The sequence below is a fragment of the Sphingobacterium sp. UBA865 genome (genome assembly GCF_002295765.1).
In the GTDB taxonomy this organism is placed as follows: Bacteria; Bacteroidota; Bacteroidia; order Sphingobacteriales; family Sphingobacteriaceae; genus Sphingobacterium; species Sphingobacterium multivorum.
Map to the genome: position 1 here is coordinate 57672 of NZ_DBGB01000023.1, position 115343 is coordinate 173014.

Consider the following 115343-nt stretch of genomic DNA (forward strand, 5'->3'; position numbering starts at 1 on the left):
ACACCTGCAAAGACAGTACAACAAATAAATCAATAACTAAATCAAAAAATCAATAACAAAACAAAATGTCAATTAACATGAATCTAATCCCCCATCACCGACTGACTAACCTGTTCATGCTGGGTTGCAGTGCTTTCGCGCTTAGTCTCTACTCCTGTAACAAAAGTGGAGAAAACACCGCATTGACAGGAGAAACTGTCGTTAAAGTCAATCTTTCGGGTGTAGAAGCTTACACTGAAACGGACAACAATGCTGTTCAAAAGCAAGCATCTGCAAAAGCTTCACGCACATCAATCGATGCACCTGATGTACAGGAAATGACAGTATCGCTTGAAAACGGTGGTTCTGTCGACGTGGTCCTAACAAACAATTCAGCGATCACAAAAAGCCTCGTCGCTTCGTCCACCCCCAAACTAGCGGCTGTCCAGATACAAGAGAAGCCATTGGACAAAAACGTTAAATATAAAGTTGTTGTCTATGACAACCAAGGCGCTTACGTAACGGAAAAGATTTATAGCTATGGTGAGGAAGCTACTGCTGCAGGTATCGTTCTTGACGCTGGAAAATCTTACACGTTCATTGCCTATTCGATCAATAGTACCACAGCATTACCGGGTATCAACAATCAAAATACACTGTCCACTGCCAGCTTAGACAATATAAGTGATGATTTGATGTATTACACGGGCACATTAACGTTAAAAAGTGGTGTAAATAACTTAAATGTTGTATTAAAACACCGGTTTAGCCAAATTACCACAACATTGACCATGGATCCAAGTATGACCGGAGCTATTACTCAAATCGGGACTGCCGTATTAAAACCTAGTCATGGTAGTGCAAATTTGAAATTCTCAGACCAAACACTAACCTACAATGCCTTGAACAACGCAGGCGTGACCACGCAATTCCCGGCTTTAGGAAATGGCCTGCATACCGTGATCAGTAACCCCTCTTTATTGATCCACCCGGCAACCAGCAATGGAACACTGATGCTCGGTAGTCTAACACTGGATGATGAGACTAAAACAAACATCACCATTCCAAATGTTAAGATCAATCCCGGACAGAAATACGATCTGAAACTCAATTTCAGAACCTGCACAAAAAATGTAACCAGCAATGGCCTGGACTGGAGCTATCCGGCAACTACATCGGGAGGTAAAACGGGGATTATGAAAGATGGAAAATTCTATGCCAATGGAACGACAATCGATAGAAATTTCACTGCCCCAGCGGCAGACTATGGTTTTGTTTTCGACATTACCGAACTGGACAATGCATTTAACATGGAAGTAAATGGTGTCAAATTGGCGAAACAAGAAATTCAATTTGAAGTGGGTGCCTCTTCTGCTCAAAACATCCAGTTTGTTGATGGAAGCAAATACGCAGGCAACAATATTGAAACTGGTAAAAGAATTGATCAGGTCTACAACATGAAAGGTACAAGTGCAGCCCCATTGATCAAGCTTGTCATCAGCAGAACTGGCCAGGTTACCATGTTTGGTAGCAAAACATCCGGCGGTCCTTTATATGAACTTAAACTCGTTAATGGCAACAGCTTCAACACATTCCCTTGGAGTGCAACACAAAGCAACACCGTAAAAGTGACCCAACTTGTTGATGGACGTACAATTATCAAAGGTGTAGGTGCTGGAAAGAAGAAAATCCCTTGTCAGTAGTCACCATTAGTCAATAAATAGATCAATAATCTTAAAAATTAAATACACGCTGAGCATAACAATAGAAATTCAGCAAGGATAAAAAAGGTATTATGGAAAAGAAATTAGCATACATCGCCCCTCGAATAAACATGACGACGATCGAACTTGAACAAGGTATCGCCGCCGGTTCGGCATACGCCAGACCAGAAGACGCCAACAGCGGTAAAGTGAGCGAACAATGGGAAGTAGGTTCAACAGACAATAGAAATATCGACTGGTAAACTATTTCCAATATGGATAAAAGGAAGGGGCTAGCCGAATGTGGATAGCCCTTTTTTATGCTATATTATATTACACGATCGTGTCAGCACTATGTATACTCAAATCGTTATTGGACCCAAGTGCAGACTGTCTGTATTACCTCCACCGTAACTCTCGATAAAAAAGATATACACCTGATAGGTCACTTCCTTTCTATGTTTTGGCATTTCAGTATGTTGTTTGCCAGATAGTAAGCTACCTTTGAAGTCGTTCATGACAAGTGAATATCCGTTCCCGTTATCCGCTACATTATACAGGACCAAGAAGGAATCGTAAGTTCTGGTATTGAACTTTTCCTCCAGATAGGCGTCATATTCCCAGGTAACCTGAAGTACTTGGTTTTCTTTGTCAAAATTCATTGTGTAGGAAGTGATGGGATTGGGGCTTCCTTTGGCAATCATAAATTTCTGCCAGTCAATCAAAAAACCATTTTCTTCCTGGATAAGCGCTTCTTTCAAATTATAAGACATCGCGACATCGTATGCCCGTTTAGGATAGCTGTACGCTTTATACCCCATATTGATGATCGGTTTTAACTGGCTAATATGTGACCTCACCATTTTGAAGCGTTTTCTACTGAGCAGTTGCTCAGGACTGGGCTCCCGTTTTTTAACACGAGGGAGAGATCGTACATAATTTCCTGTTTTAGTCGACACAAATACAACAGAACCTGCTTTCCCGGAAACAGTTCCATTAACACCATTTTTAACGATTGCCATAATTGCTTGATAATGTTATAGATATTAAAGATAAAAATTATCAAGGAAACATACTCATACCAAATTAGGTGAAAAAACAATTTTTATTCAATATTTGGACAGTAATTAGTCATTGTTTATTCAGTCTCCACTGAGCAAGCACTGAACAAGCACTGAACGAGCACTGAACAAGCACTGTTAAAATCGCGAATTTGGCCTCCGATTGATCTCCGTTTGCTATATCGAAAACTTAATCATATTACATCAAAGCCAACTAGCTTTTATGTCAAACTATAAAACAAAAAATGTCTCCTACATTTGCTTCATACAAACATAAGAGACATTCTCTTCTTTCTATGGTAGGCCTGATTCCCACCTCAACGCTGGATCGAAAACTCGACCTGCTACAACGGTTACAGGACAGCCTGTAGACGTTGCGGCAAATCTTCAATCTTTGAAAGACTCAATTGCTTCATAACCTGATACAAATGTGTCTTGAACATATTGATTGTATGTTCCCCACCTTCATTGCCCAATGCGCCAACGCCATACATAAATGGTCTTCCCATAAAATTGAAATCCGATCCAACCGCATGGGCGCGGGCTAGGTCAACTCCCGATCGAATACCACCATCTAACATGATTTTTATCTTATTTTTATATTCTGGGTTGCTCGCCAAATGGATCAATGAATTGATCGAAGATTCACTTGCGTCGAGCTGTCGTCCACCATGATTTGAGACAATGACTCCATCCACGCCCAATGCGATAGAAGCCTGCATATCTTCGTCGGTGGCAATCCCTTTAAGCACCAATGGCCCTTTCCAAAGATCGCGAATAGCTTTAATTTTCTCAACATCTACCTTACCGGTAAATGTTCTATTCATAAACTGTCCCAGCTGCGCTAAATCAAGACCTTTTTCCATATAAGGCTTCAATGTTGCAAAAGAAGGAATTCCATGTCTTAATGTTTCTATCCCCCAAGTTGGGCAGGCAAAAGTTTGCAAGATATTGGCGATACTCATTTTAGGCGGCATAGACAATCCGCTTTTTATTTCACGATAACGAAGTCCAAAAGCAGGAACATCGACCAAAACTACCAATACGGGACATTCAACAGCCTGTAGACGTTGAATAATATCATCGCGCAATCTGTTTTCTGTCGGATGATAGAGCTGGAACCACGCTTTCCCATCAGATACCTCGGCAATACGTTCAATACTACTTGTTGATACAGTACTCAAAATATAAGGAACATCATTTTTTGCAGCCGCTTTCGCAAGAATCTCTGGCGCATTCGGCCACATCAATCCCTGAAGTCCAATAGGTGAAACCCCAAAAGGCGCACTATAACGGCGACCGAATAGTTCGACCGAAAGGTCTATTTCTTCACTCGCAAGCAGATATTGAGGCGTCAACAGAATATTATCAAAATCGTTTTCATTTCTGGCAAGGTTCAATTCTTCATTGGCTCCTCCGGTCAAATAATCAAATGCAAATTTGGGAATCCTTTTCTTCGCTTTAATCTTTAGATCTTCAACAGAAGGATAACGGGTATTATATATAAATTTCTGGCTCATGATTGATGTATTATTTATAAGCAGTCTACAACTGCGCGCCAAACTTAGATAAATTGCTTTTCAAATGCAAGCTAATTATAGTTAATATAAAAAAATCTGTCACACATTTCTGCGGTAGCCCAACTCGGCACCTCCACTTACAGGTAGATTTACCCCTGTAATAAAGCGCGCTTGGTTTGACAGCAGAAACACACAGGCATCAGCAATGACATCACCGTCAGGACAGTATCCAAGCAAATGAATATCCTTCAAAAAATCAAAAACCTGTTTCGGCTGTGGTTGCTCCAGTGTCCATTTGTTGAGCATGGGTGTCATAACAGCTGCAGGCATAACCGAATTTACACGTATGCCGACAGACGCATAGTCTATGGCCATCGATTTTGTCAACGCATTGATAGCCCCTTTTGTGGCAGCATATGCCGCATGGTTCCCCTGGCCTATTTCCCCTACTAAGCTACTCGTATTTAGAATACAACCGGCAGATTCCTTTAAATGGGGGTAGCCATACCGTGTAGTCAAAAGAACACTTTTCATGTTGGTATCCAGTAACCTTATCCATTCATCGTCCGTCGTTTCATGCAAAGGTTTTGATGGACTTGCCAAGCCAGCATTGTTATGGATTGCATCAAGCCGCCCAAAAACAGCAACGGTCTTTTGGATAGCTGATTCAACTTCCCTGGCCTGCGTGACATCCGCACAGATGCCCATATGTGGTGCCCCGATCAGTTCAGCTGTTTCATCCACAGATGCTTGATCGAGACCAACAAAGGCAACCTTTGCCCCCGCTTTGACATAGGCTTTTACACATTCCAAACCGATACCAGCACTTCCTCCGGTAACCAATATGATTTTATCTTCTAAGATTTTCACGTTCTATTATTCTTGTATTTAGCATCAAGTTCCAAAGCATTGGAACAAATTAAAAAATCAGTTGAAAATTACATATAAAATCACGACAATAGCGAGTAGCAATGTCGACAAAATGCGGTAACTCCCGATACCCGACCAGGCTTTACCCCGAAGTGGGTCCATGGGATTCTTCCAGTACAAATCCCGACTTTGCGCAGTGTGCTGTACGGGATACTTATAAGATAATAATACCTGAAGTACCATACAGATCAAAAACAGATAAAAAGCCATCATCATAAATGGAGTCTGGCCTATCCACGAGTCAGGCAGCAGCTTGTTCAGTAAAAATACGGCAACCCCCAAAACAGAACCTATCCACAAGGTAAGTTTTGCAGCTATTGCCGATGCCCCTTTCCAAAACACACCTAAAAGAAATACGCAGGTTATTGGTGGCGCAATGTGTGCTATCACATCATTTATGCCGTAGAAAATACTCTCATAGCGATCCAATAGTGGTAAAAGAGCCAAGGAAAATCCCATGGCAATAACTGCAGCAATTTTCCCAATACGAATCAACTGACCATCGGAAGCGGCAGGTTTCCGATGTCTAAAGATATCGTAACTCACCATGGTCGATATCGAATTTAGCGCACCCGATATCTGGCTCATTAAACCCGACAGCAGCGCTGCGACCAAAACACCGATCAATCCGGAAGGCAAAAGTTGAGTAATCATAAGTGTATAGATACCTTTTGAATTGACCTGCCCTTGATGGTCCACGCCGAGACTGCTTAAATCCAATTGACCTGTTCTAAACAAGGTATACGCAAATAGGCCTGGAAGCACAAAAATAAAAACAGGCAAGATTTTTAGAAAACCACAGAAAAGAGCACCCACACGTCCATGGTTTTCATCTTTCGCCCCTAAAACACGCTGAACAATGGTCTGATCGGCACACCAGTACCAAATACCCAAAATCGGATAGCCAAACAAAACGGCATACCAAGGCATTCCACTTCCATCGTTACTCCCACGAAGCATGGAAAGGCGATCAAGGGCATTGTCCTGTTCCAGTACAGCTTTCATTGGCGTCCAACCGCCCATCTTGTCAAAAGCCGCAAAACTGATAATGAAAGCCCCCGCAAGCAACACAATTGTCTGGATAGATTCCGTCACCACAACAGCACGCAATCCGCCCAAAATCGTATATATTCCAGTTATCACACAGATTACTGTAATACTTAAATACATATTAAATCCAAAAAGTGTGCGCAGCACAATCCCTCCGGCCAACATCGAAAAAGCGATATGAATAACAATTGCCGATAGTATAGAGATAAACGTAAGCCAATCTCTGCTGGCACGATCATAGCGCCGTTCCAGAAAGTCGGGCAAGGTGGCAACACCCGACTTGAGGTAAAATGGCACAAAAAAAAGCGCCAGTAAGATTAAAGTAAAGGCCGCCATCCATTCAAAGTTACCATTAAGCAACCCGGTATCGAATCCGCTCTGTGCCAAACTGACCAGATGGATTGTTGAAATATTGGTTGCAAAAAGCGCTAGTCCAATGGCTGGCCAACGAAGTGTCTTTCCAGCCAAAAAATACCCCTCTGCACTTGTTTCCTTGACTTTCTTAAATCGCACCGATCCTGCCAATACGCCGACAACTAAAATCAACAGTATATAAAAGATGGCGATACCTAAATCTAAATTTCCTAACATAATGTCAACTTATAACAAATCACAACTGCTTCCCACATCCATTGGGGTACGATAAACGCCATTCTCTATAGCCACTGGATGTACAAAATGAGACTTTAGATGCGGAATATGCTCCAAAAACAAAGCCTCATGCCCCAAGCTTATGTGGTTAAATAAAACCAGGTGCTGATGGAGCTGCCCCATATCCCCAACATGTGGTACAACAGGGATATTATATTTTCGACAAAGTAGACTCACGGATATAAACTCGCTTACGCCGCCAACGCGAACAGCATCGACCTGTACAAATCCCGTCGCACCCATTTGAAGATAATTTTTAAACAAAATGCGGTTCGGCACATGCTCACCCATGGCAACTTTTATCGGCGCAATGTGTTCGGCCAAGCGTTTATGACCAACAATGTCGTCCGGGTGTGTCGGCTCCTCTACCCAAAACGGGTTCATCTCTTTAAGCTCTTGACAGATGGATAGCGCCTGCGGCAGCGTCCATTGCTGATTCGCGTCGAGCATTACTTTAGCTTCATCACCAGCAACCTCACGCACGATATGCGCACGACGAATATCCCGCAAGGGATCTTCACTGCCCACTTTGAGTTTCATTGCGGAGAAGCCGTTTTCTAAAGCACGCTTACAATTCTCCCGTACCTTTTCATCAGAATAGTTAAACCAGCCTACTGACGTATCATAGCCCACATAGCCCTTTTCAATAATCCCCATTCTTTTATGACCTGTAGCCATATTTGACTCCAGTAAGCTGATGGCCTCCGCCTTTGTCAACTCATCTTCCAAATAGGAAAGATCCAGCGTATTGACAATCTCTTCGGCGCTGAGCTCGGTTAACAATTTCCAAAGTGGAACTCCTCTCGTTTTAGCCCAAAGATCAAAACAGGCATTTGTTACCGAAGCTAAGGCCAAATGAACAACCCCTTTATGTGGACCCAACCAACGATACTGCTGTTCATTGCTCAACCTATTAAACAATTGACCAAAATCTGCCATAAGATCCTCAATTGGAATCCCTTTCAGTCGTTCGGCATAAAAAGCTGCGGCACGACAGACCAGCTCGTTCCCTGCACCCAGTGTAAAAGCCAGACCTGTCCCAACGCGCCCCTTATCATCGGCCAATCGGGTCACTGCATAAGAATAGATCGGATCTTTGTGTATAGCATCACTGCCTGCACCTGTAGCCAAAGGAAATCTTCGATCCTGAATATCAAACGTCTTTATCATAAAATCTTAACGTGCTTATTTTTAGTATTTAGGTTAATCTATTTTGAATTATAACTTTAATTTCTCTTTTAATTTGCGTAAAATGTCAACATCCGAATCCTTTATGCGTCCCATTCGATTGGGACCAACGTTTAAGATCAGGATATTGTCTTGCGCAGTTGCCGTCCGATAAATCCCCGCAAGCTCTTCCAAAGACTTATACTTCTTGTCTGTGGTATTATAGAACCAGCGTTCTCCAAGTACCACTGTTGTCTCAAAAGGCATATAGTAAGTGTGCCCCTGTGCCATAAAAAGCTTAGGGTCAGGATCGACCGGAAGATAAGGGTCGCCTAGCCTAAAGTCACTTGGAAAATAACGTATTGGGTAATAATTCTGCTGGTCTTTCGGCAAAACAATGTGTTTGTCCGTATTCTCAGGCGATCCGATGCTTCAGTTTATACCAATTTGACATCCAGGAACCTTTTTCTTGATTAAATTATAGATCTCCTGCGTGGGCCATCGATAATTCTCTTTTTCCCAGCCTCCATCCAGCCAAAGCTCAACGATATCCGTATACTTTTTGGTCATATCCACCAGCTCATTGAGCTGGTTCAACATATATTGATTATAGGCTGCATCTGCAGACCTGTCTTTAATATTGGGGTTCTGCTTTCGGTCCCATAAAGAATAATACAAGCCGAGTCGCATTCCCTGTTTGGTGCATTCTTTAGCCAGCTCCAGTACAACATTTGTTGCGTTCGAAGAGTTCGCTACATCATAATCCGTATACTTGCTATCCCATAAACAAAAACCCTCGTGGTGTTTCGTTACCAAAATCATGTACTTCATCCCCGCTTCCTTTGCTGTCGAAACCCATTGTTTAACCTCAATTGCTGATGGAGCATATGTGCTGGCGGGTTTAGATCCGTCTGTCCACTCCTGATCATGAAATGTATTCATGCCAAAATGAACGAACATGCCATATTTTCGGTCAATCTGCGCCCGCTGATATGCATTGGGCCGTACCGATGGAACAGGTACAATAGCCTTTGTTTGAGCACCGACATGTATACCTAAAACAGCGAGTGCCAAACTAAATAATATTTTTTTTCTCATGGTTACATTCTATTGGTTATTACAGCGTTTATTAATTTTATTTCTTTAGTCCGTATGGAATACCTCCGTCCTACCAGACCAAATCTCCCCTTTCTCCTGTGCGTCGGCCAAGGGTTGCTGACAAGGATCCGTTTCCTTCCACCAGCGCTGTGTCTCAGGATCGGAAGCCATTTTTTGCATATCAAGCTTGAAATTTTGTCCTGCATATTCAAAATAGCTGAAAAGAAAAAATTGACCATCTATCTCCTTCAAAAAAATAGAATAATTGCGGATATGACATGCCTTGATCTTTCGAAGTACTGTGGGCCAAACTTTGGCATGAAGCTTTTTATAATACGCTACTTTCTCGGCTTTCAATCCTGTTATGGATGCATAGCGAGTCACGGAGCGACTGCTCTCTGTAGACCGGAAGGCTGTTGTACAGAGTACGACCAAGACGATCACAAGGATGTAAGGATACAATTTAGGATACATAAGTTCTGCGTTATTGTATAATTATACGTAGTTGTATAGTACTACTAAATTACGCGCTTAGCAGGACGGAGAATACTGCTAGATTGCTCATTTCTCCCACTATATTAACAATTTTACACATGTTTACTTATTTTTAAGGCAAAATAGGCTATATTGCCTGTTCTTAATTTAAAAATAACCAAACACATGAAACCTGTTTTCGCCAAAATTTTGGAAGGTGCAGCTATCACCACTTTTGCGACCAAAGATGTGCAACGCCCATTCTTCTCAACCGAATTTCATTTTCATAGCGCCTGCCAGATGACCTATATTGTGGAAAGTGAGGGAAAGCGGATTATTGGCGACAATGTGAGTAACTTTGTTTCCGATGAACTTACTTTTGTAGGACCTGATCTGCCACATGTGTGGCACAATAACACTATAAATTGCGCAGGCTCTACCATTGCGGAGACAAAAACTTCCCGTTCTTTAGCCTTGTATATAGAACCTAAATTAATGATTAAACTTTTAGGGCATTTCTTTCAAACACACAAAGTCGAAACCTTCTTTTCAGTCTCCAAACGCGGTCTCCTATTCCGTGGCGCAACAAAGGAACAATTGAAGGTAAAGCTAAAAAAGATCGTACAGCTGGATTATGGCTTTGACAAAACTATTTTGTTACTAGAGATTATCGAATTGATGTTATCGACAGATGAATTTGATTACATTTCCAGCGCTGGATACACCCACAACTATAGCCCTATTGACAATAGCAAAATTGACAGCATCTTTAAATTCGTATTTAACAACTATACCGGAGAAATTCAATTGGATCAAGTTGCGCAGCTCGCTAATATGTCAAAACACTCCTTTTGCCGTTATTTCAAATCCCGTACGCAGAAAACCTTCGTCCAATTTGTCAATGAGGTTCGCATCAGTGAATCCTGTAGATTGATTGTCGAAAACAAGCATCAAATCACACACATTGCTTATGCCTGTGGCTTCAACAGCCTTTCAAACTTCAATAAAATTTTCAAATCAATTAAAGGGATCACGCCAAGCCAATATAAGTCCCAGATATGTTAGAAAAGCGTCAAAACAAAGTTGCACTAATCAAAATTGACACGACCAAGATCTACACTAGCAGGACCATTCAAAAGCTTTCCATTCATTCCGAACCGTGAACCATGACAAGGACAGTCCCAGGACATTTCGGATGGGTTCCAGCTTACTGTACACCCCATATGCGGACAGACTGAGTTTACAGCATGCAACTCCCCTTCCATATCCCGACAAATAGCCAGTTTTCTCTCCCTATAGTGAACAATTTTACCTTCCGCTGGCTGTAAGCTTTCGACCTCCTTCAGCGATTCAGCCGAAAATTTGTCCATGATAAAATGTTTTGCAGCATTGACACCTTCCGATAATACCTGCTGTGCGCTCGCAACAGGTTTGATGCGGCTTGGTGACAGCAGTTCAGCCAGCGGATTCTCCTTTCCTTCCAATAAGTCAGGGATCACAAGTGACGCCATTGATCCAAATGTCATTCCATTACCGCCATAACCGGTGGCTATATACACATTATTTTCATTTGGCATACTGCCGATAAAGGGTAAGCCATCGGCTGAATCATAATATTGCGACGACCAACTTGCAGTAAGTTCATCATAGTCGAAATGCTGATCAACCCAAAGTTTTAGGTCGGCAAAATGTTGCTCTGTTTGTTGGTCGTCGCCAGTTTTATGATCAAAACCACCCACGATAAGGTAATGTTCTTTATCAGATCGATGATACCTAAAATAGTGGTAGGGATCATACAGATCCGCAGCTTGTCCCAATGCTTCAGGTTCCCCATGAAGCTTTAACGTCAGGACGTAACTTCGATAAGGTGCCAGTAAAAAATTGAATCTGTTTTTGCCTGGTGGCACATGGGTAGCCCAAATGATATTCTTTGCCGTATAAACCTCTTTTCCACTCAGCTTCAATTTGACCCTTCCATCTTCATTGCTATAGGTTTCAATTCCTCGACCCGTCAGTATTTCGCCGCCCTCACGACGATAGGCTTCGATCATGCCCGCAATATATCTCATGGGATGAAATTGTGCTTGTCCCTCAATGCATATTGCTTTTTCGAAAGGTATATCAAAAGGTATGGTTTCGACATAATGGGTAGGCAATCCCAATTGCTGATGGGCCGCGTAAATTTGCTCAAGCTGCTCGTTCTGTCCAGATTCTGCGCTAAAGAGAAAAAAGTCACATGTCGAATACGCACACTGTATGGAATATTTGGAAATGTTATCTTTTATATAATCTAAGACCTCAAGCGTCGCATTCAGAAGCAGTTGAGCGGGATCCTTTCCAAAATTTTCAATAATCTCATTGTAAGAAGCGTCATAAAAGTTATTGATATGGGCGGTGGTTCCTCCGGTTGTGCCAAACCCTGGATTCTCCTTGTCCAACAGTAGGCATTTTATGCCTCTATTCTGAAGTTCCTTGGCCAATGTTACACCAGTTATACCCGCCCCCACAACAATGGTATGGAAATCTAAAATGGCAGGGTCAGTCGAAAAATTTTCAATGTCAACATCCTGCCAAAAGCTCTTGTTCGTTCCGTCACGCTTCATAGTCATTATATTAAATTCAAAGAATCAGTCTTTGCTTTATTGCAAATACAACACGTCCAAGATAAGAACCATGCTATTCCACTTTCGTTTTAGCGGTTAAATACGTAAAAAAAAGAAGAAGTACGTCTTCCTTTGCGCCCCCAAACCAATGTATAAAATAGGCTGTTCCTTCATGAAATAACGAAGTGCTTCATTGCACCTTTAACACGATATACATTATGAAAATAAATGCGAAGGATTACGTCAACTCCATTTTACCGAGTTGGGTAAAAAATAAGAAAATAATTATTACTGGCGGCACCACCGGGATTGGCCGGGCGACCGCCCTACTTTTAGCCGCGATGGGTAACGATATTTTAATTTGCGGCCATCATCAAAACCAGTTGGACGATACGCTCCGTGATTTTAATCAATTGGAATGCACAGGTAAGATGGAAGGGATTGTAGTAGATCTGGCGACCGAAGAAGGCATACACATGCTCTTCAGGACATTTGACGAACAATATGATCGTTTGGATATTCTCATCAATAATGCGGCTATAGCCTTTCAGTCGGTTAAGGACGGAAGTTATTCGGATCAGGCCTACCTCCTTCGCACGAATGTGCTGGCCTATTTGGCTTGTACCCAAGCCGCGTTGTTACGGATGGAACCCCGCGGAACAGGACATATCCTCAATGTCGGATCAATGAGTGCAGATGTACGCGAAGCGCAGAGTTCTGTCTATGTCTGCTCGAAAGGAGGTATTCAAGCATTTACAGAATCGTTACGGAAGGAAGCCAATCCCAAGGGTATCCAGGTGTCGCTTGTTGAACCTGGATAAGTTGGAACAGATATGCAACCTTTTTCACCGGAGGAGCAGCAGGAAAAAATTGATCATTTAGAAATGCTCTATGCCGAAGATATCGCGCGTACCATAGCTTATATCCTATCTCAACCACTACGCACTTCCATCGTGCATACACAGGTTAAACCTTTGAGACAAATCATATAAGTCATCTGCGATTTTATCAACAAGAAAACAAATCCACTTAGTTGAACGTCCTTAAAAAAATTTGTGTCATGAGAAAAAAGAAAAACTTGTTTGAACGATTCTCAAACTGGGCAACGCATGCCACCGGTAGTTCAGCCGCATTTATTATCGCAACTTCGACGGTGATCATCTGGGCCGTGAGCGGCCCCATATTCAATTATTCTGAAACCTGGCAACTGGTCATCAATACAGGTACGACCATTGTTACTTTTCTAATGGTATTTCTCATTCAAAAATCCCAAAACAAGGATTCCAAAGCAATCCACCTGAAACTCAATGAACTGATAGCGTCCCATGAAGGCACCAGCAACCGAATGGTCAATCTGGAAGACTTAAGTGAAGAGGAATTGGATCAGCTCGCTAAGTTTTATGCGCACGTGGCGAAGCTCGCTCTGGAAGAAAGGGATCTCACCTGCACACACTCTATAGATGCCGCAAAGGAAAACCATGATTATAAAGTAAAGGTTCAAAAAGAAAAACACAACCGCTCAGCAGACAAAAATCCGAACACGAGGGACTAGTATTCAGCTTATTGATGACAAAAAAAATCCCCTTCAAGGGGATTTTTTTTGTCATGCTGTAATCGCTAATTTTTAGGGCTGTCCACCGCCGCCCGCGGCCCCATAAATTTGTCCGTTCGCATAACTTGCGTCTGCCGCAGCCAATTGCACATAGATTGAAGCAAGTTCGGCGGGTTGCCCCGGACGTCCCATGGGGGTATCACCTCCGAAATTCACCAGCTTTTCCTGCGTAGCACCACCACTCACCTGTAGTGCAGTCCAAATTGGACCGGGAGCCACGCCATTGACCCGTATGCCTTTTGGACCAAGCTGCTTGGCCAATGACCGAATATAGTTGGTGGTCGCAGCTTTTGTCTGTGCGTAGTCATACAAATCTTCCGAGGGGTCTGCGGCCTGTACCGATGTTGTACCGATAATTACAGCTCCAGGTTTAAGATGAGGCAAGGCTGCCTTAATAAGCCAGAAAGGTGCATAAATATTGGTTTTCATCGTGGCATCAAATTCCGCAGTGGTGATATCCAATATCGATGGTTTTGTCTGCTGCCGCGCCGCGTTGCTGACCAAAATATCCAGACCGCCGAGTTGAAGTACGGCGTCCTCAATCAGCCGAATACAAAACTCTTCTTTACGGAGATCTCCCGGAATAGCGACTGCCTTTCGGCCCGCCGCTTTTATCAAAGCGATGACTTCCTTCGCATCTTTCTCTTCCTCGGGCAAATAGTTGATGGCAACGTCGGCCCCTTCTCGTGCGTAAGCGATAGCTGCTGCACGTCCCATTCCCGAATCGCCCCCGGTGATCAATGCTTTGCGCCCTTGGAGCCTTCCTGATCCTTTATAACTATCCTCGCCATGATCCGGCCGGGGCTCCATTTCACTGCAGAGTCCAGGCCAGGGTTGAGACTGGCTCTTGAACGGCGGTTTTGGGTATTCTTTAACCGGATTGACCGGTCTGTCTTGGGTTTGGCCCGTTGAGCGATCGGGACTTCCAATGATACTCAATGCCAAGATTCCAGAACCTATTTTACCGATAGCAGCTCTTCTTCCCATATTATCTGAATACTTCATAGCTTTTTTCGTTTTTGGAAAAGGCCCAATGAAATTGAGCCTCTTATATTTATTCTACAGATGTGTTTTTACAAAAAATGCACGTTAATCATGTCCTTCAGTTTTCACAATCTTGTTATAGATGCCCAATAGAAGGAACGGTGCAGCCCATTGGCCTACAAATAGGGCGTTTTTATCGTTCGACATGCATTTTAATGCGGCAGATACACCCATCGCCAGCAATGCTGCGCCTAAAAATACGGTGGATGGTAGTTTAGAAGTTTGATCTTCTATCTTTTTGGTGATTTCACCTTCGTTTCCTGTATTTAATGCCATAACTTAAATTTTTGATTTTTTAATAGTGTTCACGCTAGGTCTATTGTACACTTATTCAGCTTTTGAATTGAGATTTGTATCGGCCAGCGCGCTAAGATCTTCATCACATTTCTTTTCTTCACCCAGTGTTTCAAGTAGTAATTTTAAGGCATCCTTATGTGTTAACACTTTCGCAAAAGCCGCCAATGTGCCATACGTGGCAATTTCGTAATGCTCCACCTTTTGGGCGGCAGCAATAATTGCTGCATCGCGGACAGATCCAGCTTCTGTTTCTTTCATAAGGCTTTCCGCCTCTTCAAGTAGCCCCGCCATAGCTTCGCATTTTTCGGCTTTTGCTTTCACTCCGATAAGCTCAAAACATTGCTCTAGGCGATCCACATGTGTTTCCGTTTCTGCCAGATGTTTAGAAATAGCAGATTTTAATTGTTCTGAACTTGCATTTTTCTCCATCTTAGGAAGTGCTTTCGTCAGCGCTTTTTCTGCCCAATAAATATCCTTTAATCCATCCTCAAATAATTCGGCTAGATCCTTCGCTGCCCCCGCTTCGGCAGGTACTTTTTTTCCTTCTGAATTAGCGTTTGAAGTTGCTGTGTTACCTGATTTTGTGTTTGTTTTACTTTTTTCTGCTGTTGCTGTTGTTGTTGCCATAATACTAAGTTTTTATGCTCAAACGAGCGGTTCGTCAAATAAACAGCTCTCAAACTCTTTTCGTTCGCCAGAACTGTGTAAATCCTGCAAATCACGCATATACCACATTTTATAAGTAAAAACACGTTTTTCAAAAATTTAAATGATAGCGAACAACAACGCTATAATTAACGTACAAATCATATGACAATGCGTACTAACACAGTTAACGATCTGGCAACAACAGTGGTTCATCAACAAACGATTATAAATTAAACGCAGTATGAATAAAAAATGTACAGTTCAGGATGTCCGTCCAGGTATGGCCATCCTCGCTTTAGCGATTGTAGCGCAATCAGGCCCCCAAAATCTACCGAACGATATTCCGGAAGAGCATGAAGAAGAACTACCGGAAAATACACCGGATCAGGAACCCGAAATTGATCAGGAAGATTTGGAAACGGATGAAGAATTAGACTTCGCAGTTGATGCAGAAGAACCTGAAATACCCCGACAGGATGATTTCGGTTTCGATGAGGAAATTGGTTCAGCAGGTGAAGATGAATTTCCAGAAGAAGATGAAAGAGATGAAAACGAGGGTGCTAATGATGCGGAAGGGCTGCCTACGCAACCGGTGACAACACCTTCTGATTTAGATGCAACACCCCTATAACGTGGACAAAAAAACAGAAGAACCCCGCCCTTTTTCCAGTGTCGGGGTTCATTGCACCCTATCCTATCTCAATAACTTTTTCTGAAAACCAAAACGGACAAGTCCCGCCGTATTCTTCGAACCGGTTTTTTCAATTAATTGCTGCCGATGGCCCTCCACGGTCCTTTTGCTCAAAAAAATTTGATCAGCTATTTCCGCATTTGTATGTCCTTCCGCAATCAATTCCAATACAGACAGTTCGCGTTCAGAGATGTCGTATCGTGCCATTATTGCTGTACGATCAATATCCAACTGTGCATACTTTGATAAGTTTCGGATCAAATCAATACTTAATGCTGCACTGATATATTGTTGCCCACGTTTTACCTGCTGAATTCCGAATAAAATCTCTTCTACATTGGAATCTTTCGATAAATAGCCATCAGCGCCAAGATTTAAAACCTCCTGAACAATCTGGATATTGTCTTCCATAGATAAAACAATGATTTTTATGGCTGGATAATGTTTTTTTACTTCTTGTATAAACTGAATGCCATCCATTACCTCCATATGGATATCAGTCAGGATGATGTCCGGTTTGGCTCCCTTGAGAAATTCCAGGGCTTTTTGACCATTCTCCATCCCCGCAATTACAGTTATATCTTCTTGCGCCTCTAATATTAATTGGAAACCGGATCGTACTAACGTATGGTCATCTACCAAAAGCAACTGTGTCATAGCTATCTGTTTTCTTTCTTTCGTTTAGTGATTGATTTTTGAACGAAACAGCTTTCAAGCCAAAAATGTTTTAAAAAAATAGCTCTTGGCAAATGCATACATAACATCAACGGAAAGATTTTGACCGCCGCCGCATTCTTTTTTCTGGAAAGGCGTGAGAGATGTCTCTGCTAGAGCATATAAATAATTGAAGTCGCGCTATTCCTCCACGAGGGAATTAGTACGATATGTTTGCGTAAGCACCACAATTTTTGCTTTAAATACGCAAAATAGGCTCTTTTCAAACGCTACCTTCCTCGCCGCTGTTCACTTGAAAACACAACGAAAGAAGAACATATGTTTACATCCATCATTATTGGCATCGTCTTTATTTTCTTAGCATCCTATATCGTCATCAATTATAGAAGAAAGGGAAATAATACGCGAAACAGAAAAAATCGTTAACATTTAAATAATAGTATCATGAAAATCATTTTAAAAACCCTGGGAATATTACTAGCCACCCTCGCCTGTATAGTTGTCGTTCAGGCGCAAGACAGTAATCCCGCTCAGCCACAGTCTGGAGATCTGGACTTTGCCAGCAAAGCCACGGCCAGCAACAATTTCGAACTGCAGGCGGCAAGCATTGCTCTTGCTAAATCGCAAAACCCAACGATCAAACAATATGCACAGATGATCACTGATGACCATACCGCTGCAGGAAATGAACTATCGACCATTGTAAAAAATAAAAATTGGCAGCTGCGTACGAGTGACGATCAAAATTATAAAGCCATGATCGACCAACTCAATAAGGCCGACACAGCCAATTTTGACCGCGTTTACACTGATCTGATGTTTAAGAGCCATCGAGATGCAATTTCACTTTTCAAAGATGCAAGCGCAGGCACAGCAATTACAGATGCTGACCTGAAGAAATTTGCCACCGATAAAATTCCGGCGTTCGAAAAGCACCTTGATCAGCTTAAAAATTGGCAACCTTCAGATCCTTCGATAAGTGACATGCCCATTACACCAAATGCGCCATCCCCAGCAATCAAGAATAAGGTACCAAAACCGACATTAAAATAACAACATATTTTTTCCAATCATTCACTCCGGAGGACAAAGCCATTACGGCTCTGTCCTTCGCTATTTCTTACATCACATGGAACAGACATTCGACTACATACACGAACTCCTTAATAGACAAATGGCGCTACGTGCCAAAATTGAAGAAAGCCCTATTGCAGGCGAAATAAAAATGAGCTATGGACGGGATTTTTATCAGGAAGAAGTGCGCTCCACGGGGCTAGCGATGATTCGCGACGGCTGGGATATGGAGGGCGAACAACTGATCCTCGATTTTGTGCATGAACACTATCCAATGCGGGTTAAAGATGAACTTACCTGGATTAATAAAATGATGCATTACCTAGCGGCTGTTACCGACACCTTTATCGATAATCTACATGCCGAGGGCTACCGTTTTTTACAGGGAAATGTAGACATGCCCAATGAACACGCGATATTCTACCCAGTCCATGAACTAGATGCATTCGGAAAATTATCCCAAGAACTCGGAATGAATACCATCGTAGATCTGAAAATATCAAATCAATTAGAACAGTTGCAAGGTTGGATCTATTATCGTTCGGGAAGTAACTAATTTTGTTTAAGCCGAGGTAACTTTTGAATCATGAAATACGGCTTCGGCTTTAACTTGCTCAAGAAACTTACTCCTAAACCATTCAATCTGTTGCACGTTCTGTAAACCTACCTGAATTGATACAACATAGGCATCCGCCGTAATATCCTTTGTTAAAATTTTCATGGGCAGGCTTCTGTCGATCTCCTTAAAGCTAGTAATGGTATCTTCCAACCACTTTTTCCACTCTTCGATGCTGCGTGCCGTAACGATGGTCAACTGAAGATTCAGACGGATATCCGATTCTTCAAACGTCCAGTTGACCAGGCGACCGGAAAGGAGATCTCCATTTGGTATAATAACTTGGGCCCCTTGGTCTGTTAATAAGGTGCTCGATCGGATACCCACCTGCATGACCTGCCCTTTTTTATCAGCAAGTTCCACATAATCCCCCACTTTAAACGGACGTTCAAATACCAAAATCACACCTGAAACAAAATTGTTGATAATATTCTGCAGGCCTAAACCTATCCCCACACTTAATGCACCGACAATGACGGTCAGCTTGTCAACTCCCAACCCCAGAATACGTATTCCTATGAGGAAGCCAACAATAAAAATGACAACACGTACGAGTGGTAATAAGGCTGTTCGGCGCTGATTTTTTTTCGCGTCGGGCTGATCAAGAAGGTCTTTTAAATTTTTTTGTATCCAATTTGCTGTCCATATGACTGCAAATGCTAAAAGCACATCGCCATACGTATAATTAACACCACCAATGGTGTGGGTATTATTTAACAAGCGATCCCCAAGTCGACGAATTTCACTTGTGATATGCAAGGTGTTGGCCCAGATAATAATGACCAATATACCCGCAAATAGGCCAATAATACGACGGAGTGCGGCAAGTATCTTCTGCTTATCAAAGCGATTTATAAAACGGTCTTCTTTCGAATTTTCATAAGAGTTGAGTAAATCATGAGACAGCATGTCGCGGAATGCATGCAGGGAGAATGCTTGCAATAGCCCTACAGCTCCAGCGATACTGCATGTACGGGCCAGATTTAGAAAACCAAACAGATTAAATATAATGGCGGCCATACTGATAATTAGCAGTAACCATCGTGAAAAGGGGCGCAGATAATCAAAAGGTATTTTTCCGTCGACCTTCCGCCCGAGGTGCCAAAGCAGGCAAATACCCGATAAATTGATCAACATGACAATAATTCGCGACATCCAACCTGTATCCAGCACTAGATTGCTGGCAAGTACCAATAGATAATAAAAAAATACATACTGCATCATCTTCAGATGCTGATTGGATAACTCCGAGCGAATCAAAAGATATAGAAAGCCGAAAATAAGCAGATAGCTCAATTCGAGCACGATCACGGGGATTCTAAGGGAAGTCAGTGGCAGGAGAATAAGGAAAAAGACCGCAAACTTGAGGACAGGAATCCACCACGGTTGATTGCGATGTAAGGGCAATGTCTCTTCGGCCCCTATGGCACGTCTGCGCATCTGATAAAGCCAATAAAAATAAATAAAGCTCAGTAGGATAAGGAGGAAACGACCATCCCAGGCACTATCGTAGTAACGCTGCGATAGTCCATCCTGCTCCAGGTTCTTTTGTATTATACTTTTCCAGTGATACCAAAAGGTTCCTTCTTGCGCTGCCTGAGTCACATTCTGCTGCTGCTCGGCCTTGTCGCCAAGGTCTTGCATGTCCAACAGGAGCGATTCAATATCACGTTCTAGTGTTGCGGCACTATCTTGCACCGCCCGCCATGAGTTGGCCGTGGAGTCCTGGGGCACCGTTTGCTTGCGCAACACCGTAACTTTTCCCTGTAGATCATGCACAGCGGGTTTAACCAGGCTGATATACTGCTGTACTTGACTGGGCACGAGCCGACCATCATCCGGCCGCTGCCAGGCGACTCCTCGCTTTACACTGTCCAATCCAGTATAATAACGATCAACCTGCTCACGCCATTGTTCCAAAAAGTTTCTAGCCGAGGCCAGTGGATTACTCGGCAACGAATCAAGAATACTGACCGAATCCTTCGATCGCTCAACGGAATCGGCCTTTTGTGCGTGCACCGTATAAAAAAATAGGCTAAGCTGGATGACCAAGCTTAGCCTTAGCATGGCGCAAATTATTGGGCCCATAATCTTTTACGTTTTAAATTTGTCTTTATGTTTAATCGGGTTTAGCCGGAGAAGGCTGCCGCTGCAAAGAATCGGTGCTGTCCCGGCCAAGCGAGTCATTTATACCAACACCAACCTGCCCATCATCGGGTGTATTGGAGGAATCATAGCTACCGTTTGCCTGATTGCCTTTATTGCTGCTATTGCCGCATCCCCATAGTCCAAGGATTGCCAATATCAATAAACTAATTTTTTTCATATGTTTTGAGTTTAAGTATGAAATTATTCGAAAAGTGAACAGTGCAAAAAAAACAATGGTTCTCTTTAGTTCGCATTTAAGTAAAAATATCTCCCTATCGTAGAAGTACGCAACAGGTCAAACGTCGACAAACGCGTGTTCATGTTACTCAATGCTGCCTGTTCAATCCTCAGTTTTAGTTCGATCCAAATTGTCCAATGGTACAGCTTCCTGTGCGGTCCCAGCCTTATTTTTAGTCGTATCTTTTCCACGGCTACGGTGAATATTGTCTAATGGTAGACCATTCTGGTTGACTGTTGTATCTACTTTCTGTTCCTTTTCGCTACTTTTGGTTCTATTATCGCAAGATGTTGCTGCCACAGCTGCGAATGCGATGGCCAAATACAAATATTTAATCATAGTTTTTAACTTTTATTATTATTCGTTACCCCTTCCCCGTTTCGCTATGTGGAGCATCAACGGGCTTTGATTCAGGTGATCCTTTTTGACGTAGGAAAATGGTGAATACAACAATGGCCAAAACAGACAAAAATTCACTTTGCCAGTTCTGGAAAGTTTCAAACCAAAATTGAGGCATAATGAGGTACGTCCATGCGTCATCTACCGGTAAACCTTCAAGCCGCTGTTCGGTGTTGTGCTGTCTCCAGCTTCCATAAAAGTGCATAACCCAACTCCCCAAAAAAAGTAGCGCAAAGCAAATGAATAGCGATGAACTATATAATTTCAACAGCCAGCCACCTTTTCTAACAGGATAAGGGGTATTCGGGCCGGGCTGCGGTTCACGGTCTACCTCTACTTTTTCCCCTATTTTTTTTGATTCAGCAGAGCCCCATTGGCGTAATCCCACCGTCAGAATCACATACATCGCCATCTGCAGAAATTCACTCTCAAAATTTTCAAAAGTTGCGGATGTAAAATGTCCTGTGCCCAAATAATTAACGATATCCAGCGGTGCCTGATTGGCCTCCAGCAACTCTTCATTATGTACTTTCCAACCCGTAAAACATTGCATGCCTAGGGAAAAGACAAAAAGCGCTGCAAACACCAGGCTTAGGCCATTACGATAAAAAAAAGAATAATTTTTCTTGTTTTCCATAGCAAGATTTATTTTATTATTAAGTACATATAACTTCAATAAAAACTTAACTATTAAGTATTCATGCCTTTTCCTTGAGTATAAAACTTATTCGCCCATTCGGCTCCATCAAAGCCATATCCACTTCATCGAGGTGCTTACTATTTGTCTCTAACCGCAAGCTCGTCAGTAGATCAGTACGGCTTACCCCCAACCGGTCCATTTGATCCCATTGGATTTTACCGTTCTTGTATAAAACAGCGGGCTTACCTTTTACCATATTACCCAAATAGGGAAGCCTGGCCGATACCTGGGCTAGGATTTTATTGACAATAATCATCACGAAGCCGGCAAACACGGTTGACAGGAATGGCGAAGCGCCAACTATTCCCCGCGCTAATACCGCACCTAGCATAATAATGATGACGAAATCTACTCCAGACTTTCGGCCGAGAATTCGAATTCCGCCCAATCGAACCAAAAAAAGTGCGATGATAAACATCATAAACGCACGCGCCCCCATTTGTATCATCGTCAGGTCTTCACCAGAGCCAAAAAAACTGTCCATATTTTTATACCGTTTAGATCGTTGTTATACGCCCATCTTCATCATGAAGCAATGTGCTCTTTATTTATTTCAAAATAGCCTACTTTATCTCAGAACATCGGTAGGAGCCTTCCCTGTTCCCTCATTTTTCAAATTGAGTACTTTTACCTATTCAACAGGCGGATAATACGTTTTCATCGACAGTCAACAAACTACTGCATTTAATTGACTGTCTTTAAGAAAAGCAAACGATATGATTCATTTAGATAATCCACCTGAAGATTGTCTCGCCTTCTTTCAGGATACATTGCGGCTGCTCCAGGATAGCGGAGCTCAATTTATGGTGGGCGGTGGTTTAGCCATGTTTCACTACACGGGGATCATACGGCCTATTAAGGATATGGATATCTTTTGCAAAAGCAGCGAATACCCAAAAATTCTTAAACATCTTGCCGCTAATGGTTATGAGACCGAATTGACAGATGTGCGATGGCTCGCCAAGATTTACAAAGACCCCTATTTCATTGATATTATTTTCGATAGTGTTAATCACAATTGCACTGTTGAGCAGGATTGGTTTGACAGAGCACCTGAAGGTACTCTTTTTGATGCTGATGTACGTTATGTACCAGCAGAAGAGCTAGTATGGTGTAAGCTATATGTACAAAACAGAGAGCGGCATGACAGCGCTGATATTAACCATATTTGGCTAAAATATGGAAAAAGTTTGGACTGGAACCATTTACTAATGCGAATGGATCAACATTGGCACCTCTTGTTGGCTCAAATGCTCATCTTTCAGTTTACTTATCCGCATGACTATCGCGATATTCTCCCAAAAGACTTATTTGATGAGCTCATTAAACGCGCAGCGGATCAATATGAATTGCCTCCTTGTTTGGAGAAAGTTTGTCTGGGACCCTTGATAGATCAAACGCAATATGAAATTGATATTAAAGAATGGGATTATAAGTCATACACAATAAAAACTGTTTAATATGAACAAGAAGACAACCATAGCCGCATTGGGCGATATACATATGAATGCAAACCAGCACGGAAAATGGAAAACCAAATTTGAGGAGATTTCGGAAAAGGCTAAAGTCCTTTTACTTTGCGGTGATCTAACGGATACGGGGGATGAAGAAGAAGCAGAATTACTTGTTGCTGAACTCCAATCCATTAAGGTTCCAGTCATCGCCGTACTGGGAAATCACGACTATGAGAAAGGACGACAAAAGCAGATCCGCCAAATTTTGACAGACAGTAAAATTACGGTCTTGGATGGTGAAGCTATCGTGATCGAAAATATTGGTTTTGCTGGCGTAAAGGGCTTTGGCGGTGGTTTTGACCGTTATATGTTATCCATGTTTGGTGAAGATGCCATGAAAAGTTTTGTGCAGGAAGCTGTAAACGAATCGTTGCTTTTAGATCGAGCTTTGGCGCGCCTCGAACAAGAACATGCAGACATAAAAAAAGTTGCCTTAATGCATTACGCGCCCATTGCTGAAACCGTTTTAGGTGAGCCCGAGCAAATTTATCCTTTTTTAGGGTCAACGCATTTAATGGAACCTTTGCAACGGCGTAAAGTAAGTGCTGCCTTCCACGGGCATGCGCATGCCGGAAAATTCAAGGCCCTGTCCCCTTCTGGAATACCGATTTACAATGTGGCAGTGCCCGTTTTAATGGCCCAGCATGGAAGTGAAGCCGGCTTTGCATTCATTGATATTTAGCATTATTTTTTACTCGTCCGAAATTGCGTTATCTGATGCATTGGTTTTTCGTTTAACAATCTGCTTGAGTTGGGTATGAAGCGTGATAATATTCCCCACAAGTAGGCTTTCTTTCAATCCGGCACGAAAACGTTTTTTCATAATACGTTTGACAAGCTGTGGACTTACTTCGCCATTTTCCTGTACCTTTCCAAGCCAACGAAGCGATATAAATGCCAGAAGTGCGGCAATAAGGAATAGAAAATTCCATTCATGCAGATAGATCAGTTTGGCGATAGTCTGGAGGTTGGGACTTTTCCAGGAGATGCTAATCTGAAGCTCGCGAGTTGCAAAATAATCAACTAACAATCCTCCTAAAATAGGTCCCAAGGCTGTAAAAAACGAAGCGACCATATTTTTTACAGTGATATAGACAATTGCATCTGTCTTGGGAGCGAGTTTCAGGCCAATGTTTGTGAGGGCGAGATTAATGCCTCCAGTGGAGATTCCCGTCATGATATGCAGAAATAGGAGTAAAAGTAAATTGGGCAATGCACGCGAATAGATTCCGACAAATATCCATAATAAAATGCAACAAATGTAAATGGGTGCTGTAAGGTAGATAATACTTTTGTTACTATAACGATCCGAAAGGTTTCCCCATAAGCGTAGGCCCAGGACACTAGCTATCTGACTGAAAACAGTAAGCAGGATGACTATTTTCATCGAAAGCCCCAATGTTTTTAACATAAAGACCGTAAAAAAGGGTATCGCTAAATTAATCGCCAACAACCAAGCCGCATTGAAGATCAATAAATTTTTAAAATTTTTATTTTTAAGCGGCTGTAGCAACAAACTTCCCAAATGTCCCCCAGACATCTGTTGTTTGGGCTCTTTGGCCTGTACCAAAAAAAAGGCACCAACTGCTCCTATAGCCCCTGCGATTAAAAAGTATATGCCGTAGAGCTTTGGTAGTTGCATAACGGCATGATTGGTATAATAGTCAACTAACGCTGCGACAATGATGCTAACTGTAATATTCGTCAATTGCATGATGCCCGTGCGCTTGGAAAAATAAGTACCCAAACGTTCCTCAGGAACGAGGTCTTTAATCCAGGAATTCCAGCCTGCGCCACCTATCGCGCTGAGAAGGTAATGGATGAACATAAAACTGAGCAAGGTCGTAAAAGAGAAATCGACTTCCCGCCACATTAAAAGCCCAACCAGGACCAAAGGCATTTTTGCAAGAAATACAGCGAATACGGTTATTACTTTCCGATTCGGGTAAATCTGCATGACGAGAATGGTCAACAGCTGGGCAAGATTACATAAGGTTGGAAAGGCCGCCAACAGTCCCAGCTGAAAGTTACTTGCTCCCATCAACAAACCTGCTCCGACCAAAATAACACCGCTGCTCAAACAGACAACAACCTCTGAACATACACCGTCTATGATGACCATTCGGAGGCTTTTGTCAATATCTTGTGTTTCGAGATGATGTACCGGTCTGAGATCCATAGCCTTTTCTCATGTAACAGCTGCTCCAGGATGTTAGTTCCCTTAAAATGAATTAATGAGCTTAATACGTTCGGCGAAGTACTTCCAACATACAATTGGGTATTAGTCCATCCAACCAAGTCGTTACCACAGCCGTTCATTAAGCAAAGGTTAAAAGCGCGTTTCCTTCTGCGAAATTGAATCGCTAAAAACGGCGTTTTTCCATTGTTGAAATTAAAAATTGTTTATGACACACAAACCACGCGTATTAACATGGCATATCCATGGATCGTACTTGTATTATTTATCCCAAGGTGACTATATCTTATATATTCCATATACGCCCGAAAGAGGACCTCGCTATGGCGGACGGGGAACAACCTTCCCTTTTGGCGACAATGTGATTGAAGTTCCTGCCGGCGAAGTGCGTAATCTCGACCTAGATCTTATCCTTTTTCAATGCGATGAAAATTACTTGGAAGATCAATATCTGATCCTGTCTGAAGTGCAGCAACAGTTACCTCGTATCTATATTGAACACGACCCGCCATGGCAGCATCCCTGTGATGAAGTTCATCCAGTCACCAATCCAGCCGTTACACTGGTGCATGTGACACACTTCAACCAGTTAATGTGGAAGGCAAATATTCCGGATGTACGTGTCATCACACATGGTGTAGATACACACGATGTCGCTTACAATGGTCGATTGGAAAAAGGGATTGTCGTTATCAACAACCTTCCCTCCCGTGGACGCATGCTAGGTAGCGATATTTTCAAGTATGTACAAAAGCAGGTACCATTAGATCTCATCGGAATGGGTAACGAACCCTATGGGCTTCGTGAAGTGCTCCATCCGCGCCTACCCGAATTTATTAAAGACTATCGTTTCTTTTTCAATCCAATACGGTACACAAGTTTGGGCTTAGCAATCTGCGAAGCTATGATGGTGGGTCTTCCCATCGTTGGATTGGCTACCACAGAGCTTTCTACCATTATTGAAAATGAAAAAACAGGCTATATCGGCTTAGAGATCGAAGAGCTCATCGCTAAAATGAAAATGCTGCTGAATAATCCCCAACATGCACAGCAGCTCAGTGTAAACGCACAGCAGAAAGCAAAAGAGCTTTTCGACATAGTTCGATTTGGACAACAATGGGAGAATTTAATTAATGAAAAAATTCATCAATATATACTATCATGAAAAAAAGAATAGCTTTTATTAGTGATCATGCCTCACCCTTAGCGACCCTCGGAGGTAAAGACAGCGGCGGCCAAAACGTTTATGTTGCCGAGGTTGCCATGCAGCTCGCTTTGATGGGCAATCAAATAGACATCTATACGCGATGTGAGCATCCAAGCCGAGAAGGGGTCGTCCTCTGGAAACCAAATATAAGGGTCATTCATATTGTCGCAGGCCCCAAAGATATACTCCCAAAGGAAGAGCTTTATGGACATATCGATGAATTTACCGCCCATACAATCGAATTTATGACCGCTAACCAGCTGAGCTACCAGTTGGTACATGCGCATTTTTGGCTGTCGGGTATGGTGGCCATGGAAATCAAGAAACAACTGCATATCCCCTTTGTTATTACTTTTCATGCCCTAGGTGCGGTGCGCCGCTTACACCAGGGGGGCTCAGACAAATTTCCGAAAATTCGTGAAAAAATTGAGAAAGATATCATTTGGGCAGCCGAACGCGTCATTGCCGAATGCCCAAACGATCTGAAGGACTTGATTCAACATTATCAGGCGCCACAGGATAAAATAGAAATTATTCCCTGTGGTTTTAATCCGGCTGATTTTCATCCAACAGACCGCACCGAAGCAAAGGAAAAGCTTGGACTTGATTCCGCGTACACCTACATTTTGCAACTTGGTCGCATGGTGAAACGAAAGGGAATAGACAATGTGATCGAAGCCTTTTCCCATGCGCACCATGCGCTGCCCGAATTGCGGCTATTGGTCGTTGGTGGAAATCTGGCGACAGCGGAAGACCGCGCAGAATTTGATCGTCTGCATCATCTGTGTATCGAGTTAAAAGTGGAAGATAAGGTCATTTTCACGGGACAACAGCGTCGTGATCTGCTTAGGTACTATTATGCTGCAAGTGAGCTTTTTATCACCACGCCGTGGTATGAACCATTCGGGATTACTCCGCTGGAATCCATGGCCTGTGGTACGCCCGTAATTGGTGCCGATGTGGGCGGTATATCGTTTACGGTAAGGCATGAAGAAACCGGCCTTTTGGTAGCGGCACAACAGCCACAACAATTGTCTGCTGCGATTGTTGACCTGATAAATAACGACCGTAAACGATTGAAATTTTCTGTTAATTCTCTACGCCATGTTAAATCCTTTACGTGGAAAGTGGTCAGCGAAAGTATTGCGCAGCTTTATGCACAATGTTTGCCTCAGGATGCTGAAAAAGAAACAATTACGCAGATCAGGCAAAGCTTTTTGGGTTCCTCAAAGACTTTCGAAAAAGCGGCAGAATCTTTGGCGCTTGGCATAGCCAGGCTGTCGTCCAAAATGGTCTCTGTATTGCATGAAGGTAAAAAAATCATGATCTGCGGCAATGGTGGTAGTGCCGCGGAGAGCCAGCATTTCGCTGCCGAGCTCGTGGGTCGATTTGAAATACCACAGCGTCCCGGCTATCCGGTGATCTCGCTTAACGCTGATGTGGCGGTTCTCACCGCATGGGCAAACGACTTTGGCTACGAAAGCGTATTTGCAAGACAGGTACAGGCACTTGGGCAACCAGGAGATATGCTGATCTGTTTAAGTACAAGTGGCAACTCGCCCAATATCCTAAACGCATTGAAAGAAGCCAGTAAAGCTGGGGTGATTTGTGCAAATTTGCTGGGAAAAGATGGTGGCGAGGCCACGCAATTCGGAGATCATAATCTCATAGTTCCTTCCGATCACACGGCCCGTATTCAGGAAGTACAGCTACATATTATTCACCAGCTCTGCGCACTGGTGGAACAGCGGATGGCAAATCTGAGTAGGAAAAATGAACACTTCGTTATACATAATAAATTGATCGCATCATGATGGAGAGCGCTGTATTTCTGGATAAGGATGGAACGCTGATTAAGGATGTTCCCTACAACGTTGATCCCGCACGCATCGTTTGTTATTCCGACATTTTTGAGCCTCTAAGAGGGTTACAAAAAAGGGGCTATAAGCTCATTGTTATCAGCAATCAGTCGGGTATTGCCCGACGTTATTTTACAGCTGAAGATTTGGATATCGCTTTTTCAGCATTGCACGAACTACTCCGCTACGAGCACATCCAATTAGACGGTATCTACTATTGTCCACATGGCGATGTCATGGACGAACCGCAATGCTCCTGCCGTAAGCCTTTACCCGGAATGCTCTATCGGGCTGCCAAGGAGCTGAACATAGATTTAAAAAAATCCTGGATGATCGGCGATATCCTAAGTGATGTCGGCGCCGGCCGTGCGGCAGGCTGCAGGACCATATTGGTAGACCGAAGCCAGGAAGAAAGGAAACAGGAGCGAATTTCTGATCCTAAATATACACCAGATTTCATCGTAGATGATTTTTACGGATTGGCGCAACTTATCAACTCAGAAAAAGTAGATTATGAAAGATATAGCATTAAATAAACTTGTCGAAAATGGTTTTGACAATCCAAGCGTCCTTGTTTTGGGAGACTGTATGCTGGATATTTATCTAGATGGGGAATGCAAGCGGCTTGCTCCCGATGTCGCCGTACCCGTGCTCGATGTCCAATCCGTAGAACATTGCCTTGGCGGAGCCGGGAATGTGATCACGAACCTCAGCAATATGGGGGCCGTCGTGTCGGTCGTTAGTCTGTTGGGCGACGATAGCAGTGGACAGACAATAGCACGCAGTGTGCAGCGACAGGGAATTGACACGGGTGGCCTGCTCTATAATAAAAATTGTCAGACACTAACAAAAACACGATTACGTAGAGATGGACACTGTCTGCTTCGTTATGATATTGGTCAGAAGTATCATTTTAGTGCAGCGCTGGCCAACCAATATCTGACAGCGGTAAAAAAAGCCCTTCAACATGTCGACATTGTTTTTATTGCAGATTATGGAAAAGGTAACATCACGGATGAGCTCATTGTGCTGCTCGCCGAAGAACAGCAGGTTGAGCCCAAAATTATTGCCTTAGACAGCAAAGATTACGACAAGTATGCATGCCTAAATCCCGACTTAATTAAGCCCAATTATGACGAAGCAAGAAAAATCCTGAGCCAGGAAGAAGAGGACGACCGCCTAACACAAGCATCGAAATGGCCCGAAAGCCTAGCTGCCTTGTCTCAGGCGAACTGGGTGGCACTTACCCTTGATAAGGATGGTGTTATCCTCTTTAAAAAAGGTGGTTCAGCAAAGCACTACCGGGTTCCTGCTTTAAAAGAAGGTAATTTCTCCGGCGCTGGCGACACCTTTCTGACCGTGCTTTGCTTGGCTTACTATAATAAACTTGATGCGGATATTGCGATAGCACTGAGTATAAAGGCAGCACAGATCGGTATACAAAAAAATGGTACAGCACATTGTAGCTGCACGGAATTAGCCCAGCGCCTTACGAACAAAGATGATAAATTAATTACCGACCTGAATCATCTTGAAGCACTATGCGATGGACTTCGGAAAGAAAATAAACTCGTATTCACCAACGGTTGTTTCGATATTTTCCATGCCGGCCATGCCCATTACCTCGGTGCAGCTAAGGCACAGGGTGATATTTTGATTGTCGGCATCAATACAGACGAGAGCATCAGACGTTTAAAAGGAGCAACAAGACCTGTCAATTCGCTTGACGATCGAATTGAAGTATTGCGGGCGCTTGGAGCTGTAGATTATATTGTACCGTTTGGTGATGAATTATCGGACAACCCTATCCCGATCATCGAAAAGGTTAAACCGCATATCTTTGTAAAAGGTGAAGCATACCAAAATAAAGAACTGGCCGAACAAGGGCTACTGCAAATACTAGGGACACAACTCGTATTTATTCCGCATGTCCATCAGCAGTCGACTACTAAAATCATTCAGCGGGTGCAGGAAAAGGACAATCAACTGTTAAAGAAAATCAGCTAAAATGGGGACTTGGAAAGATTGTAAAAACATGTTGATCATTCGCTTAGACAATATGGGCGATCTGATCATGAGTAATGCAGCGCTTCAGGAAATTAAATCAGCGAATGGAAATTGTAAAATCACATTACTTGCGTCAGAAATGGCTGTTCCCATTATCCCCTACCTAGGCACTGTCGATGACTATATACAATACGATGCCCCTTGGATGAAATTGAGCTCGCATGACACGGTTGCTTCGACTGAAGCATTGATTGCTGCAATCAAAAAGCGGGAGTTTGATAGCTGTATTATTTTCAATGTATACAGCCAAAATCCAATGGCTTCGATCATGTTGGCATATCTAGCGGAAATCCCCCTGCGAGCGGCTTATATGCGCGAGAATCCCTATACGTTGCTTACCCATTGGATACCAGACAAAGAACCCCTGTTTGAGATACAGCACCAAATAGCACGTGATCTCGAACTGGTCAGACTACTTGGCATCAGCCGGTCGATCAATCGATTACCGAGCCTAATTGTACCCCGAGGTCAATTATCGAATTTAATTCCTTTACGTGGGGGGAAACAGATTATTGTCAATTGTGATGTTTCGGAGCAAAAAAGACGAATTCCCCGTGCTGTCGCACAACAATTGACGCGGCAGCTACTTGATTCAGCATTTCAGGTCATACTTGTTGGCAAGGAATACAACGATTACCTGAGATCATGTTTTTCAGAACTCGTAAGGGAAAATCTGATTAACCTTATTGGAAAGACGACAATTGATGATCTCCTACTCCTCGTAGCACATGCAGATGCTGTGCTCACGGTCAACACGGGCGTTGCTCATATTGCCTGCGCGCTGCAAAAACCAACGTTGGTCCTTTACGCTCAGACAAACCCGCAGCATATCCCATGGTCGCAGGATACTGACTTTATCCTTTACCCCGTCGACCCTGCTCTGCGCTCCAAAAATACGATTAACAGCTTTGTCGATAAGCAGAATGGATCATCTAGAATGACACCGTTAAGTGTTGAAAATATCATGGATAAATTGAATTCATTACTTAAGCATTCCTCCCAAAAACAGACAGCGCCGGAAGGACCCGTCTGATCTCGCGCACAATATGCTCTATGGCGATAGGTTTGGTCAGATCAAAAGTGGTATGCAGTGCTGTGTTGAGTGGCCCCCAACGCTCGGGCTCACCATCTAGACTCATGACCACACTTTTTGCTTCTAAGGCAGCGGCAATATGGGATATTCCTGTGCAGTTGCATACAAGTAAAGTCGATTCCTTCAAAAGACAGCCAAGCGTACCCAAATCAAGTCTGGAACAGAGGTTAAGCACAGGTCCTTCAAGTAAGCGCTGCAGTTCATTGACCAAAGATTCTTCAGCACTTACCCCAGTCAGGATAATCTGATATCCCATTTGCTGCATTAAGGTCGCAAGAAATCCGAAGTTTTCAATAGGCCAGCGTCGTTTGGCGTCCCGACTGCCCACATGGATAATAACGAAAGGATAGTTTATTTCAGCTTTTATTTTCCTATAGGCCTCCCAATCCTCGGGAAATAAGGGGAAATACATTGTACGATTTGGAATTTTTAAACCTAGAAATTCCATAAGAGCTAGGTGCCTGTTCACCTCGTGAAGCTTTCCTGGATAAGTCATCCAGTCGGGGTTGTCAATTGAAGCTATTGGTTGAAATCCTACCAGTCGCTTTGCCGCAAAATTCTGTAAAAAATCATTCACCACAGTTCCATCTCCCTGCATCTGAATCAGAAGGTCAAATTTTTCCGCTTGCATCTGCTTGACGAATCGTTCAAGATTGTCGGGATTATATGCAATTTCGGGAAGCTGCGGATGCCCGGGAAAATCCACATATTCATCGATGCAATCAAAGCGTTCCATCAATGTACGCATATGGGGCAAGCCGATAAAGTAGAGCTTGGCATTGGGATAATGCGACTTCAATGCCCTGACGGCGGGAATGGAACACAGGAGATCGCCCAGCTGAAGAGCCCGAAAAATAGCTATCTTAAACATACCATCGATTTTAAGGATAGACAACCCCCAAAGAAATACGGTTTGATTTATTCCTTTTTATCAATCAAAACGCTTTTCCTACGCTAAATCATATTATTTCAAACCTTCGCAGATTTACATCCGTTCTCTTGAAGTATAGAAAGAACGTAAATAAAATTAGTGATATGGAGAATTTAAAGAATAAGCGGATAGCGATATTGGTCGCGGATGGATTTGAAGAAATTGAACTGACTAGCCCAAAGGAAGCCTTGGAAAATGCAGGCGCCAAAACAGACATTATATCACCGGCTGAAGGAACAGTGCGGGCAAAAAATGGAGATGAATGGTCAAATGACTATCCTGTCGATGTTGCTCTGCAGGAGGCAGAAGAGAATCGATATGACGGATTGCTGCTACCAGGCGGGGTCATCAATCCTGATAAATTGAGGACGAATAAAACGGCTATTGCATTGATCAATGCTTTCTGGGAACGGGATAAACCGATCGCAGCCATTTGCCATGGACCTCAATTACTGATTAACGCGGATCTGGTGCGTGATAAAAAAATAACGTCCGTTGAAGCCATTCAAATGGACCTGATTAATGCAGGCGCATTATGGGAAGACAGCGAAGTGGTGATTGACGACAAACTTATTACAAGTCGTACGCCCGACGATCTGCCCGCTTTTAATAAAGCCATCATTAAAGCGTTTGCGACAGAAAAAAAGAACTAAGCGTAGTAGTACAGTTTCAATAACGTATAAAATCGGCCAACCTTTAGATCTTGTAACATGTTCAGCATATAAATAACACATAAAACAGTATATTATGAATACAACAAAAAGTTCAAGCCATACGACTGCCAAAGGGCAATCGCAAAGCAGCAACGCTAACAAAGAAAAAAAATCAGCGACAACAACAGGAAAAAGTGCTTCAGCGTCTAAAGGATCGCAAAACGGAAGTTCTGATAAAACCAAAGCTGAACTCTTGGAAATGGCAAAGAAAATGGAGATAACCGGGCGTCACGATATGACGAAAGATGAACTTGCTAAAGCCATTGAGAAGCAGGGCAAAAAATAGAAATGTCATTCACGGACAAGTGCTGATTAGTCCTGAAAATAGATACAGATTTTCAGCTAGAAACTAAGCTTAACAGAAAGACCCGCAATTTTAAATGCGGGTCTTTCTTATTTCTTCCTTTCTTTTGGCCTATCTGTAGGATCATTGGGCATCTCGTTCAACTGATCCACCTGCGGGTCTACTCCGGCCTCGGCATCGCCCTGATCCTTATCGCCTACATCTCGCAGTGTCTCTCCATTTACACCTAACTTGACCTTTTTCTTTTTTTCCATTTCGGTTCCGACGACGCGGTTTTCATTTTTTGTTGCCATATTCCTCTATTTTTTGTTTTTATTGTTTAATCAATGTAAGAGCATGTGATGAAAACCGAAGCTGACAAGACCAGCTGTATTTTTTGTATTCGTTTTCTCGATCAGTTTCTGTCGGTGCCCTTCCACCGTACGTTTGCTCAAAAAAATACGCTCTGCAATTTCGCCGTTGGTGTATCCCTGTGCGATGAGTTCCAATACATGCAATTCGCGTTCTGAAATATCATATTTTAACAAAACACGATTTAGGTCTGGAGCCCTGTCCGCAAAGTTTTTATAATCGTTAAGGCAGGAAACACTTAAGGAACCACTGATATATTTTTCTCCTTTGGCAACCTGCCGTATACCAAAAAGTACCTCATCACAACTACTATCTTTCACTAAATAGCCATCTGCTCCTGCACGCAATACATCTGCGGCAATGTGTTTGTCATTTTCCATCGTCAAGGCAAGGATTTTTATATCGGGGTATTTCTGTTTAACGAAATCAATGAGAGCTATCCCGCCCATTTCACCCATATTAATATCCGTAAGGATCATATCTGGTCGCTGATCGACATTCAACACATCCAAAGCTGCTTCAGCACTTTCAACATCAGCCAAAACAGTAATGTCATCTTGCGTTTCTAAAATCAGCCGAAAACCACTTCTAACCAAATGATGGTCGTCAACAAGCACTATCTGAATCATAGCTATCTGTTTAATGAACTTATGTACTTCTAGGAACAGCACCCAATTGTAAAAAGTTTTTTACAATTGAATTTATCTAAAAAATAAAGAAAATAAGATTGATTTTCTTTTTCTATCATAATAGCAAATATAGAAAGCGAAACGCTTTTGACCTGAGCTTTGTTCTCCTACTAAGTGCATGCAGGTGGCATGCCATCATTAAACGATAGATAATATGAAAAACTCAACAAAATTAATTGCCGTCAGTCTATTATGCTTAGCAGCCTATGGATGTAACGGCGCTAAAACTGATGATCAAGAATCACAGGAACTGATGCGTGATTCCGTTCCCAACGATACCACGACGATACAATATCGCGACACCACATCTTCCGAATCCCGTGGAGAAATCCCGCCGACACCACAGCCGGATACAACGACAAAAAAATAAAACGAATGTAACTTGGCTAATGTTCTTGGCTTGATAATAGCATAATTATGAAGTCCTCCCGTCGTGAGATGGCTGGAGATTAGATTTATTGTAGAGAGCTAGACAATGTAAACATTGTCTAGCTTTTTTATTTGGGCACTATTCGAAGGTCAGATTGATTTTCGAAAATCCCAATCCCTGTAAGAGCGGTTTAAAAACGGTGGTTGCATTGGCCTTGGTCTGCTGCAGGATATCCGATTTCTTTACATCATCAGCAACAGCTTTTTCCGCAGCTTTATAAGCTTCATCCACGAGCTCTGCTTCGCGCAAGAAAGCCATTTTCGTATCATAGACTTTGGACGCGTCGTGGTCGATCTTGATGTAACAAATTTCTGGAGCCGGCAATTTGATGGAGACCGAATCCCCCAAAACCGTGATATCTTCCGGACTAAGTTTCGTCAAATTCACACAGCCTACAGCATCTGCTTTCACGATGAGTAATACACTTGCATCCGGTAAAAAAGTATTCACGTTTTTGTGCTCTACAACATCACTGTAACGGTATTTGACCAATTCCAGTTTTCCCATGGCTTCAATACGGTCCACCAACAGCTGATGTTTACTTTCCACTGTCGGTCCGCTGTTATATTTATGATACACAAACCAGGCGCCAACTGCCAAAATGGCTACGATAATTAAAAATTTTAAAAATTTTCCCATAAACTATACTATACAAATTAAAGACCAAGCTGCTTTTTTAGACATTTAACCTGAAAATATTACCTCAATATTATTCTTCAGGGTCACTAAATGGGCATACTTGAAAATTATACCTTTTGATAGACAATTGTTTAGTTAAAAAGTTTAAAAAACATTTGGAACATATGAGCTATAATACTACTTTTGTGACATCAAAATCACGGTAGGTATAGCTCAGTTGGTTAGAGCACTAGATTGTGGTTCTAGGGGTCGTCGGTTCGAGCCCGATTACTTACCCAAAAGGCAGATCAAATGATCTGCCTTTTTTGTTTCTAGTCCCGTCTGTTTGCTCCCGTCTGTTAGCGCCACATAAACCCGCCAATACGGAAAAAGCGGAGCAACTTGTTGATCACGGTTAAAGCAGGTTTTTTAATCTTCCATTTTAATCCATCGAATCCTGTGGGAGCCGCATTGAAATCTTTCACTGTCGCCGCCCCTGTTTTCATATGGATCGGCGCTTCATCCCTTCGAAGTTTCTCCACCACCAGGATGCTATCGTAGTAGTGTAGAGACCCTACCGAACGCGTAAATCCGTTGACCTTCAATCCACGTTGCTCAGAATGGTAAGCATTGATGTAATCAATAAAATTTTTACTATACTCTATAAAAGTACCATTCCTTTTATGGCCACCACCATAAAATACCTGATAAGATGTATGTAAATCTTCACAAAGGTATACGCCATTGTCTTTCACATGATCAAAAAGCTCCTCAAATGTCACAATCTGTTGTTTCATCGTATGGCCACCATCATCAATCAATATATCGATCGGCGGAATAGACTCTTTTACCTGACGCAGAAACTTTCGGTCGGACTGCGAACCAATAAAGATCTCGACATTTTCTTCTTCGAGTTCCTTACAGTGCGGATTGATGTCAATACCATATATTTTAGCACGATCGCCAAAATAGTTCTTCCACATCTGCAGACTTCCACCCTGAAAAACCCCAACTTCCAACACCACGATCTCTTTGCCTTTGAAACGACTAAAATGTCTGTCGTATATATCGAAATAATGCATCCATTTATTGATTAGCTTCGCATTATTATTTCGGAAATAAGTTTCTAACTCGTTCATGTCCTTCGGTCTATTTTAAGGGGTTCTGGTTTTTTATGTGTTGAATTTATTGAAATATAACGAAATAAGCAACGATATATTTTTCTCCAGTCTAATTTTAAAATTCAATTTTAAAACATTCAAATAATTTTCCTACATTTACATAACTAGTTATATAATTACTTATAATACGATGGAATTATTTGAAAAAACAGGAAAAATAGCCTTAGGTAGCAGATTGCGTTACATGGCTTCCAACATCACAGAAGAAGCCGCCCGGATACACGAGCTTTATCAGATTGAATTTGCACCCAAATGGTTTCCCGTATTCTTTATTTTATCGGAAGGTGATTCCAAGACAATTACTGATATAGCAACAGAGATTGGCCACTCCCAGCCGTCGGTCACTAAAATCGTTAAAGAAATGATCGAAGCGGGCCTACTTGAAGATAACCTTCGCTCTATGGATAAACGGAGAAATATGGTTGGATTGAGTAATAAAGGAAAAATGCTATGGGAAAGAATGAAAATTCAATGTATCGATATCGATCGTGCCATTGATGGGATTATCCAGGAAGCTACGCACAATCTATGGGAAGCTTTAGCGGAATGGGAATTTCTCCTTGAACAAAAATCCTTATTGAAACGGGTGCAAGAGCAAAAGAAAATGCGTGAAAGTAAGGATATCAACATTGTACCGTACAATCCAGCCTACCGCTTAGCATTTAAGTCCTTGAATGAGGAATGGATTTCCACCTATTTTGAATTGGAAGAGGCGGACCATAAAGCACTTGACAACCCTGAGGAGTATATTTTGGCAAAAGGCGGCAAAATTATGGTTGCTCTTTATAATGACAAGCCCGTAGGTGTATGTTCACTTATCAAAATGAATCATCCCGATTTTGACTATGAATTGGCAAAAATGGTGGTTTCTCCAACAGTGCAGGGCAAAAATATAGGCTATCTTTTGGGAAAAGCAATTATTGAAGAAGCAAAGACTCTAGGGGCTTCAAAACTGTTTCTCGAGAGCAACACCATTTTAAAACCTGCGATCAATCTCTATCACAAGTTAGGTTTTCAAAAAATCAATGGCTTTCCAAGTACTTATCAACGCTGTAATATCCAGATGGAACTGGATTTAAAAAAATAACCCTGCGCAGTAGAAACATACACTGGAATAGTCAACTCAGATAAGCGAATGAATGCTTCCTTTTTTTGGGGAAGCATTTTTGTTTAATTAATTTTCAAATAAAAGGTGATACTTTTCGCTAAATTGGTACATGTCTATAAATGATATTGCTATGCAACAATTGATCAATTCAAATCGAACAATAGACCGGCAGGTGCTCTTTATGAACTTGTATAAAAGTACATTTCCTATCGTGGCTAAGTATATCAGTCGCATGGGCGGTAATTTAGATGAAGCCAAAGATGTATTTCAGGACGCTTTACTGGTGTATTATGAAAAGATACATTTAAAAGAAACACCACTAAACAACGCTATTGGTTATTTGGTCGGAACAGCCAAAAATCTATGGCTTAAACGGTATGGTCAATCCAGCCCAAACCTCTCCCTAGATCAAGTGGATATTGCTTTGACAACCGAAGAGTCTCCTTCTAGCGCAAGGCTGTTTCGCTTTTTGGAGATTGCCGGGCGCAAATGTTTAGAACTTTTGAAAAGCTTCTATTATGATCAAATGTCCCTGCAAGAAATTGCAGATGAATATGGCTATTCGGGCGTAAGGAGCGCCACTGTACAGAAATTCAAATGCCTGGAGAAAGTTAGAGAATCCGTTAAAGAAAAATCCCTGGTTTATGATGACTTCATGGAATGAGACCCAGCAGATAGAAGCATATATCTTTGGAATGGCTGAACCAGAAGAAGCGTTGCTTTTTGAAGCGCAATTGGTATTGGACGAAGAATTGGCAGACAAGGTTATTGCGCAACAAAAAGCTTATGAAGCTATTCAGCAATTTGGGCGCAAACAATTAAAAACTGAAATTGAAGCCATAACGCAAGCATTATTTACATATCCTGAACATGTCTCTTTTAGAAAAAAAATACTAAAGTTATTTCGCAAATCCTAAATTCTTAACATCATGACGATTGACAAAAATGAGTTCCGCAAATTTGCGGTAGGGCACTGCTATGTCCAAAAAGATCTGGTGGATCATTACATTTCCGGTATCGAGCAATCCCGCATGCCGCTTGCCATGACTCCATATATCACCGAAGAACGCGAATTGCGCGTATCACAGATGGACGTATTTTCCAGATTGATGATTGACCGTATTATCTTTATGGGTGCTGCCGTAGAATCCAACATCGCCAATATCGTACAAGCCCAGCTGCTATTTCTTCAATCTGTTGATCCCAAAAAAGATATACAACTGTATATCAACTCTCCTGGCGGCGAAGTTTATGCTGGATTAGGTATTTATGATACGATGCAATTGATCAGTCCTGATGTTGCAACAATCTGCACCGGTATGGCACTCTCTTTTGGCGCGATATTACTCTGTGGCGGCGCCGCCGGCAAGCGTAGCGCCCTGCAGCACGCACGGGTGATGTTGCATCAACCGCTGGGCGGTGTTCAAGGGCAGGCATCTGACATTGAAATTACAGCCAATCAAGTGTTGAAAATAAAGAAGGAGCTGTACGATATTATTGCCAAACATAGTGGACAAAGCTATCAACGTGTACATGATGTTAGCGACCGGGATCACTGGATGGTTGCTTCAGAAGCAAAAGAATTTGGAATTATTGACGACGTACTGACCTAGCGATGATCATTAAATTTATGAACAATTTCAAACGGACTATTGACAGACTATTGTCAATAGTCCGTTTAATTTTGTTATCAATAAATTTAGATCATCATGAAATTAACATCCATTCGACTGATTGCAAATGACATCCAGCAATCCGTCACATTCTATGAAGAAATCCTGGGCCTCACCGCGCAATGGTTTACACCAGATTTCGCTGAAGTTTCCACCAGTTCGATTACCATAGCTATTGGAAGTACGCGTACGATGCAAATGTTTAGCGACAGCCCCACTGTCTTTGGCAACACGGCCCCCATTATTATTGAATTTTTAGTGGAAAATGTAGATCATGAATATATTCGGATCAAAAATAGTGCTTCAAAAATCGTTCAGGAGCCGACAACAATGCCTTGGGGCAATCGCTCATTGCTTTTTTGTGACCCCGATGGTAACCTGCTTAACTTTTTCACGCCACTGAGCCCTGAGGCCATCAAGAAATTTGGTTTAGACGCTACTAACTAGTCTGCTCATCTGACAAGATACTAACATCGAATATAGTATCTTGTCTTCATTAATTGACATTTAACAGCTATTCAGCTCATGTCCCTCATTAAAGATATATATACATGGGAATTCTATCAGTTTATTGCTGATCAGTTCCACCTCGTTGATAACAATTTTAACAGAGAACAGTTTATCAAACGTGTTTTTGCAGGCAGTTTTCATGAAATGGAATGGAAACAGCGCACAAAACATAGCACAGCGGTCTTGCATGAATTTATGCCGAACTCCTTTCCTGAAGCAGCGGCCTTACTAAGACAAGTTGTGGGACATCTCCTAAAAACGAAGCATCCGGGAGGACTTGAATATGTTATTTTTCCAGACTATATCGAAACTTACGGCATCGAAGATTTTGAAACAGCTGTACAGTCATTTGAAATCGTCACGAGATTTATCAGCTGCGAATTTGCCGTTCGCCCATTTATTATCAACTATGGATCTCGAATGATCGCGGAAATGGAAAGGTGGTCCAAAAGTCCACATGCTCAGGTACGACGCCTTGCAAGCGAAGGATCTCGACCTCGACTCCCTTGGGCGATGGCAATTCCATCGTTGAAAAATGATCCTACTCCTATCCTGTCCATCCTACAAAACCTCCATAATGATTCATCCGAGAGCGTCAGAAGAAGTGTAGCCAACAATCTCAACGATATCGCTAAGGATCATCCCCATCTTGTCTTGGGTATTGCCCAGCAATGGAAAGGTATCAGTAAAAATACAGATGCTATCATCAAACATGGCTGCCGTACCTTACTCAAACAAGGGCATCCAGCAATTCTAAGCTTTTATGGACTGGATTGTAGCGATTTCGATGTTACCAATCTCAGTATTCATACACCGGCTGTTAAAGTAGGTGAACATCTTATTTTTTCTTTTGAAATCGAGAATGGAAGCAGCACCGCTAAATCACTACGTCTGGAGTATGGGTTATATTATCAAAAATCAAATGGCCAGCTATCTCGAAAGGTTTTTAAAATTAGTGAACGAATTTATCAGGGAGCTGAGATAAACCGTATCGAGCGAAAGCAATCTTTTAAATTGATTACCACCCGGAAATTCTATGCAGGGAAGCATAAAATCTCCATTATTGTCAATGGGCGAGAAAGGGTCCAACAGGAATTTGAGCTATTGCACATTTAATGGGACATAAGAAACAAACGAAGGGCTTTCGTGTTCTACTAGAAACAATAGAATATGCGCTGGATGACTTTTTCCAAGGTATATGTGGTAGGTGGTTTATATTAATATGAAGTCTGTTATGAAGAAAATTCTCTTAATCTTTTTTGTCTTACTTATTCTATTTATCATTGGGCTTTTCATTAGAACGCTGACTTATCCGTTTACGCGAGTCAAAAAATCGGAGGTGGCGCCAATGCCGCCAGCGGTCAATGACAGCATTGTTGCCCGATTTGCCGGCGGTATCAAAATAGCCACCATCTCTATTGGCGACTCGATATTATTTAATCATGCTCCTTTTGAAGAACTTAATAATTATATCAGGTACAACTTTCCACTGATCTATCGCTCGCTGGAAACCTATACAATCAATGGTCATGCGCTGGTCTTTCGACTCAAGGGAAGCGACAAGAGCTTGCATCCGCTACTCTTTCTTTCCCATACGGATGTCGTCCCTCCTGGTTCAGCTGCCATAAAAAACAACGATTCATCACTATTTCAGCCTAGCGACCAGGCGATACCACCTGTAAGCGAAATCGCCGAAGAGTGGGACTATGCACCTTTTTCGGGAGCAGTAGCCAACGGCCGCATTTATGGACGTGGAAGCTTAGACATGAAAGGAATGCTTTTCTCCTTACTTGAAGCGACAGAACAGCTGGTTCGAGAACAGGTACAGCCCAAGCGGGATATCTACCTCGCTTTTGGTTTTGATGAAGAAGTTGGGGGCGTACGTGGCGCAGCCAAAATAGCAGACTACTTCAAAGAAAAGGGCCTTAAATTCGAAGCCGTTTATGACGAGGGTGGACTCATTCTGGAAAAGGGCTCGGTCGAGGGGATCAGCTCGGATGTAGCATTGATCGGTTGCGCGGAGAAGGGATTTTTATCCCTGAAAATAAAGGTTAAAGGTCTTGGTGGGCACTCTTCGATGCCCCCAACAACGAGTGCAATTGGTCAAGCGGCAGTCATCATGCAGCGCTTAGAAAATCACCAGATGAAAGCACAGATCAACCCCATTATCCAAAACTTCTTTCAACAGGTTGGTGGCAGCATGCCTTTTGCCTCCCGATTTGCGATCGCTAACCGCTGGCTTCTTGAACCTTTACTTCTGGCTCAACTAACGAAAAACCATTCGACTAATGCTCTCGTGCGAACAACTACGGCACTGACAATGATGAAAGGCAGCGATGCCCCCAATGTCCTTTCACCTGAAGTTGAATTTGTTGTCAATTTTAGACTGCTACCCGAAAACACCCTACAGGAAGTTCGGGATCATGTCGAGCAGGCTACAAGCGGGTTTGATGTTGAGATCGAACAGGTCGACAATGCCCGAGAAGCATCCAAAGTTTCACCAACAGACGCTAAAGCCTACAAAATGATGGAAATTGCTATCCGCAGACTATACCCCGATCTTATTATTACGCCCTACCTGACGGTGGGCGGAACCGACGCCATCAAATATCAGCATCTCAGTGATCATATCTATCGTTTTATGCCCATTAAAATTAATCACGCCGAACAGCAGAGTATGCATAGTACCAATGAATACATCAGCATTGAAAACTACCTGAAGATGATAGACTATTTTTATTACATGATGCGTCACTACGACGATGAAAAGATTTAACCATGGACAATCTTCGCAATTACATTCACACACTGGTTGATTTTTTAACAAACACAGATAAGAAATATGAAAACAGACAATAACGCACTCTTGGAATTCGAAAAATTTATGGCTATCCGATTGAAATCCTCAACAGATTTTGTGGAGGGCCATTTTGACTCTCTTAAAGACATTTCTGTCTCGAATGAGCCGGCAACAATTTTTCCGCCCAATGGAATATACATCTCTGGGGTATCCGAGGTCAATGATTTTAATCAAAAAGGAGCTTCCAATTTCCTTCCGGGTGCAGAAAACAAATTTGAAGTGATCCATCAATATGCCTGTGATTCGCTAGCTTACTGGACGGGTATACAACGTTCGACAGTCAACGTAAAAGGGCGAGATTCAGCAGTGATTTTCAATCTCAGAATCACCGAAATCTTCAGAAAAGAGCAAGGCAATTGGAAGCTTTTGCATCGACATGCCGATAAACTGGCCGAATAATCGAGATGGCTTAGCAAATCGTCAGATAAAACGGCTGTGTGCAGCAAACCACTGGAGACTATTTAAGCTATTGTGCATTGCAGCATTTACCTAATGATAGTTCATTAAATAAACAATGGTGACTATCTAACGTATCCCTTTTGTTACAAAAGCAATTCACACAAACGATTGCATTGAATAATTTTCGTTTAATTTAATTGTATTTATAAAATTAGAGTCAACAATTAAATTTAACTTATGAGATATCCCAAATTTACACTACTGCTTTGCGCGGTATTGGCAAGCTTTCTGTCTTGCAAAAAAAGCGAGGTGCAAACCAATTTAGAAGAGAAATTATCGCTCCGCGCTGCATCCCCTGGAGCAAGCGGATACGAAGTTCCCTTAGGTGGTAATGCCTTTGTTACTTCAGCACCTTCCGGTGCAGTTGAAGTCATCAATAGCAATGGCTTGGCAAACTGGACCAATGCCAATAGTGTGATCAGTACCTATGCAAAGGTCCCCCAAGCAGGCGCTTTACGTGTTAAAATAAGGGCTAAAGTATTACCGTCCGGCGATAGCAGTACGGTGAAGTTAACGATCAACGGTGTAAGTAAACAAATCAAACTTAAGGGTGGAACCCTTAAGGATTACACTGTTGGTACCTATTCGCTAAATGCGGCGGGTTATATAAAAATGGATCTTCAAGGTGTATCCAAGTCAGGTGGTTACTTTGCCGATGTATCCCATTTGATTTTAGATAGTTCGGCAACGAATGGCACAGTAATTTATAGTGACAATAATGTAGATAATACCTACTATTGGTCGCGACGGGGTCCATCCTGCCATTTGAGTTATACCATTCCAACAAATCAGCAAGTTTCCTATTATTATAGCGAGGTGAAAGTCCCCGCAGGAGAAGATAAAATAGGATCTTACTTTATGGCAAATGGCTTCGGCCAAGGATATTTCGGAATGCAGGTCAATTCAGCGACAGAGCGCAGAATATTATTTTCTGTTTGGAGTCCATATAGCACCGATAACCCATCACAAATACCTGCAGAGGACCGCATTACATTAAATAGAAAAGGTGCAAATACCACGACAGGAGAGTTCGGTGGCGAAGGTTCTGGCGGACAAAGCTACCTCAAGTTTAATTGGACTGCCGCTACTACCTATAAATTTTTATTAAAGGGAGAACCTGATAATAATGGAAGTACTGATTTTACAGCATGGTTTAATGATCCTTCGACCAATACTTGGATACTCATTGCAAGTTGGAAACGTCCCAAAACAAATACTTATTTAACAGGATTTCATAGCTTCCTCGAAAATTTCAACGCCGACAACGGCTTTCTGGGACGTTCGGCAGAATATAGTAATCAATGGGTTCGAACATCTGCTGGAACTTGGCTGAAAGTCGTGGAAAGTACCTTTACGGTTGATGCAACCTATTCCAATAACCAGCGGATAGACGCCATTGGCGGAATAACCGGGAATAGCTTCTTCCTGAAAAATGGCGGTTTTTTCAATACTGTCGTAAATCCCGGAACGAAATTTACACAAGCAGGTACTGGCACAGCACCTTCAATAAATCTAACAACACTGCCGTAATACGCATGTTTACAGCAAATTATTAGTAGTTTATATTCCATGTAAAGGGGCGATACGTTCAAATGAAGTATTGCCCTTTTAAAAACTTAACCTTGTGATATTTACATAACAATTCGTACCTTTCACTAACACTTTAATAAAATTAGCTAATCCCCCGCCTTGGGCAGGTTGTAAACCCAATGGCTTTTCCGAATACCGACGATAGATTCCAGCATCAAGAACAATAAACTTGTTTATGAATATACTATCCAAACCCTTATTTATCCTATTGAGCACCCTGTTGCTAATTAGTAGCCTTTCATCAAACGGACAGTATCTTTCACCCATCAATACTGACCATAAACTTAAAAACCAACTCGATACAATTGTAAACTGTTCCGTTTTTGATTATCTTTCCAACAACAATACATTTAGTGTGTCTATTGGGATTTATATTAAAGGGCACAAAACAACCTACACCTACAGTAGAGAAAAGTTACCAAACGCCGATAACTATTACAACATTGGATCGGTGGCGAAAACCTTTGTCGGCGCTCTACTTGCGCAAGCGGTCCTTGATAAGAAAATCAACCTCGATGATGATATCCGTAAATACTTGCCAGGAGGTTATTCCAATTTACAATACCGCGGCCATGGAATCCGCGTTAAGCATCTAGCAAATCATACTTCTGCCCTTCCAAAGACTTTCAGATCGCTACCTACCAAAGTTGTCGATAGTTTAAGGGGGCTCACTATTCCGGAACAGGTAGACTATCTTGGAAAGTACAGTCGTGACGACCTATTGGATGATCTGAGGAAAGTCAAGCCCGACACCGTCCCAGGTACAAAGTTCAGTTACAATAGCACGGCTGTGATGGTACTTATTGCGCTATTGGAAAGTAGCTATAAAGATTCCTATGAACATCTTATCAGCGCATATATGAAGGGACACCTCGGTATGCATTATACAACGCCCTATTTAGATGAGTCACAAATAAACGACGTTGTACAGGGCCATGACAATAAAGGTCAGCCTGTTCCATTTGCGAATCTGAGCGGGTTTTACTTTGGTCCCACAATGAATTCAACGATCAATGATATGTTGATCTACATCGAAGCCAACCTCAAACTAAACGATAGAGCCCTTGGTCTAACACATCAACTGACTTATGGAAAAGACGATGGATTTGGTATGGGGCTCGGTTGGATGATCAATCGTGACGAACGTGGGGTTCGCTATTTCTATCACGATGGAAATACTAAAATAGGCTACAATACCTTATGTGTGCTGTATCCCACAGATGATTATGGTATCGTTATTATGGTCAACGACACCATTGATCAACGCAAGGTCAGTGAACTTGAAAATGACATTAGACATCAGTTATTACTGTATGATCGGCGACAGGTTCAGCCTTCATCTTCAGCAGAAAAGAAGGATTAAAATTAAGTTATCATTAAAAAAATATGTATTTATTTTTAATTCAATAAAAAATAAAATTAAAATAAGAGAAGTAATAATAAATTCTCCCAAAATATTATTAATTTTCGGAAACTAACCAATGTGGAAATCGGTGAATGTTTATTTTTTTAACTAAAGAAAGGAGGCAAACAAAACAACGACAATGAGAACCGCTTGAAAAACCAAGCACATTTAAATTAATGATTCATTCACAAATCTTAAAAACTAAGTTATGTTAAAATTAACCAGTCGCTGGAACAGACTTTATGCTGTTTTGGCCGTAGTTTCCACATTTTCTATTTTTAGTTGCCAAAAAGCTTCATTAACTCCTGAGAGTCCAGAAGCACAACTGAACAAAAAAGCTGCTGTATCCGCACAGGCAGGAGCTACAATTGCAACATTAAATTGGGATCAAACCTATCAAAAGATTGATGGATTTGGTGCATTCGGAGGCCGGATTGTTCCATTCTTTGAATCCGCAAAAAGAGATAGTATTCTGGATTATTTATGGGGAGGCAGTGGATTGAAACTGAATATCCTTCGTGGAAAAGTACTTCATACCTATCCTTTTAATCAACAGACCAAGGTCGTTACCATTAAACCGGCAGGAGTTTCGATTGACGTAGACCCCAATAGTGCGACTTATCAGAATTTGACAGCAGATGAAAAAGAACAGCTTGGACAGGTCTGGATCATCAAGAAAGCAAAAGAAAGATTCCAAGTTCCCTTCGTTATGGCAAGTACCTGGACTCCGCCCTTATACATGAAGACCAATACGAGCAGTATTTCCGCGAAATGGTTTAATGGACTTAATTTTAATACTTCTTCAACAGCTTTCGCGCGCTACCTGACTGGATTTGTAAAATCATTTCAAAATGAAGGAATTACAATCAATGCTATCTCTCCTTCAAATGAGCCTGAAAATGTCTTTTCAGACTGGGATGCTTCTTATTGGGACGCTTCGCATTTGGGACAATTTATTACCAACAATCTCCGTCCAGAATTAAACAGCGCTGGTCTACAATCCACCAAGATTATATCTTCCGAAAATGCGGCCTGGGGAACTGCCGATAATTTCCTCTCAGGCATGGACAGAAGCAATGTCGACATCCTTGCGGGGCACGGCTACGTTGAAATAAGTGGCATCATCACTGGTCAACGTGGGTTTAACCAGAGTCCGTCCATGTGGAATTTTAGTATTGGTGGTAAACCAATGTGGGTAACAGAAGCGTCCGATGATGGCGGCAATTATGACAGTGGCATTGAAGGCGGCTTGAAACTGGCCGTTAATATGCACAAACTACTGGCGGATTGTAATGCCAATGCCTATGTGTTTTGGCTAGGGATGCTGGCATTTCAAAATAATGAGGCGCTTATTTGCACAAAGAGTGATGGTTCTTTGGAGTTTCCAAAAACGTATGATGTGATGGGACATTATTCCAGGTTTATCAAAGCAGGTTATATGCGTATCAATGTAGCGGTTCAAAATGGAAATGGCTTATTGATTTCGGCTTACAAAGATCCTCAATCAGGTAAGTTTGCCTTAGTTGTCACCAACACGGGTACTGCAGCTGTTCCATTGGATATCAACCTCACAGGTTTTGCAAGCGGTGCGCTGAACAATTACCAAACCACGGCAAGCAGTTCTGGCCATTGGGGTAATGTCGGAGCTGTAACACCAAACAGCTCAGGTGTCTATTCCTTAACAATACCTGCTAAAAGTATAAGCACTTTAGAAGGCAACAAACTTTAATTTGTTCATCATACTGAGGGAGCTGTCCTCCCTCAGTGTATTGTTCAAAACACATATTGTAGTTCTAAATTTTGTGCCATTGCCTGTTTCCCTTTAGCTTGAAAACTTAACTTTCCATAGCATCTGAAGATATGCGTTCGAAAGCATAAAAATTTGAACCACTTCTAAAAATAAGAATTTAAAGAACAAAATCCAGCTGGCTTTCGTTCTTTAAAAAATCAATTCTAAATCATTAGGAGACATAATGTTTAAAAAACAAATTGAAGAACGCACCTGTTCTTTCCGAACTAAAATATATTCCAATATCTTTGCTACCTATATTTTGGAAAAACTACTATGAAATTGCGCTACCTTACGATGCTTACTCTTGGGATATGTACTATCTCTGGATTAAAAGCACAAGAAAAATCAAATCTTATCAAACTAAATCTTTGGCCCCTATCTGTCGGGAATATTGCATTGGAGTATGAAAGATCGCTCAATGAGCACCTATCGATCAATGGAACGATAAGTTATCGTCCAAAAACCAACTTACCCTTTAAATCCCTATGGGAATCTGTTTTTGATGATGATAATAATATTTTGGGTGAAGCTAAATTAGGCGCTTTTTCCATTACCCCCGAAGTACGTTTCTACCTCGGGAATAAAGAAGTGTTAAAAGGATTCTATATCGCGCCCTTTGTCAAATACGCCAATTACAGTGTACACACAAAGATTACCGTCGATGAATCAAATTATCACCGTGAAGTACCTCTATCGGGCAGCTTAGATGCTTTTACCGGTGGGGTAGCTGTCGGTAACCAATGGAAACTTGGACAAAACATCTATTTAGACTGGCGCATTGTCGGTCCCGGTTATGGTTTCAACAATGGAAAGTTCGAAGGGAAAACTCCATTAAATGCAGACGAACAACGCGAAGTAAGGAGACAACTGGATGAATTTGATAGCAATCTCATGAAAATCAAAAAAGAAGTAAATGCGGATGGCGTAACACTAAGCACTAGCGGACCGTTTGCCGGTATTCGCACCGCATTATCCATAGGCTACCGGTTTTAATTACAAGATCCTACGTTCCTCGTATCATCTTTTCCAATAAGCGCACAATATTGGTGCGCTTTTATCCATAGCAATCGCTAAGGATCCTTTGTGCAGTTTTCATTCCAGTTTCGGGAAGAAATAGATCAACTATTTAGTAAATACCCAAGGATTTCTATCTTTGCACAACGGATCACCAGAATATTTAAACAATTAATTAATAACGATTATTTCGCCGCGAGGTTAGTTTCAGACTTGTTTAAACCTAATTTGATTATGTACGCCAATTTTCAAAGTCAGCTAAAGTCTACAACTAAAACCGCCATTATCTTGGTGAGCACTATTAAGGAATAACATCCCTATCGCTAGTTTTTTAAATTAGATTATGCTCACGGGCATACTTAAGCACTTGTCCTATGGTTTGACATTCTGCTTTTGCCATCATCTTCCTGCGATGTGCAACAACTCTGTGTGGGCTCAAAAAGGTGTAAAAAGCAAATAAAAGACCGTTTATTATCCAATAAAAAAGCAATTGAGCAAGACCTGAGCTATTGACCTCTTCTTGCTCCATTGTTTTCTTTAAATGGTGCTGGATTTTATGCAATTATTCGATCCCGGATTCTGGTAGTTCCAACAATCAAATCCACTTAGTCTTCTATCCACTATTTAGAATGGCCCTTAGGAGGTGTTTCCAGAATTTTAATAAAATGTCCCTAATTTTATCTTTAATATCATTTTCTCCAAATACTCTTGCTACCTTTGTTCTTCAAATTAAATTAACATGCCAAAAGAGACAAGAACAGGGCTTTATCAGGGAATCATCGAAAAAGATGACAACGGGAATTACTTTTGTGGTCCCTACCTACTGGATTATCAGACCGTAGAAACTTACTATAAATTGGGCGATCGCGTTAGTATCAAAACCATTATCAAAAATACAAGCCGCAAGAGTATGGAAGCTTATCCGCAAAAATCAGTTAAATTTTCCTATGCGTCAGAGGATCATGGAAATGATTAAAACCCATTTAGATTGAACAATATAAATAACAAGGCCAGTTCTACAGAAATGGCCTTGTTATTTTCAAGATTGTTTTTGACGCGAGGCGAAAAACAAAGCCTCTGATTTTTGGTAAATCAAGAGGCTTCAACATAATCAAATGGATCGATTACTTTATAAAATAGGTATATTTTTTTTCAGCATAAAGAATGTACATTCAATAACTTATCTAAATGATGCATCTAAAATTCATTTTCCATAAAAGCTATTCTAAATTCACATTCTTTTTGAGCGATTCAACCCGTCGTCGCTACCATTTAGTGTAAGTGTCATTACTGATTTACGCTTCAAATATAAAAAACTAGTTTAATAGCTTCCGAGCGGAGATAATTGCTTGTGTCTAATTTTCGTTGAAATAGCGATTCAGTACGATGAAATTAAAGAGCGGAGTAAGGCGATATATCTCGATAATAAAATTATATTTGCAAAAAAAACAATTAACCCAGCAATGAATAATAAATGTCTTAATTGCAATTGTGCGATAGAAACCATTTTTTTGCGGCTATTGTGGACAAAAAGCTGCAATGCACAGAACACGATATTAATGCCGTAATCAATACCATTGGATTACGCAATCGAAATTATATTGGAATTAATATATAAGTATACACGAATCACTAGCCAATAAGGTCTTATGCTACAAAAACGATCAAGTTTTTTTCTACAATTTGGTATTCTATTAAATTTAATTACATGTAATTTTTGTTTTGCACAAAGACACAAATACGATAATAGACGAATAGATAGTGCAACATTTGTTGAAACTAGAACAATATTAAGCCAGTTAAGCACGGATCAATATGAGAAAAGGATATTCACCAATGAGTTCGTTACAATACCTTACCGGCTTCTCTTACCAAAAAATTTCAATTCAAAAAGAAAATATCCTGTTGTCATTACATTTCATAATTCATCTAGAATGGGTAGTGACAATGAAAACCAATTAGAGCATTTGGCAAGAACCTGGATTAGAGAAGATATTTATACAAGGTTCAACTGTTTCGTTGTTGCCCCACAGTTTGAAAAGCGTTCATCAATCTACGAATTGAATAAGAATGGTATACTTGAGGCAAGACCTTCAAGAGATGCACGGCAAATTTTAGAATTGATAGAAAATATTGAAGACGAGTTTAAAAATATCGATAAAAATCGAATTTATCTCGTCGGTTATTCTATGGGAGCGTCAACAGCACAAAACCTCATGAGCCTGGCCCCAGAAAAATTCGCAGCAATGATTTCTATCGCCGCTGTACCAGATCTATCTAATATCAACACACTTGTTCATAAAAACATTTGGCTTATCCATGGTGAAAAAGATATAGAGAATTCTTATATTGGAAGCGAAGTTTTGTACAAAAAGCTGCACGGAAATCGTAAACTCAATTTCACAACTTTTAAAAATTTACAGCATAATAATATTGTCATTCCGTTTCTACTAACGGACGAGCTCCAAAAATGGTTATTCACTAAGCATAATTAACTTAATTGGACTAGTACCGAGTCTTCAGGGCAATAGGTTGTAATTCCTCATTCGGTATCTGAGGAACATATACGGTCTGTCCTCCCCTTTCGTCGATCAACAAGGCCAATAAACTACTGATGTCGTCGATCGTGTCCAATCCTATAGGGCTGTCTACTATAGCTATATCCCGATCCGAAAGAATCTTTACGGCCTGATGGAAGCTTTCTTGAACCACTAAGATATCCCCGCGGCCATCTTGGCAGGCGCGATAGATTTCTTGAAGATCAGTGATCACTAAGCCCTTGCCCACAGCTGCTTCCAATTCTTTAAAGTAGTCCTCATTTTTTCGTACAAGCTCCTGTTTCATAAAATTCCAAGCACGGCTCTCCAACTGATGTGTTTCAATGTTGTTATAATCAATAGGCAGGTATCCGTAATAGACCGAGGGGCGATCTGCAACCTGTAAGAGCTTGCTATAGTTATCTTCTGTACAGAAAACGAGCGTGCCAATCCTCTCTTCACCAATAAATCGTAAAAGCGCTTTATCAACCCGATTAAGATATTCCCTGAGAAGATCATCAAGATGTTTGGCATCACTGCTCTTATCCGGAAATGTGTTATGGAATTGATTTTCGGGAATCGGGAACTCTTCGCTACTGATATCCTCAACAATACGACCATTGGTGGCTCGAAAAAGGTGGACACCGCTTTGCGAAAGGAGCATCACAAGATAACTGGTTTGACGGCCAATCTCCTTCACCAACGGGCGTACTGCAAATGTATTGCTGATATGGACTCCTTCTTGGTTTGTCTCCCAAGAGGACTTGAAAACTTCACTGATGGTATCAGAAACGAAAATATGAAGACTTTCAAGATTATAATTGATATCGAGCTCTTGATCTATTTTTTCCAATTTTTCGATCAGACCAGCAATATCTTTCTGATCATGTTTATCCAACAACCTATCAATCGCTTCTCTTTTAAAATTTTTGATTTTTATGCGGTCACTGAGATTATCAGGATGTGTGCGATGGGTATTGACAGAGATGGTAACACATAATTTATCCTGAACCCGAATAAGGGTTTGCAAAAGTTGTTTTTCGAACATTATCATAAAGAAATCCGTTAAGAAATAAATACAGTTATATGTAACAACAATTGCAGGAAGCTTCTTGTTTGAATAAAATTGAAGTGAAACAGTTTCCGAGAACTTATTTTCAAAAAACAATACATCCCCTTGACAGTTATGCTAGGTAAAAAAGCATCTACATGAAAAATATTTTTATCGCGGAGTGACAGGTTGTGTCGATCTCCAACACTCCTGTAGATACGATAAAACTGCTATTGAAGAAGTTGATTTTGATATTCTGATTGACTTTACCACAGCGTTTATCGCAAAGCAAAATGTCCTCTTTCGAGGAATAAAAGCTAGACAATTGAAGCCTAGCTTTTATTTATAGTCGTCGAAACAGTTAATTTAAGCGATAAACTTTGAGCTGTTTTTGCAGCTTTTTACGTACCATGTGAATTCTGGTCTTTATAGTGCCTTCTGGCATATTAAAATAGGAAGCGATTTCATGGTATTTATAACCATCTAAAAATAGACGGAAAATTTCATAATTTTCGGGCGTAAGACTGGTCATCGCTTTTTCGATGTCTTCGGCCATAAACTTATTGATCCCTTTATTGAGTTCAGACGTGTTGGTACTTTCTAAGGCAATATAATTATCCTGAATTTCCGTCACGCGCTTGGCTTTTCTATACTTATTAATATACGTATGCTTCATAATCACATATAGCCAGCTCATTAACTTCGGATGCTGCACAAAGTTGTCTATGGACTTCAATGCCCTTATCCAGGTTTCTTGGATCAAATCTTCCTTTTCATCCGGATCAGCTGTAAATTTAGCAGCAAAATGATTAAGCAAACTTCTTTTTTCGTTGATGAGTACATTTAAATTGTAGTTGTTCATAACTTATCCTCTTTCTTTTTTCAACTGATTGTTTAAAATGGTTTTACATGAACAGAGGTAACAAGAAGGATGCTAGATTTGAAGCTCCATTTGCGCCAAAAAATAAATAGCAGCGTTGAGGGTAGAAATACGTTTTCCTATTTTATAAAGCTAATTAAGCAAAGTTTAATAGCTTTTTGACATTTATTTTAAATAATGATCAAAAAATAAGCAACTAATAAAAAAAGATAATAAGGTATTTATTTACTGCTGAAATGTTAGAAATACGTTTATTCTGCGTTTTAGCATTTTATATTCAGATGAACATTGTATACAGTTGTTGAGAAAACTGAACACGCAATTGATCGAAATACGATATCAAAGCAAACTATCACTATTCGAAAGCTGTTCTAAATAAAAAAATCAAATTATGGGAAATCTATTGTACATCATCGCCGTTATATTGGTCATCATTTGGGCGATAAGCTTTTTTGGAGGTTACGCTACGGGAAATATCATCCACGTGTTATTGGTCATTGCCATTATTGTCGTTTTATTACGTGTAATTCGTGGTGCTGCTTAAACTGAACTCAAAAGATGAAACAAAGCCGAACGTAAACTACGTTCGGCTTTGTTTGTTTTAAAGATTTACAGACTCGGTATTCAATCCATAGCAAAAAGAATAGTGTGATATTGTCGCTAAGTTTATGTTCTTCATTTGTAGCTGAGGTAAGAATAATACCTTGACATTTTAATTAAGCTTTTCAAAACATCTAATGAGCGCAAACGTTTCGGTTCCCAGTTTTGTTCAAATTAAAAAGGAACGCCAGGAAGCATTTTTGCCGATCCCATTTAACGCTTTTTACGATATAAACTGAACCACTATGACACAAAACTCAGAAATCATGATTCATGCCGCCCGACTGGGCAATCTCGAAGTCTTACGTGAATTGATCAATCAGAATACCGATGTAAATACACGGGATGGCAAAGGCTATACCCCATTGATCATTGCCTGTTATAACAATAAGCTGGCTGCAGCCCAATTACTATTGGAAGCTGGTGCCGATGTAAATGCACAGGATAACGGTGGAAACACAGCCCTGATGGGTGTTGCTTTTAAAGGTTATCATGATATTGCCAAATTATTAATCGGTTATGGCGCAAATTTAAACCTGCAACATGGGAACGGTGGCACCGCGCTGATGTTTGCAGCCATGTTTGGCAGAAATGAAGTACTTAAGCTTCTACTTGACAATGGTGCAAATACCAGGCTACTCGATACCCGTGGCTTGTCGGTGTTAGACCTCGCCGCGCAACAGGGAAATGATACCGCACTCACACTGCTACAGCATTAGTATTTATTTAAATAGGATGGTCCACAAATATGCCCCAAATAGTATAAAACTTTTTGGGGCATATTTCTACATTGGATATTATTTAGATACTACGCAGGCACTTTGCGCGATTTTTCCCGCTCCCAAAACCGGTGTTGGGCAATTGCTTTAATGAATTTATCCACTAAGGACTTCGGATCCTGATCAACTATAATTCCGTCATCAAGCACAGTCTCCGCTGAAAACTCTTGGTATACCTTGCTAAAAAAATAGGTCGCTTCCAAAACCGGACTTGCCTCGATATCTGCGGCAATTGCTTTACAGTGTTTGAACGCTTCATTTAGAAAATGGACAGCATCGGCATTGGACTGCAGTGTAGCTACGCTATCCTTTCCTCCGGGTATATATATGGCGTCATACAGCACCGATGCTCCCGTTAAAAAGCTTTCTTCAACAGGGATCTTCTTGTTGTCCGTGCCCGTAACCTCCCCGAGCTTAGGTGCAATAACATGGACAATTCCACCCGCAGCCCGGATCGCATCTGCCACGGCCTGAAATGATTTCGTATCTACTCCATCGGCAGCAAGCACGGCGATCTTTCGACTCTTGATCGTATCTTTTATCGTATTTTGCATACTTAAAGCCGCCGATTTTTTTAATTGCTCCTTGACTTGAATAGGCTCATAATCGGAAGGATCGGCATCTGCTGGGATGCTTTTATTAATCGGCTTTTCAACTTCTTTTTGCACCTGTAATCCCAAGGCAAACGCAACTTCAGCTGCCAGCCCCTGATCGACCAGCGACAGTATACCGATCATGCGCTGCCTTACCGAAACGGCCTTCACTTTACCCAGCTCAAAACTGAACGCATCTACAAGATGATTTTTTTCCGGCTCAGACTGACTATTATAAAACAGCCTTGCTTGACTAAAATGGTCGCGGAAACTATCGCTCCTAGCCCGCACTTTTCTGGCATCAATACGCTCTTGATAGCTTTTAAAACCACCATCTGCCTCGCCTACCTGCGCAGGATCATTATTCCCCAATGAATTTGGTCCATAGCTCGTCTTACCTCGATCAATCCTTTGCCGCATAAATCCGTCACGCTGATTGTTGTGCGAAGGACAGATGGGCCTATTAATCGGAATTTCATGAAAATTAGGTCCACCTAAACGAATAAGTTGGGTATCTGTGTAAGAGAACAATCGCCCTTGCAACAACGGATCATTTGTAAAATCAATTCCTGGCACAATATTGCCAATATGAAAGGCAACCTGCTCCGTTTCGGCAAAGAAATTATCGGGATTTCGATTTAAAGTCATTTTTCCAATAGGCTGAACAGGCACCAACTCCTCAGGAACAATCTTCGTTGAATCTAGCAGGTCGAAGTCATACTTAAATTCGTCAGATTCGGGAATGACCTGTATGCCGAGTTCCCATTCTGGAAATGCACCGTTTTCAATGGCGTCCCAGAGATCCCTTCGATGAAAATCGGGGTCTTTACCGGATATATTTTGAGCTTCATCCCATGCGACTGAATGGACACCAAGCAGTGGTTTCCAATGAAACTTAACAAAGTGCGATTCACCATTGGTATTGATCAACCGAAAAGTATGAACACCAAACCCCTCCATCATGCGGTAACTACGCGGTATTGCTCGATCACTCATCAGCCACATAATCATGTGCGTCGACTCAGGCATTAAAGAAATGAAGTCCCAAAATGTATCATGGGCAGAAGCCGCTTGTGGAATTTCATTGTCGGGTTCAGGCTTGACAGCGTGAACAAGATCGGGGAACTTCATTGCATCCTGAATAAAGAATACAGGCATATTATTACCCACCAGATCGAAATTACCTTCTTGTGTATAAAATTTGACAGCAAAACCACGAACGTCGCGGGCAAGATCCGTCGACCCCCTCGAACCAGCAACCGTAGAGAAACGCACAAACACTGGGGTTTCAGTTTCGATATCATTAAGAAAACCCGCTTTTGTCCATTCAGCTAAAGGCTTGTATAGTTTGAATACGCCATGCGCGCCCGAACCTCTTGCGTGTACAACACGTTCGGGAATGCGCTCGTGGTCAAAATGTGTGATCTTTTCTCGGAGAATAAAATCTTCCAAAAGCGTAGCGCCCCGATCTCCAGCACGCAGCGAATTTTGGTCATCATTGATCTTGACTCCCTGATCAGTGGTCATTTGCTGTCCTGTGGCGTCCGCCGTATGTGGTCTTAGGGCGTTGACCTTTTTATTTTCCACTGGATCAACTTGTTCAGTCTTCAATTCTTTTTTTTTCATTATAATCGATTTTTGGGTTTAAACATCGTTTGTCGTATAAACTTTGAAGAAAATTCAGCTATAACTTTTGCATATCCATCTGGACGGGCAATATTCACCATTTCATATAGGAACTTTTCCAATCGACTAATCGTTTGTTTTAATTCTAAAAGTGTTCTTAAATTTTCTCTCCAAGAAGATCGGATGGCCCATTAATAAGGGAAAGTATAGACTGGATGAACCTTGTTTAAAGTAGGTACGGCGGATAGCAACTCTACCGCTGTTAAAGGTTGCTGCTACGTTCAAACAAAAAAAGGAGCTTTAGGGCTCCTTTTTTTGTTTATCGAATTTTTATATGTCTATCAGACTTTAAATGTTATACAAAAAGTTGTACCTATATTAAGCTCGCTATCGACGGTGACTTTTGCCTCGAGACGATCTATGATGCGTTTTACAATAGAGAGTCCAATTCCCGAACCTTCAAATCTCTGCGAGTTCGGCAAGCGTTTAAAAATATCGAATATATTACTATCATCCTTAATATCCATTCCGATACCATTGTCTTTAATATAGTAGTTAACGAAATGTCCCTGCTTTTCACTATATACCTCGACTCTCGGGCGATCTTTTTTACTGCTATATTTTATGGCATTGCTGATCAGATTTAAGAACAACTGGTATAACAGTGTTCTTTCCCCTAAAATCGGCAAAGTTTCTCCCAAAACAAACTCAAGATGGGCGCTTTCAAACTGCTGCTTACAGCTTTCGAGAATGTTAAGAATTTTATTCCGTGGATCGATCAGTTCCGTTTTGAAGGCAACATAATTCGATTGCGTTAGCTGATACACCTTGTCCATCATTTCAGTGATCAGCGCGGTAGCATCCATAATATTTAGTGCCATTTTGCGTAACATATCCTTCGGAAGATCATCTTTCATCAACATCATCTGGGCAGCAAGCTTTATCGATGAAAGTGGATTTTTAAGATCATGGGTTAATGTATAGCCAAATGTATCCAAGGCATTGTTGGACCTGACAAGTTCTTTATTGAGCTGAGCAATCTCTCCGCCGCGCTGGGCAATAGCTTGTTGGGTTATTTGTGCGACTTTCTCCATAAAAGAAAGCTCGGCACGTTTCCACTGGATAGACTTGCCTTTCATCTTTTCACGCCAAGCTTCAAAAGATGTCCGTGGAGATGGAAATTCAACTTTCTTTTCAGGATCGTAATGATATATTTTTTCGGGTTTTCCAGCCCATACATCTTCGTAAACATGTTCTCTGCGGAATAAATAGATGTGCCATTTATTGCTGGGAAGGATATTTATCCGCAAAATGCCAGGCAATATAACCGGTTGCGGGGGGGCACTGTCACCATAGACAAAGTTTGATGTAAAAAATAAATCATTTTGCCCTTCTTCTTCTATAAAGCGATCGATCTCACGCAACTGCAATTCAGTGGGTACATCGCCCCAACTTTTAGAACCCCGGTCGTGCTTGATCATTAGTCCATCTGCGCCCGCAATTTCTAGAATTTGTGGTGCAAAGCGTTCAAGCACAATTCCAATATCGCTATTAACTAATAACTCAGACTTCAGATCACGTTCCATAACACCCATAATGGTTTGTGCTACCAGGTTTTCTTTTTGATGTTCTGAAAGATAGTAGTTTATAGCGTATTGCGTTAAAAAAGCGCATAAATGACGTTGGGCGAGATCAACATTCAAAGGCTCGCTATTCTGGCACGCCACCAAGCCCCAAAGTTTTCCTTCGATAACGATAGAAAAACTGGCACTGGCCCGTGCTCCTGCGTTTTTAAGATATTGTAAATGTACTGGAGATAATGCTCTGAGGCTACAGCGCGTCAAGTCTACCTCAGCAGCCTCCAAACCCTGTATAGCAATAGTCGGACCATCAACATCAGCTACGTGGCGCGCAAGAAACTTCACATAGAGTTCTCGTGCTTGTGCCGGAATATCAAATTCCGGATACCGGTACCCCATCAATGGGGTCATTCCATCTGCGATGGACTCTGCAATGACCTGTCCGCTATTGTCCTCCTCGAAACGGTATACCATAACTCGGTCAAAACCAATAATCTGACGGATCAGTACAGTCAATGATTGCCAAGCATTGCCATGACGTTCTTCAAGGTACTTCGCATAATAAAATAATCGCGTCGCTTTTAAATGATTTTCATTACAGATTTCTATTTCAAGGTATGTCCGCTCGTCGTACTGGTAAATACTCAGGTAATAGTCTACATTTTTAATGCGGATACGCTCCACAAAACGTGTAAAGATCTCTCCTCTAATTTGCGTTTCAATCTCTTTAAGATTCAACTCCTTTTCGGACGATAGCAATGGTAATAGCTGAGCAATAGAGCGTCCGAGGATTTCCTTCATGGGAATATCAAGAACGATAGTTAAGTTTTCACTTGCGGCAATACATCCGCTCTCATCAAAAATACAAAGGAAACCGAAAGACTGGATCTTACCGCATAGGTGGATTTTCTCTTCGTGACACTCCAGTTGACGCATAGTTTGCTAGTTTTTAATCATTTAATTCGCTAATAATAGGAAATTCTCGAAAGAGATAATTTGCCATACATTATAAATCTAGCACCCCTCTTCAAACATGTCATATCTTAGGCTAAGATAAAAAAAAATTGCGACGAATAACAGATCAAACGTTTGTTTAAAATTTATTCTGAATAGCTGATCGTTCAAACCACTGGTATTCAAAACCATAAGCAATTGTTCCTTTTAAAAATAAAAAAGCTAGGTTGGAAAGGACCTAGCTTTTAAAACTTTCTTCACGACTGGACAAGCCGTATTTAAATAAGGAACAATACTTTTAACGAAGTTGTTTGAATAATTTGTTTTTATCTTTTAATAGCTTTCATTCCTGAAGATCAACTCACTTAAATCTTTCCAAAACGATCTATTTCGAAGTGTAAGCATACCCTGACCATGGTAATAAGGAACAGTCCTGCACTGCAACAGCGTCAGTCTCTGCCAAAAGGTCGGCGTCCGGTACAGTGGTATCAAATGACAAGGTCCATTGCACAGCTGCTGGTAGATTGACATGTTGTAAATGAGCTGAAAAGTTCATCAGGATAATCATTTGCCTCTCCTTTTGTTCCACATAGATACTAAGTACCTTCTTATCACAGAGGCACTCAGTCCTGATATCACTTCGTTGCATATTTTTTAACAACGGATTGCTTTTCCGAAATGCGATCAACGATTTATAATAGGACAACTGTTGCTGATATGGTTGCCTGTTCAATTCGTCCCAATCCAACACAGCTTGCCTAAATATTGTTTCATCCTGTGGATCGGGAACCTCGTGATCTGTGAGAAAATCTTCAAACTCCCGCTTGCGGCCCTCCCGCACCAGCTCTACCAGCTCTGGATCACTGTGACTGATAAAATACGGAAAAGGTCGCACTGTCCCCCATTCTTCGCCCATAAATAGTAGCGGAAGATAGGGCGACATGAATACAGCAAAAGTCATAAGACGTGTTATTTCTCTGGCGTAAAGCGAGGCCGCACGATCACCCAGCATCCTATTGCCGACCTGATCATGATTCTGACTGAAAACAATGAAGCGATCGCCCGGAATACCCGCCGTATCTGTTCCAAAAAATTTCTCGCGATGGAAAGAATAGTTCCCATCAAAAACATAGGCCTTCTCGTAGGCTTTTGCCAGATCTTCCACGCCATTAAACTCCCGATAATAGCCCTTTTTTGGTTCGCCTACGGCTACGCGTAAGGCATGGTGAAACTCATCTAGCCACTGCGCATCCATCGCAAAACCATTTTTTGCCAAGGGGTCTAAAAATCTTCTGTCGTTAAGATCGCACTCAACAAAGAGATATCGATTTTTCCCTGTTTTAGCGATCACATTATCCGTTTCCGCACGGATTTCCTGAAGGATGTGAATTGGACTGAAATCCTTGATCGCATGTACTGCATCCATACGCAGCGCATCAATGTGAAAGTCTTCAAACCACATCCGTACATTGTTGACTACCAAATCCCGCTGTCCGTGACAGAAACGGTCGTCATAATTGAGTGCATCGCCCCAGGGCGTTCGATATTTCTCAGTGAAATAAGGACCATACTGCGCAAAATAGTTTCCTTCGGGGCCCACATGATTATAGACCACATCGAGAATTACAGCTATACCAGCCTCATGACAGGCATTAACTAGCCGTTGCAATTCGGAAGCGCCACCATAAGAATGCTGTACCGCGAATGGAAATACGCCATCATAACCCCAATTTCTCTCTCCGGGAAATTGAGCGATCGGCATGATTTCGATAGCAGTTATTCCCAAATTTTTCAGATAAGGAATCTTTTTGATAACTCCATCAAAGTCATGGGACGACGAGAATGTACCGACATGAAGCTCATAGATGATAAAATCTGATTGTTGCGGCGGCTGATAGTCTTGATCGGTCCATGAAAAAGCGAGGTCTACAGCTTGAGACGGTCCATGAACACCTTCCGGTTGTGAACGAGAAAGCGGATCAGGAAATTCGTTGTCGTCTACCCGTATTCTATACAAATCGCCCGCACGGATTAGATCACTTTCGGCATACCAATAACCGTAGGCTTGCTGCTCTAGCGGTATTTCGACACCCATATTATAAAGCATGCAATAGACATTCTTTGCATTTGGCGCCCATACGCGAATCTCCCATAGCGCACCATTGTATTGAACTCCTAATTGTCTAATTCCTGTTTTGCTCATAATCCAGTGGTCGCTCTATTGTGATTGAAATAAAAGAATCGAGCGCGAGGGAACTAAAACCGTATCCCCAGCTGGAAACTCCACAAAATCACCTATCCTATCGCTATTCGTATCTATGATCTTATTCCAGGAAGCCCCATAGATTTCACTAGGGAGTTTATAGGCGACATCTTCCCAATGGGCATTAAATAAAAGGTAAAAATTGGCATCCACTATTTTATTACCAGCGGTGTCTACTGATCGAATTCCCTGACCATTGAGAAATACAGCAAGGGAACGGGCATAATCCTCCTGCCAATGATGATCATCCATCTCAGATGCGTCTGGGAGAAACCATACGATATCCTCGACACCCGTACCACGAATGGGTATACCTTGAAACCATTTACGACGGCAGAATACAGGATGTTCACGGCGAAAATGAATTAATTTTTTAGTAAAATCCAATAAAGTTCCATCCACGCTGGTCCAGTCCAGCCAAGAGATCTCATTGTCCTGGCAATACGCATTATTGTTGCCTTGCTGTGTTCTGCCCAGTTCATCGCCAGCGACGAGCATAGGCACACCTTGCGACAGGAACAAGGTCACCAGCATATTTCGTTTTTGTTTTTGTCTTAGGCTATTAACTGTAGCATCCTCTGTAGGTCCTTCGACCCCGCAGTTCCAGGAGCGATTGTGACTTTCACCATCTTGATTATCCTCGCCATTGGCTTCGTTGTGCTTATCGTTATACGATACAAGGTCATGAAGTGTAAATCCATCGTGTGCAGTAATAAAATTAATGCTGGCGGAGGGTGTTCGATTATCTCCCCTATATAAATCGGAGGATCCTGTAAGGCGATTGGCAAATTCAGCAATCATGCTATCTGCCCCGATCCAATAATCTCGGATACAATCACGGTATTTTCCATTCCATTCTGCCCAGCCGGCAGGAAATTCGCCAACTTGGTAGCCGCCTTCTCCGATATCCCAAGGTTCCGCAATGAGTTTAACCTGTGAAATCACCGGATCTTGATGAATAACGTCAAAGAATGAACTTAATTTATCGACCTCGTGTAACTCCCGTGCCAATGCTGATGCCAAATCAAAGCGGAACCCGTCAACATGCATTTCCTCAACCCAATAGCGCAGACTGTCCATAATCAGACGTAATACATTGGGTTGACGTGTATTTAAGGTATTGCCAGTTCCGGTAAAATCCATATAATACCGTGGATCTTCCGCCAAGCGATAATAAGAAGCATTATCAATCCCTCTAAAAGACAGTGTTGGCCCCATTTCGTTACCTTCGCCGGTATGGTTGTAGACAACATCGAGGATCACTTCGATACCGGCATCATGTAAGGCCTTGACCATTTTTTTAAATTCCATAACCTGCTCACCATGTGTACCTGAAGCGGAATAGCGCACATCGGGAGCAAAAAAACCGATGCTATTGTATCCCCAATAGTTAGTGAGTCCTTTGTCCTTTAAATGACGGTCAGTCAAAAAATGATGGATCGGCAACAATTCGACGGCAGTAATACCCAGTTCTTTCAGGTAATTTATAGCAACAGGATGTGCCAAAGCAGCATAGGTTCCTCTTATTTCTTGGGGAATGTCAGGATGTGTCGCTGTAAAACCTTTTACGTGGGTTTCATAAATCACACTCTGATGCATCGGTACCCGCGGCGGACTGTCGTTCCCCCAATCAAATTTGTTATCAATAACAACAGCTTTGGGGACAAAAGGAGCGTTGTCCGTTGTATCGAAGCTCATATCGTCCTCCCCTATAGTGTACGCGAATAAAGCATCATCCCATTGTACAGTACCTGATATTGCTTTTGCATACGGATCAATCAACAATTTATGGGGGTTAAAACGGTGTCCCTGCGATGGATCGTGCGGACCATGTACCCGATAGCCGTAGCGTTGTCCTGGCTTAATTCCCGAGAGATAGATATGCCACACTTGGTGCGTCTTCTCGGTTATTTTAAATTTTGCGACTTCCTCCTCATCGGAACTAGTATAGAGGCAAAGTTCAACAGCCTCAGCATGTTCGGAGAAAAGGGCAAAGTTAACCCCTTCCCCATCGTAAGTAGCTCCTAATGGATAAGGGCTTCCGGTATAAATTTTTGTTTCCATCTGTATGTTTAACGGTTGTATAATTTCGTGTAGTAAGCTAATTTTTCCTGGTGGTTTGCTGCAAATGCCCCTTTTTGCATACGCCATACCCAATTGCCAGCTGTGCTGGCGGGACGGTTCATGCGGCAAGATCCATCAAGATTCAGGATATCTTGCATCGCGATAATGACGCTGTCTGCAACGGATGCGTAGAGTGAACGTATGAGGACATCATTTAGATTTGTATTTTCAACGATTTGCCCATAGTAATTATTGATCCTTTCTTTGCCCGCTCCATCGAGATCTTGATTAAACCAAGACAGCGAAGTATTATTGTCGTGGGTGCCCGTATAGGCGACAGTATTGCGGTTATATTGATGCGGGATATGAGGTGAACGGGGCATATCGTTGCCAAAAGCAAATTGTAATACGGCCATTCCCGGAAAATTATATTCATTACGTAGCTGATATACCTTAGCGTCTATGTCACCAAGATCTTCGGCGATAAAAGGCATATGATCCAACGAAGTTTTCACATGATCAAAAAAATCCGACCCAGGCCCTACAACCCAGCTTCCATTTTTTGCGGAAGTTTCTTCATGGGGCACTTCCCAATAGGAAGAAAATGCTCGGAAATGGTCAAGCCGTAACGTATCGAATAGCGTACAGTTATGTGACAAACGTTCCACCCACCATTGATAACCATCTTTTTGAAGTGAGATCCAATTATAGGTTGGCATACCCCATAATTGGCCGTCGGCGTTGAAGTAATCGGGTGGTACCCCCGCAACATGATTTATAGTACCGTCTGCTTTTAATGAAAAGTACTGCGGATTGACCCACACATCGGCAGAATCATAGGCAACATAAAATGGGATATCGCCTATAAACCTAATCCCATAATCACGCGCATAGTTTCTTAACGCACTCCATTGCCTAAAAAATAGGAACTGAAACCATTTTTCCTGTTGCAATTCATCTGCAAATCGAGTGGCGAAATCTTCCAGCGCTGCGCTATCGCGAAGCTTATAAAGCGCTGGCCATTGATACCATGGACGATCGTCATGTCTATTTTTCAAAACTTTGAAGAGTGCATAATCATCAAGCCAGGAAGATTCGCGGTCTACAAACTCGGTAAATTCATGCGTAGGCTGCGCTGGAAGACGATGGAATGCATTTTCAAGGAGCCGATATTTTGAGCTGTTTATTTCCGCGAAATCTATTGTTTGCAAGCCCTTCATTTTCAAGGTCTTTAATTCATCCTTATTCAGCAAGCCAAATTTTAATAATTCCTTTAAATCGATGAGTAAGGGATTTCCAGCCCTGCTACTTAGCGTGCTATAAGGCGAATAACATTGTGCTAAGTCTGTAGGCCCCAATGGAAGGATCTGCCACCAGCTTTGGCCACCACGTTGGAGCTGTTTAACAAAACGGCGAGCTTCATTCCCGAGATCTCCGATCCCATAAGGTGACGGTAATGAGCTTATATGCAACAATATACCGGAACTCCTTTTCTGAGTGGAATCTTTATATTTTAAGATCGCCATGGGAAGATCCTTAAAAATAGCATGGATAGGAATTTCTGTGCCTTCGCCACTGCTATCCATCAAAACATGCTGCCAAGTCACAGAACGATGAGTTAAGAGATGAACTTTTGTATCGGACCAATCAAATGAACAGGGCACAAATTTTGAGATTTTACCAATAGCGGCAAGATGTAGCGGTAAAATCACCACTAACCACTCATCCCCTGACCTACGTGCGAAGGCCAATATATGTTTCCTATATCGACCAGTCACCTTCAGTGGAATATAGCTGCTATCCGGTGCAAGTGTATGATCGTCCTTTCTCAGTTTCACCAATTCCTTTATCAACCAAAGCTTTATTCTTCCATCGTGTCTATTTCGCCATAAAAATGGAATTCGCTCTTCTTTGGCTGTCTCTTCGATCGTGTCGAGGAGACTTTTACTTAATTCATAAGCTATAGGTCGTCGGTTGTCGGGATCAACAAAGCTATAGTTCCAAAGTTCTGATCCCTGATAGATATCGGGTATACCAGGACAAGTAAACTTTAAAATTTGCTGAATAAGTGAATTCAATATTCCATAATCAGCGACTGCCTCAATAAATTGATAAAAGCTCGTAAAAAAAGGACGGTCTTTGTCCAGCAAAAAAGAAGCGAAGTCCCGAACTGAAGCTTCATAAACTAAATTTGGATTCTCCCAGCTTGAGCGTTCTTTACCTTCGCGAAGGTATTTCACCAAGTAGTCCAAGAAACGTTTTTCAAATGCTGCACATGCCTTCGCATCCTGTTTCTCCATTGGATAAGAGGAGACCAAAGACTGATAGATGAAATATTCATCATTTGGGTGCGGAAGGTCCTTTCGATATTCATTCCAGACCACATCCTGCCAAATGCGCAGTTGTTTTACCCACTTTTGCGCCATAGCAGTTAGGACCAAAAGGCGGCTCCGTGAATCCTCCCCTCGCTTGGTGTCGTGTGTTGAACTGGCGTTGATTGACAGTGGCCAATCTTTTTGCCGATCCTGCATAAATCGGTGAAATTGCTTGATACTAAGCCCTAAATTCTGTGGATGGTCACCCACTTCATTATGTCCAATAAACCGGTTGTAGGTGTACATCAAGGTATCTTCTACCCCTTTTGCCATTACTGGCCCAGTCAATTGCATGCAGCGGAGAAAGAAATCGGCTAAAGCAGTTTGGTTCGGCGATTGATAAGCTACCTGCGCTTGCTGAAACTGATTTCGAAATTGATCGACCAGCTCTTGGTCGAGCTCGGGGTTCTTCATCAACTTTTCAAAAAGTGAAGACACAAGTTCGAAGTTCCTTATTGACAATGGAAAGCAATCATCATAAAGCCGATAGACCGGAAAAAGTGCAATAAAGGACTTTAAAATGTCCTTTAGCGCATCCCGCTTCTCTTGGTCAACAACACCCAGAAGTGATGCTAACGATTTGGCAAGATTGTCGAGCTCTCCCTGCATCTGATCTGTAAGAATCTTACATTTTTTTGCATATTGATCTTTTTTAATTGATAAGTTTTCGCCAGTAACTTTGCGATAATAGTTATTCAATATTTTCTTTCCCGACTGGCAGGAACATACATTATTACAAACTGATAAAAAATCATAGCCCGTTGTTCCCTGTATAGGCCAGTCGATCGGGAGCTTCTCTCCTTTCTCCAGTATCTTTTCAGCGACGATATACGTTTTTGGACCGATATATTTTCTCAAATTGTAGAGGTAGGCTGTGGGATTATAAAGTCCATCGATATGATCAATGCGGAGTCCATCAATCAGCCCCTCGTCAACGAGTGTTTTGATTAGCTCATGAGACTGCTTGAATACTTCTTCGTCCTGCACATTTAAACAAATTAGTTCGTTGACCGTAAAAAAACGTCTATAATTTATTCGTTTATGTGTATGCCACCAAGGAGAAAGCTCATAATTCTGACTAGTTACCAATTCAAGAATACGATCGGGATCCGCATTAAAGCGTTGCAGCGTAGACGTAAGTATCTCGCCTGAGAGACCTTTAAAGATGTGTATTCGCAACTGCTTCCACTCTTCGTTATCTCCATTGGCTTGAGCGGTATTTATCTGAACCAAAAGGCCGCTAAAATCGGCTTGTGTGTTCCGTAAATAATCGCCCAATATAAAGCCATAGGATTCTGGTGAAATTGGATAAACATTTCCTTGATAAGAAAGTCGAAGACTATCATCGGAAAAAACGACTGTAATTTCATTGTCTGATATTGCTTCATCCAAAGTCTTTGCTAATATAGGTACCATTAATTTTCCCTGCTCAAATAAATTCGAACTATAGCAGGTATCAAAAAAACGGCTAAATGTTGATGACTGTCCAAATTCCAGCAAATCCATGAGCCATTCGTTCGCTGGATGAAATGCCATGTGATTTGGAACGATATCCTGAATCCATTTGATATTGGATTCTCTTAATTGTTTCTTAATAGCCCTGAGCTCGTCGAGTGTACCTAATTCTGGATTTATCTGATGCATATTAACACCGTCATAGCCATGGACACTCCCCGGCGTTGATTGTAAAATAGGTGCAGCATAAATCGTATCTATACCTAGATTAAGCAGGTAAGGAATTATGGCTTTAAAATCAGCAAAGTTAAACGCTTTATGAAATTGAATTCTGTAGGTTGTATTTGGCTTATTAATGGATACATTTCTATTCGTCTGCATAGTGCTGGATTTCATTTTAGTTCAGAACGCCAGCCAGCCATTTTAGTTCAATCGTTTTTCAAAAAAGGGAAGTTGAAATGAGATGGAAGGGGGTTGAAAATAATAAGGCAAAAAAATAATTTAAAATTAAAACGAATCTTTCTGAGCTGCGTTCTACCTGTACTTCTTCAATAATTGCAGTTTAAATTATTATAATATGAAAAAAATAGGAATTACGTTTTCCGCTTTTGATCTGCTTCATGCAGGTCACATTAAGATGCTCGAAGATGCCAAAGAACAGTGCGACTTTCTGATTTGCGGTCTGCAGACAGATCCAACGCTGGATCGTCCAGAAAAAAACAAGCCGACACAATCGGTATTTGAACGCTATATGCAATTAAAGGCATGTAAACATGTGGATATGATTATCCCTTACGCTACTGAGCAGGACCTCGAAGATGTTTTACGTTCATACAAAATACATGTTCGCATTTTGGGTGATGAATATATGGATAAGGCATTTACAGGCAGACAGTATTGCGAAGAAAAAGGGATACGACTTTATTTCAATAGACGGGAAAACAGGTTCTCGAGTTCGTCTTTGCGGAGAATAATTGCATCGAAGGAAAACACTAGTAAGGGCGCCGTGGTCAGTATAAACGATGGGGCTAATTACGCGTTAAAGCGCATAAACGCATAAACTAATAGTAAAAATATGATTATAGGTATTATTTTCGGCGTATTTGACATGTTGCATGTAGGCCATATCGTTGCGCTACAGGAAGCGAAGAGTCAGTGTGATTATCTCATTGTGGGACTTAAAACCGATTCAAATGTACAGGAAGCTGATGGCCATGACACGGCTCAGACCATGGTCGAAAGATTCATCAAATTGGAAGGCTGTCAGTTTGTTGATGAAATCATCCCTTTTGAATCGGATCACGACATTACAGATATGCTTCAGTCACTACCTGTCCACAAATTCTTTATAGGGGAAGACTATAAGATGGTTGATTTTTCAGGCAGAGATTATTGTATTTCAGAGGGAATTGAAATTTGTTATACCAAGAACAAAAACCGATTTTCAAGTCAGTCGCTTCGAAAAATTGTGAGTGAAAAAGAAATTGAGAAGGCGGAAAGGAGTTTTGGCGCAAGTTTAAAATGCCATTCCGCAAATATTATTTCAACTACACCCCAATAAAGGAGCAATGAAATATAGATACTGCAGGCTTGTAAACAATAACAATATCGTTCGTTATGAAAAAAATCAATATCGGTATTATTACGAGTTTAAGAAAGCAGTTGTTTGCCTATCGCATCCTCTTTTCTGAACATGTACAAAGTCCCGCAAGGGTTGTCCTGGAAGCAGCATCTCTTGAATCTATTAGCAGCAATTCTCTCATTCATGAAAAGCCTGAATTGCTGCTGCTCGATTATCGTTTGGTATTTAAAGATACCGCCCTTTTCTTTTCGCTTCTAAATAATCGCTATCCAAACCTGATCGTTATTGTTCTTGTGGATCAAACTCAGCTAAAAGAAGCGAAGCGATGTCAACGGTTTGTTGATGCCTATGTAGCCCCAAACATAGAGATTCTCCAGCTTTTTACACAGATTAGGAATCTAACAGTACGCGCTCCCTTCATGAACGCACATTAGTATAACAAGTGATGGCTTCGTCTTTTAATGAAATACCTGAGATAAGCGTATAAATAACGTGTACTTTGGGGTATTATCGAGAAAATTCCAATCGCAAAAATTTAATACGGTTTTAAATCCTTAGCTGATTATGTTGGCGCGACTCACACAGTGATTCTAACATGCTGATAATGAACAGTCATGACCAATATTAAGTATAAATTACATCTTCCGTAATATTTACCTAAAGATCGTTTCAGCGTTCCAACACGAAGCATTTTGACTAAAATCTGCACTGTTGTTGTTCTATAATTGCCGTAACATTTAGAAAATAACAACATGCAGCACATCGAGATAAACTCATTTTTTAAAGAAAAAAGAAGCCTACTCAAAAATTTCGCTTCGCAATTTACTTCAGATCCGGAGATTAAAAATGATCTTATACAGGACACCATGGTTAATGCATTAAAATCCATCGAAAAGCTTATACATAATCCTAAGGTGGGCTCATGGTTGTATGTGATTATGCGCAACATTTATATTAACCATTACAGAAAAACAAAACGTACTGAGAACTATCACCATGAGTATGCAGCTTTAGCCAGTGCGGATTCTGTTTCAACAAATTTAAGCAGCAGCAAATTTATCCAGGATGATATCCAAAAAGCATTGCGTCAGCTTTCCGAAGATAATTATGAAATTTTCAACATGTTCCTAGAAGGTTATAAATATCATGAAATCGCCGAATACATGCAGATGCCTGAAGGCACTATTAAAACACGCATTCATTTTATTCGAAAGACCATGCAAAAGCAGTTAGCAATATATCATTAATACACGGCATATATTAAATTATAAAAAAATAAAAATTAAAACTATTTACAAATAAATCTTGTTATTTAAACATTATCACTAAATAAATAAATATTATGATTTCAAACAAAACATTACTTGCTTCACTAGCTACCGCAGCGATTTTAGTTTCGTGTAATAATCAAACACCGCAGGAAAAGGCGGCTGAGAAGATGGAGCATGCGGAGGAAAAAGCAGCCGACGCCAATGAAGAGGCAATGAAAACTTCCGAAGATGCTGCGACGAAAGATGCAGAAGCTGTTGTTTATTCCGATAAAGCGGCGGCTAATGCAGCCATTGCTTCAGTGACAGCCCCTGTCCTTTCCAATGATAAAGCCAAGGAGCTTTATACAAAATTAGGTAAAACTTGGGTGGATCGCATCAATGCAGAGTCTGCAGATCAAGCGTTGGATAAAGAGAAATCACTGTTGGATATTAAAAACGAGATCGAAAAAAGTCTTGCTGATGGAAAAATATCTGCTTCGGATAAAGATAACATCATGAAATACCAATCGGATTGTTTAGCCGCTATTAAAGCTGCGCTCTAGAACATACGAGCAAAATAATCAATAAATCATAGGATATTTTGCGATTCACTTTCAAATCGTAAGATATCCTATTATTTTTGTCGTTATCCTTACGGCTCCATTGATTAAAGAAAGATGAAAATTATGAAAATCCATTCGACCAATTATTTTAACACATTGATTGAAGCTGCTGCAGATACCAAAGTAGTTAAGGGCACTATTCCACCATCAAAAAGCAATAAAACCGTTGCTGAACGACAATATGAATTAATCGCCTCTGCACCTTATCAGTATACATCTGACGATATTATTTTCCAAGTCTATGCGGAAAGAAGGGATCTAACGCCAGATGAGTATCCCGAAGCAAGAGCAGTTTTTTTCTCAAGAGGACAAGCTTGCCTGCGAGCTTCCCCCCTTACAAAAACCTATGGGTATGGGATTCATAGTAATAGTGAAGGCAGGATCGCTCTATATGGAATGGAAACAGCAATTTATCAGAAGTTTGTAGCGGATGATAATACAGCGAAAGTTAAAGCAATGAGGTCTACTAGGTAGCACTTGCACAATAAAATGGTGTTGAAAAAATTAACATTTCTCATGAGCAATCAATTGCTCCAAAAAAGAAATCTGCCGTTCGTTTATTTTCTTCCTAGCTTCCGCAAATGTAAACCAACCTCCGCGATCTACTTCTGGATAAGTTTGCATTTTTCCGGATTTCGGCGGCCATTCCATTTCAAAGGTATTGCTTACCAGATCAGCAGGATCTATATCTCCTTCAATTGCCCAGCACTTAACTATTTTTCCTCCTTTCTGTTGAATAGCTTGTAGCGCAATAAAATTTCCGCTGGGAAGATAGCCTGTCTCTTCAATAAATTCCCTTTTGGCTGCTTCAAGTTCATCTTCATACAAATCGATTTCTCCCTTAGGAATTGTCCAAGAGCCTTCATCTTTTTTCGTAAAATAGGGACCACCAGGATGTACTAAGAAAAAATAAATTTCTAGCGCCTCAAATTTATACAATAACAATCCAGCACTGGTATTTATCTTTTTAGCCATTGTTGCTGCTATTCCGTAACCGAATCCATGTAGGGGCATGATCGCTGCTCTTTTCCCAGCCGCGAACATGGCGATCAATACCGCCTTCAATCAAACGATTCTGAATTGAAGGGCTTAATAGGATATGATCTATACGCAAACCGGCATTTCGACTATAAGCCTGACGAAAGTAATCCCAGAACGTATACACCTGCTGATCCGAAAAAAGCTGACGAATCGCATCCTGCCAGCCCGCTTCAAGAAGTTGACTGAAAGCCTCTTTAACCTCCTTTCTGAACAATGCATCGTCGACATATTTTTCAGGTTTATAGGTATCCATTTCAGTTGGAATAATGTTAAAATCGCCGATGAGTATCGCTGGAATATCCATACTAAGCAACGTTTTGGCCCGCTTAGCTAAGCGCTCAATCCACGTCAATTTATACTCAAATTTGGGCCCGGGAAATGGGTTCCCATTGGGCAGATAAAGACAGCAAATCGCGACTTGCTGGATCATAACCTCCAAATAACGGCTTTGAACATCTTCGGCATCACCTGGAAGCACTCTAGAGATTTCTTCGATCTCATATTTAGAAAGAACCGCAACCCCATTCCAGCTTTTTTGACCGTGCCAAACGGCATGATATCCGATGGCATTAATTTGTTTCAGTGGAAAACGTTCCTGCGGAGATTTCAACTCCTGGAGGCATACAACATCAGGCGATTCTTCGGCCAACCAGCGAAGCAAGACTGGTAGACGCGCATTGATACCATTAATATTATAGGTAGCTATTTTCATGAACTCATTTTTAACTTAAATAAACAACCAAAGGAACCTCTTTATTGTTTGAAACTGCTAAGAAAAATTTAAGCGAGGAAAATTGAACATCTTTAGCAAAACAGCACTTATTTATGAAATTTGTATGGGATTAAATGACTATTTAAGTGATACGACTATAAATTCATTTCTCCAACGCTATAAATACGTATTTAACCTGTATTTTTCGGAAGTTCCTTAGCTACCCTACGCTATTTCTATTCAAAAACTACGGTTAAAGCTTCATAAACATCCTTTAGGTATAAATTTTGTTTCAATTACATCAAAAGAATTTACACTCAAATAGCGTACGGATATGGAAAATATTGAAAAGAAAGCAAAAAAAATAGGTTTGGAAAAAGGCTACTATTTATTGCTAATGGCCATTTTGGATCTTCCAGTTGAAGAAGTACAAAATACAGTAAAGGAGGGTTAAATCATATGAAAAAAATAGCAATCATCAGTACTTGTCCGCCTCAAGAATGTGGGTTAGCAACTTTTACGAAAGACCTTAAACAAGGTATGGAATTCGATCCTACTGTACAAATTGACATCATCGCTTTATCTAAACATGGATTAGAGGATTTTAATGAATCTGTACGCTTTGTCATCTTTCGGGATCGACTTGATAGTTATCATCAAGCAGCTCGTATCATCAATGAGGAATATGATTATTGTATTGTGCAACATGAATTTGGAATATTTGGTGGTGCCGACGGTATTTTCATCACACAAATCGCCAACAATCTTACTATACCATTATTAACCGTATTTCATACTATTCTGCAAACCCCTTCATTGCAGCAGAAAGAAATTATGGAATTACTTCTGGAAAAATCTCAGGTGGTTGTCAGCTTATCGCCAAAAGGAGTAGAATTGTTAAAGGAGCAATTTGATTCGGCTCTTACGGATAAAATTAAAGTTATACCGCATGGCGTGCCGCAGTTTGACTATAATCAGGGGTTAGCCAAGTACAGGTTGAATTTACAGCAAAACTTTGTGATGATGACTTTTGGTTTAATCGGAAGAAGTAAAGGGCTTGAATATGCCATAAAATCCCTGTCGGGTATCGATCTTCCTGGATTCAAATACTTGATTGTTGGAAAAACACACCCCAATGTGCTTGCCCATGAAGGTGAATCTTACCGATTCGAACTTCAAAATTTAGTTGATCAACTAGGTTTACAGGATAAAGTTGTTTTTATTGATAAATTCTTAACGGATGAAGAACTTAAAGAGTATCTGACGGCATGCGATATATACTTATCCCCATACCCTCACGAACAACAAATAAGCAGTGGAACCTTATCTTTTGCAGTAGGCGCGGGAGCTGCAGTTATCTCCACTCCTTACTGGCATGCCAAAGATCTATTGAAAGATGATCGTGGCATTCTCACTCCGTTTAACGACATAGAATCCATGCGTGGCAACATCAAATTATTGTATACCTCCCATCGACTACTCGCTTGGCATCGTTTCAAAGCACGCAGCTACGGAGAACAAACTGTATGGAAAAACGTAGCAAAAATGTATATCGAACTTCTAAATGGAGTAACAACACCGGTGAGATCTTTAATTGATTATGAAAAATACCTCTCTTTTGATTTGAAAAGAGAAGCATAAAGTTAAAGGGCTGTCCGAGGAGTCTAACTTTTCAGGGCAGTGATTAACGTGGACAGCCCTTCCTTTTTACTATTTTATGTACATCCCATCCAATTCAACAGCCTTTCGGATAATCAATTCTCAAACGGATTGGCTTGACTTTTTACTCACCCTATTTAGTCGTAATAGCCTATTTAAAGTTTCGAATGCCTTTATGGTATAAATGGCCTGCGCTTCTTCCATTTTGACGCTCGATTGAAGTTCAATTTTTTCGGTAGATATAATCTTGTCCTTTTCAGCAATTGAAATATAGGCGAACAATTTACCAGCTGATTCGGGCACGGCTGTTGCATATCCGGTTGTGGCAATAGCCCATGTTGTACCAAACAGGTTGCTTACTGCAAGTGCCATTTCTTCGGTAATTTTCGGAGATACGCAGTCGCATCTTTCGGCTTCCTTTGCATCTACCTTTAGTATTTTTATCTTAGCATTGATCGTATAGGTGGTCACTCCCCCAGCGAAAACTTCCATTGCTCCCTCCATCTGTGAACAGGCTAACTGCAACAATCCCGCTGTCACACTTTCAGCAACGGCAATACGATCTTTAGCATCTTTGAGATTTTGAGCGACTTCGCGCAGTAACAATTCTGGAAACTCTATTTTCATTATATATTAATATAAGGTCATCTACATATGAAGGCATTGCCTACGCTATCTTTATGCCACATGGTATATTTTAATCTCAGGATTATTGCTTATTAGTGGCTTTAGTGCAACGAGGATGATATTATTGTATAATTCTGTTGACAAAAAGGCCTCAGCATCTTCATAAGTATCAAAGCCATATAAGAGCTGTATATCCTCATCACTGAAGAGTAGCTCCTGTGTTTTCGCTCCTTTTATTTGTTCTCGAAATAAATCTTTGAACTTATTATATGTACTTGTCAATTCCCCCCTATTGGAAGAATTCATTTTTAACACAATTTGCAAATATGCTGTCGTCATTTGTTCCTTATTTTTATTGTCCATAATGGTTTAAATTTCCCTGACCCGGTACGAATGGATTGGAATTGCCCAATCCAAATGTCTCTAAAAACCAAACAGCTTCTAACCAAAGATCGTTTGTAATAAATTAATATTCCTTCGTTATCTAAGCTAACTTTAGCATAAACATTTTAGATGATATGCATGTTAAGTAAAAGGACGATCTTTGCATACTAACATTGAGATAAAATCTATCAGCACATGATATATTCAAAAATAGCGCTGTCAAATGTACTTTTCGTATTAATGGCACTCACTTGTACAGGACAGAGTTTTGATCGCCAACTGAGGAATCAAAAGGAAAAGACGCAAAAGGAATTTTTGAAGTTTATTACTGAAATAGGAAGTAAAATAACGGATTCGACCTTAACGACCGAACAGCAAAATGCACTATTTAACCCGATCGTTGCGTATGCTCATAAAGAACATACTGGCTTAACACGATTGCGCAAAAAATATTTTGAAAAAATACAGGCTCCACCAACAGCACTTAATGCATTTATTTTTGATAGCAAGCCTCCTGAGGAACTGTCAAAAATGTTGGAAACCCCACAATTCACGACAGTAACCTTGCTACAGTGTTATCGACCTATCGAAATAGCGCGACTTATCATTATGGGAATATCGATCTGGCCATGTCTAAAGTAGATAAATCCTCGCCTATCAATTTGATGCTTTCACACGATCCCTCCCATTGGCGCGCAGAGATCCTACCCAAATATCCCACAATCGACGTCACTTTCAGCGGGCATACGCATGGGGGACAATTCGGCTATAACAACCCGAATTATCAGTGGAGTCCGGTCAAATATGCTTACCGCGAATGGGCAGGCCTGTACCGTGAAAAGCATCAGGCACTGTACGTAAATGTTGGCTTCGGTTATCTAGATTATCCAAGCCGAGTTGGGATACTACCGGAGATCACTATATTTCACCTGAAGAGTAAAGGTTAAAGCAAATTAAATACTATCCCTGATGGATTTTTCACCCAGTACATATTTTCGGGTAACGCATTAAATTCATCACAGATTTCAACACAATTTCTAATCGAATTTCCTATCGGCTGGTCTGAAATACCAAGAAGTAGCAATTAGAATAATGTATAATAGTGCCGGAGCCATTAAAGCGAAAGAATCTCCCGATGCAATATGCGAATACAAGGCACCAGTAGCCGTAAAGAAAATACCCGCATATGCCCATTCTTTCCAAAGTGGTCTTTTGGGCCAAAGCAAGGCAACCACAGCTAATAGTTTCCAGATTCCTAGTAAAGGAAGTATATAACTCGGATATCCCAAATGGTCTATATTTTGTATCCCACCTGCTCCTTCTGTTTGAATTTTAAAAATCTGTATGATAGCAGTTGACAATAACCCTACAGCCAACCATATGGTTGCTATCCAATAAATTATCCGATTTCTTTTCATAATGCGTTGATTTATTTATTATCCTGTTAATTACTTTACATTCCTAGCCACCTCTCCTATCTTCAACACCCGGTATTATCCTTGCCACCCAAAATAAAGCAGCTCTTTTACTGACCGTTCTTTATTATGTAGCTATTTGACTACAAATATAAATGTAGTTATGTAACTACGCAATATTATTTTCATTTTTTTAAAGCGAGGCATTGAATACAACGGCTATCCTGCGATACCCCAATTAAACCTGCTAATTATTTTTTCATATATTTGAGTTAAGATCAATCCAACGTCACGTAGTAACAACAAAATAACCGTAGTTACTATTCATCGCTGCGGTGGGCCGGAAATTCTGGAAGGATGCCGTAACATTGTGGCTAAACAAGGAGGCTGCAAGGTAGGTGAAGCCGTCATCACAACTGCAGGCAAGCTAGCCGCTAAATATGTAATTCATACAGTTGGACCAGTGTGGAATGGTGTCATTACACCGTTTCTGATGGCCGATACAACACTTAAGCAGATCAAAATAGTATGTTTTGACGATGATAACTTTCTACTGATCAATCAAATAGTAATATAAACCTAACATAAAACTAAGACTACTCCGCTTCAAATTCCCATCTATATTCATAGGAAGGAACAGGCTTATCAATGTGTGGAAATTGCAGTTTTTTGAGTTCCCTTATATGTTCAAAATCTTTATTTAGAAGTAAATATATACCTGCGTTCTTACCTATTTCTCTTAATATTTCTGGGGTAATCTCTTTTTATCGACTGTTGGCAGATATGATCATTTTTACAAATTGCTTGCCCGATGAAGTTATATACGGATTTAGCGTATAGGGCCCCGGAATACCAGTATTTTCGTGAGATTGTCCTGCCAATACATCATTGATATAGATAGCATAGTCTACATTTTTTATTTCATGGTAGAGAAAGTATGATTTTACGACCGGGGCTATTCCGCTATGAGCAACCTCAGCAACCTCATCATTTTCCCTATCTCCACCGCCACTGTTAAACGACATAAACAACACAACACAGTACATAGCAATGACGATATTTTTTTTCATTTCGTATTTTCTCCTTATTTTTAAAACTGTCGCAATATTCCTTTGATAGCGATTCTAAGCCAATACGACCAACAAGTTAACAACCCAATTTAAGGCCTTAAAACAAGAAATTGCGGATGGCTATACAGCTTATTAAGATACAAATTAGTCGGAATAAAATGGGCTATACAGGTTATTTTTTTACAGGAGAAGTAAGAAAAGTGTAACCATATATCAACCTCTTGGCCGTATTTAAAAGAAAGAGAAACTTCCATCTTTTTAAAATTTCTTTATAAGTCACTATAATTCAGGATATTTGGAAAAATAAACACCCTACCAGTATCTGTTTAAAACATTGGTTATCCAATAGCTGGATAACCTTTTTTGTGCAAGAAGCTATCCTGAAGTTGCCCCACTCTCAATATAGCATGTCGAACAGTATGTAAACACAGCTTCACGATTGTTCGGCTGTCATCTATCTCGGTAAACTTTCGGGACGGCGCATACGATAAGAAGTCCCTGTGATGGCGTGCAAAAAGGCCTCAATATCTTTTATTTCATCTTTTGTCAGATTTAGGGGTTGCATCAATGGATCAGTTACAGGATAAACTGGATCTTTTGCTTTCTGCTCAGCAGTAGCGGAATTCATCTGCATACCACTATTGTACATATTCAACAGACCGGTCATATTCCAAAACAATCCGTTGTGCATCCACGGATCGGTATTCATCACGTCACGTAGGGATGGTGTACGGAAACGTCCTACATCAGCAGGATCCTTTGTAATCTCGTATCGTCCCAGGTCCTGATATTTCCGTTTGTAATAGGTGAGACCAATATTGTGATACAGATCATCGGTAAAAAATTGACCATTATGACAATTCATACAGCGCGCTTTGGTGCGAAATAAATGAAGACCGCGCACTTCCTGATCAGACAACACTTTATAATTGCCATCTAAAAACTCGTCAAAACGGCTTCTTCTACTTGTTAATGTCCGTTGAAAAGCACTCAAGGCTTTCAGTACCTCCGGCATCGAATAATCGGTTTCCCCGAAAGCATCCACAAACAATTTGTTGTATCCGGGGATGGCCTTTAGCTTGGGAATCAGTTTTGTCAATTCCATATCCATTTCATGATGAGCTTCAATAGGACCCAACGCTTGTTCCTCCAATGAGCCAGCACGACCGTCCCAAAACAATTCCTTGCGTGCATACACATTGAGCAAAGATGGCGTATTACGCGTGCCTTCAAGATGATCATTACCAACTGGTACGGTAAGCTTGTCAGCCCAGGAAGTCTGGGGGTTGTGGCAGCTACTACAGGATATCTGATTGCTTCCCGATAGAATGGGGTCAAAAAAAAGATATTTCCCCAACTTCACATCAGGCTTTTCCATTAAAGAAAAATAACCGGTATCGATCTTGGGTAGAGACTTAAATTCATTCCAATGAGCCCCTACATCAATTGTTGGTTTTGGCCATTCGCTCACCGGCCGTCGATAATAAAGCTGTATCTCATCATCAAAGGCTTGCTGTTGATCTTTCATAGAAAGCAAACCCACAAAACCAACAATAGTGGCCAATACACAAAACTGCTTTTTCATTCTCTCTTAATTATGCTTATAAACAAGTACGATAACTATTTTAAAATATATAAGAAACCCCCAATTTACCCAGAAACCAATTTTTACCCGGTACACTTGACAACGTATAGTCTATCGGCACCAAATTACCCCTACACTGATAATCCATCTGGAGCTGTATGCTCCAATTGTTCTTTGCATGATGCGTGCCCCATACCCAGGACATATTCCAGCTATTACTTGGAGCGGTGTCGTAAAGATAATCTTGATACAGTATCTGCTTCCCAAAATCCCCTGTATTCAACTCAGATACGTAGAGATTATGGCTTGGTGACCATTGTTTAGTATAGGCGATTGTTCCTATTATATCGGCCGACTGGCCGAGCCGGAATGTTCGATTCAGTCCCAGTCCCAGTTTAACTTGATCAAATTCCATTTGGTTACCACTAACACCATCTTTTTTCTCGGTCTTATACATACCAGCATGGCCTTCAAACAAATACTGATGTACGGCTAATTGAGTTTTAAACGAAATTTCATGCCGACGATAGGTGTAGTTATTTGCTAGATAACTATAATTAAAATCCTGTCCATTTTCAATTTGTCCCTGCAGCGCTACTCTTAGCAATCGCTTACGATGCATCTGCCGGCTCCATAAAAAATCGATTGATCCGATATCTTTTTTATAATCATTTAAGGACAAATAGGTCTGTTTTGAGTTATCATTTCGTCTGAATGATTGTTCTTCATTTAGATAGCGACTATTAAAATAGATCTTATTCCTATCATTGGGTTTCAGCAAGATATGCGCGCCGACGCCTTTACGGTGAATAATATCGTTGTAATTGATCTCTTTTAGTCGCTCACTCGCACTTCCAAAACCGTTCATCATCCAATTGACATACAATGGGTCTTCTGTATTGGTTGTATACTTGTCATTTTTATAGCCCACGTTGACCCGTTCAGAACCATATCCCCAAATACCAGCAATATGATAAGAAAATGTTGGCAGATTGTGACCAACACTCAATTCAAACTGCAGGTTCATATCTTTGATATCGCCTCTGGGATCATTATTGGAGTAGTGAGAGCCTAATCGATAATCGATGCCCAGGGAAATCGGGAGCTTAGCATCGAAGAATGCTCTTTGGATTCCCGCATCGAGCTTATAGGTCTCTCGACTGTATTTATTTTTTCGCAACGAACCAAAATACAATGGCGCATCGACATTCCATCGTGACTGATGGCGCAAAGCAGTACTGTCTTCTGCGGAGCGGTCATATGAAAATCTTCCCCAAAAGCTAGTTTTGCGCCAATCGGTCTTCCCTTCCGTATACAATTGGGATTGAATGAGCCCATCAGTTCCTTGCGCCGCCTTAAAGTCCCCTTGCCCCCTGCTGTGCCGAATACCAAATAGAGAAGATCTATTTTTGATTTCCTCAGGAATCCATACCCTATTTCGTATGGCCATATCATGCATTACTACAAATGATGGCTGATACCAATAGGTCAAAGCTGCTGTTGAATCTAAAGAATTAGACGTACTCTGCCCGAAGACAGCGTGGTGGGCTAAGAAAGCCCCCCAAAATAACATGATGTATCTCACACTTTTCATTCAGGTATTTTTTATAAAATACCAGCTTTCCAACGAAAAAGCTGGTATTGGGAATAACCGTTTTTCATTAATCACCAAATCCAAATGGATTTGCTTTTATCGCGATAAAATCTTCTGTGGAATTATTTGTATCTTTTAATTTACGAACTCCATTGTTCGTTTTTTCGGTTTTGCGAATTACAGATTGCGATGAATAGCCACCTAATGGTGCGAAAGTAAAACCTGCATCCTGTGACGCCGTCAATTTTTTAGGAATTCTCGCGTCCTTGGTGTTTGGCTGTACTTCTACGGCATCCATAATCCAACCGACAGGTAACTGTCTGTATTTTTTTGCGGTGGAAGTCGGAACACTGATGGACGGTTCCGCATAGCTCTTCAAATTCTCCACATCTGAACGATTCGCGTACTTAAAAATAACATAAGCATCCCGCCCTAAATTATCCAATATCCAGTCATTCCCCGTATAATCCAATATCTCCACATTGGGAACAGCCGGATTGTCAATATCTGTTGCAAAAGGAGTTTTGCCAGGGATATCTCCAAAATAAACCTCAAAATTAGCTTTACTCAGATCTACTGTAAGATCCGGATTCTTGATGGCTACTTCTTTTCCATTATTACCAACAAACGGTGCTTTATGGTTTAGCGCATTTTGCGCAATTACAATGCTTTTACCAGGTTCCACTGGATAGGTCTTTCCATTGCCAGGAATCATAAATAAATCTCTTAAGTAAACATAGTCTGTATTTTCTGATTCGTAGCCGCCCATTCCTGAAGATTTACTCCAATCCAATTGGCCATTGGATTGATAGTAATCGGATTGACTGGTCGGAGATTGCCTTCCCCATAACCGGCCAAAGTAAAGACTATCGGCATATAAAACACGTTCTGTATTATTGTAAACTTCAAAAAACTGATCCCTGAATACCGCTCCTTCTTTATTATCAGAACCTGCATAGTAAATCTGCTTGATGACAAAGTCGCCCAATAGACCTGCAACCAATTCCATATCCAAAGTCGTAGAACTGGTTAAACTGATTTTTTTCAGCGAAGCATTGAATGTCACGTCTTCAATACTTGATTCTCCTGTCAAACTGTTGTATTGCGCTTTGGGTATCGTAATAGAAGCATCAATATCATATTCACCCGGTATAATAGAAGTCAGGTTGACCACACCTTGGGACGAAGAATATGTAGCACTGGTTTTTGTTGCCAGATTGGTTATCTTAACAATAACCTTGCTTAAGTCCAACTTGGTATTAAAATTTTCAGAAGCATATTTTAAATTCAGCTTAATATCCAGCGGTTGTACACCGGATGTATTATCTTTTTTACAGGAGATAAAAGGTAAAAAGAGAAAAGGAATTAAGTAACGAGTTTTCATTGTGTTTAGTTTTTATGTTAAAATTTATAAGTCAGTTGGGCGCCATAGTTGGGAGATGAATTTGGGGCTTGCACTGAAGAAGCTCCTTCCCTATAAAAGCGCGGTTGGTAATCCAGAAAATTATAGACGTTAAATGACAGGTAAATATTCTTGCCTATTTCCTTGGCCATATTGAGACCAAAGTTCCAGTAGATGTAGTTGTTTTCAATATTTACCAAGTCAGCTTCATTTTTCCTTGCTGTGTATAATTCGAGATGCTTCGGATTGTATATATCAAATTGATCAATGATATGATACGTATAATCACGTGTATAATATCCTACAGGAATAATATCTCGGTAATTAGATTTATTGTAGTTTAATAATTCACAGTCTGCACTCAGTTCAATAATCAAACGCAAAGCGGGAAAATGAGTTGAACTTCGTAACTGCGCTCGACTTAAATAGTTCTTGGTAGATTTGGACGGAAAAAATCCAAGGATAACGTCATCTAACGCTGCCTTTTCGGCATTAAAATTCAAACGGCTCAGCGCACTGGAACTAGAATTGGCTAGGGTAAATGCGGCAGTAGCGGAGAAAGTTGTCATAATCTGTTGAATTCTAGGTGTAGAATACATGACTTCCGCACCAATATTGGACGATTTATTACTATTGGCAAAGTACAGATTGGACATTAAATAGCTTCTCGTCCCCGTCTGTTCAACTATTGGTTTACCCCCGGGCACCTCAGTAGCCGAATAGGTAGGCAAGTCAATGAGTTGATCAGCCGTAACCGTGTTGATTCCGCGCGTATTTTTTTTATAGAAAAGATTCGTACGTAGCTGATGCCCATTCTTATGCCATGAAAACGATGATTCCAGCGTTTGCCCTACACTACTTTTGAGATTGCTATTATCTTTTTCATAACGCCGCAAGTAAATCAATGCCATACTTTCGTCAACCTTACCATTATAAGAGTTGAGCAATATAATTTCATCAAAAGTAGGCCCGGGATATAGTTGTGCTAATCCAGGAGATTTGAAGGATATGCCGTATGCTAGCCCAATCTGAGTTGATTTAGAAAGTGAATAATTGATGTTGGTTCTTGGAGAGATGGAAGAGTGACCATTCATAAGATCCCAGCGAACGCCCGCCCGCATGCTAAGATCCCTTCCCCATACTTTTGTCCGCATAGCATCCTCAGCATACAAGCCCAGGTTTTGCAAAGCGTTTGTTAATGAAAAATCATAATACCTATCCGATCTCGCTCCAAGATCCTTTTTGGGAATAGAAGGATCTGCAATTCGCCCCTTTCCACGGTTGATGTCATAACTATAGTTACTTCCAAAGTTTATTTTGTGGATAATATCGCCGGTAATTGCGATGGCATTTCCTTCCAATCGGGCATTTAAATTCAATGGTCTATTATCCACATGATCTAGCGCAGTATACTGACCAGGTGCATATTGTCCTTCTACAATTCCAGTTTGCACAGAATCGGTATAAAGCACGACTGCACCATTATAGTAATACTCCCGATAGGTTTTCTGCAGTGTTGAACTTATTCCTGCATTGAGACTAATGCTTTTAAGGAATTTATGGTCCAATTTGTAACTGGTTCGGCTAGCAGCATTCCAACCCCGGCCGCCAAAAGAAATGGCATTCGAGAGTGGGTCATCTGGATCTTTTCGGACCTGATCAATAACTTTATTGTAAGAGCCTGAGAAGGTTTGTTTCAGACGCTTATCTGCGCCAAAATAGTTTGTCCATATCAAAGTTCCGTTTACGCGGTCGTATTGTTTCAGCTTATCTCTATTGTCTGCGTAAGACTGCACATAACCTAAATCCACATTAATTGTCCCAAGCTTTTTTCCGAGCTGCATTCCCTTAGACAGACCATATGAAGTTGCATTGCTCCGCACTTGAAGCCTAAAAAAAGCCGGAGTCTTGCCAGCCTGCCTTTCGATAATAACGGCACCATTTGATAAATCGCCATAGCGTGCCGGTGCTACGCCAGAAATAACTTCCAAATGTTCGATATTTTCTATCGGAATCTGACGCAGATCCAGACCGCTAAACACATTTTCTCCAGAATAGAATTTTCCCGTTGTCGGTCGACCGGTTAAACCATAATCTGAAGGTCTAATTGCATTCGTTGCGGAAGACATGCCAAATATTCCAGCGTTCCGCCCTTGCATATTACCATTGTTACCCAAAACCATGTCATCCATTATGATAGCGACACCAAAGGAGTTATTCAGTTCATTCGCGTCTCGCGATCGTCCTGTAGTCTCACTAAAAGCACCTCTCAGCGTCAGATTTTGCATCTCCTGCACAGAAGGGGCTGTATTCTTCCGGTTTGGCAATCGGTTCAGCAGATCGTTTAAACTTAGCGCCGGATAACGTTCAATCATTTCGCGATCAAATACGAGTGATGAGTTGCTCAACTCCCCTCTCTTCGCCTGTACCCCAACTTCTTCAAGAGCAAGACTCATATCTTGCAACAAAAAATTTTCAATCTTTTGCATCGAATCTAACAGGACTGTCCTTTCAACCTTTTTCTTACCAATGTAGGAAACCGATAGCGTAACAAGTTTGCCATACTGCTCTTTAGGGATGGTTAAACGATATTCACCACGCCCATCGCTCATACTGGAGAATCCTAACTGATCCAAAATAACGGTACTTCCCAATAGGACTTTCTTATTACCATCAGTGATCTTTCCCCGGATGTATATCGACTGTGCATGCGCAACTGCAATTGTGTAAAATAAAATAAAACTACTCCAATAGAGCTTTTTCATAAGTGAGAATAAAAGCGCACAAAAAGGCACATCTATTTAAAATGATTCTAAACAGATGCAAATGTAACGTATTTTAACACAGAATTTCAAATTATTTTTAATAATTCTAAATAAACTACTGCATAAAAAATTAAATATGAACTAGAAAGACGCAAAAAACAGAATACTGATACCGGTAATTTTTACTTCGAAATTGTGCGTAATGCTTTTCGAATAATGTAGTGTGTTTCCTTGGTATTACTTTCTTCTTCCCAACGATGACAAAGTGCTCTAACAAAACCAGGTTGGCTTTTGCTTGCGTCATTCAGCCAATTTGCGACGCTATCCCGAACATATTTTGAAGGATCGGATTTTAGCGGTTCTAAAATAGGCAAGGCTAGACTTGTTTCCTGCTTCAACCGATCGATGTGCTTACACCATACGCCCCTCGGTCGGGTTGACTCCGTAGCAAAACGCCTCACATTTTCATCCTTCTCCATCGCCCATAGGCTCAGATAGGTAATGCTCCTGTCCAAATCAAAAGCTATCCTATTACGGATGGCCATCCAGCTGATTTCTCGTACACCAAAATGTGTATCTGCAGCAAAAGGACGTATTGATGAAAGCAGTTCCTCAATTTCAAGCTGTTTATCATTTCCAATCGCGTAGGTCGCCCAGCAACGCACGAGATCTGCAGGATGATTGAATAATATTGTCAGGAAGGTATTATCACGATTTTGTGTGATCATGTCGAACAGCGCACGTCCGATCGTTTCATTGATGGAATTTACCGTCGGTTTCTGTAACTGCTCCAAAAGCAACAAGATTGGCTTTAAGTAGTGAATGCGCGCATTCTGCTGAAGAATGTGCGCAAGTAAAAGCCGTTGGTCAACAGCTAGCCACTCTACAAGATTTGCAGTTTCAATCTCACCGCGGTTCAGACTGGCTAGGCAGTCTATTGAAATATCAGCTGTCCGCCTTACCCCTTTACGTTGTACTTTGCTCATAGCTGTATGATTAACGCATCAATATTAGTCTTAGCTCGGGATTACAGTAAGGACACCAGTTGCCGCGGAAAAAGGCCACGCTAACCGTTCCATTCTCCAGAAGTTTTCCGAGCTCAATTTTGCTATGCAGCGAATTCATCAAACTAAAATTCGGGACCTTGTCCCCTATCTGCAGGCTCTTTTCGATTAGATCGCCAGACTGAAGATCCTGAATGGATCTGCCAAATATTTCCTTTATTTCAAGACGAAGATTAGCTAAATTCGCATTTAATTTAGCAATTTTGTGTTCTAAATTTTTCATGATGCTGTACGTTATTTCTGCAAAGTTTTAAAAGTAAATGCACAATCACAATACCGCATATTATTATCCCTATGGGGCAAAAAAGTCAATTTTATGAGTATAACAGAGAAAGCAATAAAACAAAAAATATGTCCATTGGAATTTGCCGTCAATGCGATTAGCGGGAAATGGAAAATTCCGATTGTCTGGCGTATCAATGAAGGGGAAAAACGCCCAAGTGAAATGCTTCGTGGTATTGCAACAGTTGATAGACGGGTGCTAAACCAACAATTGGCCGAAATGGTCAATGATGGTATTTTAAGTAAACAATCTTTCCATGAGCTTCCTCCCAGAGTGGAGTATTCATTGACACCCTTAGGGAAAAGTTTAGTGGAAGTACTCTGGAAATTAAATGCCTGGGGAGAACTTTTATTGGAAAATTCCAATAAAAATTAGCACAAAGGGGCAGATTCGAGCCACACACCGATGCGCTATTTGTACGAAATGCGTTCGCCCCAGCTATGACAGCTATTTACGAAAACTGCAAAACACAAAATGCTGTTTCGTGTCGAAGGGTGTTATATGGTCAATAGTCATACATTCAATTTTCCTAAAACATGTCTGGAATAAATCGCTTATTGATTGTGCTGAATACTGTTTAATAGTAATGCCACTACATTTCTTTGGCCCCTGTTCAGAAAAAGTTCCAACGACTAAAATACCTCCCACCGCAATTGATTGATCTGCGATTTTGATGTAACGATCAATCTCCTGGCGAACAGTCAAAAAATGAAAGGTGGCCCGATCATGCCAAAAATCATAAGTTGCGTCGGGAACGAAATCCAAGATATCCGAAACAATCCATTTGACTTTAGTCGCCTCATCCCCTAATCGCTTCTTCGCTCGTTCAATTGCAGCGTTGGATATATCCAATACAGTAATATCTTCAAATCCTGCTTTCAGCAAGAAATCAACCAGGAAACTGTCACCACCACCTATATCGATGATTTTCGCCTTTTTTGGAAGGTTAGCTTGCTCTACAAAATGTAGCGATGCTTCTGGATTGGGCTGGTACCAGCTCACTGATTCCAGCGGCTTGTTTTCGTATATGTCTTCCCAATGCTTCTTTCGATTAAAATTTTCCATCTGTCTATTGTCCTGGTAAAATTTGATGATTGATATCTAATGCCCTAAGGTTTAGGGCAAAATTTTTAGCTCCTTAAAGACTTTCCGCGTATCTCTTTGCGGCAGCGCGAGAAATCAGGACGATTGAACTTGCGGTCCTGAATAAGCCGCGTTGCAAAGAAATAAATCTTTTCTTTTTGCTCAACATAACCTATCCACCATCCGGTATTGATCTGATTGGCCATAGTCCATCCGTTTTAGACCAAACTGTACCCGCAATCCTGTCTATTCGAAAATATCCATATTTTCATCATAAATAGGGCTTTTCATATCCAGAAATTTCAACACACTGTGAAATACGTGATTTTGGGTCAACGTTTTATTTGGTTTCAACTGTTTTGAATGATCAGAAACCCAAACAATAAAGGGAATCTCGTATTGCTCTTTTGGTGCAATGCTCATCGGCAATCCGTGCATATAAAGGTTATTTTCACCCAGCGATTCGCCATGGTCCGAGACGAACAACATGGCACTATTATATTCCTTCAATTGTTTTAGATCCTCAATCAGATTATGTAAAATATAATCTGTATAAACAACGGTGTTATCATAAGCATTGATCAACTCTTCTTTAGAACAGTTCCCGAGTTCAACACTATTGCATACAGGTTTAAACAGCTCGAATTGAGCGGGATATTTTTTGCTATATGTTGGCCCATGGCTTGTACTTGTGTGGAGCACAACAAAAATTTTATCTTTTTTACTGGAGGATATTCGCTCCTTTAGACCTGTTAAAAGTACCTCATCGTAAGCACATCCTTCACCCTTACAATTTGTGGCAAGTTGATCATTTGTTTCATATTCTTTAATATGTACAGGTGGTTCCCCCCAATTACTTGTTCGCCAGATCACATCGACATCATTTCTATAGAGATAGTTCGGCAGGATTTCGTACAAATCATCTGTATTTTTATGCTCCAATATACATTTTACTCCTGCTGTCGTATAGGTGGAGCAAGAAGTTGCGTCAAAATGATAAAGATTGGGTGTTTTGGAAAGTAGCGGATTTGTATTCTTTTGATAGCCATATAAGGAAAAGTTATCCCTTCGAGCAGATTCACCAATAACAAGGACAACCACTGTCTTTTTGTGGTCAGTTATCTTCGCATCTGGCAATAAAATCTCTTTTTTATTTTTTTGATGTTCGTGAATGTAAAAACGCGAAATATTGACGGTATAAGACCACGGCATGGCAAGTGCGCCCAAAGTCTTCGAATTCTTGTCGATCCATAACCAATTAGTCGCATTGGCGAATATTAAAATAACGATAAATAATAGCGAAAGTGACGAAGTGATAAAGAACTTCTTTGGTTTATCCTTTATTATTTTTGCTTTAATAATGAAGATACTGGGAATAATACCGAGAAAAACGAGATAAACGATCAATTTCAGGGAAAAGAAACCGCTGGACTCGGAATAACGGGTATTCAAGATATTGCCGATCATGGTTTCATCCAAAATAACGCTATAGGTATTTACAAAATAAACGGCTACTGAATTGATAAGAAAGAACAACACAAGTATCGATTTCCCGAAGCGACGCGAGGCTGAAAAAAATAGATAAAGTACAAAAGCATTCATTACCAGCATCAAAACCATTAGACTGCCGATGAGAACAATGCCCCCAAAGCTTTTATAATCAACATTTTTAAAAACAAAAGTATAAAATGGAAAATGGAAGAATATAAAATTCAACACACTCATGAAAAGGACAAAATGAACTAGTTTTAAGCTATTTTTTAGCATAAACGGTAATGGTTTTATAAAGTGTACTAATTAAGCAGATAAATGTAAAATAAAATATTAGCAAATTATCATTAATTATTCTATTGACCAATACTATACTGAAAACGAGGAATAATAAAATGAAAATTGGATAATACCGTTGGTCGTTGACCCAATTCCATATTTTAAATTCCCTGCTAAAAAAAATTCCGAGCAGTCCCGAAACATATCCTATAATACAGCCACTAACTACATCTAATGGATAATGTGCTCCCAACGCGACGCGAGATAAAGCAAGCATTAACCCAATACATGTTAAACAAATAAACCACATTATTTTATAACTCAATCGTTGCGGCATAAAAGCATACATGATAACGGTCAGCGTTGTAAATATCGTAATGGAATGGCCCGAAGGCAAGCTATTGTTACCAAGAAGCATCTTACCAGTAATCAAAAAACTCGTTTGATTAAACACCGCTGCAGGTCGAGGCACAGCAAATGCCACTTTTAAAACAATGGAAAAAAAAGCTGAAATTAGCGATGCTGATATCAATGCTTCCCATAATTTAGGCGCATATAATACAAAAACACTCAATAGTGACAGGCTAATTAAACAATCTCCAAACTGTGTAAAATTAGACTCAAGATTTGGATATTGTCCGAGGTAAGCATTTATTGTGAAAAAGCTATTCTTCTGAATGACCGTATAGCCATATACATTCAATGCATGATTAAAATAGAGAAATAGAATGAGCAGAACTAATAGAAGTATAGGTAGAAAGAACAAGGGTTTTCTAAGCCTAGCATAATTATGGATTATCGTCGAATTCATATTCATCGTCTACTCGTCTTTTAATCGAGTAAAGAACGGTTCGAATTCTGTAGAAATTTAGAATTTTAAGCTTGAACATATTTTGTTTAATCTATTGGATCACTTTGCCGTTAGGTCAGGAACGTTCTATATATTGATAAATGCCAAGTCTGTCCATATGCATGGCATATTTTGACGGGTGCGTTTTTTCCATTTGCCGGTATCTGTCGCTTGATATTTTTATTACGGATGTTGCCATGGACTGCGATACCCTCTCTGCAATAATTGAGTTGCTTCAGGGTCATTAATACATATTTTTTGCGTAGGATCATAAATCAGGGGCCGATTCAACTGCATCGACAAATTGGCTAATATGCAACTTGCGGTGGAGATATAGCCTTCTTCAATATCGGCTACAGGTAGGTGATTATTTTCAATTGCTGATAAAAGATCGAGCATGTGTCGTCGCGTTGCCGGAGCTGTATGCAGTTCTATTCGATGCTCTTCCAGATCTTTAGGAAACGTCTCTTTTTCTAAGATAACATCCTTTCGGATAGTCTCACCTTCTCCGATGGGAATGAACTCATATTTCATCACACTTCCCTTTAAAGTACCTTTGTCACCGTATATAACAAATGCCCAAGGATATTCAGGGTCTGTTGCTGCTCCCCATGTCCTATGCTGCCAGACACAGTTAAGATCTTCGTATTCAAATAGAGCGGTCTGCGTATCTGCAATCGTCGATTTGCCTTCTTTTTGGACATAAATACCACCTTTGGCACTCACGCTTTTGGGCCATTTAAGTTGCAAAAGCCAACGTACCGTATCAAACATATGCATTCCCATATCGGCGGTTATCCCATTTCCATAAGCCATAAAGGTTCGCCACCAGCTGCCATGCGGTAAACCATCATAAGCTCGTAAAGGTGCCGGTCCTGTCCATAACTCATAATCTAAGAACTCTGGAACTTGTTGTGTAGGCGGGTTACCATTTTTCCGCATATGATAGTAGCAGCACATCTCCACATGCGAAACCTTACCAAGCAGGCCGCTATCGACCACACGCTTCTTAGCGTCGATGAGATGCGCCGTACTCCGCCGTTGGGTCCCTACCTGCACTTTCCGGTTATATTTTCTAGCCGCGCGCCATATGGCATCGCCCTCAAGTACATCCACACTGATGGGTTTCTGCAAATAAAGGTGAGCCCCCGCACGCATCGCGTCTATAGCCTGTCTTGCATGCCAGTGATCCGGTGTGCCAATAAGGATAAGATCGAATTTATGGTTAGCGAGCATCTCCCTATAATCTCTATAAAGCTTTGGAACCTTTTTTGAAACCTGGCGCTCAGCAGTTAATCGCCCCGCCTCCTGCAAATGGTTGTCGTCAACATCACATATGGCGATAACATCAACATCCCGAACCTGCATTAAACGGAACAAATCACTCTTCCCATACCAACCCGCACCGATCAATCCGACCCGAAAATTTTTAATCGCATCTTTAAACGACAGACCTTTAACTTGCAAAGCGGATAAAGTTAAGACTGCTCCCGCTCCTTGAATAAATTTTCTCCGATTTAGATTGAACATAGACACAATTTGCTGGTTTATTACCTAATATAAGAAAAATAAGCAATAAACAATAAAATATTGCATCAACAAGCGCAGCTATAGAGCGGATAATCTGGGAAATTACGGAAAGAAAGGCTCGGAAGATATAGATATTTAACGACTATTAGCAGTCGGGGAATGGATTAAATCGGTTTGATGGACTGAGTCCCGGCTTTGATTAAAGGTTCCGGGACTGTGCCAATTTTCTTATAGACTAAAACTATTCAAAAAACTCTCTAATTCTTCAATTGCTACATTATTTGCTGAAGAGACAGTTGCAAATCGATTTGATTCGAGATATTGAATGCTAGTCAAACCATCGTTTTCAAACATGCTCCAGTCAAAAGACGCCAGCCAACCTTTGTAAGGCTTAACCTGCATTTTGGTTCCTAGGTCTTCAATTGATTTTAGGTCGATATAGTTCATCAAATTTAACTTTACCTGATCCGAACCTGGACCGGCTCCGTCGGTAACCATCAAATAAATATTTTGCTCTCCCTTCACATAGTTTGCCGTTGCGTAAGATCCTGACTCCGCATCCTCGAAAGCCGTCACCTCTGTGAGCTTAAATCCATTGATTTCCGGTTTGAACTTTGCCTTAAAATCAGCCGAACTGATAGGCTTCATCTTTCTCAGCGCTGTTGCTAATTGTTCAACCTTCAATGAGTCTGAATTTACCTGCACATATTCAATGTGTTGAACAGCTAATTGCTCTCCGGCAAATACAGCCTTTGAATTGGCCATGCTCGCTAGGGCCGCACATACCATACTAATTCCTAAATAAGGATACTTCATATTATTATTTCTCTAATCTTTCTCCCCTATAAACAAAAAGCACACCACTCTTTCAGATAACCTTCACTATTTCTTCAAAAATAGTGTAAATTCACGTTTACCAAACAGTTAGAAAATGAAAAGAGAAACCATATACCTAAAAGTAATATTATTTTACGTGGCTTCGCTGGTGTTGTTTGCTTTCGCTGCCGCTGTGACCAAACAGACAGCGTTGTGTTGCAAAGGGTAGCGAACATCAGTCTGAAAACATTGCGTTTATTGCCTATACAATTGTAATGCTTTTGGGTATTCTCATCGTCTATAGACTATCAAAAAAAACATCGTTTCAAACGAACAATAGGAACCAGATCCATTAATTCCACAATCGATGCACAAGACATCGGCAAAAGCCTTTTCAAACATATCATTTCCTTATTCATATCGACGCCTTGTAGACACGAAGCTACAACAACCAGACTTACTGCAAGTTCTAAAAATAAAGGCACGGCTTTTGTAAACTACTAAGTAAAAAAAAGTATTATGAGAAGAACGCTTTACACCACATCTGTTATTATATTACTCGTCTTATGTGTGATTATACTAATGACCACATGTTCAAAAATTGCCTAATTTATATCCAGTTTGGGCAAAATTGCAAAACCAGTGATAACGACGAGTTCATCGCTGAAAACAGCATCTAAAAAATAGATTCTTAGGCCCTCCTCATGGCTTTCATCAAGTAGCTAAATTTCGCTTTATTGATCAGGAAAGAACGCGATCCAGACAGATTGTACAAAATTTCGTTATTCCCGGACGTATAATTACAAAAAAGCCCTAGAGCGGGGAACTCTAGGGTCTTAGCCATATATTAACCTATTTTATGAAAAGTATTTGTATCAATAACGTCTTAGTTTCCTATTTATTTTGTAAAACATAGAAATTTCTTAAATTTTCTTTTTTCGTACAAAGATTCAATTCCTATCACTTGCCTTGTAATTATTCCTATAGCTGTCTTTTACCAGTTCATATCAATTACCTTACAGCGGTTGTGCTAAACCAATCAATAATCCCTCTACTCCCCTTAGATAACAGAGACGATACGCATTTTCATATTGTACCACCTCCCCGACCAGCACAGCTCCATGATTGTCAATGAGTCGCCGCAGCACATCATCGATATCTTCAACGGTAAACATTGCCCGCAAATAGCCCAAGGCATTGACCGGAGCGTTTCTATGATCTGCAATTATCGCTGGATCAATAAATCTTGAAAGCTCCAATCGGCTATGCCCATCTGGTGTCACCATCATGGCGATCTCCACATGCTGAGCACCGAGACCTGTTATTCGACCTGACCATTCCCCTTTAATCTGTGCCCTTCCCTCCAAATGTAAACCAAGTTCTGAAAAAAACGAAATCGCGTTGTCCAACGACTCCACCACGATACCCATATTATCCATTCGAAGTAACTTACTCTTTTCCATAATACATCATTTATAAGGACTTATAATTCCTATTAAAGATACAAAGGAAAATTTTAAGGCGACCACTTTACCCAGTCTTTAGAATTTATAGCTCAGGCCAGCTTTTACCATAAAAGGTGTTCCAGGGGTGAAATGCAATTCAGAAACGGGCTGTTGTTCATTTCTTAATCGAGTCTCTGTCTCAAACTGTGCTTCATTCCATTTGGTGTCAAATAAGTTTTGGGCCTGCAACAAAAAATTCCATTTTCCCACGCCATAGTTAAGCAGGAGATCGTTGACCAAATAACCTTTAGCACGTACCGAATTATCTTCTTTCGCTGGTTTTGTATTCATATAACGATAGCGCAAATTGGCCGAAATGCCGAGCGGTAGCTTCACAGATACTCCCCCTGTACTTGTTAAAGAAGGTACCAGCGGGATATAGTTTTCGCCTTTAGGTTGGTCAATTGCCCGCGCGTACGCATAATTGATGTCGCCATCAAAATATAACCATGGAGTAGCTTGATAGCGTAGACTCAAATCAGCCCCCAGACGTTTCGTTTTGCCTGAAGGCTCTACAACAGCTTCATCCCCGACGTACACAAATTCTTGCTGCAGGTATAACCCCCATAAAGCAGGCTGAATAAAAAGGTTATCAGTTGGCTTCCAGATCAAGCCAAGATCTGCACCAAAGGAAATGGGCATAATATCTTTTCCCTGTTGTTCCATCACCACCCTGATATCGTTGGAATGAAATCCCATACCCGTTTTCAAATAGATTTGGGCGCTATGATTGAACGTATATCCAAAGTTCAGCTTTGGGCTGATTCTTGTTGCAGAAGCCTCTTGCCCTGCAGGATCACTTTTCAGCTTATCATGCAAGTTGAAAATCAAGTGATCGACACGTAATGCATGATTAATCGTCCATTTTCCAATACGCCAATCCAGATTGCTATAGGCATGAAGATTCATTTCTACACCCGAAATATGCGAAAGCCGATCCAATAATTCGTCGCGCTGATAGACATGGTTCAGTTGAAGATCTTTGATATCATCCACTCGGAGCCCAAACCCCGATGTCCAAGAAAACTGACTATGATCAAAATGAAATTGGCGATTGTATTTGTTTTCGATACCGTACAAGTATCGATTATCAACCTGCTCTATTTCATCGCCATGAATGGGGTCTTTCAGAAAGAAAGTAAAATCCGAAAACAACTGAAATTTATAGCGCGAGAAGTAAACATTGCTTTCCCAGCTTTCTTGATCACTGATCAGCGCACGGTATTGCATCGCCAAATTCATGCGGGATGTATTCCCGCCTTCTGTAGAATCAATCGAACCCCAACGGCTAATCAGTCCCTGACGAACAGCCCGCTCCGGAATCTGACCCGATGCATTCCAACCCGAACTGAATATGGACCCCTGGAGATTGATATAATGTTTCTCATCGATCCACTGATTATATTTCGCAAATAGATTGACACGACTAAAATTTTGCTTGATGTCAAAAGGACCATTCGAATAATTGAACTCTCCTGCGGCATAGGCATATTTATTCTGCTCATGGTTATTCAGCAGATTAAGCATGGCCACGGTACGCCAGGAATCAAAAGAACCGCCTTCAACCTTAAAAAGATTATGATCCAAATGATCCAAGGTCGTAAAATTAACATAACCCGATGTGTTCAAATCGCCTTTGTCTGCATAATAAGCACCCTTGCCAAAATCAATGTCTTTTACCGTTTCTGGAATAATAAAATGGAGATCTGCGTATCCTTGACCGTGCGCATGAGAGACCATATTAACGGGAATGCCATCTGCAGTAATGGCAATATCTGTACCGTGATCATTATCAAATCCACGCAAAAATATTTGCTCAGCCTTTCCACCACCGGCATGCTGTGCTATAAAGAGCCCAGGAACTTTTCGTAACAGATCTTGCGCCGAATTAACCGGAATCTTACTTAAATCAACTTTGCTCAATGTTTTACTGCTATTGAATGCATCCACCTGAATTTGACTCAACTGCACTTCATTTTTTTGCATCTCGATTTCAATCGGAGACTTCGCTTCTTTTAGGATGTATACCTGATCGAGATAGCCAATCCGGCTCAACAATAAAGTATCCGGAAATATTCCCGGCTGTACGGAAAAAGTACCATTCGATGCTGTATGACTATGTTTTATTCCACGTTGGTAACGTATATTGACTTCTTCTAATCTCTGTTTACTATCCTTATCTTTCACAGTTCCCTGAATTACATGTTGCTGGGCATAACTGTGTGTAGTAGCCATTAGGCTTATAAAAAAGGTGATTTGATGTTTGTTCATATCCTATTTAAAAAATTACCATCCCAGAAATAACATCCCCGCACCGCAAATTGAGAGGACAGCACCACTAATAGCGTGTACATATCGATCAAGTTTTTCGGTGTTGAGCAAATTATAACCATAAATTCCCAACAAGACCATCCCAACCATGGTTGCCACTGTTGTGATGGTAAAGGTGCTAATCAGTGTAATCACCTCTGGCATTGAGCGGTGAGCACCTGAAAAAAATAAAAGTGGAATCAATGGTTCCGATGGTCCCATGACGAAAATTGCAAATAATACCAAAGGCGTTACCTTCGTTTTTTGATGATGGTGATGATGCCCTGATGTGCTTTTCCCATGCGTGTGTTCATGCACATACACCTCATCACCCATCACATCAAAATGCTTATGAGAATGCTTCTTTGACATTTTCCAGATCCCGTAAATCAAATATCCAAGTCCAAAAATAAATAGTGCCCAACTCGAAACATTGCCGCGCACGTCCTGCAACCAGCTGATCTTATTGAGCTGCCATCCAAGATAAACGCCAATAATCCCCAGTATGACCGAACTGAAAACATGCCCAAGCCCACATATAATGGTCCATAATATGGTTTTCCCCAACGACCATTTTTTCGATTTGGACAATACAATAAATGGCAGATAATGATCTGGGCCCGATGCAGTATGAAAAAAACTGATCGTAATAGCTGTAATAGCTAATGCGTAAAGTGTTGTGTTCATATAAATGATTTAATAGCAAAGCAGCTGATTAAGCCGCTTTCTTCAAGCAATGATTTATTAAATCGGTTTTATAGCCGTCTGTCGACCCAACCGATGATATTCACGAAAAGGAAAAGGGATTTAACCGAAAATTTTAAAGGAATGGTATAGGATACACCTGTCTGGCAGCCTGTTCGATAGATATTTATTTTGGAGTTCATAAAAACTATGCCATGACTTCTTATCCGCAAATAGCAAGAAAATTGGTAGAATCAGTCCCAAGGTACAGAGCCGAACGGCATATGCTAAATGTTGATCATAACGCCATTCGAACGAGCATTCTTCGATCGATCCGACATAAAAATCGAAATGGGATTGTGAAGAAGTTATTGCCGTTTTTGAGGTGTTTTTATAGGCAGTATGTGAAAAGACATCCTTGTTTATTTTACCTGTAAAAAACAGACAGAAAAAACAATGGACAAAACCATTAAAAGTTGTCTTAAATACCTATACATAGCATGTAACATCCCTATGGGATTGATAGATCAAATGTATTATAAGTTTGATCGTGTAGAGTAGCACAAATCTTGAATTTTATAGTCTTTTTCTAACTTGCTAAAAAATGTATATCTAAAAAAAACAGCGCGAAAACTTTACTTATACCAATAAAAACGCAATAAAACGGTAGAAAAACAAAATATCCCAGCATAAATCAACAGAGTTAAATTAGCACAAATCACGATTTACAACCGATCAAGTCGCTCCTATATTTTCGGCTATCGACCGGCTTGCCATACCGCTTATAATTGTAGTCTATCACATTATTTTCCCTCTTGCATCTCCAGCACCACTTGCTTCCGGATAAACATAGGATCATTAGAAAATTAAGCTATAAAATAATCCTAATTTTCTAATGATCATGCTAAAGCTGACGCAGGATTTAAAGTATAATTTTAAAGGTTTTGTCTGTGGCCAACAGCACAATACTAAGTACACACATCAGCAAGGAGTTGTAGAAATGATGATACTCTTGATGCGCCATATGTGCCGTAAACGCAGCAACCGCAAATGGAAACAACAGCAGCACTGCAGCATTCTTAAATTGCGGGTTATACAAACCTATTAAGAGCAATACTACCCCCATTAGTTCCCCTATTCCGATAATGATCGTCCAAGTCTTATTAAAACCCAGGGACTGCATGCTTTGCATCATGGCGCTCTTTTGAAAAACTTTGAATAATGATGCATATCCAAATACATAAAGGTAGTACGCATAGCTCAACCAATGAGCGACTGATTTAATCGTTTCCATGTTATACTTTTTGTTTTCCTACAAATTTCTTTATTAATTTGCAGGAATAACAGTACATACAAGATTGTATGATACCAACAAAAAAGTTTGTATGAACCCGCGAAAAGAGAATTCAACCAATCACATTAATGAGCTATACTGGAAAGACCGTTGTGGTATTGCATTTACATTGGCCACCATAGGTGGCAGATGGAAAATCAATATCCTTTCCTATTTGCTAAATGAAGGTAAACTCCGCTATAGTGAGTTGCGGAAAAGACTCGTGGGAATATCTGAACGTATGCTGATCGCCAAATTAAAGGAACTGGAGCATGACAAGCTGATTAATAGAATTGTATACCAGCAAGTTCCCCCAAAGGTAGAATATGAATTAACCGAGCTCGGCCGTTCGCTCGAGGAAATATTAAACCTAATGGATAAATGGGGAGAAGATAATCTCCCCGAATCAATGCTTTGATAGTGCATAGAGTGCAAAAGTACCTAACCAATGTGACCCCATGTAATCATCCTTGGTTGTAATATTGGGCAAAGAATACTTTAAATGTTTATTCGCCAACCTATGCAAATAACTTAATTCAGGCAGCGCTTTGGCGATACCGTTTAAACAGTTGGCGCGACTAAAATTAAGTCCATCCAGATGGACCAAATGTCCGTCGGTTCGATCTTTCACGATTCCTGGTTCTAAATTGAAATCGGGATTAAACAGATCTGGCATAAAATCCTTTAACCATTTACGGTAATCCTCCTGTTGCAGCACCATACTCATACAAAGGGCTTCTTCAAGACAAGGAGAAAGAAAATCGCTTCCACTTGGCTCAAAAGAAATGTTGCAGCTCTTATCCTGACTGTATAAACGAGAAGCATTCGTCATTAATGATTTTTCAAACGTCACATTTCCCGTGCTTCTTGCATAGTCCAGAGACAGCGAAAGGCCAAAGGCCGAATTATCATGATAGCCTGTCCTGATCGGATAGACCAATTTGGGCAAATATTCCTGATACGATTTTACCACATGTTTCACCAACGGTTCAAGATTCGATGCCCAGCGTTTTGCATCGGCATCTTCCCAAGTTAATAATTCCTTCTGCAGCTGCAACAACCAAGCCCAGCCATACGTACGCTCAAAGTTCTTATTGTTCTTATCTTGAAAGAAATCTAATTCAACAGCCACATTTTCTGCTGTAATATTTCGGTTCAATTGGCGTCGAATTTCACCTGAGCTATCCAAATTTGGAAATTCCTTCAAAATATGCACAATTGACCAATACCCGTGTACAGAAGAATGCCAGTCAAAACAACCGTAAAAAATTGGATGCAATGTACGCGGTGCTTTTAGATCACCATCACTACCGAGTACCTGTCCCAGCTTATTGGGATATTCCACTTCGATGCAATGCAGTGGCAAACTGAGCAGATGCTTGGCCTGAACGCTATCCAAGGTTAAAGGCTGATCATTTGAACTCGTATTTACTTTGATCGCTGAATTATTTTGACATGCAACAAAAGCAACGGACATGCAAAGAAGCCCTATTATTTTCTTCATAAACCCTTATTTTATAAACGACTATATAACATTTAATTAAGTAATTGTTCTACCAGTTCAGGAACAGCTATGGTCGCCGATTCTTCAATACACTGTATATTACGTAAAGCGTTGTCATGAGGAATCTTTTTGTCAATTAAAAACGATTTACAGTGACTAGGCGCAAATTCTTTAAGTCCCGCAGCGGGATAAACCTGTAGGGAGGTCCCCACAATAATCAAAATATCGGCCTTCGAAACCAGGCTTATCGCTTCCTCAATGGCCGGCACAGCCTCTCCAAACCAGACTATATTTGGCCTCAGCTGACTACCCTTCTCACAAAGATCACCCATTTTGATCTCATCACCAACAATGGGATACACCAAACGGTCATCGACAGATGACTTCGACTGATCCAGGCGTCCGTGCAAATGAACGATATGGGATGAACCTGCCTGTTCATGTAGTAGATCTACATTCTGCGTCACAATACTCACCCGGTATGCTGATTCCAATTTTACCAGCGCATGATGAGCCGCATTTGCCTGTGCGACCAAAGCGGCTTTCCGTCTCAGATTATAAAACTCCTGCACCAAGGCTGGATTTTTATGCCAACCTTCAATGGAAGCAACTTCCATGACGTCATGTCCTTCCCACAATCCATTGGCATCCCTAAAGGTAGGTATACCGCTTTCAGCCGAAATACCGGCCCCCGTCAATACAACGATATTTTTCTTTTCCATCTTAAATCTATTTGTTGCACCATTGTATAGTTAAGATTGACTTTTGATATGACCTTCATCATGTCTGTAGGCCTGATCTAGATCATTCATTTATCAACAAAGATGCATAATTATCCGGCAGCTCGAGTCGGATCGAATCTTTACTCAAGGCTGCCTTACGGTTCATATCATCAAAAGAACGTTGGTAATACACAAAAGCGCTATTTGGTATATGCAGTTCACTGGCTTTCTGCACGTTGAACACATAGCGATTATTTTTTAATTTGACATGCTGATAAATCCGATAAGTAACAACTTGAATCTGTACCTTATCAAATTTCGGAATGACCTTTAAATCCGCCGGTTCATGAAAGTATTTATCATTGAAATACATAAATTCATTTGACTCTGCTAATGTTGCTAGAGCTAACCTTCCATTGACCACTTCATTCACTAACGAATCTGCCCGCAATCGCTCGGATTTACTTCCGTCACCGGAAGAACAACAAACACAAAGAAGAACAAAAATTGGGATCAAAACAGCTTTGATTGGATTCATAGGCCTAAGTTATAATAAAAAATGCTTTTGCGCCACAATTCAGGAGAAAATGCACCGAATACCGAAAGAAAATGGATCAGAATTAATAAATCAGCATAGTTTATATCTCGCAAAAAAGCCCAGGATATTTTGTTATCCCAGGCTTTTTTTCAACGCTAATTGCTATTCGACCTCTTAAAGGTTATTTTCGATAGCGCCCACTTTCTCGCGATATAGTTGTATTGGCGCATCCAACAAAACAGCAATAACTGTCATATTTTTATCCAAGCGCTCTGCTGGTGCCTGAATGTAGATAATACCCGGGATGCTACTCCAATAAAGCTTATTGAAAATCTCATGATTTATCATGGAGCCCTCACCGACCACGCGGATCCTGGCGACTCCATTTTTAACACCTTTTAGTGCAATAGGACCCGTAGGTTTTCCCTCGACAAACAGATACAATGTCTGGCGATCTTTAGAGAGCGCGCTTAGTCCTTCATAATGTCCTTCAGGTAAGCCTTTTCCAGTCTCATAAAGTGCTTCGGCATGATCCTTAATCCACTTTAATACCGTTGGATTAGTCGCATTACTACTTGGCAATTTGGTCTCTAAGCCATCCACGGTCAATCCGGAATTATCAAAGATATTTTTTCCGGCATGCAGTGTTGAAGCGATCTGACCTAAAGCACGACCTGTCAACTTATTATCCAGTACAGATTTCAACGTAACTTCAGTATCTTGCGGTGCAGTCCAACGAAGCACCTCCGCAAAGGTTAGTGCAATCACAGTCACATCCTGATCAAAGTTTACTTTCGTCAAATCGACTTGAACGGTTCCGTTTTCAGACTTAACGTTCACTTTCGCGGATGCATCACCAACAACTGAGACTTCTTTAATGGCTGTATGATTGACCAAACCTCTGAGCTGCAATTCGGGTTTCTGTTCGTATACATACAGGTAAAGTGTCTTTCCGTCCTTTGATAAAGCAGATTTCCCGCCGTAGTTCACAAAAGGAATACCGGCTCTTGTACCGTAGATCGCAGCTGCATGCTTATGTGTCCATCGCCCCAGCTGTTTCAAAATATTTAATTGTTCCTCAGGGATCGTTCCATCTGCCTTTGGACCGATATCCAACAATAGGTTTCCACCCATGGAAATACAATCTACCAACGTTCGAATGATCATATTCGGTGATTTGTACTTTTTATCAAAGGGTTGATAGCCCCAAGAATCATTCATGGTATAACAGAGTTCCCAAAATTTAGCATCAGGCCGGGTTACTGGAATCCCTTGCTCAGGTGTATCGTAATCTCCATGATGATTCAATCGCGAGTTTATAATAATATTCGGATTATACTTCCGCAAAAGATTCAAGGTCTCTTTAGCTTTCCACTCCTCGGCACTATGCTCCCAATCCCCGTCAAACCAAAGTAATTCGGGCTTATACTGTTCGGATAGCTCAGTCAATTGCTTCTGGTAATATTTTACATAATTATCCCAACGAGAAGGCTCACTTTTCAATTCATAACGTTTTCGATTGCGCGTAAAAACATCGTAATAAGGATGGCTCCAATCGGGCAAAGAATAATACAGTCCAGTATGCAAGCCTTCTTCTTGTATGGCTTTCACAAATGGTGTGATTACATCCTGTTTGGCAGCTGCGTCTTGTAATGTCGTGATCGCTTTATCAGCCTTCGTATTCCACATCGAGATCCCGTCATGGTGTTTGGTCGTAATCACCGTGTATTTCGCACCGGCTTCTTTGATCAATTTGGCCCATTCCTTCGGTCTATAATCCTTTGCTGTAAAACCATTCAGTTGCTTGATATAATTGTCATGGTTGATGTAATTATTGAAGAATGACCAAGATTCTGATATTCCATCGACAGAATAAATCCCCCAGTGAATAAAAATACCCAGTTTGGCATCCTCAAACCAATCCATTTTTTGCGGTGATACATTGTTCTGCGCTGAAACGTTTAAGCACGCGGACGCCAAAAGAACAAAAAGAGAAATCTTTCGAAACTTCATAAGCTATTTTATCGATTACATAACAGTTTAAGCGGGCAAAATACACATAAATCAGCACAATCCAACTATGTAAGGGATAAATTACGTTGGAGAGCAATTGAAATCTAACATTGTATTTTCTCTCGCTCAAACTAAAAACACGCAGGGAATATTCCTATTATTTAAACGGACCTCATAGGGACTTTATAGGGACCTCATTCGGACCTCATTCGGATAAAGCCGTGTAAAGTCCCTTTTAAACACCTATAAAGTCAGTCTTAAATACCTATGAATTTTGATGCTTGTAGCACTATGCCCTATCGTTGAATTGATTGAACATGTCGCAGTGTTAAAATTCTTCTACTTCGAGCATCAAAATATGGACTAGTCTTGATCATTTTTACCTGTTTGTATGTGCTTACAAAAACTTCATGTATATTTGGCCGGTATGATCGAATTATATACAGATGGGGCTTCAAGTGGAAATCCGGGCCCTGGAGGTTACGGAACCATCTTAAGAACTATTTATACAGGCGATAATGAAGCCTTTAAAGGTAAACTGATCGAAAAAGAGTTTTCAGGCGGTTACCGCAAAACGACTAACAACAGGATGGAATTGATGGCTGTGATCGTCGGCCTCGAGGCACTGAAAAATCTACAACAACATGTTACCGTGTATTCTGACTCCAAATACGTCATTGACGCCATTGATAAGAAATGGGTATATGGTTGGATACAAAAAGGTTTTGCGGGAAAAAAGAACAAAGATCTTTGGTTGCGCTTAATGAGCGCCTATAAGCTCCATACCGTACGCCTTGTATGGGTAAAAGGCCATGCTGGGCATCCGTTAAATGAGCGCTGTGATCGTTTAGCTGTCGCAGCATCCAAAGATAAGGCAAATTGGAAAATCGATAGTGTTTTTGAAATGGAAGAAGGTAAATAAAAACGGGGCATTGTACAATGCCCCGTTTTTATTATTTCCATGCGATTATTCGCCGCTTTCCTTAGCTGCTAAGTATCTTTCAGCTTCCAAAGCTGCCATACAACCTGTACCTGCAGCAGTGATTGCCTGACGGAAGATGTTATCCTGAACATCACCACAAGCAAAAACACCCGGGATATTTGTTGCAGTACTATCTGGTTTTGTAATTAAATAACCTGTTTCATCCATATCCAATACACCTGTGAAAAGCTCGGTATTAGGCTTATGCCCAATAGCAACGAAGAAACCTGTTACTTCGATATCATTTTCAGACTGGTCTTTATTGTTTACAACACGTATTCCGGTCACCACCTGACCATCTCCTAGGACTTCTTTTGCCTCAGAATTGTAGTGAACTTCGATATTTGGTGTATTCATAACGCGATGTACCATTGCTTTAGAAGCACGAAACTCGTCACGGCGAACCAACATATGTACTTTTGAGCATAATTTTGCAAGATACGTTGCTTCTTCTGCCGCTGTATCCCCAGCACCTACAATAGCAACCTCTTGGTTTTTAAAGAAGAACCCATCACATACAGCACATGCTGAAACACCAAAACCATTGTATTTTTGTTCAGATTCCAAGCCTAACCATTTTGCTGTGGCTCCTGTCGCAATAATCACAGTATCTGCGGTAACTTGTACCGTTCCATCGATCTCAACACGGTGTACCTCACCTGTAAAATCCACTTTAGTCACATATCCAAAACGCACTGAAGTTCCGAAACGTTCAGCTTGCTCACGCAAATCTTCCATCATCACTGGTCCAGTGATACCTTTTGGATAACCAGGGAAATTGTCCACCTCAGTTGTTTGAGTCAACTGTCCCCCTGGCACAATACCGGTATAAACGACTGGTTTCATATCCGCACGGGCTGCATAAATCGCGGCAGTATAACCTGCTGGTCCCGAACCAATAATCAAACACTGTACATGTTCCACTTCTTGTTTGAATTCCATAATCCTTTTTCTAAGCTATTAATTAACGTTATTTTTTAAATTTATCTTGCAATCCTTTCAACATATCCAAAGAAATGTTCTGCGGCGCTTCTTCTTTTTGTTGATTGAATTCCTTTTTCGCAAGTTTTTTATCTTCTACAGAATGGGTGGCTGCAGCTGCTTTTGCCTTTTGCTCACTCTTTTCCTTTTTATACCGATTCCAGATATTCTCCAAGACCTTCTTGGTATACAATGGAAAATCACCATTCTGCATCCAAGCGTAGTAACTGGGCTCTTGCTCAAATACTTCTATAACAGGTCTTCCTTTATGTTTACCAAAATTGATCGTTTCCAATCCCTCCGCATTATAGACGAGCCGTCCGGCAAAATCTACAGGTTTACTTAGGTTGGTAAACGTATGTAGCGCCTCAACATCGTTTACGACAGGATAAGATACTGTCCCATGTTTATCTTCGAATGCAGCGCCTTCATATTTTGTCAGCTGCGCTTTCAAGACCTCATATGTGGCACGAACATCCGCTTCCGCTGTATGCGCATTTTCAAGATCTTCGTTGCAATAAAACTTGTATGCAGCTTTCAGCGTACGTTGTTCCATCTGATGGAAGATATTTTGAACATCCACAAATGCTCTACCCTCCAATGAAAAATCAACACCTGCCCGTAAAAACTCTTCCATAAGCATTGGGACATCGAATTTATTGGAATTATAGCCCGCGAGATCTCCATCGGCAATAAAAGCCGCAAGTTCCACTGCGATTGCTTTAAAATTAGGAGCATCCTTCACATCTTCATCATAAATGCCGTGAAAAAAAGAGGATTCCGCAGGGATAGGCACTTCTGGATTGATCTTCTTTGTATAGACTGTTTCTTCACCACTGGGCATCACTTTCAGAAATGATACTTCCACAATACGATCGGTCGCTACATTAACACCTGTAGTTTCCAAATCGAAAAATACCAATGGTCTTTTTAATTTTAATTCCATGCTGGATAATACACTTTTTTATCAAAAACCAAAAATACAAAGTAGTATTCGATTTTTGTAGTCTAAGAAATTTAATTTACAACCGCTTGATGAACTGGTTCTACTTGACTGATTTTCCCAACAACAACCTTCACCATGGCATCGTAGTCCAAGTATTTATTGGCAAGATGCTGCACCTTCTCGGGCGACATATTTCTGATCTGTTCCATATAATAAGAATAATAGTTCAATGTCATCCCATTTAACAAAACACTTTTGAACTTGTCGGCATGCGAAAAGATACTTTCCAACGAACCCAACATAGAACCTTCCATATAGGTCTTCACAAGATTGACCTCATCCTCGGAGGCCAAAGTTGTTTTCAACAAATTGATCTCCTTTTCTATTTCAGTCAACGTGGCCTGTGTTACATCTACCCCAACTTCAGTTACAATGGTCATAAAACCAGTATGTTTCAAGGTAGCAACAGCCGAACCAATGCTATAGGTATACCCTTTTTCTTCTCGGATATTGCGCATTAGGCGGGAACCGAAAAAACCACCTAATAATGTGTTGACAAATTGTAATGCCGGATAATCGGGATGTTCCCTTCCGATTGTCTGACAGCCTAACCGAATGGCAGACTGCAAGGCATTATCTTTTTCCTCATAAGCCAGGTTATTTGAACCTTGCACCAAAACTGGGACTTCCGAAGGAGATACAGCAGCTGCTCCTTGCCAATCGACACCGAAGATTTGCTCCAACTCCTGCAAAAGCTCTTCAGAAACATTACCTGAAACAATTAATGTACAATTGGTAGGAACAATTTCCCTACGGTACAATTCGATCAGCTGCGCACGCGTAATTGCATCGTAATCTGTTAGTTTTGGTGTACGCCCATAACGATTGTTCTCACCAAAGATCAAATTGTAAAATTTGCGTCTCGCCAGATAATCATTTTTCTGAATAGAAACTTGAAACTTTTGCTTGTTATTACGCAAATAGGTATCTAACTCCTGTTGCGGAATCGATGCTTCCGTCAGAATATCTTTTACAAGCGGCAAGAGTACTTGACTATGTCTATTCAATGTATAAAGCGACAGAGACGTTACGTCAAAAGAATATTCAGGAACAAGAAATGCTCCGTAGAAATCCACTTTATCTGCAATCTCTGCACTCGACATGGTCTTTGTCCCCTCCTTAAGCAATGCACTTAAAGTACTATTTAACAACGGATTTTCAGCCGCACCGTCAAGATAGGTATTCTCAAAGATCCATTCTATCCGTACCAGCTCCTGCTCGGGCGAATGGAATACATAGACAGGCAATCCGTTTGCAAACTGCTTCTTGATTGGTTCTTTCAAACTTATATTTCCAATTTCACGGAACTCGGGTGCTTTTGTTCTATCCAACATGTACAGCCTCCTCTTGTTTTGATTTATACATTAATATAGAAGCATTCTCCGGTCTAAAAATAACCTGAGCTTGCTGTTGAACTTCCTCAGCACTCACCGACAAATATTTTGAGACCTCTGTGTTGATGCCGTTTGCATCACCCAGCAACTCATGGAAAGCCAAGTTCATGGCTTTATCCAAAATAGATAGTTCTGCAAAAACATTGGTCGATTCGATCTTATTCTTTACTTTTTCCAATTCAGCTGCAGGTACTAACTCGGATTTTATGACCTCCAATTCTGCCCACACCGCACGTTCAGCTTCCTCTAGCGAGATGCCTTCCGATGGTTTTCCTTCAATAACAAAGAGGTTATTGTCGATACTTCCCATCACATAAGCATTTATTTCACTAAATAACTGCCCCTCTTTTACCAATCGACGATACAAACGTGAAGAAGAGCCCCTCGATAAAATGTCCGACAGAAGATCCATTGCAAAATACCCCTCTTCCAATCGAGCAGGGCCATGAAATGCCATATAAAGCGCATCCAAAGGCACCTCTGCCCAAGTCGTTTCACGCCTAATCTTATCTTGCGCGGGTTCTTTAGGCAATTGGCGATTGTATTTTTCGCCCGCCTCGATATCGCCAAACCATTTTTCAGTCAAAGCTTTTACTTCCTCAAAATGAACATCTCCAGAAACAACCATAATTGCACTCTGCGGATTATAATGTAATTTGAAAAATGCTTTAACATCTTCCATTGTAGCCTCTTCAATATGGCTCAGTTCTTTTCCGATGGTTGCCCAACGATACGGATGTACCTGATAGGCTAATGGACGTAATTTTAGCCAAGAGTCACCATAAGGCTGATTCAAATAACGCTGTTTGAATTCTTCACTCACGACATTCCGCTGCACTTCGAGGCTTTGTTCGGAAAAAGCCAAACTTAACATCCGGTCCGACTCCAACCACAATGCCGTTTCTAGATTTGAAGAGGGTAAAGTGATGTAATAATTTGTAATATCGTTGCTGGTGAATGCATTATTCTCGCCACCCACTTTTTGTAATTCGGTATCGAAATTAGGAATATTGATACTTCCACCAAACATCAGGTGTTCAAATAAGTGCGCAAATCCGGTCTGTTCCGGCGATTCATCCCTTGCTCCCACATCGTACAAGATATTGACGCAGGCCATGGCTGTATTATGATCCTCGTGTACCAATACACGTAGGCCGTTTTCCAACGTAAATTTTTGATAAGAAACCATCTATTTTTTCTTCGATGTTTTTAAATCCAGTTAATACCTTTTCGCAATAAAGATAAGGTTTTGGCTTCTTCGGAGCCTTCTTCAGGACGATAGTCATATACCCAATTGGCTTGGGCTGGTAGACTCATCAATATGGACTCAATCCGACCATTCGTTTCAAGTCCAAATTTAGTCCCCGAATCCCATACGAGGTTAAATTCGACATAGCGTCCGCGACGGATCAATTGCCAATTTTTCTGTTGATCTGTAAAGGTTTTATGTCGATTTTTCTCCACCAATGCAGTGTAGGTTGGTGCAAACGTGCGTCCAAGGTCACAGGAAAAAGCAAAAATATCTTCCATGCTCACCCCCGTTTTTTCAGTATTCAACTTATCGTAAAATACACCTCCTATGCCACGTGTTTCCTGGCGATGTCTGATATAAAAATAATCATCCGCCCAATTTTTAAACTTTTCATAGTAGGTAGAATCATGTCTATCACAGACATCTTTCAGCTGCTGATGAAAATAACGCGCATCCTCTTCATCGATATAATGCGGAGTTAAATCAATACCGCCGCCAAACCAACGAATCTGATCGTTCAGTTCAAAATAGCGGATATTCATGTGTATAATAGGTACGAAGGGATTGTTTGGATGGATTACAATGGAAACTCCTGTCGCAAAAAAATCATCTTCTTCCACCGCAAATGACTTTTTGATCGCTTCAGGTAATTTGCCATACACAGACGAAAAGTTAACGCCTCCTTTTTCAAAAATTTGACCATTTTGAATGATCCTGGTGCGACCGCCACCGCCGCCTTCACGCTCCCACAATTCTTCTTCAAAGCGTGCCGATCCGTCTAATTTCTCCAGCGCCTGACATATTTCGTCCTGAATTTCTTTATAAGCTAAAGCAATCGCTTCTTTTGTTATCATCTACTCTATTGCTACTTTATTATGTTAATTTTTCGCTCAATGCTTGAATAATTTTAGATGCAGGGAGGTGTTCATACAAAATTTGATGCACGGCATCGCATATTGGCAATTCCACCGCATATTTTTTCGCATACTCTTGAATACATGCCGATGCGTAATACCCTTCAGCCACCATATTCATTTCCAACTGCGCAGATTGTACACTGTAGCCCTTTCCGATCATATTACCAAAGGTTCTATTTCGGCTAAATTGGGAATAGGCTGTTACCAAAAGATCCCCTAAATAAGCCGAAGTATTCACATCCCTTGACGTATCACCATCTACTTTACCTACAAAACGACGCATTTCGCGAATTGCATTGGAGACCAGCACAGCCTGAAAATTATCACCGTAACCTAAGCCGTGACAGATACCTCCAGCTAACGCATAGATGTTTTTCAATACTGCACCAAATTCTATTCCGAGTACATCTTCCGAAAGAATCGTCTTGATAACCCTTGACGACAGAAAGGAAGCAACCAATGCTGCACTATCCAGGTTCTTACAGCCGAAAGTTAAATACGACAATTTGCCTAAGGCAACTTCCTCCGCATGGCAGGGACCACCAACCACACAGATCTGTTCAATATCGACCTCATAGCGTTGCTCCAAAAACTCACCGATAATCAAATTATCTTTGGGAATAATCCCCTTGATGGCTGAAACAACAATTTTATTTCTAAAATCTTCCTTCGTCACATTGGCCAGTGCATCCTTCAAATAGGCCGCAGGCGTATTTAAAATGACAATATCTGAATTAGTAATTACATTTTTAGCATCGGTATCAATCGTCGTAATACTAAGATCAACCGAAACACTGCTCAGGTAAGTCGGGTTATGTTTGAATTTTTGAATATATTCTGCATCCTCTTCCTTTCTTACCCACCAAAAAATATGCTTGTCTTGGTCATTTTCACATAGCATCTTGATCATAGCAGTAGCCCAACTTCCGCTACCAATTATACCAATCTTTTTCCCCTGCATGTCTTTAATTTGTTTTCGACAGCAAATATACTTATTTACTAACGAGATATACGATTCACGCGGTGAGATATGATACTTTCGTTACTTTTTAAGCAAATAAACGCTCCCAGAAGCCTAATTCCAAGCCAACATAATAATCGTTGTTTTCGAATTTTATGGGGTAAACGCGAATAAAATCATGCTGTTCGGGATTACCTCTTCCCGACACCAGATCGAATTCATGGCGATGAAAAGGACAGATTACTTTGCCACGTTCACACCAGCCATTTTTCAATGGTGCCCCAGCGTATGGACATTTAGGCGAGAAAGCATAGAGTTGGTCTTCGTACCAGGTAATACAAATAATTTTTCCACCAAATTTATGTTCGCTGATGCCCTGATTTTTAAGAAAATCGGCATGTTCAATTTTGTACCAATGAACCATTCGACAAGATAGCTAAAAATTACAGTGAATTTTCTATCTTTGTGCAATTTCAAAAATTTGCACTATATATGGCTTTACAATGCGGTATCGTAGGTTTACCAAACGTCGGTAAATCAACATTATTTAACTGTTTGTCGAACGCGAAAGCGCAAGCGGCTAACTTTCCATTTTGTACAATTGAACCAAATGTTGGGGTAATTACCGTACCGGATGCCCGTCTCAATAAATTAGCTGAATTAGTCAACCCGCAACGAATTGTTCCAAACACCATCGAGATTGTCGATATCGCCGGTCTTGTGAAAGGAGCTTCAAAAGGTGAAGGCTTAGGCAATCAATTCTTAGGAAATATTCGTACAACAAATGCTATTATTCACGTTTTAAGATGTTTTGACGATGGGAACGTGATCCACGTAGATGGTTCGGTAGATCCAATCAGAGATAAAGAAATCATTGACACCGAATTGCAGCTTAAAGATTTGGACACTGTAGTAAAACGTATCCAGAAGGTAGAAAAAATGGCTAAAACAGGCGGCGATAAAGATGCAAAAAGAACGTTTGACATCCTATCAATCGTCAAAGATCATCTTGAAGCTGGAAAATCCGCCCGTACAGCAGCAATTGAAGCTGAAGATTTTGAGTTTATCCAGGATTTAGCCTTGTTAACGGCTAAACCTGTACTTTATGTATGTAATGTAGATGAAGGTTCTGTTAATACAGGTAACGCTTACGTAGAACGTGTTAAGGAAGCTGTAAAGGATGAAAAAGCCGAGGTATTGATTATCTCAGCACAGATCGAATCTGAAATCGCACAACTGGAAAGCTACGAAGAACGAAAGATGTTTTTAGACGACTTGGGTCTTGAAGAATCTGGCGTACATAAGCTCATCCGCGCTGCATATTCGCTTTTAAATTTGGCGACTTATTTTACCGCTGGTGTACAGGAAGTTCGCGCTTGGACGATTGAGAACGGATTTACAGCCCCTCAGGCTGCAGGTGTAATCCACACAGATTTCGAAAAAGGGTTTATCCGCGCTGAAGTAATCAAGTATGACGATTTTGTCTCACTTGGCTCCGAAAATGCGGTAAAAGAAGCTGGAAAGTTATCGGTGGAAGGAAAAACATATATTGTCCAAGATGGCGATATCATGCACTTCCGTTTTAATGTATAATCATTCCCACCTGTTCAAACAGATAAATACAAAAAAGAGGCCAGTACATGAAATGTACTGGCCTCTTTTTTTTGTGTTATTTAACAAAATAGCGGTGTTCAATCACCTCTACTTTTTTGATATCCTTATCTTCCAGCACTTTCTTAACATCACAATGACCAGTTACGCCGCGATAGATCAGCGCTCCGCCAAGGGTCAATCCTGATAATCCAGTCAGTGGTGATTTAAAAAGTTTTTTAACACCCAAGCCCAATATGAATCCGCCGGCAATCACCGACAGAACACGCTCAGAGGTGCCAATATTTTCTTCGATACAATCGTCTTCGATCTTTGTTTTTATCTTATCAAATGCAAAGTTTAGTAGGTTACTCATAATTATCTCCATTTTATTTATCGTACATGTTATAAACAAATGGTGTCCTAAAAAAGTTTAGGAATAGAATAATAGTTTTTTATGTTGTTTCTCCGACGACATCTCTTATATTCGTATTTAACAAATTAGAGATACATGCAAATCAAAAAATATTCTGGTGAATTGGTACCCTTTAATGGTGAATCGCTTCGTCATTCGCTTTCTCGTTCCGGTGCCAATGCTGACCAGGTCAATCAGGTCTACGATAAGGTACTCAACGAAATATATGATGGGATTTCAACAAGAGAACTCTATCAGCTGGCCTTTGATACGTTAAAAACTGTGCGAAATTCTTACGCCGCTCGCTACAGCCTTAAGAAAGCCCTGCGTGAACTTGGCCCCGAAGGTTTCTACTTCGAAAAATACATTGCCCACCTTCTGCGATCCATCGGATATGAAAGCACCACCGGACAGACCGTACAGGGACATGCCGTTTCCCATGAATTGGATGTTGTAGCCTATAAGGACGGTAAACTGATCACCGCCGAATGCAAATTTCGAAACGATATTGACGCAAAAATATCCGTAACGACGCCCATGTATTATCTTTCAAGATTCAAAGATATCAGCAATATCAATTATCAGTTTTTTGGAAAACAGCTGCAGTTTCAAGAAGGCTGGCTGATTACCAATGCATACTTCACCTCCGACTCGATTGATTTTGCCAAATACTATCATATCAACTTGCTTTCTTGGGATTATCCAAAAGAAAATAGCATCAAAAAGAGAGTAGACAAAGCTGTTTTCTATCCGGTCACTTGTCTCACAACTCTTTCCGACCTTGAGGAACAGCAACTGCTCAAAAATCAACTTATTTTGGTAAAAGATATCGTGAGTAATCCCGAGAAATTGGATCTCCTAAACTTAACAAAAGAACGGAAAGAAAAGGTCTTAAACGAGGCTCGCGAACTCATCAACTATCAGGTGGAAGAAGAATATTAATTATAAAAAAAGGTGTTATGTATACCTGTTTGGACAGCTATACATAACACCTTTTTCAGTAGTCGATATTACTTCTAAAGCTTGGTCGGATGATAGATCTTGCCATATTTCGCAAGTTCGTTTAAATCTGTCTTTTCCCAAAATATACCATAAATGGCTGCTCCGGACCCTGACATAGAAGCGTAAATTGCTCCTTTTTGATATAAAGTTTCTTTGATTTCTTTCAACAAGGGGTAACTTTCGAAAATACCATCCTCAAAATCATTTCGAATATGAAACTTCCACTCTTGGATGGGCAAACGAATCGCTTCTTCCAAATTAACTTCGGGTGCCTTAGGTTGCACAGCAGCAAAAGCCTCAGCCGTAGAAATATGAATATTAGGCATAATTACCACAAGATGGTAGCCATCCAGATTTAGATTTAAGTCTTTAAAATCTGTCCCAATACCTGTTGCAAAAACAGGATTATTTGCGATAAAAAAAGGACAA

Annotated in this window: 115 protein-coding genes, 1 tRNA gene and 2 pseudogenes (1 of these 118 only partly in view); 51 read left to right on the plus strand and 67 right to left on the minus strand. The window is 40.8% G+C overall.

The features are described 5' to 3' along the window. The first annotated feature begins 77 nt into the window (after positions 1-77). On the plus strand, positions 78-1682 hold the full coding sequence (locus B2O97_RS13510; RefSeq protein ID WP_286767545.1) for a hypothetical protein: 1605 nt from the start codon (positions 78-80) through the stop codon (positions 1680-1682). Positions 1683-1813: 131 nt separating this feature from the next. Next, on the plus strand, positions 1814-1945 hold the full coding sequence (locus B2O97_RS13515) for a hypothetical protein (protein ID WP_256603458.1): 132 nt from the start codon (positions 1814-1816) through the stop codon (positions 1943-1945). A 99-nt stretch (positions 1946-2044) separates the two neighbouring features. On the opposite strand, the gene B2O97_RS13520 is transcribed toward B2O97_RS13515, so the two are convergent. The 8 genes from B2O97_RS13520 to B2O97_RS13555 form a co-directional block, all read right to left on the minus strand. Continuing rightward, positions 2045-2704, minus strand: a complete 660-nt coding sequence (locus tag B2O97_RS13520) for a DUF6266 family protein (protein ID WP_286767546.1) — start codon at positions 2702-2704, stop codon at positions 2045-2047. A gap of 392 nt (positions 2705-3096) precedes the next feature. After that, positions 3097-4263: an alpha-hydroxy acid oxidase gene (locus B2O97_RS13525; protein WP_286767547.1), complete on the minus strand. Its 1167-nt coding sequence runs from the start codon at positions 4261-4263 to the stop codon at positions 3097-3099. A gap of 99 nt (positions 4264-4362) precedes the next feature. After that, complete coding sequence (locus B2O97_RS13530) at positions 4363-5133, minus strand: SDR family NAD(P)-dependent oxidoreductase (RefSeq protein ID WP_286767548.1); 771 nt, start codon at positions 5131-5133, stop codon at positions 4363-4365. A gap of 57 nt (positions 5134-5190) precedes the next feature. Beyond that, on the minus strand, positions 5191-6834 hold the full coding sequence (locus tag B2O97_RS13535) for a sodium:solute symporter (protein ID WP_286767549.1): 1644 nt from the start codon (positions 6832-6834) through the stop codon (positions 5191-5193). A 9-nt stretch (positions 6835-6843) separates the two neighbouring features. Next, the gene (locus B2O97_RS13540; RefSeq protein ID WP_286767550.1) at positions 6844-8064 is read right to left on the minus strand and encodes an enolase C-terminal domain-like protein; all 1221 of its coding nucleotides are present in this window, start codon (positions 8062-8064) and stop codon (positions 6844-6846) included. A gap of 48 nt (positions 8065-8112) precedes the next feature. Beyond that, a complete protein-coding gene (locus tag B2O97_RS13545; protein ID WP_286767551.1) occupies positions 8113-8454 on the minus strand; it encodes an alpha-L-fucosidase in 342 nt (113 codons plus the stop codon). Between the two features lie 39 nt (positions 8455-8493). After that, complete coding sequence (locus B2O97_RS13550) at positions 8494-9159, minus strand: alpha-L-fucosidase (protein WP_286767552.1); 666 nt, start codon at positions 9157-9159, stop codon at positions 8494-8496. A 45-nt stretch (positions 9160-9204) separates the two neighbouring features. Further along, positions 9205-9633: an L-rhamnose mutarotase gene (locus B2O97_RS13555; protein WP_286767553.1), complete on the minus strand. Its 429-nt coding sequence runs from the start codon at positions 9631-9633 to the stop codon at positions 9205-9207. 186 nt (positions 9634-9819) lie between these two features. Here B2O97_RS13555 and B2O97_RS13560 point away from each other — a divergent pair, with 186 nt between their 5' ends. Then, positions 9820-10698, plus strand: a complete 879-nt coding sequence (locus B2O97_RS13560; RefSeq protein WP_286767554.1) for an AraC family transcriptional regulator — start codon at positions 9820-9822, stop codon at positions 10696-10698. A 23-nt stretch (positions 10699-10721) separates the two neighbouring features. Here the strand turns inward: B2O97_RS13560 and B2O97_RS13565 are convergent, their stop codons facing one another. After that, complete coding sequence (locus tag B2O97_RS13565; protein WP_112374755.1) at positions 10722-12242, minus strand: FAD-dependent oxidoreductase; 1521 nt, start codon at positions 12240-12242, stop codon at positions 10722-10724. 212 nt (positions 12243-12454) lie between these two features. Here B2O97_RS13565 and B2O97_RS13570 point away from each other — a divergent pair, with 212 nt between their 5' ends. From B2O97_RS13570 to B2O97_RS13580, 3 genes are all read left to right on the plus strand, one after another. Beyond that, complete coding sequence (locus B2O97_RS13570; RefSeq protein ID WP_286767555.1) at positions 12455-13057, plus strand: SDR family NAD(P)-dependent oxidoreductase; 603 nt, start codon at positions 12455-12457, stop codon at positions 13055-13057. A 12-nt stretch (positions 13058-13069) separates the two neighbouring features. Next, complete coding sequence (locus tag B2O97_RS13575; protein WP_286767556.1) at positions 13070-13228, plus strand: hypothetical protein; 159 nt, start codon at positions 13070-13072, stop codon at positions 13226-13228. A gap of 68 nt (positions 13229-13296) precedes the next feature. Next, on the plus strand, positions 13297-13788 hold the full coding sequence (locus B2O97_RS13580) for a low affinity iron permease family protein (RefSeq protein WP_286767557.1): 492 nt from the start codon (positions 13297-13299) through the stop codon (positions 13786-13788). Between the two features lie 72 nt (positions 13789-13860). On the opposite strand, the gene B2O97_RS13585 is transcribed toward B2O97_RS13580, so the two are convergent. The 3 genes from B2O97_RS13585 to B2O97_RS13595 form a co-directional block, all read right to left on the minus strand. Beyond that, positions 13861-14853, minus strand: coding sequence for an SDR family oxidoreductase (locus tag B2O97_RS13585; protein WP_286767558.1), 993 nt, complete (start codon positions 14851-14853; stop codon positions 13861-13863). An 84-nt stretch (positions 14854-14937) separates the two neighbouring features. Next, positions 14938-15168 carry a hypothetical protein gene (locus B2O97_RS13590; RefSeq protein WP_046676326.1) on the minus strand — a complete coding sequence of 77 codons (231 nt, stop codon included), beginning with the start codon at positions 15166-15168 and terminating at the stop codon, positions 14938-14940. A gap of 51 nt (positions 15169-15219) precedes the next feature. Then, positions 15220-15816, minus strand: a complete 597-nt coding sequence (locus B2O97_RS13595) for a ferritin-like domain-containing protein (protein ID WP_070564375.1) — start codon at positions 15814-15816, stop codon at positions 15220-15222. Positions 15817-16078: 262 nt separating this feature from the next. Between B2O97_RS13595 and B2O97_RS13600 the strand changes: the two genes are divergently transcribed. Continuing rightward, positions 16079-16468: a hypothetical protein gene (locus B2O97_RS13600; RefSeq protein WP_112374752.1), complete on the plus strand. Its 390-nt coding sequence runs from the start codon at positions 16079-16081 to the stop codon at positions 16466-16468. Positions 16469-16531: 63 nt separating this feature from the next. Here the strand turns inward: B2O97_RS13600 and B2O97_RS13605 are convergent, their stop codons facing one another. Then, positions 16532-17185, minus strand: coding sequence for a response regulator transcription factor (locus B2O97_RS13605; RefSeq protein ID WP_046676323.1), 654 nt, complete (start codon positions 17183-17185; stop codon positions 16532-16534). A 462-nt stretch (positions 17186-17647) separates the two neighbouring features. Here B2O97_RS13605 and B2O97_RS13610 point away from each other — a divergent pair, with 462 nt between their 5' ends. Beyond that, positions 17648-18256: a DUF4142 domain-containing protein gene (locus B2O97_RS13610; protein ID WP_286767559.1), complete on the plus strand. Its 609-nt coding sequence runs from the start codon at positions 17648-17650 to the stop codon at positions 18254-18256. Between the two features lie 76 nt (positions 18257-18332). Beyond that, positions 18333-18833 carry a hypothetical protein gene (locus tag B2O97_RS13615; RefSeq protein ID WP_070564384.1) on the plus strand — a complete coding sequence of 167 codons (501 nt, stop codon included), beginning with the start codon at positions 18333-18335 and terminating at the stop codon, positions 18831-18833. Positions 18834-18839: 6 nt separating this feature from the next. On the opposite strand, the gene B2O97_RS13620 is transcribed toward B2O97_RS13615, so the two are convergent. The 5 genes from B2O97_RS13620 to B2O97_RS13640 form a co-directional block, all read right to left on the minus strand. Further along, positions 18840-20981, minus strand: coding sequence for a mechanosensitive ion channel family protein (locus B2O97_RS13620; protein ID WP_286767560.1), 2142 nt, complete (start codon positions 20979-20981; stop codon positions 18840-18842). 31 nt (positions 20982-21012) lie between these two features. Beyond that, the gene (locus B2O97_RS13625; protein ID WP_046676320.1) at positions 21013-21219 is read right to left on the minus strand and encodes a hypothetical protein; all 207 of its coding nucleotides are present in this window, start codon (positions 21217-21219) and stop codon (positions 21013-21015) included. A gap of 162 nt (positions 21220-21381) precedes the next feature. Continuing rightward, positions 21382-21618, minus strand: a complete 237-nt coding sequence (locus tag B2O97_RS13630; RefSeq protein WP_286767561.1) for a hypothetical protein — start codon at positions 21616-21618, stop codon at positions 21382-21384. A gap of 25 nt (positions 21619-21643) precedes the next feature. Next, positions 21644-22315, minus strand: coding sequence for a DUF6766 family protein (locus tag B2O97_RS13635; protein ID WP_070564393.1), 672 nt, complete (start codon positions 22313-22315; stop codon positions 21644-21646). 61 nt (positions 22316-22376) lie between these two features. Next, positions 22377-22862 carry a DUF421 domain-containing protein gene (locus B2O97_RS13640; RefSeq protein WP_112374749.1) on the minus strand — a complete coding sequence of 162 codons (486 nt, stop codon included), beginning with the start codon at positions 22860-22862 and terminating at the stop codon, positions 22377-22379. Between the two features lie 232 nt (positions 22863-23094). Between B2O97_RS13640 and B2O97_RS13645 the strand changes: the two genes are divergently transcribed. Together B2O97_RS13645 and B2O97_RS13650 are read left to right on the plus strand one after the other, a co-directional pair. Further along, positions 23095-23838, plus strand: a complete 744-nt coding sequence (locus B2O97_RS13645) for a nucleotidyltransferase domain-containing protein (RefSeq protein WP_070564399.1) — start codon at positions 23095-23097, stop codon at positions 23836-23838. 1 nt (position 23839) lies between these two features. Beyond that, positions 23840-24574, plus strand: a complete 735-nt coding sequence (locus B2O97_RS13650) for a metallophosphoesterase family protein (protein WP_070564402.1) — start codon at positions 23840-23842, stop codon at positions 24572-24574. Between the two features lie 9 nt (positions 24575-24583). On the opposite strand, the gene B2O97_RS13655 is transcribed toward B2O97_RS13650, so the two are convergent. Then, on the minus strand, positions 24584-26071 hold the full coding sequence (locus B2O97_RS13655) for an MFS transporter (RefSeq protein ID WP_201639227.1): 1488 nt from the start codon (positions 26069-26071) through the stop codon (positions 24584-24586). A gap of 226 nt (positions 26072-26297) precedes the next feature. Here B2O97_RS13655 and B2O97_RS13660 point away from each other — a divergent pair, with 226 nt between their 5' ends. The 5 genes from B2O97_RS13660 (at position 26298) to B2O97_RS13680 (ending at position 32255) form a co-directional block, all read left to right on the plus strand. Beyond that, a complete protein-coding gene (locus B2O97_RS13660) occupies positions 26298-27254 on the plus strand; it encodes a glycosyltransferase (RefSeq protein ID WP_070564408.1) in 957 nt (318 codons plus the stop codon). A gap of 98 nt (positions 27255-27352) precedes the next feature. Then, positions 27353-29110, plus strand: coding sequence for a glycosyltransferase (locus tag B2O97_RS13665; RefSeq protein ID WP_376746118.1), 1758 nt, complete (start codon positions 27353-27355; stop codon positions 29108-29110). Next, the gene (locus tag B2O97_RS13670; protein ID WP_070564412.1) at positions 29107-29691 is read left to right on the plus strand and encodes a D-glycero-alpha-D-manno-heptose-1,7-bisphosphate 7-phosphatase; all 585 of its coding nucleotides are present in this window, start codon (positions 29107-29109) and stop codon (positions 29689-29691) included. The genes B2O97_RS13665 and B2O97_RS13670 overlap by 4 nt, the downstream gene beginning before the upstream one ends. Then, entirely contained in the window at positions 29669-31162 is a 1494-nt protein-coding gene (locus tag B2O97_RS13675) for a PfkB family carbohydrate kinase (RefSeq protein WP_286767562.1), read from the plus strand. Before B2O97_RS13670 ends, B2O97_RS13675 begins: the two co-directional genes overlap by 23 nt. 1 nt (position 31163) lies before the next feature. Continuing rightward, a complete protein-coding gene (locus B2O97_RS13680; protein ID WP_070564419.1) occupies positions 31164-32255 on the plus strand; it encodes a glycosyltransferase family 9 protein in 1092 nt (363 codons plus the stop codon). On the opposite strand, the gene B2O97_RS13685 is transcribed toward B2O97_RS13680, so the two are convergent. Continuing rightward, on the minus strand, positions 32209-33186 hold the full coding sequence (locus B2O97_RS13685) for a glycosyltransferase family 9 protein (RefSeq protein ID WP_201639230.1): 978 nt from the start codon (positions 33184-33186) through the stop codon (positions 32209-32211). The genes B2O97_RS13680 and B2O97_RS13685 overlap by 47 nt on opposite strands. A gap of 164 nt (positions 33187-33350) precedes the next feature. On the opposite strand from B2O97_RS13685, the gene B2O97_RS13690 reads away from it, so the two are divergent. Further along, complete coding sequence (locus tag B2O97_RS13690) at positions 33351-33899, plus strand: type 1 glutamine amidotransferase domain-containing protein (protein ID WP_286767563.1); 549 nt, start codon at positions 33351-33353, stop codon at positions 33897-33899. A 94-nt stretch (positions 33900-33993) separates the two neighbouring features. Beyond that, a complete protein-coding gene (locus tag B2O97_RS13695) occupies positions 33994-34245 on the plus strand; it encodes a Rho termination factor N-terminal domain-containing protein (protein ID WP_070564428.1) in 252 nt (83 codons plus the stop codon). 107 nt (positions 34246-34352) lie between these two features. On the opposite strand, the gene B2O97_RS13700 is transcribed toward B2O97_RS13695, so the two are convergent. Together B2O97_RS13700 and B2O97_RS13705 are read right to left on the minus strand one after the other, a co-directional pair. Continuing rightward, positions 34353-34556: a hypothetical protein gene (locus tag B2O97_RS13700; protein ID WP_070564431.1), complete on the minus strand. Its 204-nt coding sequence runs from the start codon at positions 34554-34556 to the stop codon at positions 34353-34355. Positions 34557-34586: 30 nt separating this feature from the next. Next, positions 34587-35243, minus strand: coding sequence for a response regulator transcription factor (locus B2O97_RS13705; protein ID WP_070564434.1), 657 nt, complete (start codon positions 35241-35243; stop codon positions 34587-34589). 214 nt (positions 35244-35457) lie between these two features. Here B2O97_RS13705 and B2O97_RS13710 point away from each other — a divergent pair, with 214 nt between their 5' ends. Then, on the plus strand, positions 35458-35673 hold the full coding sequence (locus tag B2O97_RS13710) for a hypothetical protein (RefSeq protein WP_286767564.1): 216 nt from the start codon (positions 35458-35460) through the stop codon (positions 35671-35673). Between the two features lie 138 nt (positions 35674-35811). On the opposite strand, the gene B2O97_RS13715 is transcribed toward B2O97_RS13710, so the two are convergent. Continuing rightward, complete coding sequence (locus tag B2O97_RS13715; protein ID WP_286767565.1) at positions 35812-36372, minus strand: DUF4230 domain-containing protein; 561 nt, start codon at positions 36370-36372, stop codon at positions 35812-35814. Between the two features lie 202 nt (positions 36373-36574). On the opposite strand from B2O97_RS13715, the gene B2O97_RS13720 reads away from it, so the two are divergent. After that, positions 36575-36648 (plus strand) — tRNA-His (locus B2O97_RS13720). 62 nt (positions 36649-36710) lie between these two features. Here the strand turns inward: B2O97_RS13720 and B2O97_RS13725 are convergent. Continuing rightward, positions 36711-37490 carry a class I SAM-dependent methyltransferase gene (locus tag B2O97_RS13725; RefSeq protein ID WP_083295870.1) on the minus strand — a complete coding sequence of 260 codons (780 nt, stop codon included), beginning with the start codon at positions 37488-37490 and terminating at the stop codon, positions 36711-36713. A gap of 172 nt (positions 37491-37662) precedes the next feature. On the opposite strand from B2O97_RS13725, the gene B2O97_RS13730 reads away from it, so the two are divergent. From B2O97_RS13730 to B2O97_RS13785, 12 genes are all read left to right on the plus strand, one after another. Then, the gene (locus tag B2O97_RS13730) at positions 37663-38619 is read left to right on the plus strand and encodes a bifunctional helix-turn-helix transcriptional regulator/GNAT family N-acetyltransferase (protein WP_070564440.1); all 957 of its coding nucleotides are present in this window, start codon (positions 37663-37665) and stop codon (positions 38617-38619) included. A gap of 151 nt (positions 38620-38770) precedes the next feature. Then, entirely contained in the window at positions 38771-39304 is a 534-nt protein-coding gene (locus tag B2O97_RS13735) for an RNA polymerase sigma factor (RefSeq protein WP_070564571.1), read from the plus strand. Further along, positions 39285-39557 (plus strand): hypothetical protein, encoded by a 273-nt coding sequence (locus B2O97_RS13740; protein ID WP_139144943.1) that lies wholly within the window; start codon positions 39285-39287, stop codon positions 39555-39557. The genes B2O97_RS13735 and B2O97_RS13740 overlap by 20 nt, the downstream gene beginning before the upstream one ends. A gap of 12 nt (positions 39558-39569) precedes the next feature. Beyond that, positions 39570-40253 (plus strand): ATP-dependent Clp protease proteolytic subunit, encoded by a 684-nt coding sequence (locus tag B2O97_RS13745; RefSeq protein ID WP_070564446.1) that lies wholly within the window; start codon positions 39570-39572, stop codon positions 40251-40253. Between the two features lie 96 nt (positions 40254-40349). Next, a complete protein-coding gene (locus tag B2O97_RS13750) occupies positions 40350-40760 on the plus strand; it encodes a VOC family protein (protein WP_070564449.1) in 411 nt (136 codons plus the stop codon). A 78-nt stretch (positions 40761-40838) separates the two neighbouring features. Next, positions 40839-41939, plus strand: coding sequence for a DNA alkylation repair protein (locus B2O97_RS13755; RefSeq protein ID WP_286767566.1), 1101 nt, complete (start codon positions 40839-40841; stop codon positions 41937-41939). Between the two features lie 118 nt (positions 41940-42057). Beyond that, the gene (locus tag B2O97_RS13760) at positions 42058-43599 is read left to right on the plus strand and encodes a M20/M25/M40 family metallo-hydrolase (RefSeq protein ID WP_070564572.1); all 1542 of its coding nucleotides are present in this window, start codon (positions 42058-42060) and stop codon (positions 43597-43599) included. A 66-nt stretch (positions 43600-43665) separates the two neighbouring features. Continuing rightward, entirely contained in the window at positions 43666-44082 is a 417-nt protein-coding gene (locus tag B2O97_RS13765; RefSeq protein WP_070564452.1) for a nuclear transport factor 2 family protein, read from the plus strand. Positions 44083-44319: 237 nt separating this feature from the next. Further along, positions 44320-45672: a DUF3472 domain-containing protein gene (locus B2O97_RS13770; protein WP_070564455.1), complete on the plus strand. Its 1353-nt coding sequence runs from the start codon at positions 44320-44322 to the stop codon at positions 45670-45672. 235 nt (positions 45673-45907) lie between these two features. Beyond that, the gene (locus B2O97_RS13775; RefSeq protein WP_286767567.1) at positions 45908-47095 is read left to right on the plus strand and encodes a serine hydrolase domain-containing protein; all 1188 of its coding nucleotides are present in this window, start codon (positions 45908-45910) and stop codon (positions 47093-47095) included. A 250-nt stretch (positions 47096-47345) separates the two neighbouring features. Beyond that, positions 47346-48866 carry a glycoside hydrolase gene (locus B2O97_RS13780; protein ID WP_286767568.1) on the plus strand — a complete coding sequence of 507 codons (1521 nt, stop codon included), beginning with the start codon at positions 47346-47348 and terminating at the stop codon, positions 48864-48866. 336 nt (positions 48867-49202) lie between these two features. Then, entirely contained in the window at positions 49203-49922 is a 720-nt protein-coding gene (locus tag B2O97_RS13785) for a DUF3575 domain-containing protein (protein ID WP_201639246.1), read from the plus strand. Positions 49923-50274: 352 nt separating this feature from the next. On the opposite strand, the gene B2O97_RS13790 is transcribed toward B2O97_RS13785, so the two are convergent. Continuing rightward, entirely contained in the window at positions 50275-50472 is a 198-nt protein-coding gene (locus tag B2O97_RS13790; protein WP_115048591.1) for a hypothetical protein, read from the minus strand. A 210-nt stretch (positions 50473-50682) separates the two neighbouring features. On the opposite strand from B2O97_RS13790, the gene B2O97_RS13795 reads away from it, so the two are divergent. Both B2O97_RS13795 and B2O97_RS13800 read left to right on the plus strand, forming a co-directional pair. After that, the gene (locus B2O97_RS13795; protein ID WP_070564469.1) at positions 50683-50919 is read left to right on the plus strand and encodes a hypothetical protein; all 237 of its coding nucleotides are present in this window, start codon (positions 50683-50685) and stop codon (positions 50917-50919) included. A 673-nt stretch (positions 50920-51592) separates the two neighbouring features. Continuing rightward, entirely contained in the window at positions 51593-52438 is an 846-nt protein-coding gene (locus tag B2O97_RS13800) for an alpha/beta hydrolase-fold protein (RefSeq protein ID WP_070564475.1), read from the plus strand. A gap of 10 nt (positions 52439-52448) precedes the next feature. Here the strand turns inward: B2O97_RS13800 and B2O97_RS13805 are convergent, their stop codons facing one another. Both B2O97_RS13805 and B2O97_RS13810 read right to left on the minus strand, forming a co-directional pair. After that, positions 52449-53534, minus strand: coding sequence for a hypothetical protein (locus B2O97_RS13805; protein WP_139144944.1), 1086 nt, complete (start codon positions 53532-53534; stop codon positions 52449-52451). Between the two features lie 358 nt (positions 53535-53892). Then, on the minus strand, positions 53893-54393 hold the full coding sequence (locus tag B2O97_RS13810; protein WP_046676293.1) for an RNA polymerase sigma factor: 501 nt from the start codon (positions 54391-54393) through the stop codon (positions 53893-53895). A gap of 409 nt (positions 54394-54802) precedes the next feature. Here B2O97_RS13810 and B2O97_RS13815 point away from each other — a divergent pair, with 409 nt between their 5' ends. Beyond that, a complete protein-coding gene (locus B2O97_RS13815) occupies positions 54803-54955 on the plus strand; it encodes a lmo0937 family membrane protein (RefSeq protein WP_115048587.1) in 153 nt (50 codons plus the stop codon). 301 nt (positions 54956-55256) lie between these two features. Next, entirely contained in the window at positions 55257-55730 is a 474-nt protein-coding gene (locus B2O97_RS13820) for an ankyrin repeat domain-containing protein (RefSeq protein WP_070560777.1), read from the plus strand. Between the two features lie 89 nt (positions 55731-55819). Here the strand turns inward: B2O97_RS13820 and B2O97_RS13825 are convergent, their stop codons facing one another. From B2O97_RS13825 to treY, 5 genes are all read right to left on the minus strand, one after another. Continuing rightward, positions 55820-58009, minus strand: a complete 2190-nt coding sequence (locus tag B2O97_RS13825; protein ID WP_286767569.1) for a catalase — start codon at positions 58007-58009, stop codon at positions 55820-55822. Between the two features lie 341 nt (positions 58010-58350). Continuing rightward, entirely contained in the window at positions 58351-60525 is a 2175-nt protein-coding gene (locus B2O97_RS13830) for an ATP-binding protein (protein WP_286767570.1), read from the minus strand. A gap of 403 nt (positions 60526-60928) precedes the next feature. Further along, the gene (treZ, locus tag B2O97_RS13835; protein WP_286767571.1) at positions 60929-62746 is read right to left on the minus strand and encodes a malto-oligosyltrehalose trehalohydrolase; all 1818 of its coding nucleotides are present in this window, start codon (positions 62744-62746) and stop codon (positions 60929-60931) included. A gap of 15 nt (positions 62747-62761) precedes the next feature. Further along, entirely contained in the window at positions 62762-64870 is a 2109-nt protein-coding gene (gene glgX, locus B2O97_RS13840; protein ID WP_286767572.1) for a glycogen debranching protein GlgX, read from the minus strand. Between the two features lie 8 nt (positions 64871-64878). Further along, complete coding sequence (treY, locus tag B2O97_RS13845) at positions 64879-69081, minus strand: malto-oligosyltrehalose synthase (protein WP_286767573.1); 4203 nt, start codon at positions 69079-69081, stop codon at positions 64879-64881. Positions 69082-69277: 196 nt separating this feature from the next. On the opposite strand from treY, the gene B2O97_RS13850 reads away from it, so the two are divergent. From B2O97_RS13850 to B2O97_RS13875, 6 genes are all read left to right on the plus strand, one after another. Continuing rightward, complete coding sequence (locus tag B2O97_RS13850) at positions 69278-69760, plus strand: adenylyltransferase/cytidyltransferase family protein (RefSeq protein ID WP_046676287.1); 483 nt, start codon at positions 69278-69280, stop codon at positions 69758-69760. A gap of 15 nt (positions 69761-69775) precedes the next feature. Beyond that, positions 69776-70261 carry an adenylyltransferase/cytidyltransferase family protein gene (locus B2O97_RS13855; protein ID WP_070560786.1) on the plus strand — a complete coding sequence of 162 codons (486 nt, stop codon included), beginning with the start codon at positions 69776-69778 and terminating at the stop codon, positions 70259-70261. Positions 70262-70317: 56 nt separating this feature from the next. After that, positions 70318-70716 (plus strand): hypothetical protein, encoded by a 399-nt coding sequence (locus tag B2O97_RS13860; protein WP_070560788.1) that lies wholly within the window; start codon positions 70318-70320, stop codon positions 70714-70716. Between the two features lie 318 nt (positions 70717-71034). Continuing rightward, a complete protein-coding gene (locus B2O97_RS13865; protein WP_046676284.1) occupies positions 71035-71529 on the plus strand; it encodes an RNA polymerase sigma factor in 495 nt (164 codons plus the stop codon). Between the two features lie 95 nt (positions 71530-71624). Further along, positions 71625-72095: a hypothetical protein gene (locus B2O97_RS13870; RefSeq protein WP_046676283.1), complete on the plus strand. Its 471-nt coding sequence runs from the start codon at positions 71625-71627 to the stop codon at positions 72093-72095. A 114-nt stretch (positions 72096-72209) separates the two neighbouring features. Beyond that, on the plus strand, positions 72210-72629 hold the full coding sequence (locus tag B2O97_RS13875; protein ID WP_286709591.1) for a DUF6157 family protein: 420 nt from the start codon (positions 72210-72212) through the stop codon (positions 72627-72629). Positions 72630-72659: 30 nt separating this feature from the next. Here the strand turns inward: B2O97_RS13875 and B2O97_RS13880 are convergent, their stop codons facing one another. Both B2O97_RS13880 and xth read right to left on the minus strand, forming a co-directional pair. Further along, the gene (locus B2O97_RS13880; RefSeq protein WP_070560792.1) at positions 72660-73130 is read right to left on the minus strand and encodes an NUDIX domain-containing protein; all 471 of its coding nucleotides are present in this window, start codon (positions 73128-73130) and stop codon (positions 72660-72662) included. Then, positions 73123-73908 (minus strand): exodeoxyribonuclease III, encoded by a 786-nt coding sequence (xth, locus tag B2O97_RS13885; protein WP_286767574.1) that lies wholly within the window; start codon positions 73906-73908, stop codon positions 73123-73125. The genes B2O97_RS13880 and xth overlap by 8 nt, the downstream gene beginning before the upstream one ends. A gap of 459 nt (positions 73909-74367) precedes the next feature. Here xth and B2O97_RS13890 point away from each other — a divergent pair, with 459 nt between their 5' ends. Next, a complete protein-coding gene (locus B2O97_RS13890) occupies positions 74368-75549 on the plus strand; it encodes a glycosyltransferase (protein ID WP_115048573.1) in 1182 nt (393 codons plus the stop codon). A 120-nt stretch (positions 75550-75669) separates the two neighbouring features. Here the strand turns inward: B2O97_RS13890 and B2O97_RS13895 are convergent, their stop codons facing one another. Both B2O97_RS13895 and B2O97_RS13900 read right to left on the minus strand, forming a co-directional pair. Then, a complete protein-coding gene (locus B2O97_RS13895) occupies positions 75670-76194 on the minus strand; it encodes a CinA family protein (RefSeq protein WP_083295736.1) in 525 nt (174 codons plus the stop codon). Positions 76195-76245: 51 nt separating this feature from the next. Next, positions 76246-76557 (minus strand): hypothetical protein, encoded by a 312-nt coding sequence (locus B2O97_RS13900; protein ID WP_053003998.1) that lies wholly within the window; start codon positions 76555-76557, stop codon positions 76246-76248. A gap of 216 nt (positions 76558-76773) precedes the next feature. On the opposite strand from B2O97_RS13900, the gene B2O97_RS13905 reads away from it, so the two are divergent. Together B2O97_RS13905 and B2O97_RS13910 are read left to right on the plus strand one after the other, a co-directional pair. After that, positions 76774-77220: a hypothetical protein gene (locus tag B2O97_RS13905; protein WP_070560798.1), complete on the plus strand. Its 447-nt coding sequence runs from the start codon at positions 76774-76776 to the stop codon at positions 77218-77220. Next, positions 77187-77525, plus strand: a pseudogene (locus B2O97_RS13910) (metallophosphoesterase); the annotation flags it as partial. The gene B2O97_RS13905 and the pseudogene B2O97_RS13910, both read left to right, overlap by 34 nt. 90 nt (positions 77526-77615) lie before the next feature. Here the strand turns inward: B2O97_RS13910 and B2O97_RS13915 are convergent. After that, complete coding sequence (locus B2O97_RS13915; RefSeq protein ID WP_236560186.1) at positions 77616-77996, minus strand: DoxX family protein; 381 nt, start codon at positions 77994-77996, stop codon at positions 77616-77618. Positions 77997-78315: 319 nt separating this feature from the next. Between B2O97_RS13915 and B2O97_RS13920 the strand changes: the two genes are divergently transcribed. Next, on the plus strand, positions 78316-78570 hold the full coding sequence (locus B2O97_RS13920; protein ID WP_286709593.1) for a macro domain-containing protein: 255 nt from the start codon (positions 78316-78318) through the stop codon (positions 78568-78570). 187 nt (positions 78571-78757) lie between these two features. On the opposite strand, the gene B2O97_RS13925 is transcribed toward B2O97_RS13920, so the two are convergent. From B2O97_RS13925 to B2O97_RS13955, 7 genes are all read right to left on the minus strand, one after another. Beyond that, the gene (locus tag B2O97_RS13925; RefSeq protein ID WP_286767575.1) at positions 78758-79063 is read right to left on the minus strand and encodes a hypothetical protein; all 306 of its coding nucleotides are present in this window, start codon (positions 79061-79063) and stop codon (positions 78758-78760) included. 454 nt (positions 79064-79517) lie between these two features. Then, entirely contained in the window at positions 79518-80648 is a 1131-nt protein-coding gene (locus B2O97_RS13930) for a cytochrome-c peroxidase (RefSeq protein WP_286767576.1), read from the minus strand. Between the two features lie 40 nt (positions 80649-80688). After that, positions 80689-82242 carry a DUF6850 family outer membrane beta-barrel protein gene (locus B2O97_RS13935; protein WP_139144859.1) on the minus strand — a complete coding sequence of 518 codons (1554 nt, stop codon included), beginning with the start codon at positions 82240-82242 and terminating at the stop codon, positions 80689-80691. Positions 82243-82309: 67 nt separating this feature from the next. Beyond that, complete coding sequence (locus tag B2O97_RS13940; protein WP_070560810.1) at positions 82310-83626, minus strand: DUF4876 domain-containing protein; 1317 nt, start codon at positions 83624-83626, stop codon at positions 82310-82312. A gap of 17 nt (positions 83627-83643) precedes the next feature. Next, the gene (locus tag B2O97_RS13945) at positions 83644-86409 is read right to left on the minus strand and encodes a TonB-dependent receptor (RefSeq protein WP_286767577.1); all 2766 of its coding nucleotides are present in this window, start codon (positions 86407-86409) and stop codon (positions 83644-83646) included. A 182-nt stretch (positions 86410-86591) separates the two neighbouring features. After that, on the minus strand, positions 86592-87395 hold the full coding sequence (locus B2O97_RS13950) for a DNA alkylation repair protein (RefSeq protein WP_286767578.1): 804 nt from the start codon (positions 87393-87395) through the stop codon (positions 86592-86594). A gap of 10 nt (positions 87396-87405) precedes the next feature. Beyond that, positions 87406-87696, minus strand: coding sequence for a redoxin family protein (locus tag B2O97_RS13955; protein ID WP_070560814.1), 291 nt, complete (start codon positions 87694-87696; stop codon positions 87406-87408). Positions 87697-87789: 93 nt separating this feature from the next. Here B2O97_RS13955 and B2O97_RS13960 point away from each other — a divergent pair, with 93 nt between their 5' ends. Next, positions 87790-88131, plus strand: a complete 342-nt coding sequence (locus B2O97_RS13960; protein ID WP_070560815.1) for a winged helix-turn-helix transcriptional regulator — start codon at positions 87790-87792, stop codon at positions 88129-88131. Between the two features lie 72 nt (positions 88132-88203). Here the strand turns inward: B2O97_RS13960 and B2O97_RS13965 are convergent, their stop codons facing one another. The 10 genes and pseudogenes from B2O97_RS13965 to B2O97_RS14010 form a co-directional block, all read right to left on the minus strand. After that, a complete protein-coding gene (locus B2O97_RS13965) occupies positions 88204-88821 on the minus strand; it encodes a class I SAM-dependent methyltransferase (RefSeq protein WP_070560817.1) in 618 nt (205 codons plus the stop codon). A gap of 51 nt (positions 88822-88872) precedes the next feature. Beyond that, positions 88873-89054 (minus strand): annotated as a pseudogene (locus tag B2O97_RS13970) (class D beta-lactamase); the annotation flags it as partial. Positions 89055-89085: 31 nt separating this feature from the next. Continuing rightward, a complete protein-coding gene (eptA, locus tag B2O97_RS13975; protein WP_159332925.1) occupies positions 89086-90606 on the minus strand; it encodes a phosphoethanolamine--lipid A transferase EptA in 1521 nt (506 codons plus the stop codon). After that, complete coding sequence (locus B2O97_RS13980) at positions 90593-91420, minus strand: phosphatase PAP2 family protein (protein WP_286767579.1); 828 nt, start codon at positions 91418-91420, stop codon at positions 90593-90595. Before B2O97_RS13980 ends, eptA begins: the two co-directional genes overlap by 14 nt. Before the next feature lie 222 nt (positions 91421-91642). Beyond that, positions 91643-92989 carry a Gfo/Idh/MocA family protein gene (locus B2O97_RS13985; RefSeq protein ID WP_286767580.1) on the minus strand — a complete coding sequence of 449 codons (1347 nt, stop codon included), beginning with the start codon at positions 92987-92989 and terminating at the stop codon, positions 91643-91645. A gap of 228 nt (positions 92990-93217) precedes the next feature. Next, positions 93218-93805: a hypothetical protein gene (locus B2O97_RS13990; protein WP_070560823.1), complete on the minus strand. Its 588-nt coding sequence runs from the start codon at positions 93803-93805 to the stop codon at positions 93218-93220. 1016 nt (positions 93806-94821) lie between these two features. Then, complete coding sequence (locus B2O97_RS13995; protein WP_115048550.1) at positions 94822-95268, minus strand: VOC family protein; 447 nt, start codon at positions 95266-95268, stop codon at positions 94822-94824. Between the two features lie 78 nt (positions 95269-95346). Beyond that, positions 95347-97581, minus strand: a complete 2235-nt coding sequence (locus tag B2O97_RS14000; protein WP_070560827.1) for a TonB-dependent receptor — start codon at positions 97579-97581, stop codon at positions 95347-95349. A 15-nt stretch (positions 97582-97596) separates the two neighbouring features. Continuing rightward, positions 97597-98307 (minus strand): membrane protein, encoded by a 711-nt coding sequence (locus tag B2O97_RS14005; protein ID WP_046676263.1) that lies wholly within the window; start codon positions 98305-98307, stop codon positions 97597-97599. Positions 98308-99226: 919 nt separating this feature from the next. Then, the gene (locus B2O97_RS14010) at positions 99227-99598 is read right to left on the minus strand and encodes a DoxX family protein (RefSeq protein ID WP_046676261.1); all 372 of its coding nucleotides are present in this window, start codon (positions 99596-99598) and stop codon (positions 99227-99229) included. Between the two features lie 91 nt (positions 99599-99689). Between B2O97_RS14010 and B2O97_RS14015 the strand changes: the two genes are divergently transcribed. Beyond that, positions 99690-100055, plus strand: a complete 366-nt coding sequence (locus B2O97_RS14015; RefSeq protein WP_112374699.1) for a winged helix-turn-helix transcriptional regulator — start codon at positions 99690-99692, stop codon at positions 100053-100055. Here B2O97_RS14015 and B2O97_RS14020 read toward each other — a convergent pair. From B2O97_RS14020 to B2O97_RS14035, 4 genes are all read right to left on the minus strand, one after another. Continuing rightward, complete coding sequence (locus tag B2O97_RS14020; RefSeq protein WP_070560832.1) at positions 100044-101141, minus strand: DUF2891 domain-containing protein; 1098 nt, start codon at positions 101139-101141, stop codon at positions 100044-100046. The genes B2O97_RS14015 and B2O97_RS14020 overlap by 12 nt on opposite strands. Before the next feature lie 32 nt (positions 101142-101173). After that, a complete protein-coding gene (locus B2O97_RS14025) occupies positions 101174-101863 on the minus strand; it encodes an SIR2 family NAD-dependent protein deacylase (RefSeq protein ID WP_070560834.1) in 690 nt (229 codons plus the stop codon). An 82-nt stretch (positions 101864-101945) separates the two neighbouring features. Further along, positions 101946-102401, minus strand: a complete 456-nt coding sequence (locus B2O97_RS14030) for a hypothetical protein (protein ID WP_070560836.1) — start codon at positions 102399-102401, stop codon at positions 101946-101948. Positions 102402-102575: 174 nt separating this feature from the next. Continuing rightward, on the minus strand, positions 102576-104414 hold the full coding sequence (locus B2O97_RS14035) for an alpha-L-fucosidase (protein WP_070560838.1): 1839 nt from the start codon (positions 104412-104414) through the stop codon (positions 102576-102578). Between the two features lie 427 nt (positions 104415-104841). Here B2O97_RS14035 and rnhA point away from each other — a divergent pair, with 427 nt between their 5' ends. Then, the gene (gene rnhA, locus B2O97_RS14040) at positions 104842-105336 is read left to right on the plus strand and encodes a ribonuclease HI (RefSeq protein ID WP_115049557.1); all 495 of its coding nucleotides are present in this window, start codon (positions 104842-104844) and stop codon (positions 105334-105336) included. Positions 105337-105381: 45 nt separating this feature from the next. On the opposite strand, the gene trxB is transcribed toward rnhA, so the two are convergent. From trxB to B2O97_RS14075, 7 genes are all read right to left on the minus strand, one after another. Then, positions 105382-106338, minus strand: a complete 957-nt coding sequence (gene trxB / locus B2O97_RS14045; RefSeq protein WP_070560840.1) for a thioredoxin-disulfide reductase — start codon at positions 106336-106338, stop codon at positions 105382-105384. Positions 106339-106366: 28 nt separating this feature from the next. Continuing rightward, a complete protein-coding gene (locus B2O97_RS14050; RefSeq protein WP_070560842.1) occupies positions 106367-107323 on the minus strand; it encodes a 3'-5' exonuclease in 957 nt (318 codons plus the stop codon). A 71-nt stretch (positions 107324-107394) separates the two neighbouring features. Beyond that, a complete protein-coding gene (locus tag B2O97_RS14055; protein WP_286767581.1) occupies positions 107395-108717 on the minus strand; it encodes a M16 family metallopeptidase in 1323 nt (440 codons plus the stop codon). Further along, on the minus strand, positions 108707-109966 hold the full coding sequence (locus tag B2O97_RS14060) for a M16 family metallopeptidase (protein WP_286767582.1): 1260 nt from the start codon (positions 109964-109966) through the stop codon (positions 108707-108709). Before B2O97_RS14060 ends, B2O97_RS14055 begins: the two co-directional genes overlap by 11 nt. Positions 109967-109986: 20 nt before the next feature. Continuing rightward, entirely contained in the window at positions 109987-110883 is an 897-nt protein-coding gene (gene hemF / locus B2O97_RS14065) for an oxygen-dependent coproporphyrinogen oxidase (protein WP_070560847.1), read from the minus strand. 19 nt (positions 110884-110902) lie between these two features. Then, positions 110903-111907, minus strand: coding sequence for an NAD(P)H-dependent glycerol-3-phosphate dehydrogenase (locus tag B2O97_RS14070; RefSeq protein ID WP_070560849.1), 1005 nt, complete (start codon positions 111905-111907; stop codon positions 110903-110905). Positions 111908-111995: 88 nt separating this feature from the next. After that, positions 111996-112331 carry a Rieske (2Fe-2S) protein gene (locus B2O97_RS14075; protein ID WP_286767583.1) on the minus strand — a complete coding sequence of 112 codons (336 nt, stop codon included), beginning with the start codon at positions 112329-112331 and terminating at the stop codon, positions 111996-111998. Between the two features lie 68 nt (positions 112332-112399). On the opposite strand from B2O97_RS14075, the gene ychF reads away from it, so the two are divergent. After that, entirely contained in the window at positions 112400-113500 is a 1101-nt protein-coding gene (ychF, locus tag B2O97_RS14080) for a redox-regulated ATPase YchF (RefSeq protein ID WP_070560853.1), read from the plus strand. Between the two features lie 76 nt (positions 113501-113576). On the opposite strand, the gene B2O97_RS14085 is transcribed toward ychF, so the two are convergent. Then, positions 113577-113873, minus strand: a complete 297-nt coding sequence (locus tag B2O97_RS14085; protein WP_046676248.1) for a YgaP family membrane protein — start codon at positions 113871-113873, stop codon at positions 113577-113579. A 135-nt stretch (positions 113874-114008) separates the two neighbouring features. Here B2O97_RS14085 and B2O97_RS14090 point away from each other — a divergent pair, with 135 nt between their 5' ends. Next, entirely contained in the window at positions 114009-114854 is an 846-nt protein-coding gene (locus tag B2O97_RS14090; protein WP_046676247.1) for an ATP cone domain-containing protein, read from the plus strand. A 74-nt stretch (positions 114855-114928) separates the two neighbouring features. Here B2O97_RS14090 and ispE read toward each other — a convergent pair whose 3' ends face one another. Further along, positions 114929-115343: the 3' portion of a 4-(cytidine 5'-diphospho)-2-C-methyl-D-erythritol kinase gene (gene ispE, locus B2O97_RS14095; protein ID WP_115048527.1), read on the minus strand. The gene runs 401 nt beyond the window's last position; the window shows 415 of its 816 coding nt (coding positions 402-816); the start codon falls outside the window, past its right edge; it ends in the stop codon at positions 114929-114931.

What these genes read in the sequence shown, in the direction of transcription:
- B2O97_RS13880 (WP_070560792.1), bottom strand. Translation starts at nt 73,130, where the DNA reads ATGGCTAAAAAGATAAATACCAGTGCTGGATTGTTATTGTATAAATTT.
- B2O97_RS13795 (WP_070564469.1), top strand. Translation starts at nt 50,683, where the DNA reads ATGCCAAAAGAGACAAGAACAGGGCTTTATCAGGGAATCATCGAAAAA.
- B2O97_RS13510 (WP_286767545.1), top strand. Translation starts at nt 78, where the DNA reads ATGAATCTAATCCCCCATCACCGACTGACTAACCTGTTCATGCTGGGT.
- B2O97_RS13685 (WP_201639230.1), bottom strand. Translation starts at nt 33,186, where the DNA reads ATGTTTAAGATAGCTATTTTTCGGGCTCTTCAGCTGGGCGATCTCCTG.
- B2O97_RS13875 (WP_286709591.1), top strand. Translation starts at nt 72,210, where the DNA reads ATGAAAATTATGAAAATCCATTCGACCAATTATTTTAACACATTGATT.
- B2O97_RS13735 (WP_070564571.1), top strand. Translation starts at nt 38,771, where the DNA reads ATGCAACAATTGATCAATTCAAATCGAACAATAGACCGGCAGGTGCTC.
- B2O97_RS13855 (WP_070560786.1), top strand. Translation starts at nt 69,776, where the DNA reads ATGATTATAGGTATTATTTTCGGCGTATTTGACATGTTGCATGTAGGC.
- B2O97_RS13555 (WP_286767553.1), bottom strand. Translation starts at nt 9,633, where the DNA reads ATGTATCCTAAATTGTATCCTTACATCCTTGTGATCGTCTTGGTCGTA.
- B2O97_RS13895 (WP_083295736.1), bottom strand. Translation starts at nt 76,194, where the DNA reads ATGAAAATAGAGTTTCCAGAATTGTTACTGCGCGAAGTCGCTCAAAAT.
- B2O97_RS13665 (WP_376746118.1), top strand. Translation starts at nt 27,353, where the DNA reads ATGCAGCTCGCTTTGATGGGCAATCAAATAGACATCTATACGCGATGT.
- B2O97_RS13955 (WP_070560814.1), bottom strand. Translation starts at nt 87,696, where the DNA reads ATGAAAAATTTAGAACACAAAATTGCTAAATTAAATGCGAATTTAGCT.
- B2O97_RS13550 (WP_286767552.1), bottom strand. Translation starts at nt 9,159, where the DNA reads ATGAGAAAAAAAATATTATTTAGTTTGGCACTCGCTGTTTTAGGTATA.
- glgX (WP_286767572.1), bottom strand. Translation starts at nt 64,870, where the DNA reads ATGGAAACAAAAATTTATACCGGAAGCCCTTATCCATTAGGAGCTACT.
- B2O97_RS13695 (WP_070564428.1), top strand. Translation starts at nt 33,994, where the DNA reads ATGAATACAACAAAAAGTTCAAGCCATACGACTGCCAAAGGGCAATCG.
- B2O97_RS13980 (WP_286767579.1), bottom strand. Translation starts at nt 91,420, where the DNA reads ATGAATTCGACGATAATCCATAATTATGCTAGGCTTAGAAAACCCTTG.
- B2O97_RS13740 (WP_139144943.1), top strand. Translation starts at nt 39,285, where the DNA reads ATGATGACTTCATGGAATGAGACCCAGCAGATAGAAGCATATATCTTT.
- B2O97_RS14055 (WP_286767581.1), bottom strand. Translation starts at nt 108,717, where the DNA reads ATGTTGGATAGAACAAAAGCACCCGAGTTCCGTGAAATTGGAAATATA.
- B2O97_RS14015 (WP_112374699.1), top strand. Translation starts at nt 99,690, where the DNA reads ATGAACCCGCGAAAAGAGAATTCAACCAATCACATTAATGAGCTATAC.
- B2O97_RS13960 (WP_070560815.1), top strand. Translation starts at nt 87,790, where the DNA reads ATGAGTATAACAGAGAAAGCAATAAAACAAAAAATATGTCCATTGGAA.
- B2O97_RS13705 (WP_070564434.1), bottom strand. Translation starts at nt 35,243, where the DNA reads ATGATTCAGATAGTGCTTGTTGACGACCATCATTTGGTTAGAAGTGGT.
- B2O97_RS13925 (WP_286767575.1), bottom strand. Translation starts at nt 79,063, where the DNA reads ATGAAAAAAAATATCGTCATTGCTATGTACTGTGTTGTGTTGTTTATG.
- B2O97_RS13905 (WP_070560798.1), top strand. Translation starts at nt 76,774, where the DNA reads ATGATATATTCAAAAATAGCGCTGTCAAATGTACTTTTCGTATTAATG.
- B2O97_RS13540 (WP_286767550.1), bottom strand. Translation starts at nt 8,064, where the DNA reads ATGATAAAGACGTTTGATATTCAGGATCGAAGATTTCCTTTGGCTACA.
- B2O97_RS13755 (WP_286767566.1), top strand. Translation starts at nt 40,839, where the DNA reads ATGTCCCTCATTAAAGATATATATACATGGGAATTCTATCAGTTTATT.
- B2O97_RS13745 (WP_070564446.1), top strand. Translation starts at nt 39,570, where the DNA reads ATGACGATTGACAAAAATGAGTTCCGCAAATTTGCGGTAGGGCACTGC.
- B2O97_RS13940 (WP_070560810.1), bottom strand. Translation starts at nt 83,626, where the DNA reads ATGAAAACTCGTTACTTAATTCCTTTTCTCTTTTTACCTTTTATCTCC.
- B2O97_RS13630 (WP_286767561.1), bottom strand. Translation starts at nt 21,618, where the DNA reads ATGATTAAATATTTGTATTTGGCCATCGCATTCGCAGCTGTGGCAGCA.
- B2O97_RS14060 (WP_286767582.1), bottom strand. Translation starts at nt 109,966, where the DNA reads ATGGTTTCTTATCAAAAATTTACGTTGGAAAACGGCCTACGTGTATTG.
- B2O97_RS13790 (WP_115048591.1), bottom strand. Translation starts at nt 50,472, where the DNA reads ATGGAGCAAGAAGAGGTCAATAGCTCAGGTCTTGCTCAATTGCTTTTT.
- B2O97_RS13610 (WP_286767559.1), top strand. Translation starts at nt 17,648, where the DNA reads ATGAAAATCATTTTAAAAACCCTGGGAATATTACTAGCCACCCTCGCC.
- hemF (WP_070560847.1), bottom strand. Translation starts at nt 110,883, where the DNA reads ATGATAACAAAAGAAGCGATTGCTTTAGCTTATAAAGAAATTCAGGAC.
- B2O97_RS13675 (WP_286767562.1), top strand. Translation starts at nt 29,669, where the DNA reads ATGAAAGATATAGCATTAAATAAACTTGTCGAAAATGGTTTTGACAAT.
- B2O97_RS13780 (WP_286767568.1), top strand. Translation starts at nt 47,346, where the DNA reads ATGTTAAAATTAACCAGTCGCTGGAACAGACTTTATGCTGTTTTGGCC.
- B2O97_RS13785 (WP_201639246.1), top strand. Translation starts at nt 49,203, where the DNA reads ATGAAATTGCGCTACCTTACGATGCTTACTCTTGGGATATGTACTATC.
- B2O97_RS13635 (WP_070564393.1), bottom strand. Translation starts at nt 22,315, where the DNA reads ATGGAAAACAAGAAAAATTATTCTTTTTTTTATCGTAATGGCCTAAGC.
- B2O97_RS13825 (WP_286767569.1), bottom strand. Translation starts at nt 58,009, where the DNA reads ATGAAAAAAAAAGAATTGAAGACTGAACAAGTTGATCCAGTGGAAAAT.
- B2O97_RS13800 (WP_070564475.1), top strand. Translation starts at nt 51,593, where the DNA reads ATGCTACAAAAACGATCAAGTTTTTTTCTACAATTTGGTATTCTATTA.
- rnhA (WP_115049557.1), top strand. Translation starts at nt 104,842, where the DNA reads ATGATCGAATTATATACAGATGGGGCTTCAAGTGGAAATCCGGGCCCT.
- B2O97_RS14005 (WP_046676263.1), bottom strand. Translation starts at nt 98,307, where the DNA reads ATGAACACAACACTTTACGCATTAGCTATTACAGCTATTACGATCAGT.
- B2O97_RS13850 (WP_046676287.1), top strand. Translation starts at nt 69,278, where the DNA reads ATGAAAAAAATAGGAATTACGTTTTCCGCTTTTGATCTGCTTCATGCA.
- B2O97_RS14000 (WP_070560827.1), bottom strand. Translation starts at nt 97,581, where the DNA reads ATGAACAAACATCAAATCACCTTTTTTATAAGCCTAATGGCTACTACA.
- B2O97_RS13680 (WP_070564419.1), top strand. Translation starts at nt 31,164, where the DNA reads ATGGGGACTTGGAAAGATTGTAAAAACATGTTGATCATTCGCTTAGAC.
- B2O97_RS13700 (WP_070564431.1), bottom strand. Translation starts at nt 34,556, where the DNA reads ATGGCAACAAAAAATGAAAACCGCGTCGTCGGAACCGAAATGGAAAAA.
- B2O97_RS13930 (WP_286767576.1), bottom strand. Translation starts at nt 80,648, where the DNA reads ATGAAAAAGCAGTTTTGTGTATTGGCCACTATTGTTGGTTTTGTGGGT.
- B2O97_RS13760 (WP_070564572.1), top strand. Translation starts at nt 42,058, where the DNA reads ATGAAGAAAATTCTCTTAATCTTTTTTGTCTTACTTATTCTATTTATC.
- B2O97_RS13810 (WP_046676293.1), bottom strand. Translation starts at nt 54,393, where the DNA reads ATGAACAACTACAATTTAAATGTACTCATCAACGAAAAAAGAAGTTTG.
- B2O97_RS13865 (WP_046676284.1), top strand. Translation starts at nt 71,035, where the DNA reads ATGCAGCACATCGAGATAAACTCATTTTTTAAAGAAAAAAGAAGCCTA.
- B2O97_RS13560 (WP_286767554.1), top strand. Translation starts at nt 9,820, where the DNA reads ATGAAACCTGTTTTCGCCAAAATTTTGGAAGGTGCAGCTATCACCACT.
- B2O97_RS13575 (WP_286767556.1), top strand. Translation starts at nt 13,070, where the DNA reads ATGCAACCTTTTTCACCGGAGGAGCAGCAGGAAAAAATTGATCATTTA.
- B2O97_RS13645 (WP_070564399.1), top strand. Translation starts at nt 23,095, where the DNA reads ATGATTCATTTAGATAATCCACCTGAAGATTGTCTCGCCTTCTTTCAG.
- B2O97_RS13860 (WP_070560788.1), top strand. Translation starts at nt 70,318, where the DNA reads ATGAAAAAAATCAATATCGGTATTATTACGAGTTTAAGAAAGCAGTTG.
- B2O97_RS13900 (WP_053003998.1), bottom strand. Translation starts at nt 76,557, where the DNA reads ATGGACAATAAAAATAAGGAACAAATGACGACAGCATATTTGCAAATT.
- B2O97_RS13615 (WP_070564384.1), top strand. Translation starts at nt 18,333, where the DNA reads ATGGAACAGACATTCGACTACATACACGAACTCCTTAATAGACAAATG.
- B2O97_RS13870 (WP_046676283.1), top strand. Translation starts at nt 71,625, where the DNA reads ATGATTTCAAACAAAACATTACTTGCTTCACTAGCTACCGCAGCGATT.
- B2O97_RS13565 (WP_112374755.1), bottom strand. Translation starts at nt 12,242, where the DNA reads ATGACTATGAAGCGTGACGGAACGAACAAGAGCTTTTGGCAGGATGTT.
- B2O97_RS13690 (WP_286767563.1), top strand. Translation starts at nt 33,351, where the DNA reads ATGGAGAATTTAAAGAATAAGCGGATAGCGATATTGGTCGCGGATGGA.
- B2O97_RS14030 (WP_070560836.1), bottom strand. Translation starts at nt 102,401, where the DNA reads ATGAATCCAATCAAAGCTGTTTTGATCCCAATTTTTGTTCTTCTTTGT.
- B2O97_RS13595 (WP_070564375.1), bottom strand. Translation starts at nt 15,816, where the DNA reads ATGGCAACAACAACAGCAACAGCAGAAAAAAGTAAAACAAACACAAAA.
- B2O97_RS13805 (WP_139144944.1), bottom strand. Translation starts at nt 53,534, where the DNA reads ATGATAATGTTCGAAAAACAACTTTTGCAAACCCTTATTCGGGTTCAG.
- B2O97_RS13640 (WP_112374749.1), bottom strand. Translation starts at nt 22,862, where the DNA reads ATGGACAGTTTTTTTGGCTCTGGTGAAGACCTGACGATGATACAAATG.
- B2O97_RS14035 (WP_070560838.1), bottom strand. Translation starts at nt 104,414, where the DNA reads ATGAAGTTTCGAAAGATTTCTCTTTTTGTTCTTTTGGCGTCCGCGTGC.
- B2O97_RS13820 (WP_070560777.1), top strand. Translation starts at nt 55,257, where the DNA reads ATGACACAAAACTCAGAAATCATGATTCATGCCGCCCGACTGGGCAAT.
- B2O97_RS13585 (WP_286767558.1), bottom strand. Translation starts at nt 14,853, where the DNA reads ATGAAGTATTCAGATAATATGGGAAGAAGAGCTGCTATCGGTAAAATA.
- B2O97_RS13990 (WP_070560823.1), bottom strand. Translation starts at nt 93,805, where the DNA reads ATGAAGTATCCTTATTTAGGAATTAGTATGGTATGTGCGGCCCTAGCG.
- B2O97_RS14070 (WP_070560849.1), bottom strand. Translation starts at nt 111,907, where the DNA reads ATGCAGGGGAAAAAGATTGGTATAATTGGTAGCGGAAGTTGGGCTACT.
- B2O97_RS13580 (WP_286767557.1), top strand. Translation starts at nt 13,297, where the DNA reads ATGAGAAAAAAGAAAAACTTGTTTGAACGATTCTCAAACTGGGCAACG.
- B2O97_RS13520 (WP_286767546.1), bottom strand. Translation starts at nt 2,704, where the DNA reads ATGGCAATCGTTAAAAATGGTGTTAATGGAACTGTTTCCGGGAAAGCA.
- B2O97_RS13730 (WP_070564440.1), top strand. Translation starts at nt 37,663, where the DNA reads ATGGAATTATTTGAAAAAACAGGAAAAATAGCCTTAGGTAGCAGATTG.
- B2O97_RS13985 (WP_286767580.1), bottom strand. Translation starts at nt 92,989, where the DNA reads ATGTTCAATCTAAATCGGAGAAAATTTATTCAAGGAGCGGGAGCAGTC.
- B2O97_RS14025 (WP_070560834.1), bottom strand. Translation starts at nt 101,863, where the DNA reads ATGGAAAAGAAAAATATCGTTGTATTGACGGGGGCCGGTATTTCGGCT.
- xth (WP_286767574.1), bottom strand. Translation starts at nt 73,908, where the DNA reads ATGAAAATAGCTACCTATAATATTAATGGTATCAATGCGCGTCTACCA.
- B2O97_RS13915 (WP_236560186.1), bottom strand. Translation starts at nt 77,996, where the DNA reads ATGAAAAGAAATCGGATAATTTATTGGATAGCAACCATATGGTTGGCT.
- B2O97_RS13775 (WP_286767567.1), top strand. Translation starts at nt 45,908, where the DNA reads ATGAATATACTATCCAAACCCTTATTTATCCTATTGAGCACCCTGTTG.
- B2O97_RS14010 (WP_046676261.1), bottom strand. Translation starts at nt 99,598, where the DNA reads ATGGAAACGATTAAATCAGTCGCTCATTGGTTGAGCTATGCGTACTAC.
- B2O97_RS13815 (WP_115048587.1), top strand. Translation starts at nt 54,803, where the DNA reads ATGGGAAATCTATTGTACATCATCGCCGTTATATTGGTCATCATTTGG.
- B2O97_RS13715 (WP_286767565.1), bottom strand. Translation starts at nt 36,372, where the DNA reads ATGGGAAAATTTTTAAAATTTTTAATTATCGTAGCCATTTTGGCAGTT.
- B2O97_RS13890 (WP_115048573.1), top strand. Translation starts at nt 74,368, where the DNA reads ATGAAAAAAATAGCAATCATCAGTACTTGTCCGCCTCAAGAATGTGGG.
- B2O97_RS13650 (WP_070564402.1), top strand. Translation starts at nt 23,840, where the DNA reads ATGAACAAGAAGACAACCATAGCCGCATTGGGCGATATACATATGAAT.
- B2O97_RS13670 (WP_070564412.1), top strand. Translation starts at nt 29,107, where the DNA reads ATGATGGAGAGCGCTGTATTTCTGGATAAGGATGGAACGCTGATTAAG.
- B2O97_RS13710 (WP_286767564.1), top strand. Translation starts at nt 35,458, where the DNA reads ATGAAAAACTCAACAAAATTAATTGCCGTCAGTCTATTATGCTTAGCA.
- B2O97_RS13605 (WP_046676323.1), bottom strand. Translation starts at nt 17,185, where the DNA reads ATGACACAGTTGCTTTTGGTAGATGACCATACGTTAGTACGATCCGGT.
- B2O97_RS14085 (WP_046676248.1), bottom strand. Translation starts at nt 113,873, where the DNA reads ATGAGTAACCTACTAAACTTTGCATTTGATAAGATAAAAACAAAGATC.
- B2O97_RS13525 (WP_286767547.1), bottom strand. Translation starts at nt 4,263, where the DNA reads ATGAGCCAGAAATTTATATATAATACCCGTTATCCTTCTGTTGAAGAT.
- B2O97_RS13570 (WP_286767555.1), top strand. Translation starts at nt 12,455, where the DNA reads ATGAAAATAAATGCGAAGGATTACGTCAACTCCATTTTACCGAGTTGG.
- treZ (WP_286767571.1), bottom strand. Translation starts at nt 62,746, where the DNA reads ATGAGCAAAACAGGAATTAGACAATTAGGAGTTCAATACAATGGTGCG.
- B2O97_RS14020 (WP_070560832.1), bottom strand. Translation starts at nt 101,141, where the DNA reads ATGAAGAAAATAATAGGGCTTCTTTGCATGTCCGTTGCTTTTGTTGCA.
- B2O97_RS13935 (WP_139144859.1), bottom strand. Translation starts at nt 82,242, where the DNA reads ATGAAAAGTGTGAGATACATCATGTTATTTTGGGGGGCTTTCTTAGCC.
- B2O97_RS13965 (WP_070560817.1), bottom strand. Translation starts at nt 88,821, where the DNA reads ATGGAAAATTTTAATCGAAAGAAGCATTGGGAAGACATATACGAAAAC.
- B2O97_RS13515 (WP_256603458.1), top strand. Translation starts at nt 1,814, where the DNA reads ATGACGACGATCGAACTTGAACAAGGTATCGCCGCCGGTTCGGCATAC.
- B2O97_RS14075 (WP_286767583.1), bottom strand. Translation starts at nt 112,331, where the DNA reads ATGGTTCATTGGTACAAAATTGAACATGCCGATTTTCTTAAAAATCAG.
- B2O97_RS14090 (WP_046676247.1), top strand. Translation starts at nt 114,009, where the DNA reads ATGCAAATCAAAAAATATTCTGGTGAATTGGTACCCTTTAATGGTGAA.
- B2O97_RS13620 (WP_286767560.1), bottom strand. Translation starts at nt 20,981, where the DNA reads ATGGGCCCAATAATTTGCGCCATGCTAAGGCTAAGCTTGGTCATCCAG.
- B2O97_RS14050 (WP_070560842.1), bottom strand. Translation starts at nt 107,323, where the DNA reads ATGGAATTAAAATTAAAAAGACCATTGGTATTTTTCGATTTGGAAACT.
- B2O97_RS13655 (WP_201639227.1), bottom strand. Translation starts at nt 26,071, where the DNA reads ATGGATCTCAGACCGGTACATCATCTCGAAACACAAGATATTGACAAA.
- eptA (WP_159332925.1), bottom strand. Translation starts at nt 90,606, where the DNA reads ATGCTAAAAAATAGCTTAAAACTAGTTCATTTTGTCCTTTTCATGAGT.
- B2O97_RS13950 (WP_286767578.1), bottom strand. Translation starts at nt 87,395, where the DNA reads ATGAGCAAAGTACAACGTAAAGGGGTAAGGCGGACAGCTGATATTTCA.
- B2O97_RS13770 (WP_070564455.1), top strand. Translation starts at nt 44,320, where the DNA reads ATGAGATATCCCAAATTTACACTACTGCTTTGCGCGGTATTGGCAAGC.
- B2O97_RS13660 (WP_070564408.1), top strand. Translation starts at nt 26,298, where the DNA reads ATGACACACAAACCACGCGTATTAACATGGCATATCCATGGATCGTAC.
- B2O97_RS13600 (WP_112374752.1), top strand. Translation starts at nt 16,079, where the DNA reads ATGAATAAAAAATGTACAGTTCAGGATGTCCGTCCAGGTATGGCCATC.
- B2O97_RS13995 (WP_115048550.1), bottom strand. Translation starts at nt 95,268, where the DNA reads ATGGAAAAGAGTAAGTTACTTCGAATGGATAATATGGGTATCGTGGTG.
- B2O97_RS13725 (WP_083295870.1), bottom strand. Translation starts at nt 37,490, where the DNA reads ATGAACGAGTTAGAAACTTATTTCCGAAATAATAATGCGAAGCTAATC.
- ychF (WP_070560853.1), top strand. Translation starts at nt 112,400, where the DNA reads ATGGCTTTACAATGCGGTATCGTAGGTTTACCAAACGTCGGTAAATCA.
- B2O97_RS13945 (WP_286767577.1), bottom strand. Translation starts at nt 86,409, where the DNA reads ATGAAAAAGCTCTATTGGAGTAGTTTTATTTTATTTTACACAATTGCA.
- B2O97_RS13830 (WP_286767570.1), bottom strand. Translation starts at nt 60,525, where the DNA reads ATGCGTCAACTGGAGTGTCACGAAGAGAAAATCCACCTATGCGGTAAG.
- B2O97_RS13590 (WP_046676326.1), bottom strand. Translation starts at nt 15,168, where the DNA reads ATGGCATTAAATACAGGAAACGAAGGTGAAATCACCAAAAAGATAGAA.
- B2O97_RS13765 (WP_070564452.1), top strand. Translation starts at nt 43,666, where the DNA reads ATGAAAACAGACAATAACGCACTCTTGGAATTCGAAAAATTTATGGCT.
- trxB (WP_070560840.1), bottom strand. Translation starts at nt 106,338, where the DNA reads ATGGAATTCAAACAAGAAGTGGAACATGTACAGTGTTTGATTATTGGT.
- B2O97_RS13750 (WP_070564449.1), top strand. Translation starts at nt 40,350, where the DNA reads ATGAAATTAACATCCATTCGACTGATTGCAAATGACATCCAGCAATCC.
- B2O97_RS13625 (WP_046676320.1), bottom strand. Translation starts at nt 21,219, where the DNA reads ATGAAAAAAATTAGTTTATTGATATTGGCAATCCTTGGACTATGGGGA.
- B2O97_RS13535 (WP_286767549.1), bottom strand. Translation starts at nt 6,834, where the DNA reads ATGTTAGGAAATTTAGATTTAGGTATCGCCATCTTTTATATACTGTTG.
- treY (WP_286767573.1), bottom strand. Translation starts at nt 69,081, where the DNA reads ATGCAGACGAATAGAAATGTATCCATTAATAAGCCAAATACAACCTAC.